We start from the raw sequence: 87,410 nt of genomic DNA, 5'->3' as shown, positions 1-87,410 counted from the left end.
GTAGGAACGGCGTTGTGGCTGCATGAAAGACCCGCTTAAAAGGCTAGAAATGGTGTCCACTTAAATTTAAGTGCACACCATGTCCTGCCTTTTCAGGGCGGGCTAGATGACTTTGCCGGACGCATACCTCGCATTGATGACTTCTACTACAAGATGTCTGCTCTATGGTTCTTCGGTGAAAATGGCAGCCGGTTTCAAGGTAAAGGTTGGGAGCGCAAGGGGCGAAACAGCGATTTTCGCGAGCTTTCAAAAAGTCTTGTCCGCGTGATCGATGCTCCTTTTGCCGCCCGAGATAGGATAGTGATCCAAGAGATAAACCGTCTTACGGTCATGAGGAATCCGACTAGGGGTGCGCTGTTTTCCGAGATGCTTTGCCAGTTGTTCCCAAACTACTATTACGTTCTTAATCGCCCAGTTCTCGACTGGTTCGCCAGCTTGGATATTGCATTTCCGCGAGGGCTCAGTAAGGGCGAGCGATACGTTAATAGAGCTCGCCTGCTGCGCGCTGCTCTCAAGCGTGCAGATGATTACCCGGCAGAAAATCTGGCGGAGCTGGATTGCCTCATCTGGTTCGCTAGTACCTTGAGCGCCTAAAAGCAGTCAGTACAAATATCACCCAAGCGCATGGTCTCCATTCACGCTGGCGGCCATATAGCATTTTCACTGAGTGATCATCTCTCCGTGCGCAATAGTGGCTCCCGATCGGCTATTGGTTTTGTGACGGCACAACGCACGTAACCTCAAGATCCCAGTAACCCACTGCCCGGGTGGCAATTGATGTACTCGAAACACTGGGCATCGGCAGGGATCACTGACACCTCATGGTACAAACGCAGTGCGATCTGGAACTCAAGTGTTCGCACGTAGCGCATAAAGCCGCCGAAGATTGCCAGGTGAGTTGGGTGAGTTTTGGCCCATGCCTCCAGATGAGCCAACTCATCGAAATGAGCAAGCCCGAAACTCTTTTCCAACGGTTCTCCGGTCGTGGTGTCCAGCACACTCATGAAACGGCAGGAGAGACACCCAAGCGACCGTCCCTGATCCCGCAAGTAAGTCATGCCCTCCTCCAACACCGGCTGGATGTCGTGAAGATAGAGGTTACGTTCCTTGTCACGTGTGGCCGCCCAGTCCTGGCCGGAGCGCATCAGACAAAGGTTTTGACGACCGGCAAGACGCACACGGGAAGTGTCGTCATTGCTGGCAGCAGCTTCAGGTTTATGTCCCTGCAGCAGTTAGGCGATTACTGTTCTCAATTTGCCTGATCCTGTTTGCTCTCGTGGCGCGCAGCAGGCCTTCTTGATCATCCTTTTGTACTCGTTCAGAGCAACGTTTACATCGGAGAAACCAGCACGCTTTGTAGTCGTGATTCGCAGACAATCAGCCTGGTGTGGACACTTAATGCTGATGGAAAAAGTAAGGTAACCAAGACTGCGTCGCACCACTTGCGCCACAATGGCTGGCGCAAGCCAAGCGTGCTAATGCATCATCAGTTGATCGATACCCATTTTGGATGGCTCTCCTGTATGAAGACGGATCTCAATCATCAGTTAATCGTCGTTTCTGAAGAAGGGGAGCAAGGCCGGGAAGGCTCGGTAGCACGCAGCCTACGTAAAACCCGAGAAATGTTCTTCAACGAAAAGTATCCATGGAACCGGGGAAGCGCTTTAGTATTCCGGACAGTAGAAAAAGTAGCCAACTCGATTCAATCTGTGCCTGACGAAATCGCAATAATTTCGACAGAGGCATCGGCTTTGTTCTCCTTCCCCCCAGGACATCCAAGACGAAAACTGGTTTACGCCCGGCACCCCTCCTCCTCGACCCTTTACTATCCAGTTGCCAGTTTTCATCGAAAAGCCTTCGAACATAAATTCGCCGAGGCCATTCGCCTGCTTATATCCTTAGGCGCCAAAAAAATAAGAGTCGAGCACGAAAAAGGATGGGGGCGTGGCTTTGGTGTTGATTTTTCAGCGAGCGTACCCGAGGCAAACGCGCAAGGTTCGGCAGACTTTTCATCCTCAAATAAGGCCGATGACCGCCTTCTGTTTGTGGCCACGTTGAAGGGGCACGCCGCGCCAAAAATCCCCGATAATCTTGTGTGGTTTCCTCACGAGTCCGTGTGGCAGCAAATTGCCAGAGATCGAATCGACTGCGGACTTGAGGACTTCGATCTGACAATTAGTTATTCGGATGATTTTGGCGTGAACGCCAAACTCATCGCGAGTCTGACCAAAGGATCATTCGAATTGGGAGGGACATTCGAGGAGCACGAAAGCACGACTTGGCGTATCACCGGAGAGTTTAGTCAACCTCTCGATTAAATCGTCTCTAGCTCTCAGGTTCATCCCTCCAGCATTGGCTGTTCATGTCTGCTGAAAATAACCGCTTGGCCGGTCTCTGCCGGTCACGGCGGCTGAGCTCGGCGAAAGGCGCTCTTCTAATGTCTAACGACTCAGGGATAAATCACGGCTCTAGAAATCACGGACGAATGACCCACTGTCTGGCTAGCCGGAAAACTCCTAGTGTAGTAGCTTTGGGCTACTACGCTTCGCCATTCAAACTGCCGCGCAGGCAGCGTGGAATGCCTCCTTCCGATGGGATGTTTTACCCGTTTGGAGAGAGGTTTGCTCTGGCGAGCTTTCCCCACCTAGTCTGATATGGATATCAAATGCCAAATCTGATTTGCATCGATGTAGTCGACCAATCTCTTATTGAGCAATTTTCTGCCGATGGGGTCGGTTTTCCAGACCACACCATGTTATGTCCCGAAACTGGTGTGCTCGATACTTCCGTGTTGGAACGGATGATCGGCATGTCCAGGGCTCTTCGCCGAATCGAGCAGGCGAAAGTGAAACCCGGATTCCGAGTGATGGACTTTCAAAAGACCTCCATTGGTCGTCTGAAGCTGCTACTGAAGGACTTGTTCAATGTCCAGCAGCGCTTGCTCAAAAAGTCGAAAAGAATTGACGGATACCGCAGCTGGGAACGAGTCGTCATGAACGACATAGACCCGACATGGCACGAACTCAAAGGCACAGTGGCCCAGCGTTTCGGTGAGATGACCCAGGAAGACCAGGACACTTTGAGCACCATGCTCGAAAAACGGCTTGATTGGGTTGATAACGGGAAGAACTGGGAAACCGGACTAAAGGACTTCATTAAGAGTCGCACGTACGTCGATCAGTTTGGTGGGATGGTGGGCATCCTGCTTGATCGATTGGCGAGCTGGAACGAGCTCGACAACGAAGAGCGTCGAACGTTGGCAGATGGCGTCTATGCCATGGCCACGCCTTTCGGCAACGAGCTTCTGGGTATTTTCTTGACGTGCCAACCTGAGCTGATGGGGTACTACTCCACGATGCTGGAGAACGAGAGGAAGGCTAGACGAGTTGGCTTGATCGACTCGGCAGACCAGCCAGGTCAGACAGCGTCACCCGTCGAGCAGCCGACAGTATCTACTACCCCCGCCGCACCCTTGAGCCTCTATGCCCTCTATGCAGAGCTGTACCAGTTAGCCGAGCAGGCAAAAACTGATTCAGGGAACCTTCACTATGCTGAGCAAATTGAGGCGCTGGTCTCATCAAACCTTCCTCGTCTGAAAGAGGAATACTCACTCAGCGATGATACGGTTCGCAAAATACTTGGCGAGTGTATCGACGTTCTGATCAAGATTGGTCGTGAGCTGTCACTGCAGAATTTCGATGACGAAGAGTTTCTAATGGCTTTTAAAACAGCCTGGCTGGAGTTCTTCAACGAACGTTTGCAGGATGAGGTACCGGAAACCTTCTTGGCTGATTTGACCGAAGAGCGTGAAGTAGAATCGGTCGAACTCAAGACCCGTCTTGAGCAAGCTCAAGCGCATTGCGTCCAAATCGAGAACGACCTGGCTGGTTTCAACGAGAAACTCAAGGTTGCCAACTTTCGTGAAAAAGGCGAATTGCGCAGTAGCATTACCGAGGCAGAAGAGTCTCGCGTCAAGAGCAATAGGCTGCACCAAGAGGTGGAACAGCAAGGATGTGACCTGTTGTTACCACCCGGGTACCGGCTTGATTCACTCTCGGCAGACGGCCAAGAAATCGATCTGACACCGGAGGCTTATCACCCGTCAACCAAGGCTGCCTTTACGGCCTGGTCACGAACGTCATCTGCTGATCTGACTACTCCGCCCCTTCCCGATCCTCTTGATACACAAAGTAAAACCCTTGTCGATGATAGATCGCCGGCCTCTGTGGTTGATTTGGATGCGGATGAAGCTGACGCAGGCGATGAAGAGCCTCTGACCGTTGACGAGCCACAACAAATGGCTGCTCCCGAGGCAGCCCCAGAGCCAGCGCCTCTTCCCGAGCCTGAAATCAACGTAGCGCTTGAGCCCGCCGTCAACTTTGTTGATCCGGTTGAGAGGCAAGACGCCGCTTCAGATCCGAATCTCACCAGTATCGAGAATGATGTAGCTGATGAGTCAACTATGCAGGAAGCGTCGGAAGATGAAGTCAAGGTTTCTCGATTCTTCAACAAGCCAAAGGAAGCCCTAGAGCGGCTGGAGCATTGTCAGCAGACGATGGATGTCGTTCCCGCGATTGCAGTAGAAAACATCGCATTGCTTTGGTTGAAACGCGGGCAGCTTCCACTGGCCAGCAAGACGCTGGAAATTGCAGGTCGAATGGGCCTTGCGGGGGATCTGTTGTCGCTGCCACTGGTTCAGGCGGCATACCATGGCATGCACGTTTGGCGTGGTGACTCTGCGACCGTAACCCGGGTTCAGCAGAACCTGCATCAGCTGTCCTCGGAGATCATTGAAAGCTGGATTTATCGACGCCCAGGTGGACGTGTTGTTCCCTACCTGGTGTTCGCCGCCACACTTCAGCCCACATTGTTCTTCGGAATGATGACCAACGCGCCACGCTTGCTCGGCTCTGTCCTCGGCAACTTCGATGGCCCGGTGTCCCGGTTGATCGAAGAAGTGGTCAGTTTCTCCAGCCACAATACTCGTCTGGATGTAGATACCCTGCGTGAGCAACCCACAAGCAACGACAAAGAGGCGCGTGAAAAACTCGCCGCCCGTCTTGTTGAGTGGCAAGACCGTATCCTGAACAAGCAGACCGGCTGGGCTCCTGCCCGCAAAGCGATGAAAGAATGCTTGGCACGCGAAGACTTTGATCTCACCTACGAAAGCATCATCAAAGACGATGCTTCACGGATAGATGAGGTGCGTGCGTTTGCCGATCTGTATCGAGACAAGGATGAGCAGTCTCGGCTGATGACGGCTGAAATTCACAAGATGATGAACGAAAGTACCTCCGCTCCGCAGATCGAAGGCAATGCTAAAAATTGGTTCCTACGGTCAATCGACGAGATCGTAGACGTCGCCGATCGGTGGGTCGAAGGCCACAGCCTGCTGGGTCAACGCACAAGCGAAGTCAGTAAGTTCGCCCCCCGTTTCCTCACGATGCTCACGGCGGCTTCCGTGCACCTGGAGCAGCGCCTCCAGAACACCGAAGACCCAGAACAGCAAGCTGGCTTACTGCTCGCCATCAGTGTGCTCCAACGCATCAATAAAGTGGCAGAGCGGCATGAGGAAACGATTTGGGAGATTTCCCGAATTAATGGCTGGCTTCAGTGGCCTTCGGAATGGCTGGCCACATCATCAGACGATGATCCTCATCATCAACTGGCCATCCTAACGAACCAGCTTGAAAAGGGCGTGAGCGACCTGGAGCTTGCAGACCAAGCGCTGGAACGTAAAAACTTCCGTCACGCGCTGCTTCTGACGCTCAACCATGAAGATGTCTCCAAGGGTTCGATGGCGGAGAACATCGAGGCGATCAAGCGCTTGTTCTTGGAAGAAATTCGCCAATGCAACCTGCGAAGCGACCAGATAAGGGGGTTGCTGGATAACGCGAACATTGCCTCGCTGATCGACGATGAACGACATTACCAACTGCGTGGCGAGCTTGAGCACCTTCAGGATCAACTCAAAAGCCTCAAGGCGCTGGATGACATTGGTGAGATCCACCACAGCTTGGACGCTCTTGAATCAAGTATCGTAACCAAGTTCACGACCAAGAAACAGGAGCTTGAAGCATCCCTGGATGCACTGGTCAACCAAGCTTTGGTTGATCGCGGGGTGGATTGGGTACCCGCTACGTGGCAGGAGCAGATCCGTTCGGCGCTCAATACACATGACACGACTGTCGCAGAGGAGATGCTTGAACATCTCAAGCATTCGTTGGACAAGGGCGAGGCGCTGCAAAGCGATACCGAATCCGGCACTGAATTGCTCAAGCGCTTTCTTCTGCTTGAGCCTCAGCTTCACTCAATATTGAGTCAGAACCGCAATCCTCGTGAAGTGATCCGTCATCTTTCTAGCGCAAGCTTGAACGGTTTGTCTTTGGACACCTTGCCGACCTACTTCAAACTGGCCATCGAGGATTTGATCAGCCTGCGCCGCCGCGTCAAGTCGTTAGACAAAGCGACCTACGAAGAGCTGGTGCGCATTTTGTGTGCCTTAGGGCTTGAGGCCGTGACCCCCTCCTTCAGTAATGCGACTTCGCAGCGCACGTCTTTCTACTCACGAAGCCATATTGCCCACCTCACCCTGAACGTGAAACGGCGTGACACGGGACGAGGGATTGTGTTCTTCAGCCAAAAATCAGAAGAGCAGGCCATCAATGTATTGATTGCCAACGGCGAATGGACGCTCACCGAGCTTCGCATACTGCTGACTGAGCAGACCCAGTTTCTACATGACCGTACGGTTCTGATATCGGCGAAAGAGCTTTCGAACGATGAACGCAACGAGTTGGCCAAGTTCTCAAAACAGCTCAAGCATGCGCTGCTCCATGTCGATCCCGTCCTTATGACCATGCTGGCCGGTCTCGGTGTTTCGGATCATCAACGGCTCAAGACCTTCTTGCAACTGAGCTTGCCATGGACGTTCAGCAATCCGTACACCGGCAACCAGATGCAGCCGGCGCCGCCGGAAATGCGCTATGGACGCCAAAACGACATTAAGTCGCTGACCACCATGCGTAACGGCGCAGCCATGATCTTTGGTGGACGGCAGTTGGGTAAAACGACATTGCTCAAGGAAACACAGCGTTGGTTCCACAACCCTGAGCAACGCCACCATGCCTTCTTGTACCAAATGGATGGAGACCTGGATCGCGCTAACCTCTCTGGTAATGAGCTGGAAAAACACCGAAATCGGGTTTGGCAGATGATTCACCACGCCGCCGTAACGAGCGGCTTGGTCAAAAACTCGTACCCCTCAGACGCTGACGGGATGGTCGATGATCTGCGGGATTACTTCTCCAAAGACAACCCAGACGCGCTCATGGTTTGCTTGGACGAAATCGATCCGATTCTGGGACTCGATGCTGCCAACGGCTTCCGCATTTTCCGTGAGCTCAGTGGCTTGGTGAACAACAGTAATGGTCGGTTCAAGGTCGTAATTGCAGGTCTGGAAAACGTACGCCGGTTCGCTGACGCCGCGAACTACCCGCTGCATCAGCTCGGCAGTGCAATCCAGGTCTCGATCATGAGCCCAGCAGAGGCGCTTCAGCTCATTCGCGAGCCACTGGGGCATCTGGGTTATGAGTTCGATTCCCCCTTGCTTATGAACAGGATTCTTGTCGAGACAAACCGCCATCCCGGCTTGATTCACATTGTCTGCCATGAACTGATCCAGACCCTCAACGCGCGTCACAACCGGCGCGTGGGCTCGGTCACCATCACAGCCGACGACATTGAACAGATTCGAAAGGATCCGAACATTCGTCAGCTCATTTGCGACCGCTTTGACATCACGCTGAACCTCGACCTGCGTTACAAGCTGATTGCCTACAGCCTGATCTCGCAAAGCACCAGTAGCTTTTCTCCAAGCCGCGCGAAACTCATTGTCCAGGAATGGGCTCCGCATATCTTCGAGCCGATGACCGATGCGCAGTTTGAAGCGTTCCTCGATGAGCTGTGCGGCCTCGGCGTACTTCAGTACATGCGACGCACCGAAGGAGGCAAGGAATACGCTCTGCGCAACGCCAACATCATGAACTTGGTTGGTGGCCAGCAAAACATTGAAGACAAACTGTTGGCTGCGGTAGATGCGATCAATGAGAACGACCCGTTGTCCGCACACGCCTACCCGGTTAACGCTCCGCGCCCTTCCCCGCTCACGTTGCGAGACGAGAAATTGCTTATCAGCGAAGAGGTGCGTGAAAAGCCTACGTTCGGCGCCATTGAGGCACGCTCATCGAACTACTCCGTAGGCATCATCACAGGGTCTGAGGCCTTGGGGCTGGATCCTCAATGGATGCTTGAGTCTCTCCTGGCGATTGGGGAAGAAGAGCCTGCCCTGACCACCAACCAGTACTCGGGCCGTTACGTCCCAGCTCACAAAAGAGACACCGATCTTGGCTCCGCCAGTGAGTTCAAGAAACTGCTGGTCGACAGCGTCATTGGAGTCCAGTCGCTTCGCAAGAACATCATGTTCTTCGTTGAGATCACAGGGGAGCAACCGATAAGTACGACGTTGGATCTACTCGACGTTGCGCATGAAGCACGACTCAATACTAACGCCAAACGCAACCGTGTTCGGGTCATTTTCCTCATGTCGCCGCGTGCCCTTTGGCAGTGGGAGTCGAACCCACAGCTCACCCAAGGTCGAGAAACCATGCAGCCCTTCATCGCCTTGGATGTCTGGAAAAAGACCGCACTTGCTCACCTGCTGAACAGGCTCAACCTGGAAAACACCTCAACATCGACCAACACCTTGGAAAGCTATAGCCAGGGGTGGTATTTCTCCTTGGACAGGCTACTGGCCGCCAAGAATAAGAAATCTGAAGTGGTCAAGGTGAGCGGCTTCGGTGCGGCCTACACCTCTGTGCTTCAAGCCAAGCCCAAGAGCATGGAAGAGTTTCTCGGCAAGACCGGCGTGACCGCTGTGAGCTGGGGGCGACAAGTGCTAAGTGCGCTCTGCGAGCAAGAGCGTTTCGATGAAGAAGATATTGAGCTGCAGCTCATGGATGACTATGGGGATGTCGATCCACTACAGGCGCTTCGTTGGTTGACGCGCTTGCGCTTGATCGTTCCTTGCAGAGTAGGGAAGAAAAACTGCTATCGCATTTCTGAAAGTATCAAGGCTGCCCTGCTCAGTAAGGCGCCACAAGAGGCCAAGGCCTGATCATGTCCCAGCAAATAACAAGTCAATCTGGCTGGGTGCAGGTGATGCAAGGTGCGTGGGGGGCAGTTCCCGCTAGTGAACTGCTCCACTCCAACTCAGAAGCGTGGTCATCGATCAATTTGACCGCTCCTGATGTTGCCGAATGCACCAGTTTCGCGGTGGCGGGACGGGCTCTGAAATACGGTCAGTCAGTGGCGATTGCGCTGCCATTGATGGGTGGGGAAGGAATCACCCGACTGATGGTATATCTGCAGCGGATCCGGCTGGATTCACTGCAAGGGGGGATACGTTCGCCTTGGCTGAATCCGGGCAACATGGAGCAGTGTCCGGACATCGTATTCATCTCCCGGCCCCGTAACGGCTTCCACGATCTTTCGCGCGTGAAGGCCTTGCGTGCTCGCGTGCTGCGAGCATCTGACCTCAAGCGCAACAAGGCATCTGCTTCCCAAACGCTGATTGTGGATGGCTCCTCGGACGTGATGGAGCTGGTTGAAGCGATCAGCAAAGCAAGCAAGCCTTTCGTTCTGGTCATAGATGGCACGCTTGGAGGAAATGAAAACTTCGCAGCCGTGGATAGCGCACTGTCAGAGAGCTTCCCTGAGGTGCCTCGAATCACGTTGCTCTCGCTGGGTGACAGCGAATCTCTGGACAGGATGCGCTCGAACGGTACTCGCAGTCATCTATGGGTGATGCGGCTCGGCGATACAGCTGCACTGACTTCACCTGCAGGATCCGACTCTCGGTTCAAGCTGACGGTGATCCAGGATCGAAGGGCCAGTTCTGAGCTTGGACTGATCGCTGACCGATTCTTCGGTTTACGACGCGAGCTGGATCGGAAGGATTTCGTGCTGAAGGAACGCCTGGCCATCATCGGTAAGGTCTTTCGCAGCCTCAACGAATTGTCTCTCCCCCTTCCTTATTTGGAGACGACATTACAGGCAGCGACCCGCCCGGGTCTTTTCCCAATTCGTTGCCTTGAGCGATGGTTGCAAATTGCCGACAAAGGAAGCTGTCTGTTCGGTGAGTCAGATGTGGCTTCGCGTAATTTGATCCAGCAGCTGAGGGACTGGCATCAATTGCTTATGGAATCCATCACTGGCAAAGCGGGATGGCTGCTCAAACACCTCAAGGATTCATGCACGAACAAGACTGATACGTTGGTGCTGTGTGGCAGCCCCCATGAAGTAGCAGCTCTGGAACACTGGTTCGACAATGAACTCAACGAAGGCTGGAACGAGACCATTCAAATCACCGCAATGGATGGCGTGAAAGCCTATCGACAGTTCTCCGGGGTAGTCGAAGAAGTCGTCATTGTGGGAATGCTTTGGCCTAATCGGCAGCACTGGTTAGCAACGCCATGTCGCCGTCTGACCATTCCAGCCTACGAATACGAAAAGCCCTTCGTAGAGCGCATGCTCCATTTATGGTGGTCTAAGCATGGTGTTCAAAGTCGTGTCGATGGCGACAAGCTGACTCACTGGCAGCTCTGCTGGAATGATCGTCGATGCGACGATGTCGATACACTTCTGCCGTCCTTAGCTCTGGAAACGTTCACCCATCCTGATTGCAGTCTGTATCCGGCGAAAGAACGTGCTGTCTCTATCCCGTTGGCAGCGGAGTTCAATAATTGGCTGGATCTGCTGATGGAGCAGCCCGCAGAACCTATGGCCTCCGTGCAAAGCGGCGAGGCCTTAGTTCAGGATCTTGTCTGGATCTGCCTCGAAGAGGCGAAGGCAGAGTTGCCTTGGAGCAAGACCCGTCCGGTGCTCGTGCTGCGAGAGGAAGAAATTCACCCGACGCCTGCCGATGAGCTGACTGCAGGTGATCAGATCATCCTGCTCCGACACACCGATGAGCGTATCGCGACTCAAGAAAAGCTCTTCGAGATGGTGGCTCTTTCAGAGGGCATGCAGCAGTTCCTCAGAGCCGCCAACCGCTGGAGAACGATGGTCGATACCGTCTCCGCACAGCTGACGGTCGCCCAGGTGCAAATCCAGTTGCGCAAGGAAAAGGTGAGTGTGTGCGATGCAACGGTGGGCAGTTGGTATCGTCACAAGGTATATGGCCCCCGTGACCGAGCGGCGGTCACCGTGTTTGCTCGTCTTTCCGGTGCCAAAAATCCCGAGAGAGCGGCACTCTACGTAGCCAATGCCATCGAGCAGATACGAATCGCCCATCAACAGATTGGCAACCAGCTTCGCCGAGCCATTCTGGAAAGAGCTGCAGGTGCTACCACCGTCGAGATAGGCCAGTTGACGATAGACGGATGGGCCTTCGACGACATGATCGAAGTATCGGTGGTGAAGTCGATCCGGACAGCCCCCAAGCAGGTCATTTCTTCGAAAGAGGAAGGCTTGATCGACATCGTCAATGGGGTTGCGGACACACATCCTGGGCGTATCCACATGACCAACCCGGCTCTCAAGTCCCTGCGCGACTCGGTGTACCGTGACCATGGAAAATTCCGGGCTTGCCTGTCACTGATGGCCACAAAGTTATACGACCATTACAGTGAGAAAGCGGGTCGACTCCATGACGTGCTTAAGCTTTTTAAGCTGGAGAGCATCGACTTCGAACCCAAAATGTCCCCAGTGACAATGGGTATGTACGCAGACAACCGCAAATACAAGGGTAAGCCCGCGAACATGAACAGGCACTTCTGCCTTGGGAACGCCCGCGATCCCTCACGCACATTGCGTATTCACTTCGACTGGGATGCAGATGACAAGGTACTCGTCATCCATCACGCCGGCAAACATCTGGAAACCACACAATCTTAAGGACGAACCATGGCTCTCAACTACCGAGAAGAAATGGGCCTGACGGCTGCATTTCTTGAAGAGATGCGCCTGCGGCTGAGTGACAAGGACGTGGATGTACTGCCACAAGACGGCAAACTGTATGACGGCATCGAACCCAATCGCATCAGCCTGGTTGGCTGCCTGGGCGCAGCGCCCGACCCCGCCTATACAGGCCCACAACCTCCAAACTCAATCGGCATCGTGCTCTTGGTCTCTCCCGATAAGGACGGTTGGATCAAATGTGAGCTAAGTGGTCAATTCGATGTCGTGCATCGCTACATTCCTGATTTATGCAGCGTAGAAGAAAACCTGGTGCTTGATGCCGGTTCGCCAAAAAGGGGCCAAATCCTGCCCATAGCGTACAAGCGCTACACGGTGTGTTTCTCATCAATCATGCTTGATCTTGCCCCCCACAAGCCCAACGAGTGGGTCTCAGGGAAAGCTGCGATCGAAGCTGTGCTGAAGGCGGAACAACAACGATGGATTAGCGATCCTCGGGTCATGCGGCGCTGTCACACGAATGCGAATGGCAACGCGAAATTCGGTTACAACTGGAGCGACACTGCTCTGGCCGATCAGACGAGCCTCAACCGCACCGTTCATGAGCAGATCGTCAGCGACCAAAATACGCTCCTCAACTATGCGATAAACCTGCGTGCACGCCTTCGCCCTACCCCGTCAGCATTCGGTACGAACGCCCAAGGTAGCTTCCTGCTAGAAGTTTTTTTGGAAAACCAGACGACCACCGACCATGCCCGAGTCTTTGGCGTCGACTCCCCATACCTATTGGATGCCCGCCTGGTCACCAAACTCGTTGCTGGCGAGAACTATAAGGTGCCACATCGTCTGCAGCCGGAAGAATACCGCTACCGCGATAATGACGGCCTTCCTGGCTACGGCATCAGCTGTGCGGTCGTTGAGGTAGAAAATAAGCTGTTCATGACGGATGGAATGCCTACCTACGCTCAGCCCCGGGTTGACGCTCCATCGCCTGCTGAAGTCGGAATGGACTCAGCCCCGAGCTATGACATGCTTGCCCGCGATCCACTCCTGGTTTGCGACAGCTTCCTGAAAACGCAAGAGCGCTACCTCGGCGAATGGGCAAGTCGTATCAGTGCATTGGAATCAGCAGGGCTGATGGCAGATAAGGATGTTGCTATTGCTGACCGCAATGCCTTTCAGGAGGAAACCAGCCGGATTCGCGACGGTGTTGAGCTTCTGCGCAAACATGACGACCTGCGTCAATGTTTCCAATGGATGAACGAAGCAATGGGCGCCGCCATCAAGATTCAGGGGAAAAGGTTTACCGGATGGCACTTGTTCCAACTCGGTTTCATTCTCTCGCAGATACGATCGATCTACGAACGGCATGCCACCTCGGCTGAACTTCGAGGCAGCATGGAAACAGCAGACGTACTATGGTTCGCCACGGGCGGCGGCAAAACCGAGGCTTACCTCGGTATCATCAGCATGGCGTTGCTTTATGGTCGGCTTAAGGGACGCGATTACGGCACGACTGCCTGGCTCAGATTTCCATTGCGGATGTTGTCCGTTCAGCAATTCCAGCGGCTTTCCTTTGTGCTCGCCCAGACCAACATCTTGCGTCACCGTGAGCGTCTTGGCGGATGGCCATTCACGATTGGCTATTACACAGGTGAAGGCACGCCAAACCGGGTCAGCAGCACTTATGGCGAAGACGTCCAGAAAGGCTTCCTGCCATCTTTCAGCGACGAGCGCCTTAAGTCCTACCAGTTCATCTCCGATTGCCCTTATTGCGGAACCGCCGGCTCCATCAGCGTTGCGACCGATATGGCTCGCGCGCGCATCAAGCATGTATGTAGCAACCCCGAATGCTGGTCGAACTGCGAAGCCGATCCAGGAGAACATGGACAGGGTATCCAGGGGGAGATTGGTATCTACGTCTCAGACGAAGAATGCTACCGGTATCTGCCTTCTGTGCTTGTGGGCACAGTGGATAAGCTCGCCGTCATAGGCCATAACCATCGTTTTGTGAACTTCTTTGGCGAGGCGCGTTACTTCTGCCCTGAGCACGGCTTCTCTCAAAGATCCAAATGTGAACATCGTCGCATCGAGCAACGAAGCGAGAAATGGGAGGCCCTCGACTGCGGTAACAATACCCGCACTAGCGTGGTCAGAGTGGTACCCACCTCCCCTATGAAAGACCCAGGTTTCTCGCTGCTGGTTCAGGATGAGCTGCACTTGCTTCGCGAATCCCTCGGCAACTTTGACGCTCATTACGAGACCTTGCTCAGCACCCTGCAAATCAGTCACGGCGGGCGTGCGCCCAAAGTGCTCTCGGCAACAGCCACCATCAAGGATTTCGAAGATCACATCCATCACCTGTACCTGCGCAACGCCGTTCGCTTCCCTGCCCCCGGCGTCAACCAGGGCGAGTCCTTCTATGCTCGCAAAGCGAAGGATGACGAGACAGGCTCACACCTGATTCGTCGCTGGTTTGCAGGGATTCTCCCCATCGGTCGTGGCCGTGTTGCCATGAAAGCGGTGGCGGAAGCCAGTTCTCGCTTCCTGGATCAGGTAGATGACTGGCGAGGCAAGCTTGCAAACGGTGACGCACAACTGCTCAAGGCAATCGGCATAACCAATGGCCAGAATCAGGAAGCCCTTCGTTACATCGAGAAAAACCTGAACACCGACCTGGTGTATGCCAACAGCAAACGCAGCATCACCGAAATCATGCGATACATGGAGGAGGTCAACAGCAAGACCAATTTGGAGCGTAAAGCTCGGTTGCTGGATGGCGAAACCCGCCTGGACATGATCCTCGACGCAATTCGCCATGTCGAAACCAAGGATGCTGATGACACCTGCCGACACATCATTGCCACCAGCGTTGTGTCGCACGGAGTCGACATCGCGGAATTAAACTTCATGATCGTCGCAGGCTGGCCAAAATCGACGGCGGAATACATCCAGGCCTCCGCTCGAAGTGGCCGCGTTCATCCGGGCATCGTGCTCTGCGTGCTTTCATCACATCAGCTGTTTGAGTCTGGTGTTTTCATGAACTTCGGCGACTACCACACGTTCCTTGATCGCCTGGTTGACTCGGTTCCGATCAACAGATTCGCTCCTAACATCATCGACCGCACGCTACCCGGGGTCATGTCGGCAGTACTGCTCAACTGGGCCCCGCAGCAAAGATGGGGAGGCGACCTGAGCCACAGGGTGACCGACCTTGTCACGCTACTGCGAAGCGACATGGGAAAGGCCGCTGCAGCAGAAATCAAAACTGTCGTGATCAATGCGCTGCGCATCCCGGCAGCGCTGAGCAATACGTTTGACTCGCGAGTGATCGCCGGGTTTGACACCGCATTGATGACCCGTGTCGACAACGCGTTTTTTGAATTAGAGCGGTGGCCGGGAAGCAAGAACGAACAGACGTTGAGCGAAGCACTGGGTGACATCTTCGGGTATGCCCCCTTCCGCTCGTTTCGCGACATCGAGAACCAGATTGTGATCAAGCCAGTCAACAGTGCGGCTGATCAAGTATTCATGGCAATAGCCAGGTGAGGAAGGAAAAATGGACAAGGAATATGTGAGTCGCAGCCGCCTTTTCAGGGAAGCCTTCCTCCCTGGAGCCTACATGCGCCTTCGCAACCAAGCGTACGGTCGAGTTATGGGTATTCTCAACAATAGTGGTTCAGCGCTGGAAGGGGTTGATAAGCAACAGCTGCGCGAAGCTGTCCTGACATTCGTACATGACTGGGAAAGCGCCGGTGGCGAGGTCGACCCAACTTTTTTGACCGCCGCAGAAAAGAAGCGTCTGGAAATCCAATCTCCATCTGAAATTTTTGTCTCCCCTGCACCACTTATTCTCACCTGCAGGCGTTGCAAAGTGCTTGATTTTTACGACGCCCGCGAGCCAGATGACCGGACGCTTTCCAAAATGCAGTCCCGGATCAGAGAGCACAATGGCAGGAGCTTCATCCCTTGCAAACGCAGAGGTTGCTCGGGAGAAATGATCCAGCTTCCTTACGTTTCGGTACATCGGTGCGGTTACGCAAGCCCCGTCCACATTCCGCACCCCGCTCGTCGATCCACCAGCATCGGCTACCGAGATGCCGGTTCGTTCTTCCACTCATCGTTTTTTGATGTGGAAACCGGCGATAAGCTGTCGGGCTCATATCAGGACGAGTGCCCCGCGTGCAGTGCTTTGTTTGGTGCCGAAATTCAAAAGCGTGGAACACCACTCACCAGCGGTGAGTCTTTCTACGCCCAGAGTACCCAGTACATTGCGCTGAGCGAAGACAGGGGCAAGCTCATTGCCAGCCTCTTGCAGTGCTTGCAAGGATCAAGCGAAAGTGCCGAGGGCATGGCTCAAGACGTTGCCGAAGGTATAGCGCTCGCTTTGCTGAAAAAGATATCTGGCCGTGAGCTGGAACAAAAACTTTCCATGTTGCTCTCGGCAAATATTAGCGATGCAAACGAACAGGCCGCCCTGCGTACGCAGTTGGAGAGAAAAAGACTCAGCATCGCGAAATATGAAGTAATGGCCGAGGATGACGAAGATTTGGCCCAGATGCTTGATTCAACGCGAAAAGAGGTAACCACGATCGAGGCAAAGCTCGCGACATCAACCGGCTGTTTCAGTGCCATACGCAATTTGATTCCAGAACTCAGCACCCTGATCGAACTGGTCAGCAATCGGCGCACGCTCGAAGCCGTTTTCTTGCCCCACGATGTCCAGGGCAGAACGATCGAGCAGGAGATCGAAGAAACCACAGATATCGCGCAAAAAGACGTGCTTGCCGGTCAGTGGCAGAGTGTACAGGAACGCTATGGGATCGATTCGATCACGCACATCCCTGACCTTCGAGTGGTCTTGGCCACGCTGGGGTACACACGGGAAAGAAGCGCCCCTTCAATCAACCCTGACGCTCCTCCTGTAGTGCTCAACGCCTTTGCTGATCGCGTCGATGAGGGCATGAAAGGCAAAACGTCCATCTACGCGATGTCGGCGAAAACAGAGGCTCTATGGATTCGACTGGATCCTCGCAAGGTGCTTCGTTGGTGTATCGATTCGGCGTACCTCGAATCGCCTGATGAAGAGGTACTCAATGACAAAGCCCGCAGTCATGCGTACCTGTTGAGCCACTACCACGTCCTGGCTATGCATCCTGGCAGAGCAGCGAGGGAAATCCCGGCGCGCAATCCCGAAGAAGGTGCCCCTTTCAACCTGCTGCATTCGATCAGCCATGCGCTCATGCTCACTGCGCGCCGCCATACTGGGTATGACTCCAAGAGTATTCAGGAATACCTGATACCGATGGATTTGTCGGTCATCCTCTATGTGTCGTCCGTCCAGAATTATACCGCCGGCGGGTTGCTGACGTTATTCCAGCACTATCTCCTGCCCTGGTTTGATGACGCCAGCATGTTCGCCTTCAACTGCGCATTCGACCCCATATGCACGGATGTCGGTAATTCCTGCAGTGGCTGCGTGCAGATTGAAATTGGCTGCGAAACCTTCAACCAAGGACTGTCTAGGGCTTACATTCATGGCGGCCCAGCCAATCGCGAGTGCTCGCTGACCATCAAGAAAGGCTTTTGGGATAGGTCGTAGTAATACCCTGCTGGGCAGGCACGCTTGAATTTTTACTCTTAAGCAATGAGCACCTGGAAACGAGAAATGCCCTGCACGCTTTTGCGTGCAGGGCATTTTATTCGCTTATCAAACCCAACTTGGGCTGAGCCATACAAAGGTGCTCATGCCAAGCGATGTCCAAAAGTGCGATCCGATCCATCAGCGGCGAACATCTGGCCTTGAGGAGTGCGATCCGAACTATCGGAGGCCATGGCAGGTTGCAGTCTGGTGGTCTGGGTAAAGAAAGGATCTTCCTGATGGCGTGGTACCGCAAATACGCTGACGCTGAGGCCGATAGTGGCGACGGCGATCAGTTGGCTAATAGTTTTCATGGTGATGACTCCGGTCGTAATCAAGGATTTAGGGCCGGGTCGTTCAGATAACGTTGACCTGGTTCACCCGATGCAGTTGAATTTCTGCATGGGCTCAGATTAGGGCTGAGGCTTCTGCCTACGTTAGGCGAATACTGTTCTCGAATTGCCTGATTCCGTTTACTTAAACAACGCGGGAGGATTCTCCTGCTTTACTTCAGAATCTTTAATTCTCCATTAATTTTGTTCTGACCAAAACCGTATTAAAGTTACAATCACTTCGTGTAATCATGTATTTGGTTCGGGTTCGAAAGTTACAAAACAAACACTGCGCTCTATAAAATCATAATGTGCAGGATGGATCCTTAATGGTGACAGAGCAGCTTTGAAAGTTCTGGAAACACGAGTATTGACAACAACACATCAAGAATCGTAACGCCTGAGACCCAGTAAAATCCCTTCAACGCCCCCCTATAGTAGTGTGCTGGAATGAAAAACAATAAGACGGCAATCAACACGGACAGGAGAAAACCCGCAGCAAGTGGAAATGATGCAACGCCTAACTGTCCGCAATTTTTGTCCGCCATCGCAAGTAGATTAATCAGTTGCAATGCTGGAAACGACAGCAGCATAGCTTTGCAAGCGCAGGCCCTAGCAAAATCTTGAGCTTCTTCAGCGTACTCCTTAGAAAATGCAAAATGATCAATCATCTTGAGGAATGGCGCGATCACGAAAAGCAATCGCACAATCGCAATGAGGATGAGCCATTCCCAGGACATTTAAGTCACCGTTACATCTTCATTTGGTATAAGGACGCTGAGTAGTCCTTTCGAGGGTGCACTCAGGATTCTGATTTCTGCGTCGATCGTGCAGTATCCAGGGGCATTTGCCGACCACTGGCCAATAGGAGTGCTTGATTTGTGAGGTGCTCCCGATCGACTACACGCGGAAAGGGTAATATCGACCGTTGCCTTCCCGGTGGGCAGAGCCGAAAGAGCGACCTGAAGATCACGCGACTCCAATCTACAAACGGACAATATCAGCGGTACTCTTGACCGATTCTCATGGCTGATAGACATCTGTCCAGCCCCTTTCACTGACAGACTAGGAGGAAGCGCATCGAGGTTAAAATGTGCTCCGTGCTTACCCACTTTCTGACCCATGTTCATTCATCCCTCATAAGATGAAACCTGTGATTTCACACCGCAAATATAGCTCTCGCCCAATACATTGCGTAAAGCCTCATCTAGCTGGCCTCGATAGTAGTTAATTTCCCGATAGGGATGGAACCAAACAAGGAACTCATTCAATGCGTCTACATCGAAATCCATCGCGGCAACCGCAGCTCGGTCGACATAATGTGGCCGATCACTGAAGGTCAATTCAATGCAGATACCGTTGCATGTCAGCCGGAGTAATTCGAGTGCCCTTCCGAGCTTACAAGCGTCAGAATCGTACTTCTCTATAATTCCGTTGGCGTCACCTTGATAGTCCGCTATTTCTGATCGAAAATAAGTATCTCCGACCCAATACTCGCAATCGGCGCCAGCAAATGGAATAGAACGTCCTTGCAAAAAAACGGAGGCGAATTTGTCGAGTACATCACCCACGTTTGAATTTTCTGACAATGGCCAGACCAGCAGGGCATCAGGTGAGGATGATAGGAAGTAAGCGGTGGCGATTGCATCATCGCCCGCGAGTATCGTCTTCTCGATCCCGCCCTCAATGGGGTGTTCCTCGTGTGTAAATGCTAGCACGGCCACCTCCTCTACCGAATCGTCCAAGGTAAGTAACTCTAATCCTTTCCCGATCGAACCCACGGCAATAGAGTCAGCCTTCCTTTTCCAGCTCCACATTTTTCCCAGTATAGAAGGTCGTTGGACGAATCCAGTGTTTTAGTCACCCGAAAACTAAAAATGCCCCGCAGGCTCTCGCTTGCAGGGCATTTCCTTCGCTTACCCAACCAGGGCTGAGCCCTACAAAAGGGCTCAAGCCAAGCGACGTCCAGAAGTGCGATCCGCTCCATCAGCAGCCAGCGCCTGACCTTGTGGAGTGCGATCCAAACCATCGGCAGCCAGCGCCTGGCCTTGTGGGGTGCGATCCGAGCCATCGGCGGCAATGATCGATTGCTGTTCGGTGGTCTGAGTGAAGAAACGATCTTCCTGGTTGCTTGGTACGGCAAATGCACTGGCGCTGAGGGCAAAAGTGGCAACGGCGATCAGTTGGCTAACAGTTTTCATGGTGATGACTCCGGTCATAATCAAGGATTTAGGGCCGGGTCGTTCAGATAACCTTGATCTGGTTAACCCGTTGCAGTTGTGTTTCTGCATGGGTTCAGATTAGGGCTGAGGCTTGTGCTCACGTTAGGCGAATACTGTTCTCGGTTTGCCTGATTCTGTTTGCTTGTACAAAACCGCTACATTGCCTGTGCGCGCAGTCGGGCTATGTCCTTGCTGGGTGGAGCGCCGAACAGACGGCTGTATTCGCGACTGAACTGCGAAAGACTTTCATAGCCCATTTTGTAACCGATTGACGACACGTCGCTGGTTTCCGTCAGCAATAGGCGTCGCGCCTCCTGCAGCCGCAGTTGTTTTTGATACTGCAGCGGGCTCATCGCCGTCACCGATTTGAAGCGATGGTGCAACGCCGACGTGCTGAGGTTGATCAACTGCGCCAGGTTGTCGATGCTCAAGGGTTCTGCGTAATGATTGTTCAGCCATTCGATGGCCCGGTTGACGCGGTGGCTTTGAGAATCGGGCATGGCTATTTCGTGCAAGCGCTGGCCCTGCTCGCCCCGCAACAATCGATAGAAAATTTCCCGTAATGCCAACGGCGCAAGTGTGGCAATGTCCTCCGGTGTTTCCAGCAGCCGCAGCAAACGCAGCACGGCATCAAGCAAGGAAACGTCAGTACGCTCCAGGAACAAGCCACGACCTTCGTTTCGCGAAGCAGGCACCCCGATTGGGCTCACATCGGCGATCAAGCGGCAGATTTGCGCTGGATCAATGTCCAAGCGCAGGCACAGATAAGGTCGCTCGGGAGTGGTTTCGGTGACCTTGCCTACGATAGGCAAGGTCACCGAAACCACGAGATAATTCAGAGGATCGTAATGTAGGTTTCGTTGGCCAGGCGCACCTCTTTGCGCCCATCAATGACTACACACAGTGCAGGCTTGTGCACTTGATGTAGGTCTTCCGTAGGATGATCGCTACGAATCAGGTGCAAGTCCTGAATCGCCGTGGCGTGGACACCAAAGCCTGGGGCAAATCCTTTGATCAGAGTGGCCAGCTCGGCGCGCCGCAGGTCAATACCATCCGGCAGCTGAGCGTTTGCAAAGGTAGAAGACGGCATGCTGGTCACTCTCCCTAACCAAAGGTTGGATCGGAACAGTTAAGCCGATTGTAACGGCATCGGCCAGTGCCGTTCGGTTTCAGGATTTTGCAAGACATCCACGTCCAACTCTGGATGACCTGCTGGTCTGATTGCTATTGCTTCCCCGATAGGCTTGGCAATAACCGCCCCGCAAGCAGTTTAGGAAGTCCGACCCACTGAACCAATGATGGAGGCTGCAGCGAAACCTATAGCAGGCCCCAATTGCCCTAAAAGTATCACTTGCGCTTGAACGCCCCTTGGGCAGTGGCTAGCAACTCACCTTGATCAGAGACTAAAGTGCCTTGCACGAAATAGAGGTTTCGGCCACTGCGACTCACTAGCCCTCTGGCGATTACTGTCCCTTCACGCGCAGCGCTGAGGTAAGAAATATTCAGCGTAACGGTCACTCCGTGAGTCTCCTCCTCATGTTCGCCCGAGTACAGCCCTGCGTACCCACAAGCGGCGTCCAGCAATGTGGCGATCAATCCTCCATGCAGCATTCCCTGACGGTTGAGGTGCTGGGGCTGAATGGGCATATGAAACTCGGCTTCTCCTTCAACCCAGTGAATCAACTCAATACCGAGGCTTTGCAAAAAAGGATTGTTGATCTGCACAGCTGTCTACTCCTATAGATTTGATTCCGGAACACGATTTATTGGAGACCGAACTTTGGTTCCGTTCCATCGCCTGGGATTCGAAAAATACTGTGCAGTACAACAATGCTTGGCAAGTGATAAAAAGCCGCTGCTCACTTGATAAAATCTGAAGCCACTGAGCAACGCACCCAAAATTATGGCCCGGCAATAATTATTCCCAGACCATAATGGTGAGTAATGCAACCAACGCACCGGATGAAAAGCAACGTCGGTGGTCTAGTGGCAATACACTGTCCAGAGCTGATCAATTCGTGTCGTGAAGCTCTGACTCATCATTTCCCTGCGCATCCCCCAATCCGGGTTCGTCGGCACACTCGCCAAACGCATCGTCCCCCTGCCCCACCTGCCATTGATGGCATCCATCACGCCCATCACCTTCTCGCACGCTTGCGGCTGTGAGATTAAAAAAAGATCCTCGGTGTACTCGCCCTTTTGGCATAGGTTAACCAGGAGCACCTCGGCTTTGCTGTACTTGAAGCCTGGGCGAAACACTCGATCCACCGCTTCTACCGCAGCCTTTGTCATCAAACGCACGTCATCCGTGGGGTACGGAAGTTCGACCAACACACCATTGGCGTACTTCGCTTCCTCTGGATTGAACATGCCGGTACGGATACTCACCCTGATCTTCTTGCACAGGGACTGCTGGGCCCGGAGCTTTTCCGTCGCTCGCATCATGTAGGTAGCAACCGCCTCCTTGATGGGTGCGATCTCGGTCAGACGCTTACCGAACATTCGACTGCAGCAAATTTCCTGTTTGGGTGGATCGGGCTCATCAAGCTCCAGGCAGGGTGTGCCCGCCAGCTCACGGGCAGTCTTCTCGATCACTACGCTAAATTTCTTGCGTAGCATCCAGGGATCGGTTTTGGAGAGATCCCAAGCGGTCTTGATGCCCATGCCTTCGAGATGAAGCGTCATCTTGCGCCCAACACCCCAGACATCAGATACCGAGCATTTCTTCAGCACCCAATCGCGCTTAGTTGGATCACGAAGATCGACCACTCCACCGCTCTGTGCTTGCCATTTCTTAGCGGCATGATTGGCCAGTTTGCTGAGCGTTTTCGTGGTGGCTATGCCTACGCCGACCGGGATTCCGGTACTTCGATAAACTTGAGCTCGAATGCGACGCCCTAGCGCTTCAAGATCTCCTGGCACACCTGCGAGATCTGCGAAGGCTTCATCGATGCTGTAGACCTCCACAGCAGGTACCAAGGACTCGATGACGGTCATCACCCGCTCACTCATGTCGCCGTACAAGGCGTAGTTCGAAGAGAAGGCAACGATACCGTGCTGCTTGAGCTTGTGCTTGATCTGGAAGTACGGCTCACCCATCTTCACGAATGGCTTACTGTCCGCGCTGCGGGCAATCACACAACCGTCATTGTTCGACAACACCACAATTGGCGTCTTTGCCAGGTCAGGTCGGAAAACGCGCTCACAACTTGCGTAGAAGCTATTGCAGTCAATGAGTGCGAAGACAGGCTCAGGCTTTCGGGTCATGAGCACGCACACTGAAGGTCACGACTCCCCAAATGATCAGCTCATCGCCTTCAAGGATGTAACGCGGCGGATAACCTGGATTCTCGGACTTCAAGATGATGCTCGCTCCTTGCTTGCACAGACGCTTGCAGACGGGCTCGCAATTCACAGCGGCAATCACGATATGCCCGTGCTCAGCGGTGATCGAGCGATCCACCACCGCCATGTCACCATCGAAAATCCCTGCACCTTCCATGCTGTGACCTTCGATGCGCACCAGGTAGATATGCGGCGCACGGATGTCCAGCAGCTCATCAATAGAGATGTGCTGTTCGAGGTGATCGGCAGCGGGTGATGGAAATCCTGCCGGAACTTTGAACGAGTAAAATGGAAGCTGGGCTCCCCCTTCTGCCAAGGGGCCGAGAATGCTAACGCTCATGAAAGACGCCTTACGAAACTGTATATCTATACAGTTAACGTCGAAGTGCGCTTGCGGTCAATCTCGATGCACACATTTCGACAAGTGGGACAAAACGAGATTATCGATCTCGACTAACAGGGCAAGCGCGCGCAAAAAAAAACGCCCCACGACAGCCCTTCTTTCAACGCAATTCTGTGCACCTATCCGATGCGGAACTGTTAGCGTGGACTCATTTGGCAACGTGGTGCACGGTAGGCATGGACTTAGATCTAAAATCTCTCTGGCAGCGTGAGCGTAAACGCCGGGAGGCACTGTGGAAGTTGGAGCGCTTACGTCCAGGTGCGTTGGAGGCACAAGCGTTGTTGGCTGAGCTCGATGAGGTGGAGCACCAGGATCTAGAAAACCCGATCGGGGATGCCTTCGACATGTCAATTGAAGAGCTACGCGAGCTGGTTCCTGAAACCCCATTTACAGGAAGTGACGGCTACCCGTTTGTCATCGTACTTGACCACCATATTCCGCAGCCCTGGAGACAGCGCTTTGAGGCCGCAAGCGCGCTTTCAACTCGCCTGCGAGAAGGCAGTTACGCGAACGATTGGCGCCGCTTTTTAAGACTGTGGGTGCACGAAATGGAGCTCCTCGCCGAGCATAGAAAAGGTGGTTTCAGTGATCGAATTTGATTTGAACGCAAACGACTGCGAAGCATTGCTGAGACACAACCAAAACTATGCCGACGGGTGATGACCCAAGGGAGAGACGGCGCTTGCAAGAGCCGCTAGAGGTACTGCGTAAGGCGCTGTTGAATCATCTGAACGTCGCACCGGCCAGCGCGTCGATTTGAAGCCAAAACACAACTCAAGTCGCAATCTCTTCGCGCTCGTACCAGTAAATGCATGAACTTGACCAGCATCGGCGTATTGATGACAGGCAGATCAGCCTGAAGCGGACGGTGGTCAGTGCTTCAAGCCCACAGGACTCAAGGTGCCATTGCAGGTCGAAGCCTGCATGGCCCTCGCGCTGTTAGAGCGGTACCAAACAGCAGGCCAATCCCAAGATGCGAAAGAAGTCTTGGCCGCCGCGGCAGAACACTTCCCGCGACTGCCTTGCATGAGGGATGTCCAGCTTGACCCAGATACCCCTATTCTCTGGCTTGACATCATCTATCCGAAACGTGCGTCAGGACAAATCCCGACATTGGAATGCCACGGTCTGTAGATTCAGTTTGGAGGGGCGTGACGGGGTGCCCCCTCACTTCACGGAGAGGTAAGGAAATTGGACGTTGATTTTTTTCTCAAAGAGCGCACCGCATTCATCAAACATTACTACGACGAAGCCATAGCGCCATTCGCTGAAACCATGCAGAAAGTCGAGGACGGTCTACCACCGTTTCTGCCGCCTCCCTTCGACCCGGAAACCATGAGTGAAGAACCAGCTTTTTTGGAGGAGTGGCTGCGAGCTCAAACAGGTTTGCAGGTAGTTGGCCAGACCTGTGTCTCGATGCTCTCGGAGTCTCTGAAAATCTTCTTCGTGACCCATGAAAAAAACGCAGGTTTGGACTTTGAAAAGCTGTGGGGAAAGAACATTTTTAGCAAAGGTTTCATCCATGGCTATCGAACCTGCTTCGCCAAGATGGGCGTTGACTGGAGCAAGTGCCCCGCAAACTTTTCCATTTTAGAGCAGGTAGTTCTGGCTCGAAATGCAAGTCAGCATGCGACCTCAATAACCTCTACACGGGCAGATCACAATGTAGCGGTGCTTAGTAAGCACCCAAGCCCACTGTTCGTCAGCAGCCATGAGATGAACCTTCTCGCGAGTAGAGGAGGCAGTTGGATGATGCCCCCCGCCGTTCATGTCACGCGTGATGCCCTACACCAGGCAGTAGCCGAAGTGGAAAAGCTCGCAGAGTGGATGAGTACTATCAATTTCAGGGCTCTGGTTAAAGCGCTGAAAGCAACCCCATAAATTCATCAATCGTCGGTTGGACAGGTTGCTGGTGTAAGCGCGAGCGCATTGCCATTAGCAAAGGATGTCTGCGATTGGCCGGCTTCTGCCCGTGCTGACAGGCAGCTTTGTTTTCTCTCTGCCTGTCCCAGCCACAAAGTGTGCTGGTCAATCTGCCGCAAAAGACTGGTCAGGTGAAATGCAAGCAGGTGGTCAAGGCAGTGCAATTACCCAAGTGGCGTATGTGGCGTATGCAACCTGACGCCGGTTTATGACTTCCCACTCTCCATTCAAGCAAAAACAGCTGTCAACGAATGATGTCGACACCGCCCATGTACTGTTTGAGCACCATTGGTACACGGATGGAGCCGTCGATCTCTTGGTAGTTTTCCAGTACCGCGACCAACGTGCGCCCCACCGCGAGCCCTGAACCAGTGAGGGTGTGCACCAGTTCTACCTTGCCGGTTTCTGGGTTGCGCCAGCACGCTTGTACGCGTCGGGCTTGAAAGTCACCGCAGCTGGAGCAAGAACTGATCTCGCGATAATTGTCCTGGCTCGGCACCCATACTTCCAGGTCGAAGGTTTTGATTGCGCTAAAACCCATGTCGCCAGTGCACCGAACCGACACGCGGTAAGGCAACTCAAGCGCCTGCAGTACACGCTCAGCACATGCAGTCATGTCCTCCAGGGCCTCCAAGGACTTTGTCGGCTCAACCAGCTGAACCATCGCAACCTTCTCGAACTGATGCTGGCGGTTCACGCTACGAGAATCACGACCTGACGTACCGGCTACATTGCGGAAGCACGGGGTGTTGGCGACAAACTTGATCGGCAATTGTTTGGCGTCGACGGTTTTGCCGGCCATTATATTGATCAGAGAGACTTCGGCATTCGGGATCAAGTACAGATCAGCTTCGCCGTCGCGAGCGATCTTGAACAAGTCTTCCTCCAATCTCGGCAAGTGGCCGCTGCCTTGCAGCGCCGATGCCTTAACCAGATACGGCGAGCAGACTTCTTCGTAACCGTGTTCACTTGTGTGCAAGTTGATCATGAATTGCACCAAGGCACGGTGCAGGCGCGCAACGGGGCCGCGAAACAACGAAAACTGGGCACCGGAAAGCCTGGTCGCAGCCTCAATATCCAGACCTCCGCTGAACTCACCCAATGCAACAAAGTCTTTGATTTCGAAATCAAACACGCGTGGAGTTCCCCAGCGCCGCACTTCTTTGCTGCCGTCCTCATTGCAGCGGAAGGGTACGCTGGTGTCCGGAAGGTTGGGCACAGTCAGAGCAATACTGTCCAGTTCTGCTCGAATGCCGTCGAGTTCGTTTTTGCCAGAGTCAAGTTCACTGGTCATGCGCTCGACGTCAGCCATCAGGGGAGCAATGTCTTCGCCCCTGGCCATTGCTTGGTCAATAGATTCTGAGCGGGCATTACACTCAGCCTGCAATTGTTCAGTGCGTACCTGCAACGACTCTCGGCTCTTTTCAAGCGATTCGATGCACGCGACATCCAGTTTAAAGCCTCGGCAGGCCAAGCGACCCGCTACTTCCTGAAGTTGGCCACTTAACAATTGGGGATTGAGCATATTTGTATCTCGCGTTTTTAATGCACGCCACTGCGCATACGGCTGGGTGCACGATGATTAGAAATTCATATGAATCTCGCTCATCGCTGAGACGCTTTTAAGGCGCTCTTAGGGCTTCACGCCGGCAATGAGGTGGAAGCGACGTCTGCTTGTCGCCCAGGCGACTCTTCGAGTGACATTGATTGAGCACGTACGCCCAAGCACAGCGCCTCATACTTGAATTACTCATCATCCGCCAAAAGCGTCGCGGTGAGGTCAACCTCTAAACAGCCGACCAACGATTCAATTCGATCAAGCAAGCATCGAACGCCTACAGTCGCTCTGAACTGCAATAAATATCAGCAGCCAACAGATCCAGAATCCTCAGCACCATCGGATCATCTTCCGACGACTCAGTGCACGTCTCTATGCTTCGGAATTCGCTGGACGGAGGAAGAGAGGCCATTAAATGGGAATACCATGTTCGAGGCGACCAATCAGGTCAGTGACGGCCATGCTGCCCTCCCCTACGCTGAGCACTTCCAATGGTGTCTTCGAATTCAAAGAAGGTGATGGCGAAGTCAGAAATGCCCTGGTTGCTTGGACATCGCCTTCAAAGAGCTTAATGGCAGCGTTTAGAACACGGATCAACGCCGCCAGGTTCTTGCTTTCGTTGACAGTAAACAGTCCAGCATTTGCCATCCTTGATAGCGTGTGAGGAGGTATCCCAGCGTACTTGCCTAAAATTTTTGCATCCAAAGACAACAGATCGACCAACTGCTCGAACAAGCCTAACGGCAGGCAGTGATCAACGAAATCGCTGGCCTCAGCGCCCAACAAAGGGAGATTCAAGGTTGTCCAGGTATCTGTTTTCATCGGTTCAATGAGTCATCTTCGTCGAAGGAGGCGGAGGCAAAGGCCAGGTCAACTGCTCACTGGCATTCCCAGTTTGATCAAGGCATTTACCCCCAAGCTGTCACGGACGTGCGCGTAATCCTGTGGCGCCCACGTCGCAATTTCAGCCTGGAACACCTCGATAGCTTTGAATGGCATCGTGGACACCGCTTCGAGCATTCCGACGCGTTTGTTGCTCCACCGATCGACGTCGTTCAGGCGAAGAAAGTAGGCATTGATATCTGGCGCATAAACAATTTCGGCATGAGCCTTCAGACATAAAAACTCCCGTAGCAGCTGTAGAGCTGCCCCCTGCCCTCGCACAGCCTCAACCGCTTCTATGAAGTGGTTGGCGCACAAAAGAAGCTCATTTCTTGGGTCAAACATTCACGTTATCCGAGGATGAATAATGGAGAAAATTCTGGATAGCGCTCTGGCGAAACGAAGGCATCAGGAATGCAGCTGTGCAGTAGCACCAGCATTTGCGTACGCATTCAGCGCTTCAAACGCAGGCGAACTCACATGCTTGCGAAAACCTCTACCACCCAAAATAAAGAGGGTGTCTTCGCTTTCAAAAAAACATCCGTGGTAGTCTTTTTGAAATCCAGTGATGAAACTGTCGCGTGCTGCAATTCGCCCTTCGCTGTCGAACACTGCGTCGTGAAAGAACAGCACAGTAGGTTGCAGGCCTCGTTTTTGGACGTCCCGCTCCTCGGATTCAGGGAGCACGATGTCCCACAGCATCCAGTTTCGAACAATGCAAAATGGCTGGCCATCGAACTCCTCGCGTGCCAGTTTGATCAGCTCTTCATCCTCTAATCGTGATCCCCCTAATATCTGGGCCGGGCCATACAGCACATCTTCAATCAATTCGGTTTGCACACTGTTGCCTAGTTTCTAAAAAATTCTAAAGCTGCACGAAAACCATCCAGGCCTCTGCAGATTTTGCATCGTTAGCTGCGCCTGCAGATCGAATAGCCTGGGCTTCGTCAGTGGATCATGTTGATCTCCGGCATGGCGCCATTTTCATGCCACCAATGACAGATGACATAACAACTGCCGTTGTGCGTGTCGCACAGCTGATACCCCCGAAGCTCATACACTCTTTCGACAAGCGACGTACGGATTGTCTTCCCATCCGCAAAACGCCCTCTTGTTTCAGAAAAAACGACACCAGTCATACATGGAAGCTGATATTCAGCGCAGCATAGGTAACCACTAATCGGCACACCGAAATCGATTTTCTGTGCGTCCAGCACACATTGTGGAAGCCCCATTTTTCTGCCTTTTTTTTTGCCTGCAAACGCCATCAAATTTCAATCGTGAAATCTGCAATGAAGCCTGTGTTTTCTTCGGGATAGCCTCGTGGATTTGAGATGAGTCGGCACCCTCCAATCTCCATATCAACAGCGCGATGTGTATGTCCAAAAATCCAAACGTCCACCATCGGCAGGAGCGCATGCCACTGGTTGGAATAGGCCGCGTTCAAGTGCCCGTCGTGCTTATCACCGACAGCTTCCAGCGCTGGGCAGTGATGCGTAATCACGATTGTTGTTCCGTCGAATGGCTTGTTGAGCTCGTCCATCAAAAAATCAAAAGCATCGCGGTTTTTCTCTATCACATCTGCCGGACGTAGCCGGCGAAAACTATCTTCGGCTCGAATCACCTGGAAGTCATTCATCCACATCCCGCATGTCACCATCGCCGCCACGGCATCTCCCGTGCACGAGAAGTCTGTCCACCCAGTCGTAGACAAAAACCGTGTTTGGTTGCAAACCCACACCTGATTTTCTAAAACGTGCACGTGCGGTAAAGCGGTTTCTCGCATTTTGCGAAGCGTGTGATCGATGTGACCTTTGTAGTATTCGTGATTCCCTGCGCAATAAATTACTGGGCAACGGAAGCTTTCGTTTGCCCATTTCACACCGCGAGTTTGGACGTCGATATCCCCTGCCAAAATGACCAGGTCACAATCTCCAGGCTCAGGGGCGAATGGAGAAAATTCGTTATGCAAATCCGAAAGCACGTAGAGCTTCATCTGTAGCCCGATCTCGATTTACAGCTAAATTGAAGGAACGAACACAAGGGTGAGACTGGATCTCTGGCCCTCAAGACCATGGGATATCACTCGCACCGCCATTCATATAAATATATAGATTTGAGTGGCGGATGGCAAACGCGGCATATAACCCTGTTTTAACGGAACGGAAAAATGTCTGTGCGCATTGCATTCGCCGCAGCGTTGAGGCTCCTGAGGACAGGGTGCGGCCTCAAGCAAGATGACCTGAGCGGCAGCCTCACACAATCGCACGTGAGCCAAATTGAAAATGGAAAAACGTCGCCCAGCCTTGAGGCGATCATTGAGCTGAGCGATGCTCTTAAACTGCACCCTGTCGCGCTGATGGCCTTGGTGTGTGCGGCGCAAGAAAAGCGGACTGCCAGCGATGTCCTTGAAATCGCCGAAAAAGACCTTCAGTCGAAGTCTCTACTCAAGGTCGCAATTGCCTTGGAAAAAGAGGAAAGACCTCACCCTCGTGTTACGGCAGCGGCTCTAGCACGGGATAAGGTTCAAACTTTGAAAGAACAAGGGCATTCGCAAGCTCAGATTGCAAGAGAGCTGGGGATGGCGGAGTCGACGGTTCGGCGTCATTGGCATCGTTCCGGCTAAACCTGCCATATTCTCTGTGCCCGATAATGCTCACGAGCTCCCCCACCCGTCCTGGCCCCCTATTTAACCACTGCTATGCTTGGCTCTCCATCCGAACGGAGTCGAGTCATGGCCGAGCAATATTCCCTTCCTGACGTACTGGCTAGGCTGTACGAAAACCAACTGGCGATCGAAGCCGCGCTGATGGAACTCGTCCTTTTAGAGGAGCAGCGCGGGTCATCTGAGGCTTGTGAGAACGCACGTGGTGCGCTTGAAAGGATTGGTGAGAACGCCGGGCACATCAAGCAGGGGATCGCCAGGTTGGGGGGAGATCCGGGAATGTCCAGATACTGACCCTTATGCCTCCAAGCGACATCGCCGCCTCCAAACTGCAATGCCCCGCAACCATTACTTACGAGTGCCTGCCCAATTGATTCTAAGTGAATCTGAATAATCTATGCGTTGACACTCGTGTGCGCCCCGTTCTCGCCCCTGCGAAGTGATTGTTGACTTATCTCTCGCGCAAGCTCGAAGCAGCCTCGCTCTTCGAAAACGGTTCACCAGGGCATCGCTTTCCTGGTACTTGGAGATGTCCAGCAATCGCATATGCCCTCAGCCGCTGGAGGGCATCCCGAAATCCAGCGACGCGTGATTCATCCCGATGCATATCACTCTTGGCGCTGATCATCTGCTCGCTCACTCCGTGATGGATTGTTTTCATGTTGTTGCTTCAGTTCGTGTCGCAGCTGTTTCACCTCGCTCCGAGTGTTTTCCAGCAGCGCCTGCGCATTCTTGGCTCGTGCATCGGCCTGGCTGACGGATTCGCGTAGGGAGGTGGACTCTTCGCGGGATCGGGCAAGCTGATCGATAAGCTGCTCTTTGGCCCCCTCCTCTCTAGCTGACGCGATGGCCAATGCGTTGATGTCTCCAGTGAGCCGCGCGATGGTGTCGTCTTGGGTGGCAATGACCTTGGCCTGTTGGCGGGAGTCGGTCAGCAGGCGCTCGTTGTCTCGATTCAGGCGGCTAAGCTCGTCTTGTTTCAGTGAGAGCGTCTGCTGCAACTGACGATGCTCAACCTGGATCTGCTGGAGCTGGCCTTCATGCCGGCGCTGTTCTTGTTCGCGCTGATCCTTCACGGCTGTGCGGAAGTGCTCAAGTGCGTCACGAGCATGCAGGTGCTTTTCTTCCAGCGAGCGAATTTGCTCATCTTTCTCATGTACCCGTACTTCAAAGTCAGCACAGCTCTGGCTTAGGCGAGCGTTTCGAGTGAGCTCAGACTGCAAGCTGCTTTGGCTCGTACTCAATTCGCTCGCCTGGACGTCTAACGCTGCCTGAAGGCTATCGTGCCGGCGCTGCAGATCGACCAAAGCAGCCTGAGCCTGCGCGAGCTGCTCATTGACCGATGCTCGGTGTTTATCGAGCTCAGCTCGCGCCTCAGCTACTTCTTCGGCGCCTTCTTCCAGAATTCGATCCAGCAACTGGCTGACCAGCCCGGTGAGTTCGCCACTCAAGCGTTCTCGGCGCTCCTTCGGGCGCGACTCCCCTTTTCCGAGCTCACCCAGATACCGGGCAATGGTCGTCATCGAGCCAGTATTTCCAAGCTCGACGCGCACAGCGTTGAGGCTCGGATTTACACCCCGAGCAATCAGCGCATCTCGCGCTATCTGGACGACTGCCTTGTTTATACCGCCGCGTGCCATGCATTCTCCTACGATTTCGTAGTGTGAAACGTATTACGTATTTACATCTTACACTCACCTAAAAATACAGTCACATAATTCACATTTCTATGATCAAATAATGGAGGCTTATCACACCATAGAGCCGATTTTTGCCTTTTCCGTCGCTGGAAAAAGTACGTTTGCGTAGAAGGGTCGAGATGAACAAGGCGGATCGCTACCTGCAGGCCGGCACCCGGGAAAACACCCGGCGCAGCTACCGCGCAGCGATAGAACACTTCGAAGTGACCTGGGGCGGGTTTCTGCCGGCGACTGACGATGGCATCGTGCGTTACCTCGCCGAGTACGCGGACAAGCACACCATCAACACACTGAAGCAGCGCCTGGCTGCCTTGGCTCAGTGGCACATCACGCAGGGCTTCCCTGATCCCACGAAGACACCGACGGTTAAGCAGATGATCAAGGGCATTCGGACATTGCATCCTGCCCAAGAGAAACAGGCGGCCCCTCTCCTTCTACTTCATCTGGAGCAAGCGGTGAGTTGGCTAGAGCGCGAAGCGGATCTTGCGGCTGAGCGTAGTGACTATAGAAACGTGATGAGGCATCGACGCGACATCGCTCTTGTGCTGATTGGTTTCTGGCGTGGCTTTCGGGGTGACGAACTCGCGCGTCTTCAGGTGGAACACACCCAAGCAGAATTAGGGGTAGGCATCACCTTCTATCTACCGCACACGAAGGGCGATCGACAACATCTGGGGGCTTCGTTCCACACCCCTGCGCTCAAGAGGCTTTGTCCCGTGCAGGCGTACATCAACTGGATCACTGTGGCCGGCATTGCGCGCGGGCCGGTGTTCAGGAAGGTGGATCGCTGGGGCAATTTGACTGAGACCGGTATCAACTCTGGCAGCCTGGTACCCCTGCTTCGCCGCATCTTTAAGCAGGCTGGCGTCTCGGCTGACCTATATAGCAGTCACTCGATGCGTAGAGGCTTTGCGACCTGGGCTTCAACGAATGGCTGGGATATCAAGGGACTGATGAGTTATGTGGGCTGGAAGGATGTGAAGTCGGCCTTGCGTTATGTCGATGCGCACATATCGTTTGGCGGTATGGCAGCTCTCGCCTCACCACCAAACACCCCTGCCAGCCAAATAGCTCCAGGAGCACCTGACTCTAGCGATCAGACTCCGACACAGGAGAAAGTGTCAGCAATGGCGGGCGGAGAGCAGAACGAACATCAGTGACTTTCTGATGTTTGCACGGAGCACCCCTCACTCTAGCAACCCTAACAACTGCAGCGTGGCCTCGCCTACCTATGAAACCCAACAATATTGTGGGTGACGATTATCTTCGGCAGAAGGCAAGGACTCTCTACTCGATTGGGAAAATCCGTTTCAACTACGTTTTCGAGATTGAGTGCAAGCAGGTCTGGCAGGGGTATTCAATTATCAGGTTGAAATGAACCTGTACCGATGACAAAGGCAATGCATCTGGAGATTTTGCGAACGTAGGCTTTAAACTGGCGCGCTATTGGAATTGGCCATATCAATTTCTCGCTAGGCCTGATCACAGCGTGCCGCCGTAGCCAGTCCCTGTAAGCGCGTACTTTGAATGTTCGCCAAAGCCGCTGAAGCCTTTGATCTAATGTGATCAAGGTTTGCTTGATAGATATTGGCCCGGGATCCAATCATCCCCACTGGCCACTGATAAAACTCAAACAGAAACAGATCCGCAAAATCACGAGCCAAGCTGAAGTGGCGCCCGGTCGGCCAAGGTGAATAGATGTCAATCTGATTGAAGCGTATTGGGCGCTGATGAGCGCGTGAGCTATGGTTTGTTTTTGACCTGAAATAGCCGGCAGTCGAACAACCAGTTCCCACGCAGCTAATGCTCGGCTGCACCGAGTACTTAATAACATGGGCAACCGGAACCGATACGATGCAATTAATCCAAGCTTCAGTGTTTTCTCCATGCGTCCCAACGCAGATTGCACCTAAGGGAATCGATACGTCTATCACGTAGGAGAATTTACCAGTCATGACTCACCAACCCCTTCAGCACAGAAGCAAATTTGATAATCAGTCATTCCAATTCTTGGCATGAGCCGACTCCATAAAGCCGGATACGAATTGCTGCATCCTGCCATTAATGCATTCGATCTTCCACTGCATGAGCCGTCGGCTGATTAGGGCGCTGTGCTCAGGCGAAAAGCCATTGCTTGCCGCTCCAAGCTCCTTGGCATCCGTAAAACCTACCGTATTACCTGCTGAGCGAATGAACTGCTCAATGCCATGATCTTCATCAGAGGAAAAGACCTCGTGGAGCCAACCAAGGATTATTATTGCAGCTCTCCTATGGGCAACACCGGCAATCAACGGCCCCAAATTGAAAGACTGCTGAAATGCGTAATTATGATTGTGCAGAGCGCGATACGGTATTAAGCGGTTCACTAAGCCAAATTTCGGGTATAAAAATAAAGAAATTAAAAATTTCGATGATCTCCACTCGGGCAGCTCAACTCCACCACTCTCATTGACCAGGCGACCATCCCTAACTCCACGAAATTCAAACTCACGCAATAGCGATTGCATTCGAAGCAAAGAATCGAATAACTGGCTAGCCTCATTATAGCGAGAAGCTGAAATACACCGCAGTCCCTGTTCGTGATACAGCTGGAACACCTTCATTGCTATGTTGAGCTTTGGGGCGGTGAGATCGACGGCATCAAGCAAAGGTGTATTGTGTTGGTCGCATACAACGGTAGCTACCGAACACCATTCCTTCCTGAACACAGGAAACTGAAAATTCGCAATGCTTTCACAAAGGCAACCATAACAAAAGCTTCTACGATAGTACCGTGGTATAATCCATGCACTGGGCGCCTGAAATAGTATAGCTCGCTGATCCATCCTTATATTGAGTGCATCGCATGCCAAACGCGCAAAAGCCGATGACGCCGTGAAATCTGGATCAAGGTCTTCTGACAGCGCACAGGAAGTCCATAGCTGCGCAATATCTTCGCGGTCAAGCGTTGAGCTCTTCGAGAATAGGCTCTGCCTGTAAACCCAGCTGGAGAAAATTTCACTTTCATTCGTTGGCCAATCAAAGCATTTCATTTTCGGTCGCCTCGATGACTTTGCTGATATATGTAAGCAGGGTGAAATAGTCTGAGCATTGTTTTAGCCAGGTTTCCTTCAGTTACCCTGAAAAGGTGATCGAGTGTCTGCCTGCAAAATTCAGCACCTGATCTCTCCGCAATCACAGACTCAAAGAAATCCTTATATTCAACTAGATCTAGAAATCCGGATAACTCAACGCATCTATACGAATATTGGCAAAGCGTCGAAACCTTCAGCAGCTCAAGAGACCCCTCCCCATTACTTGAAATCACAACATTAGTTTTTGGTAGCGCCCCCAAAATCCATTGTAGCTGTATAATAGATCGACGCTTAGAAGATTCTGATAGCGAAAAAATTCCGAAATCGTCAATATAGATAGTTGAAAAGTTTCTTAGAAAAAACAGCTCAACAACAAACCTTGGAATGCCAACTTTTTCCTGGAACTCAATGTCAAGGCCTAAGCAGTCGTAAAACTGCCCAAGCAGATCCAGCCCGGAAAGATCCGGATGCTCTGCGATACACATGACGGGGCGGAGAGATCGATGCTTCATATAATTCAAGCATGTTGTTAGCCCAAACCCTGGCTGAGATAAGACGTGGCACAAAGTGCCTTCGCAAGCCAAGGCGCCGGATATTGCATTCACTGCAATAAGTTGCGAAGGCGAAAGGTTCATACTGTTTTTTTCTTCATTTTTTTTGGATCGTGGATATTAAAGCCATATCTCATGGCGATCATATCAAGTTTAGAAAATTGAGCCGCAGTAATTCGCTCAATGCCTTGTTCAATTGCGTCCATTGTAAGGCACTTTAGTATTTTCACGATATTATCGAGTATCCCATGCGAATGCGCATAAATCAAAGATCTAAGCTTCTGACCTGCAACATTCGACGGCAACTTGAGTGGCAGGTAGGTCTCATAAGTAGCAATGAAGTCAACAAAATCCTGATCAAGCTTCCAAGCTCGTAATGGCCACTGAACAAACCGTCGATCTAAAATTCTATCCAAAGCTATTGCCTCATTAGCAACCGAGTTCCCAAAGGCGATAATACAAAGCTTAATATTTCCTTCGGCGAGACTTCGCATCAGAGATAGAAGAGTTCGTTTGTTGCCATAGGCTTCAAGCATCCCATCAGACAATTCATCAATGACAATAGCTCCAATATTTTCTGCTTGAATCTTTCTTACGATCATATCGACACGGTTCGCAGCGGTAGTCCGCTTTCCAACTTGCACACCAAATCGCTCGCACAACGCATCGTGCAACTTATAACGATTAATATTTTCCGTGAGGGTTACAAATATCATTTTCCTACCAGAGAGCTCACCGAGATGCTGAAGTCTATAAAATAGCGCGGACTTCCCATCCCCTCCCTCTCCATGGATGAATATACTGGAGGCTTGTATCTGATTATCCGTATATAACATATGCTTTAGGCAAGTAAACAGCGGCTCGTAGCGAGGCGTGTCAATCCAGATATCATGACGTGCGATTCTGATACGTTCCTCATTCGGCAAGTCTGCCTGGTGCCTCAAAATTTCTTTGATATGAGCATATGGCATAATATTTTTTCCCTATGGTATTTATGACTAATCTTTGTCTTCAATGATTCTAGGAACAAAAATATCCTCTACGAGATCTGCTTCAATTATTCTGGGCAAAAGCAACTGCTCTTGTTCAGCACTATCAGCACTCATTATCGTATAGATTTTGGAGTCATCGATCACTTCAGCCTCAGAAACGTTCGACTCCACGACCGCAAGATCTATTGCCGGGACAGTAGGTGCTGACTGGACTGGTGGTTTAGGGGAGTTCATAAAGGAAGTTTTCAGGGCGACAGCTTCTTGAATTATTTCTGCCTGATGATCCATAGCGTCATAGGCAAACTCATCATCTATGACACCGCTCGGCATATTGATCAAACCCTCTTTACGTTTCGACATTTGTTTATGGTTTGCATATGACTCCCAGTTCAGAGAAAGACCATCCTTGGTATATGAGCATGGAACCTTCAAGAAGCCATCTGGAGTCTTGGCCCAAATATAACTAAGGTCATAACGAGAATATTTTATATCTAGCCTGCTTCCTACATACTTTTTCAATTCCTCGCAAACAAACCTCCGACCAGCAAAGTTAATCCCATATGAATGTATTTTGTAATCAAAACCCGTCGGCATGAAATCCAAGATAAAACGATATTGATCCTTTGCGTCAATTACGCGAGTTGGATCATATTTTCCTTGATCACGGTAATGATTCCAGGCTTGGCGAGGGGTGCACCCCAGAGATCTATGGATCGTCCCGTGGTAAATTGTGACCTGCTTTAGAAACCACTCCGTGAACTGACGGAAATCCATGGTTGCATTTAGCTCACTTTCAAAGCTCTCTCGCTCTACAGGGTTACTGCCAGTTGATCCAGGAAGAAAGTGCACTGCAGTTGTCATAAATGTCCCTATTACTCGTTCGATGATCCCTCCATACCATTTTTTATTTTTCGGGCGATGATCCCACTCCATTCCCCACTCTCTGCACTGCTGGATAAATCTTTCGCTAGTAAACTCCGCAGCATTGTCAGTAAATATCACAACCGGCACGCCAAAAAATGAATACTCATTTGGGTTCTTTAGGAATGTGAACAAATGAAAATCTTTCGTCAGAACTGCAAATGCCAGTGCAGCTGCTACCGTGTCCAAGTTAGGGGCTTCGAGACTTAAATAAAAACCTAGCACTACTCTCGATTTGTCGCACAGAATCATTGTGACCCATGGCCGACCAATGATTACGTCTCTGTTTTGTTCGTCCACTAGCAGCAAATCAACGCGGGTGTGATCCATTGATACACGCTGGAGCAATAGATCTATTACAAGTTTTTTTGGCCTGAATCCGTATTTTTGATTGAAAGCTTCTTCCGTGAGTTTTTGTCGATCTCTTTCCTTTTCCGGCTTCGCTAGTAGAAACCTTCGAGCAGCATGCCGGGTGACAGGTCGCTCTCCCGACACATCACAATATCTCCGTGCGTATTTCAACAGAACGCTAATAGTTGCCTTCGAGCCCTTGTAATCATTTTTAAAAGATTTTTCTAATGCAGCTATTTGGCCTGCTGTAGAGCGATGACTACCTTTCGGCGTACCCTTGCTTTCTCGAACGAGACTTTTACCATTGCGGTAATCATTCAGCAGTTTATAAAACTGACTATGCTTTAACCCCAAATGGCTCATGCCTCTTTGGGGTGACATTCCTAGAATCACTTGATCGAAAATAGAGGCACGCTCACGCGCGATTGCTTCCTCCCGCTCATCAATAGTTCTTTCATAGTAAGGGATGAGTTCTTTGCTTGGCGGAACTCCGGACTCTTTCCAGTCTCTGGGGATGCCGTGATTAGGATTAATGATTATTTCCGTGGAGGGTAGGTTATTCTCGATAGCTTCCTCTGTGCCTAATGGCTTCTTATCCATAACCAAATTTAGACTCTCACTCAGATTGAATGACGTCCATCATAGTCAAAGACACCCTTCGTGCAAGCTGTCGGAAACTCATAAAAAACGTGGTTAGATGACCAAATCTCGATTATTATAAATATTGAAAACGAAAAATTTATGTAGTCAGATCTTGTAAAATCAGAAAACTTTCTGAATATCAGAAAGTTGTAAAATAAAATACAAATAATTCAATTTCAATATATTCGATAATCAACTATCCATCACTTTCACCTGTTCGCATAGCAATTTCATTTTTAGTTCCAAAATGTTCTATTCTACCAGTCAGCGCACTAGACGAACTCGATTGATTTTGGTTTTTAGGTATTCGACGACTTTAAGAATGTCGTGGAAGCACTACCGAAGGTCTACCCAAAGGCGCAAAGGGATATTCGATTGTCGCGGCCAAGCCCACTTCAAGGTCGAACTCCGAATCGTGCTGAGAATTTCATCACCAAGTCTGAGTTTCTCACGAGTCTGTGTGGCAAGCATCGCGTTAGCGCATTTAAGCCCCTCCATAGATAGGGCTTTATGCACCCGAAGCACGCCCGGAGTTAAGGGGTACTACTGACGGTTCATAACCGGAAAAATGAAAAATGCGTTCTATTAGCGGAAAACAGAAATCTGTTTTCCGCTAATAGAACGTGACCCTACTATAACCATATGATAAACATGAAGATTCTAGCTGTCCGGAATACTTTCAACGTTTACAACACCATCGAGATTGGTCCGATGCACGGCGTGCCAGTCCTCCAGCGCGCATGCTCAGCGTCATGTCGCACGGCGCCATGCTCAAAATCCGGTGATACCCGCATTGTTCACCAGGACGTCCAGCCTGCCGCGCTCTTTCAGGATCTGCGTCGTCACTCGCTGCCAATCATCTTCGCGCCGCACATCAAGGTGTAGATAGGTGACGCGATCATCGAGTGAACCTGCGACGGCTCTGTCGAGATCGTCGTTGATATCCGTGACGTAGACAAAGCAATCCTCCTGCGCGAAGAGTTGCGTAATCGCTGCGCCAATCCCTTGGGCGGCCCCGGTAACGATGGCAGTCTTTGTAGTGAGTTTATTAGCCATAAGAGATGCGGCGACTCCCTGGGTTTGATACTCGGAAAAGCAGTTGCCCCCTCCAACAGGGCTGGTGCCCCCGCGAAACGCCAGCGGGGGAAGTAATCGGCGCGTCTACGCAACGTTCCCCTCCTTCGCCGCGCTGGTGTTTTGCGCTTAGGAACCAGCAGCACTGAGCGCTTTGTGGTGAGGGGATCTATCCCCTCGCCACAAGTAGAGTGTCTGATCCAACACCCGATTCGCAGTGATTTCCGCCAGCATCACGCTGTTGGAAATGCCCAGCAGCGCATTGCGCGACCCGCCGTCCAGATGATCGACCAACTGATGCACCATCACATCGACCGAGGCCAGTGTCTCGACCAGATAAACCATCAGGGTTTCGCGCGTAGCTTCTGGGTCGACGGTAAACAGCGTGCTGGGTGTTCGCGGCGTGGCCTTGATGTCGGCCGTCGAGGGGAAGTGGTAATCGAGGGCGCGTTCGGCGGCTTCGTTGAGTTTGTTTGAATCGGGTTCGTATGGGGAGACCGGGTCGGTTTCCGGGGGATTGGGCGTGACTTTGAACATAAGCTCGCTTCCTGTTTGGGGTGCCTATCCTCTTGCTGCTAAACGAGAGGGAGGCAGCTGTGCGCAGGTTAGCAGACCGGGGAAGCTAGCAAAGCCGGCGCGCCCGAAGGCGCCCTGCGCACAGCCACCATCAAGTGCAGACATGGAAATGCCTGACTGACAGCGCTTGTGCACCTTGCTTACAACCCCGGGCTGCTAAACCCGATCACTGCCATCAGTGACCCGAACAAAGTTACCGAGCGGCCCCAAGGCGCACAAGCCGGCGGATTCTGGCGTACCCGTAGGCAACGACGCAAGGTCTTGTAGCTTTCAGGAAGCAAGTTGTAGGGCGCTTAAACAAGCAATATCGAGCGCGTTTAAATAACGCCCCTCCTGCTTCGCCCTTACTCGATCAACCCATTCTTGCGCGCCCACGACACGGCGTCATAACGACTCGAAACCACCAGCTTGGCGTAGATGCTTTTCAAGTTCCACTTCACCGTTTCCAGCGAGATGTTCAGGGTCAGGCCACGCGTTTGTTGGCCATTTCAGCAAAAACGCTGAATGTTGCGCTGTTCAACCAGCGCACAGTCAATTGTTCAACGGGTGGGTAGTCATGGCTGTCGGATGTTGTTACCGACGTCACTCGGTTGAGGAGGCGACGAGGGAGGGAATCTTGTATAAGGCGGTGGGGGGGCAGACTGAATCCCCGGTAAAGCCATGATTCTATCATTAGCCATTTGTTTAGCTGCATTTTTCCAACTAAAAAACTCTCCATTCCACATAAGTACCTTATCAATCGTTTCCGCATTCAATTGCCCATCAAGACCAAATAGCCTATAACTAACCCGCTTATATTCATCTATTCTTATTGCAGCCCGGAAAATATCATCAATCACACTAGAAAGAGTATCTGACTGTTTAAGGAAGTCATCATGCATATTTAAAAATTTATATGATTCGTCCACATAGGCATTGACGGCTTTATTGATGAGATACTTTTCAGGCGTCGTGCCTGCCGCAACTGCCGCTTTCCTTATCGCTTTATTGCCACCCAGAGTTTTTTTCATGGAAGGTAACGCATCCATGAAATCGGTGTCATCGAATCCCTTCTGCTTAAATAGTCGCATGACTGGTTTTAATAGCGCATGCCCTGTTGGATCCCTCCTGTTGATTGGGTTTCCTGCACAATATGCATAAACATTGAATCCCCCCTTCCCAAATGGACTCCAGCTGTCCGGACTATTAAACCGCATCAGCACGGGGTTGAATTGGCGGTAACCATTACCCAAATGATAATGCCCTGTCACCAGATCCGGCTGTTCGCCGTTGAAACCGAGCAGGCTGAGCAAGCCGTTTCCCATAGGGCGGTGGCCGTAAGGTGTGTAGGCGACGGAACGCGGCGGTGTTGCGTCGAGTGCGTTCAACACCGAGCGTTGTTGATCGGTGATGAGCAAGGTTGTTGCTACGGTGCCACCCTGATGCTGGTGCTGCGCCAACAGTTGATCGTCGTATTGAAAGATTGAATGCTGCACCAAGCCCTGGATTTCGGTGGCCAGGCGGTTTTTCTGATAGTAACGCCCGGTGCTTGCCTGCTCTGCTGGCGTGCAAACGGCCAGGCGATCCAGTGCGTCGTAGCGGTAGCGGCAGAGCGGTGGTTCGCGGTTCTTTCTCATTGGGCGGGCTCGCTGAAAGGTCCGTCGATTCAGGCTACTACTCTCGCGCAATTGGCCAGCGCTGCCTACTAGCAGAACTGCTAGTGCGCTGTTTGTGAAACAAGCCTGTTGGGATCACATGAATTCTCAGGACATCGAGCTCAGTGAAATCGAAAGAAATCGAACTGGGACGACACCTGAAAGCAGCGGGCGCCATCGACCAGCACCAGTCGACCGCTGCTTTCCAGCCTGCGCACGATCTGCCGGACGACCAGAACGTGCGGCGGATACGTTTTATGAGGTCTGCAGGTTAGTCGTCCATCACATGCTCGCCCCCACCCCCAGTGGAGTGGGTAAAGGGCAAATCCGAGCGTCGCGTTCAATCATGACCGTACGCTGTGAACCATTGTTCAAAATCCCGGCAAGACAGTGGCGCTGAAAAAAAGTTACCTTGCCCGATCTTGTAGCCTTGGTCTTTGAGAATCTCACACTGAATAGCGTGCTCAATACCTTCAGCCACTACGTGCAACGAAAGCCCTCTGCCTATTGCAATGACGGACTCGCTTAAAGCGCGGCAGGACATGTCGTGTTCCAGATCGTCGACAAAGCTCTTGTCCAGTTTCAGCTCGCTGATTGGCAGGTGCCGTAAATACCCAAGGCTGGAATAACCTGTACCAAAGTCATCAATGGCCAGTCGTACCCCCAATGCATGCAAATCCCGGATGGCTTGCTCGGCCCCCAGACTGTCGCTCAGCAACACACCCTCGGTCACTTCCACGCATAAATTAACGGGCTGCAAGCCGCAACGTTGCAGTTGTTGAGCAATCAGCGTCGCCAGGTTCAGGTTGTGAAAATTGATGGGCGAGAGGTTGATCGACACGGACGGAATCTGCAAACCGTGCCGCTGCCACTGGGCAAGCTGTTCACAGGCCTCGCGCAACACCCATTGACTCAGGTCATTGATCAGCCCGCATTCCTCGGCAAGCGGAATAAATTGCATTGGCGAGATAGTACCGAGTGTTGGGTGTGCCCAACGCGCCAGTGCCTCAACACCGACCAGACGCCCGCTGCTCAGGTCGATTTGTGGCTGATAATGGAGTGACAGGCCACTGTCAGTGAGCGCTTTGCGCAGTTCTGTTTCCAGCATCAATCGCCCTTGAGCGAGTCTGTTCATCTCTTCAAGAAAGAAACTGAAGGTCCCCCGCTCGGCCCGTTTGGCCTGGTACATGGCAATGTCAGCGCAATGCAACAGACTCTCCATGTCTTGACCATCCCCTGGGAACAGGCTGATGCCGATGCTGGCGGAAACAACGATAGAAGTGCCCGCAATCGTCGTCGGCGCCTTCAGGATCATCATCAGTCGCTCAAGAAAGATCGTGACCTGTGTCGCATTCATCCGCGGCAGTACCAACACGAACTCATCACCGGATAAACGCCCAACGAAATCAGACTCTCGAAGCACGCTGCGTAACCGTTGGGCCATGACTCGCAGCAACTCGTCTCCCGACGCGTGCCCCAAGGCGTCGTTGACTTGCTTGAATCGGTCCAGATCGATAAACAGAACGGCAAGCTCTGCAGCCTCTCGAGTCATTTCGAGAATGCATTTGTGTGCTTGGGAAAGCAGGAAGTTTCGGTTGGGCAAGCCGGTCAACGCATCGTAGAAAGCCATTCTTCGAATGGATTGACGCGCCTCCTCCCGCTCAAGTGCCAACATGCACAAGTGCGTCCCTGCCGACACCAAATGAGCGTGCAAGGGGTCGGGGCCGCGGCTTTCCCTGAAGTAGAGCGCAAAGGTCGCCGCAATCCGTCCCGCGCCGTTGCGCACAGGAATAGACCAACAAGCCCGCAAGCCTGACTGTTTCGCCAGACATTTGTACTCAGCCCACAGCGGGTCATTATTGATGTCGGTTACCAGAACCGGCTCACCCCGATAGGCGGCCGTGCCGCAGGAACCCGCCACAGGACCGATGGATAATCCTTCAATGGCCCTGGAGTAATCGGTGGGCAAGCCTGGACTGGCTAGCGGGTGCAAGATCCCCTCCTCGTCCACGCTCAGGATCGAGACAATGACTTCGGGGGCGATGCGCTCAATTTCGTGGCACATCATGGTTAGCACGCTCTCCAGGGGTTCCTCTTTCAGCAGTGCACCAATGACCCTCTCCTGCAGGACTTCATGCAGTTTTGACTGGGTAATGTCGGTCAATACGATCACGACATTTTCGAGCAAGCCTTGCGCGTCGAACACGGGTGTTGATGAGACGTGCACCCATAGTCGTTGACCGTTGCGCTTGCTGATCAAGGCGCTTACATCATGAGGTTGACCACAGAGAATGCCTTCCAGCCCTGGTTCCGCAGGCGCTTGCGCAGGAACATCGGAGACGAAGAACATCAGCGGTGACTGCCCGATCATTTCCTCACGGGAATAGCCCAGCAGCCGAATCAGCCCATCGTTGACATAGATAAGGTATGAGTTCGCGTCAACAATACAGGTGGCCGAACTGGTGACATTGACCGACATCGACAGCAAGCCGCGTTCGATGTCGTTCAAGCGTAATTGCGTTATATCCTTGAGGAAGGCCGCGTACAGGATTCGGTCATGAAGAGCGATTTTCGAGATAGACATAGAGCCCCAGCGCTCCTCGCCATCCTCACGCTCGATTCGGACATCCCGACTGACGCCCACGATTTTGTTGATCCCCGTCTCGCGGTTGGCACTGACATAGCCATCATGATGGGCGCGTAATGTGTGAGGGACCAGGGTGCTGACATTTCGACCCAGCACGTCAATCCGCGAACAGCCCCAAAACGTCTCGGCGGCGCTATTGAAAAACACCACCCGGTTGTGATCATCAATGATCACAACCGCATCGATCGCCTGCTCCAATGTTTGTATGAAAAAGTCTTCCGCCTCTGCGTCACTCGTCAGTCCGACTTTTGCATTCATTGCTGCTACTTTCCATACGGCCACCGGGCTTTATCCTTAAAGGCCTGTGGAGCACCAAAAGAGCCCTCTTCACTAGAGGGTGAGCGCAACATTCAATACTGGATCCTGATGCCAAAAAACGCGGTTCTGCCTGCCTCGGGACACAAGATCACAACAGTGCTCAGTCTCAAAGACTCAGGATAGCCCTGAAGTCTTTCCCGGTCGCACATGACTGGTCACAATCGACCTGCCGAACGACCCACGGTCGTAACAGTGACAGCACCGGACAAGGCAATTACAATTTGATTAACATCTAGCGATTGAGTGATTGAATACCCCATGGAAAGCAAGACTGCGCGCCTCACTGTGCTCATTGATCCCATCAAGAAAAAAGCGTTCGAGGAGCTCTGTGCAGCACAGGATTTGACGCCTTCGCAGGTGGTCCGCCAGCTGATTCGTGACTACCTGGACGCCCACGGCGCCAGCTATTCGACCAAAAGCAAGCACGCCACCAGCACCAAGCCATAACCCGGCACGGACCGTCAGCCTCTAAACAGTCGATGTCTCCTCAGCGAGACTGACAGCTTCAGCCAGCGCGGTGTTGAAGTCGGTGTGGTAATGCTCCGTGCCGATTTCTTGCAAGATCCCCACCCTTTCGAGCTTGTTACGCACTTTCGTATTCGCCTCGCAAAGTTTCACCACGATATGCCGCTTGTGCAGCTGCTGGATGACCTCCTCCAGCACCTGTAAGCCTGTGATATCCATGAATGGAACGTGCTTCAAACGGATAATCAGCAGGCGTGGGTCGGTATGGGTCTGAGCCAGGACTCGCTCGAAAGTCTCGGCCGCGCCAAAGAACAACGGCCCTTCAATCGTATAAATCAATGTCCCGGGCGGCAGGCGAGCATGCCCGTTGGCCCTTAGCTCTTCTTCCAGCTCGTGCTCGACGACCTGTTGCACCTCCACGGATGAGGCCATGCGGCGCATGAAGTGCAGCATCGCCAGAATGACGCCGATATTCACGGCGATCACCAGGTCGCTGAACACGGTGAGGCTGAAGGTGATGAGCAGGATCGATACGTCTGCGCGCGGGGCTCGCTGGACCATGCGCTTGAAATGCTTCAACTCGCTCATGTTGTACGCGACCACGAAAAGAATAGCGGCCAGGGCGCACAGCGGGATGTTTGAGGCCAGAGGTGCCAGAAACAGAATAATAAGCACCAGGGTGACGGCGTGCGTAATGCCGGCCAGCGGGCTTGTGCCGCCATTGCGGATATTGGTTGCCGTGCGGGCAATGGCCCCGGTAGCGGCAAAGCCGCCAAACAAGGGCGTGACCAGGTTGGCCACACCCTGACCGATCAGCTCCTGGTTGGAATCATGCTTGGTACCTGCCATGCCATCGGCCACCATCGCCGACAGCAGTGATTCGATGGCTCCCAGCATGGCGATCGTGAACGCCGGACCAATCAAATCGATGACACGCGACAGCGTGATTTCAGGCAGGCTCATCGCTGGCAGACCTTGAGGTATGCCGCCAAATGCACTGCCAATGGTGGCGACCCCCTCGAAGTGAAAGGTTGACTGTATCGCGGTAGCGACGGCCATGGCGATCAGCGGGCCAGGTATCCGTTTGAGTCCGGGAATTCTGGATGCGCTTATGACCAGGAAAAGGCTGATCACCGCCAACAGGGTTGTGGCGATATGAAGATCCGGCAGGGCCTGGAGCAGATGCCAGAGCTTTTCATGGAAGTGTTCTCCACTGACCTTCGGTAAACCGAAAAAGTCTCTCCACTGCCCGACCCATATGATCACACCGATGCCCGCAGTGAATCCGACGATCACCGGATCGGGAATAAACTTGATGATTGCACCGAGCCGGGCCATCCCCAGCAATAACAGCATGGCCCCCGCCATCATCGTGGCGATCTGCAGGCCGTCAACACCATGCTCGGCGGTGACGCCCGCCAGAATCACGATGAACGCACCTGTCGGACCGGCAATTTGCAAGCGGCTTCCGCCAAAGAGCGAAACCAGCAGACCACCGATGATTGCGGTGTAGATGCCTTGTTCAGGCTTGACGCCAGAGGCGATGGCAAACGCCATTGCCAGAGGGAGCGCCACGACCCCGACGATCACGCCAGACACTATATTGCGAAGCCAGTGCCCTCGCCCCAACAGCCCCGTCTTCCACGCCTCACCTATCGCAATCACGGCTAGCTCCTCAGTGGATGCATGTGCATAATATTAACATACAGTGATAATTGAAATGCCCTGACTCCACTGCTTCGTGTGGCTGGAGATGTTTATGGTGAACGCTCAGATGGAGCTGGGCGGGCATGCACTGCCAATTGAGAATTTTGAGAACGCGCATAGCGTGGTGACAGACATGAATCGTAAAGCTGTGAAAACCAAACATGCCGAAGGCGTGTCCTTCGACACCCATGTGATCGCAAACCCGACCAACCCCAAGGAGTGGATTGTGTTTTTCAAGAAGGACGCCGGGAGAAGTTATTTCCTGGTTGATGACAACGAAGAGGTCGAGTCTTTCGGGCATCTGGATGACTTGATCGCCGAGCTTCGAGACCTGGGCCTCAAGACTGCTGAAATCCACTTTTAACCTTTGGTTCACCCTTGATCATCGGGCATCCGGCCGCTTTCAACGTACCGGAGGTTCTGAATCAGGCGCTCCGGCATGATGCTGGCGCTCATGCGCGTGACTTCGGTCACGCACAAAGCGGCCGATGGCTTCGGACGGTGCCTTGCTGAAAAGGGCCAGTCAGGACATTCATCCAGGAATGCGGGCGATAACCTTGATCTCGAATTCGAACCCGGCGAGCCAGTTGACTCCGACCGCCGTCCAATTCGGATAGGGCGCATGCGGGAAGACTTCGCCTTTGACGGCCATGATTGTGCCGAACTGATTTTCGGGATCGGTATGAAAGGTCGTTACGTCGACGATATCGTCAAACCCGCACCCACCCGCTTTCAGGGTCGCTTCGAGGTTGGCGAATGCCAGACGGACCTGAGCCTCAAAGTCCGGCTCGGGCGAGCCATCGCTACGACTGCCGACCTGACCGGACACGAACAGAAGATCACCTGATCGGATCGCTGCGGAATAGGTCTGTGCTGTATAGAGGTCATGCCGACCCGTGGGGAATATGGCGTCACGTTTGCTCATACTGATTCTCCAGCTGTTGATTGAAGGCACCTTAGCGACCGGTTTTGCACGGATAAACCCGGGAACGCCAACAACACTGTTTGTGTAGTCGGAACAATGAGCAAGCAAACTGCAGCCGTCGATCAAGCCTTGTCTATCTGGCATCAAAGCAGGCTGTCGAGCGTCATCGTCACACCTGTGAATAGTTGGCAGAGAAATGTGGAACAACACACTCCCCCAACTCCTGAACAACTTCGTGCGCCGGGCGGCGGCCATGTATGTCAACCTGCGGATTGGCCGCTCCTCCATAAAAATCCTGCCTTCGTTCAATCACGATTCAGCGCATTCTCCAGCAACCCGACGCTCCCTCCACTCCTGAGCTTACGTAAAAACATACGACATGTACGCCACTTGACATACGAGGCGAATGTTAAATAGCATGGTTAACATACGGTTCGTATGTTGAGTTTTCCGTACGGACGGACATACCCCGTCAACCGCGGAAAAATCCGCACACCACGCAAGCCAACAGGAGCATTTATGATCGACAGCCTCGCTGGGTACCAGTCACCTTCAATGATCTCCGACACGGCGACTCGGGAATCCCTCAATGACTTTATCGCGAAAGTCCTGCAGGGGTTTTCCACTCCCGGTTCGGACGTCGCCAAGTACTTCGCCGACCCGGACGTCGCGATCGCCGGCTCCGGTCTGGACGAGTTCTTCATGGGAACCGAGGCGGTACAAAATGGAGTGGCGTGGGTGACCACCTTGAACATCCGCTGGGAACCTCGGCTGGTCGTGTCCTGGATGCGCGGTGACATTGCCTGGGCGCAGATCCGCATCGACGGCCACACGATTGAAAACAGTGAGCCGACGGTCGTCCAGTACGTCGCCACCGGGGTGTTCCAGCGCAAGGGCGACGGTTGGACCTGGTTGTACTGGGGCGGCGGCGAACCGCAAAAAGTAGCTCGACTGTAATCAGACATCGCCGCCAGTTCGACCTGACTCGAAGCCGTTAGCTGCAGGCATCCCTTTGATGATCACTGACAACAGTGGCGTGCAAACCGGGTGGATTGCCGCCAACGGCCAAGGTTCATCTGCCCCCACACAGCCTGTATACCGATCTCGATTGCCCGCCCCGTCATCGGGATTGCACCGGAGGCCCAGATGCCTTTTTTCAGAGCCTATGCATTTCATCGTGACGATGCCTTTCTCGAGAAGCATTGCCGACCCGCTGACTTTTTTGCCTGCGATACCTTGATACAGGAGGAGATTGACGGGCCTGGCCTCCCCCGCGCCGATGAACCCTGCGAACGACCAGACGCCGCTGCTCGTTCCCAATAAGGGTCGCCGCGCAGTCGCGTCAGACATGCGCGGCCATGGGGCACGTTATGCCCCTGCCGAATCAGCCTCTATGCACCCCTCCCCATTCGCGAGACGAGACAAGCAAATGGCGCCCGGTCAAAGGCACTCTTTTCCGAGAGCCTTGGCCCAGTCCCGCAGCAAATACTTCTGGATCTTGCCTGTCGAGGTTTTCGGCAACTCGCTGAACACCACGGTTTTCGGCAATTTGAAACCCGCCAGATGTTCACGACAGAACAAGATGATGTCGGCTTCCCGGGTACCCTGATAGTCGTCTTTGAGCTTGATGTAGGCACAAGGTGTTTCACCCCACTTTTCGTCCGGGCGGGCAACCACTGCCGCCTCCAGTACTGCCGGGTGACGATAGAGAACGTCTTCGACCTCGATGGTGGAAATGTTCTCCCCGCCCGAGATGATGATGTCCTTGAGGCGATCCTTGATTTCGACATAGCCGTCCAGGTGACGAACCGCCAGGTCGCCGGTATGGAACCAGCCACCCTCGAAAGCTTCGCGTGTGGCTTCGGGGTTCTTCAAATAACCCTTCATGACCGTGTTCCCGCGCATGAAAATCTCGCCAACACTAGCGCCGTCGAAGGGGACCGGCTCAAGGGTTTGCGGATCGGCAACCATCAGTCCTTCAAGGGTCGGATAGCGCACGCCTTGGCGTGCCTTGATCTTTGCACGCTCATTCAGTGGTTGCTCGTCCCATTGCGCATGCCAGGCACAGACGGTCACTGGGCCGTACACTTCGGTCAGACCATAGACGTGTGTGACCTTGATCCCCATCTCCTCGACCGCGCCGATGACTTTGGCCGGTGGGGCGGCGCCCGCTAGCATGGCGTCGACCGGATGATCGATGGCGACTTTGACCGAGTCAGGCAGGTTGACCAGCCCATTGAGAACAATGGGCGCCCCGCATAGATGGCTGACCCGATGTTCGTGAATCAGCGTGAGAATTTTTTGCGGGTCGACACGGCGCAGGAACACGTGAGTCCCGGCCAGCGCGGTCACCGTCCACGGATAGCACCAGCCGTTGCAATGGAACATCGGTAATGTCCACAGATACACCGGATGGTTTCCCATCGCCCAAGTCATCTGATTGCCCAGGGCGTTGAGGTAGGCACCGCGATGGTGGTAAACCACGCCCTTGGGATTACCCGTGGTGCCGGATGTGTAGCTGAGCGAAATGGCCTGCCATTCATCCTCAGGCCATTGCCAGGCGAACTGAGGGTCGCCTTCGGCGAGGAACGCTTCGTAGTCCAGATCGCTGACTGCGCGGCCTTCGCCGTATTCCGGATCGTCGACATCGATCACCAGTGGTGGATGGGAAAGCAAGCTCAACGCTTCACTGATGACGGCGTGAAACTCACGATCGGTGATCAACACTTTGGCCTCGCCGTGCTCAAGCATGAAGGCAATGGCCTGCGCATCCAGGCGTACATTCAAGGTATTGAGGACCGCGCCGATCATCGGCACGCCGAAGTGAGCCTCGAGCATCGCCGGAATGTTGGGCAGCATGACCGCCACCGTATCACCCTTGCCGATACCGCGTCCGCTGAGCGCACCGGCCAGCCGCCGGCAGCGCTCATAGGTGTGTTGCCAGTTGCGCCTTATGGAGCCGTGGATGACCGCCGGATATTGACCGTAGACAGAGGCAGTACGCTCAATGAAGCTCAGTGGAGAGAGGGCGATATGATTGACTGCCGAGGGCGCCATGCCCGTTTCGAAAATCGACATGAGGTATTCCTGTGGGGAGATCGCCAGCGTGAGCAGCGGTGCTGGAAACCTCCGATGGCTGATTGTTAGCTCTGATCAGGTTTCGATAACGCCCCGCCTGATCGGCGGGACGCTGCAACGGTGGAACATGGGGTCAAGCCGTTTGCTTCTTGTTCTTGCGCAAGAACGACCGCCAGGTCATGGCCCAATGTTGAGGGTCTTCCAGAGGCGCGCTCTTGAGCCTGTGGATTGCCTGGTTATGGGGCGAAGTCTTGACGATCTCCGGGTTGGAATAGGCCTCGTCGGAGATCCGCGCGAGCACCGCGATCCAGGTGTCCAGCGCCTCCTTGCCATACATTTCGCCCGGTTCCGGGGTGAACGGCTCCGGCACCAGCCACGGGTGGTGGCTGCTCCACATTGGATCGATGCCGAAGTCGCTCATACGGTTCTGCACATCGTGGACGTCAACCCCGGTGTCTTCCTTGAGTTGTTCAAGACTGTAGCGCGTCATCTCCATCCGCGGGCTCGTGGCCTCGGGATGTGAACGGGTCACGCCGCGTATCGCCAGCAGACCTTTTTCCATGTAGTTGTTGGCCAGAACCGAGATATCGGACGCTTCCGCCATCCCGGCGGCGCCCATGGCCCGCGACCAGGCATAGGCCTTGAGAATCACCGGGACGTTGCCCCAGAATTCGCGGATCTTGCCGGCGCTCTGCGCACGATCATAGTCGAGGCTGTAACGCTCACCATCGAAAGCGACCACAGGCGTCGGCAGGAATGGCGCAAGTTGCGCCGAACAACCATAGGCCCCCACTGCCGGCCCCCCTACTCCGCTTTTCGGTGCGCCGAATGTCTTGTGCAGCATGAACATGCACGCATCGAAACCGAGCTCTCGCGCACGGATCTTGGTCATCGCGCCGTTGAAGTTGGCGTGATCGTAGAAGCACAAACCACCTGCTTCGTGCACCACCCGAACCCACTCGCGGATTTGCGGGTTGTACACACCCATGTCGTCGGGGTTGTTCACCATCAACGCAGCGGTACGATTGGACACGGCGGCCTTGAGGGACTCGAGCGACGGGTAACCGTTCTCCTCGATCATCAGCGTAATGACCTTGAATCCGGCGGCAGCGGCAGTCGCGGCACTGCTGGGGTGAGTCTGGATCGTGGTAATGATCTCGTCTCGCTGCGCCAGTTCGCCACGGGAAGCATGGTAGGCGCGGGTCACGGCACAACTGGTGTACGCCGCGTCGGCGCCGCCACCTGCCTGGAAAATGAACTGATCCATCCCGGACAGTTCGCACAGAATCTTGTCCATTCCGTGCACCACTTCCAGCGCGCCTTGCAGGGTATCCTCGTCCTGGTAGGGATGAACGTGGGTGATTTCCGGGCGCCAGGCCATCGCCTCGTTGATCTGGGCGTTGTACTTCATGGTGCAGGTGCCGAACAGGCTGATGTTCATCATGCCCAGGGTCTGCTGCGACAGACGCAGGTAGTGATACAACACCTCGGGCTCGGACATTTCCGGCAACGCCGGTTTGCGCGAACGTCGCATGATCGCGGGAATCAGTCCGTCAGCACTGCCAACCGACGCCTGCACGTCGGGCTCGACATCGGAAAAAATCACACCGCGACGGCCGGGATAGCCCATCTCCAGAATGACGGGTTCGCTCCAGACGGGAGCGTGGTATTCCTTGAGTGTTGTGCTCATTGTGCGATTACCTTTTTAAGTGCAGCGGTCAGACGCTGAAGATCGGCCTGTGTGTGAATCTCGGTGACGCAGTAAAGGGCGCTGGCCCCAAGCGCTGGAAAATCCTGTGTCAGGTCTTTGCCGCCGAAGATTCCGAGCGCGAGCAGGCGCTTGTTGAGGTCTTTCACGCTGAGGCCGGTTTCGTCGAAATTCACCACGAACTCCTTGAAGAAGCCGGACGGGAACGTCACACGCACACCCGGAATTTCACCCAGCAGCTTCGCGGCGTAGTGAGCCCGTTGCAGGATGATTTTGCCCACGTCCTCAAAGCCTTTAGGCCCCATCATGGCCATGTAGACAGCATTGGCGATGGCCCACATGTACACCGAATGCCCTGTCCAATCGTTACCCTTGTCACGCAAACCGTAAGACGATTGTTCGAACAGGCTCAGGCCGAAACCGTATTCGCCAGGCTTGGTGGTTTCGGCGATGCTGATAAACAGCGTCGGGTACTGGTGGGCATAGAGTTCTTCGTCGCGGGTCGCAATGAAACCGCTGACACCGCCCCCGCAGTTCATATGCACGCCGAGCGGTTGCGTGGTACCGACCACGATGTCCGCGCCGAAATCGATCGGTGCAGCCAATACACCCAGCGAGATGGGATCGACACCGACGATGACTTCGGCGCCGGCGGCATGGGCAATGGCGGCAATCTCGGCTCCTTGTTGTTCGATCACACCGAAGTAAGACGGGGTTTCGAAATAGACGGCAGCGGTTTGCGCACCGATCGACGCACGAAGGTGATCGAGATCGAGCAACCCCGTAGCCGGGTCATAGTCGACGAGACGCACGACGATGTGGCTCGGCATGTCAATGGGCTCACAATAGTTGCGAATGATCGACAAGCGCTCCGGGTCAATGGCGCGTACCACCGCCACTTCGTTGCGCCCGGTAATGCGTGTAGCCATGCGAATGGCGTGGCCTGCGGCGCAGCCCCAACTGCGCACGGGCAGGCCGACCAGATCCATGTTCAGCAGTTCGCCGAGCTGGCTGCAGAATTCAAACCAGGCTTGATTACGACCATGGTCCGAACTCGGTTCGCCGAAAACCGAGGTCAGCCATTCATTGCGGCGTACCACCTCGTCGCACGCTGCCGGAACGTGATGCTGCCAACAACCGGCCCCCAGAAAGTTGAGGTTCTGCTCGCAAGTCTTGTTCTTCGAAAGCGTACTGACCAGGTGCCGACGAAGTTCGCTTTCATTGAGTGCTGGTGGCAAGTCAATCGGACGTTGCAGTCGATGCTCTTCGGGGATCTGCTGGAACAATTGCTCGATGCTGTCGACACCGATTGAGTCGAGCATTTCCTGTTTGAGGGCAGGAACGGAGTTCGCCATGTAGGGGTGGGCGACATGATTACTCATGGGGTTATCCTCGTTTTTTCGGATGAAACAAATGATCAGGATCGAACCCTGAAAAAGACGGACCGGTCTGGTCCTGTGTGCACACGTATGTGGCCGTTGAGCATGGCGTCGACTTCGGCGTCACCGGTATCGACGCGCAGGCAGCCGGCATCGAGGGAAAGGAGCTTGTCCATCGAGGTGATCACGATGATGTGTTCGCGCCCTGCCCGGCGGATGACCTCGGCGCTGATCTGCTGGTTGCCACGACCGAACAGGCTGCCATGGCCGCCAAGAACGCCGACGATGATGCGGGTCTCGTGCCCCTCCATCAGCCGGATCAACTCATGTTCATTGAGATCGGAGCCAACCAGCGCGCCGTCCATGACCGCGTCTACGCCCAGCAGCGTCGAAGGCAGGCCGAGCTCCGTCATGACGCGCCGTGTCGTGGTACCCGGTCCCAACAGGTACAGGCAGCCAGATTTCATCTGCCTGACAACCTGCCGGGACACGGCGTCGAGTGCCATGTTTTCATTGGCAACGGAACCAGCCTTGGCGTTTTGCGTCAGGTGGCGCTCGTGCGGGCTGCGGGCGTAGCCATAAAGTCGCGCCGACACCTGATCACTGCGTATTGCAGCCTCATCGATGTCCATGACCTCAGCTTCGCGAAAGCGCACCGAGGGTTCTGCGGCAACGAACCGTGCTGCAAGACTTCCAGCATTCTGCGGATTGGTTCCGAACACGGCGGAGTACATTTTCACGCCCGTCGGGATACCCAGGATAGGCACGCGATCGCCGACCATTTCCAGCACATCACGCGCCGTGCCATCGCCCCCTGCGAAAAGGAGCAGGTCGACCGAGGCGTACGCCATGACGAGCGCGGCATTGCGGGTGTCATCGGGACGACTCGTTCCGGGAGTTGTCGTGTAGACGACAATCGGGTCGAGACCTGCAGCGCGCGCCACATCCTCCCCCAAGTCCCCAGAACCGGTCATCAGTCGAAACGGAGTCGCCGAAGCAGCCAGACGCTTGAGCGCGAGCAACGCCCGATCACTGGAGACCGGCCGCGCGCCGCGACGCCTTGCTTCCTGCAGAATCTCGGGTCCATCGGTGCCCTTCAATCCCACTGGCCCGCCCATGCCGGCGACAGGATTGACAATCAATCCGAGGGTTTTCCCCTGGCCTTCGTAAATGAGTGAAATATCGGAATCGCGCTGTTCACGCATTGCTCGGTATCCTGTGCTGAATGGCGAGGCTCCAGAGCCTGAGAGCACACTGCTCAGACTCATTGCATACGCCTCGTATGTCGGACACAATACGACATACGCGATGTATGTCAACTTACATACGTCGCGAATGTCAATTTTTTGATAAGGAACACGATCGATGGCGCAGAAGCGTGCGGAGATGATTGCGGAGACTCGCGGCAAACTGATCAAGGCTGCGCGAGACGCATTTGCTGCGAAGGGTTATGCGGAAAGTTCGATGGACGATTTCACCGCTCAAGCGGGTCTGACCCGTGGTGCGCTGTACCACCACTTTGGCGACAAAAAAGGGTTGCTACAGGCCGTCATCGCCCAGATCGACGGGGAAATGATGGAGCGCCTATCGGTCATCATTGAAGAGGCGAGTACGACCTGGGACGGCTTTATCGATGAATCCATCGCTTACATCAAGATGTCCCTGGAACCGGAAATTCAGCGCATCGTGTTCCTTGACGGGCCGGCGGTGCTGGGCGACCCATCGCAGTGGCCGAGCCAGAATGCTTGCATCCGCAGCACCCAACGCAGCATTCAAAAGCTGATGGATGAAGGGACCATCCGGGTGGTCGACGCCGAGGCAACGGCACGTCTGATCATGGGCGCCCTGCTCGGCGCGTCCTTGTGGATTGCACATGCAGAGGATCCCCAAACGGCCTCCGAGAAAGCAGGCGAGAGTTTCATCGCATTGGCTTGCGGATTGCTACAGCCCGGTAAGTCAGTGAATCAGTAACAAACAGGCGATCGGGCGGCACTCTTTATATTCATGATGGTGCTGCCTCATGCACAGGTAAACGCGGCCCACCGGCGTTGATCGCTAATCGCGGTTTACGGTGCAAAACGCGATCGGCCCACAGCAGAAGCAACGCCGACAAACAGATCAGCGCGCCACCCAACAGCTGGTCCAGTTGCGCGCTCATAGCTGCGGCACCGTGCATGCGCGTCATCGAGTGACCGTGCATGGGATACAGCACAGGGCCGAACAGCAGCACCCCACCCACCAGCACCTGCGGTAACGCCACTGCCAGACTGAAGGACCACTGCTGGCGCAATGGCAAGCCAGCACGCTGGCAATAACGACCCATGACCCGGCACAACCACAGTCCGCTCACGGCCATGGCCCATTTCATCAGCGCATACAACGTGGCATCGTCCATCAGGCTTTGATGCAGTTGCGGCAGCATCCACAGGCCACTCATTGCACCGAAGGCTACCACCACCCCAATGCGAACAGCCCTCCCTTCTGTCCTGAAACCTGCTTCGGCAGGCGACTCTCGGACGGCGGCGAACAATAAGAGAATGGGTGCCAGGTGGTGAATCAACGCGCTTTGCAGGCAGTGCAGCCAGACACTGTGGCGCGCAGCTGCATCCAGCGCAGGCTGCAGGCCAAGCAAAAACACCAGCGCCGCACCGCCCAGCAACAGTGGTTGACGCTTCCAACCTTTGGGTCCCCCGCTCGTCCAGCAAACAAACACGGCAATCACGAGCAACTCCAACCAAACCCAACTCGAGAATCCAGACATGACGACACCCCCAACCCAAACGCCTGAGCGCTTGGGTGTCAGTTGATTAAGGTCTGATCAGGCGTTGTGTTTGCAGCAACTGGCCGGCTGGCCGTCCTGGACACTGGCGTGGTCCCTGCTCGCTGGCAAATCCATGGCCGGGTTGCCGTTGAAGAAGTTATTGGGCTTAAGCTTGAAACCCACGTATTCCACTGGCATCACCGGAAAATCCTCCGGCTTGCAGATGTGGGTGTGGCCGAAGGTATGCCAGACCACCAGATCCCGGTTCTGGATCTCTCGATTGTTTTTCGTGTAGACCGGCAGGCCATCCCCAGAATGCTGGTTGGGGTAATCGCCAGACCCGTAGCGCTCGCCGGGTACGTAAGGGGTCACCCACAGATGCTTGGTGGCAAACCCGGCGCGTCGGCCAAATGAACTGTCCGCCTGGGCGAGCATGACCGGATTGTGCTCGGCCATCAGCTTGTAGCCGGGATGATTGCCGACGGCGTTCTTGACGTTCGGATTGATGATCTTCCAGAAGCGCCCCGTCTGGCCATTGGCTTGCCGTGCCGCATCCAGTTCATGGGTAAACGTGGTCGTCACACTGTCGAAAACGTTCCCCCAGGTATTACCCTCGCCTTGCGGGCGTGACTGGAAATTGGTTTCGGTCACGGAGTTGTGTTCGCCGTCCACCATCATGTGCAAGCGTGCGCTGAAAAAATGCTGGTGGGTCGGTCCATAGAACTCGGGGGTGACCATGCCGCCGCCGCTGGCTGGGCGCAGACCGGGAGCCAAAGCGGCGGTCTGGATGATCCCGGTCAGTTTGGCCTCGAGTTGAATCGTGCCGTCCTGATAGAGGTACCAGAAAAAGCCATAGTCGTAATTGGCCACGGTGCAGAAGAAGCTGATCACCAGGCGCCGGGAGCGACGCATTTCAAACACGCCCGTGCGAAATTCATAGTGCTTCCACAGCGTGCCGTAATCTTCCTCGTGCATGCAGATGGCGTTCTTCATGACAAACGGTTCGCCCTGATCATTGACCGAGGGCACATCGAAATAGCGAATGGCGCCCAGGCAATCACAGCCCAGTTCCAGTTGATTGGCCAGGCGACCGAGCCCGTATTCGCCACCGTCGAAAGCACATTTCCAGTAATGGTTCAGCTCGTTGTCCGAGTAGGGAACGCCCATGTCGGTGACACTGGCGCGATACATGATTGGGCGAACGACACCGCCGTCCTTGTAGCCCAGTTGATGCAGGACCAAGCCTTCACGAGGCGTGAAGCCGACGCGAAATTCCCAGTTCTGCCAACTCACCTTCCAGTCATCCACCGTAAAGCTCACGCCTTCAGGCTGCGTGATGTGCAGCGGCTTGAGCCCCTCGCGCGGCTGGCCCAGGGAAGCTGAGTCGTAGTTGATCGTTGCCTTGGGAATCGGTGTCAGACGGCCGTCATCCAACAGTTCAACCACCTCCCCCTTATTCAGATCGATGATTGCGACCAGCCCTTCGATCGGGTGGGCGTAGCCATTGTCAGTCAACTTGTCGCGGTAAAAAGCGACGCCGCGCATCAGCCGCTTGCCCCGATAACGCTCGTCATCGCCGAAGTGCCCAAATGACCAGGGATCGATCTGTACGTTTTCGATATCGGCATCAGTGAGGCCGCGACGTTTTACGGCCGCACGCCAGGCGGGATCGTTTTGCACGGCATCTACACACAACTCGAACTCCTCAATCATGATCGGTGCATGACCCTGGGTTTCAATGTCCAGTGGCTGCCAATGAATAAGGACCTGGCTGTTTAAATCGACCAGCGCTTCGAAGGTGTTGCCGGTCAGCTTATCCAGCACTAACGCAAATGCCCGCCGAGAAAATGCGCGACCGGGAACATGGGCCAACACTTCTTGCTTATCCGGCTCGGCGAGATGCAAATAGGGGAAGCGGCATTTGTCGTGAAGGTTTTTTTCTCGCTTGAGGATACAACTTGCCAAGGCAAGTTCCTGTAGCGAAAGTGGGTCAAGCGGGTGGGACGCAGTCGTTACTTTAAGAGTTACGTTCATGCTTGGTAAGCTTCCAGTTAAATGGACTTTTTGGGTGTAAGGCAGTCGGAGCAAGAAGAAACGCAGTGCCACAGCGTCTGGCAGGCTGTTCAATCAAATATTTTTTGTTCGACCTTTAATTACACCGTACAAAAACAGCACGACAAAAAGTAATGGCGTTCCATTCACCCAGGCCGATTCACTTCCGGTCAACAGCCCGTAGTTCTCATAGATCAGATAAACAGCCAGACTAAGCCCTGCTAACGCCAGAAGTGGACTGATCAGGACCTTGAGATACCTGCGATCATTGATCTTCTTGAAATGGGCAATGACCGCCAGCGAAATAAACGCCTGCAGTCCAATCAGCCCAAGCGTCGACAACGCCAGGGTGACCGGGAAGAGGAAAACAAAAGCGTCATAACCCAGCGAAGTAGGTACGGCGATGCTTATTGCAACCAACACCGTCACCAAAAGACTCGCATTGGCCGGGGAGTTTCGTCGTGGATGAATATTCGATAGAACACTCGGTAAGTGTTTATCCTTGGCAAGGACATGAACGTATCGAGTTGCAGCATTGTGAAGTGATAACAGGCATGCAAAATTACTGGTGCACAACATGACTGAAACAATGGTCGCGGTCGTTCCTCCGAGGCGTGTCGAGAATAAATTGATGATCAACTCACCTTGAGCCGTTGCTGCTTCGCCCTTGATCGCTTCAACCCCGATGTCGCCGACGATCAACCAGATAATGACAAAGTAGGCGACGGCCACCAGTGCCACGGCCAGGCGAGTGGCACCCGGAATGGATTTTTCCGGCCGCTTGGCTTCCATCGCATAGAGGGCCGCGGACTCGACACCGAGAAACGCTGCCAACGCGACCATCAGTCCAACACCCAACCCCGGCGACGTTATCGCCTCTATCGACACAGCCTCAACAGGAAAAGCGGCGATGCCTTTATCCATGAAAATGGATAGGCCCAGTAAAAACAGCATGAAGAACTCTGCAAGTACCAATGGCACCAGAATCCTGGCGGCGAAATCAATATTCGCTCGGCCCAGATAAGAGGTCAGCGCCATGAACAATACAGTCCAAGACGTCCAGCCAATATCCACGCCAAATGTTTGCAGGGTCAGATTGGTGTAGTAGCCCGACACAATCGCCAAGGCGATAGTAATTGCCACGTAAGAGGCTAATGCGACCCATGCTGCGCCAGTACCGACTCTTGCGCCGAAAACCACCGAAAGATACTTGTAAAACGCTCCTGCACCGGGAATCGCCCGAATCAACTCGCCATAACCTGCCGAGAAACAAACCATCAGAAATCCGGCAATCAGGAACGTCCCGGCAAGCCCGGGGCCGTTGCCAAGCTGAAAACCAATGGGGGCAGCTGTAAGAACGGCACCTAAAGGTGCTGCGGCTGCAATCACCAATAGTGCGATCTGATAAGTACCCAGGTTGCCTTTCAACTTTTCGCCCGTTCGAGGCGTCTCTTCAAGCAGGGACTCGGTTAGCTCTGTCATCATGAATGCTCCACTCTTTTGTTTTTATGGATCACGGAAACGGGTCGATGCAGCAGCGTCCTTGCCGGGAAATGGATGTCTGTTACATCCCAATGCTGACTGTTTCGGGAATAGTGCTGGCGCCATCGATCACGATTTGCGCACCGTTGATGTAACTGGATTCATCGGAAGCGAGGAAAGCCGACAACTCACCGACTTCATCGGGCTTGCCCAGGCGTTTCATTGGAATGGCCGTCGCCAGTTCATCCAGAACCGACTTCGGATCATCCGGGTTGACTTGCCTGGCTACCTGTTCAGCCATCGGTGTCCATATAAAGCCCGGGCAGATGGCATTGACCCGAATGTTATGGGGTGCCATTTCAACCGCCAGGGCCTTGGTGAAGCCGATCAAGGCGGACTTGGACAGCGCATAGGCCACTTCGCCCGGATCAGCGGTCATGTCACCGGTGACGGAAGACATGACCACAACCGCCCCTCCGCCGGATTCGATCATGTGCGGCAGAACCGCACGCGCGGTATGCCACGCACCTTTGACATTGACGTTGATATGCAGATCCAGATCCGCGTCGCTGGAGTCGAGAAACCTGGCGAGACGACAAATGCCGGCATTGCATACCAGTGCATTCAACTTGCCGAACCGTTTCATGCCTTTTTCGGCAATCAGCCGCATGGCCTGCGGATCGGTGACATCACCTACTTGCGCAAGCACTTCCACGCCATATTTGCTTTGAATGTCTGCTGCAACTTCATTGATTGATTCATCGAGATCAACCAGGATCAAGTTGGCGCCGTACTTCGCATAAATAGTGGCGTGAGATTTACCCATACCTTTCGAAGCCCCTGTAATCAAGGCCACTTTTCCGTTTAACTTGCTCATGATTTCCTCCATTTATTGGACAAAACAATCCCGTCACGCCTGGGTAATGACCAGGCATGTCGTTTACACATTACTTATTAGGTGTTCGTCGTCTTGCGGTAGGTTTTCAGTGTTTCAGAAGGCCGCTCACCAAACAGCTCCTTGTAATAGGCGCTGAACATGCCCATGTGCCAGAAGCCCCACTTGGCTGCCACTTCACTGACCAGAGCCGACTGATCGCTTGAGATGAGCTCTGCCCTGACACCGTTCAACCGTATGTAGCGCAGATAAGTCACAGGGCTGATACCCAAAACCTTGTTAAATGCATAATGCAACGAACGGTGGCTGGTTCGCAGTCCTGCGCATAAATCGGTCACCGTTAAAGCTTCACCTTTTCTCGACAGAATATAGTTGCGCGCACTGTCTACAACATGGCGATGGACGAACTGCTCTGCGTGAGACTTCTTCGACACTGGCAGGTCGGCGGTCATGCCAAGAAGGAGCTGCATGATGTCGAAAGTCAGCTGCTTTTTGGCTGACTCTGATTCAAGAATTAGAGGATTGGCCTCGACTGCCCGAAAAAAACTATCGAACCTGTGTCTGAAAGCGGCGCACTTCTCTGGCGAAAGCGAACTGACCTCTTTCGTAAAAGCGATGACATTTCTCTCGTCGAATTCTTCATCCGGCGAATATTTTCTGAAGGCTTCAATATCCACGCAGGCTCCGTAAATATCGGAGTAGCCCGGCGTCTTGAATTTGAGCTCGGAATCCGGGCGCAAAAAGAACACTGAATCAATGCAATCAAGCTCTTTGCCACACCAATAACCATGGCCACGCAGCGAAATGGGAATACCCAAGGCAAATTTGCCAGGGAGCGTCTGCCCATGCTGATCCACCGCCTGGTTCATCACCTCGCGGAAAATCTGCACTCCGCCAACGGAAATTTCAGTGACCGACCCCGCGAATGGCCCTGGGCTTATCTGCAGATACTCTTGCTGCCACTGCGATAAAGAGCTCGCCAATACGTTGGCGTCGGTGACAGCAACGCTCTGTAAACCTGCTGGGTGAGATTTTTGCTGGATCGGTTGTGATCTCATGGCATATCTCCAGGACGCATCAGTGTTCTTTTTATTATTCGAATGGCGGTTTTACCGCCTATCGAGCCTGTGCCTCGCGTCCTATGCTCAATGGCTACAGTTTCAAATTTACACGATGCTTATGGAGCCGGGGACAAGAGGCCTGAGATTGCGCATTTTTTTGATAGCCACGTCATCCTGCAAACACATCACTGAACAACAAGCCAATCAGTTGCTGAAATCACTTGGTCGAGCGGTACGACGCAGCCGTACCGCTACTTTGACTAAACCAGCCTTGACGGATCAGACCAGCGCGCTTCTTCGCTTGAGCTCAGTGTTGAGAATGAAATCATTCTCCGAATAGTCCACGGGGCAATCGATCACGTGCACGCCCGGTTCGCTGATGCAGCGTTGCAACAGGGGCAGGAAGTCTTCGGCACTTTCCACCCGGTGGCCGTTGGCGCCATAGCTTTGCGCATACATGACGAAATCCGGATTGCCATAGTCCAGGCCGAAATCGGTGAAGCCCATGTTCGACTGTTTCCAGCGGATCATGCCGTAGCCATCGTCGCGCAGGATGATGACCGTCAGGTTCATCTTCAGGCGCACGGCGGTTTCCAGTTCCTGGCTGTTCATCATGAAACCACCGTCGCCGCACACGGCCACCACAGGGCGATCCGGGTAAACCAGATGTGAGGCCATGGCCGATGGCAGGCCTGCGCCCATGGTCGCCAGCGCGTTGTCCAGCAGCACGGTGTTGGGCTTGTGGGCCTTGTAGTTACGCGCGAACCAGATCTTGTAGATACCGTTGTCCAGCGCGACGATGCCTTCGGATGGCAAGGCGCGACGCACATCAGCCACGAAGCGCTGAGGGTAGATCGGGAAGCGGTTGTCGTCCGCGCCCTCGATGATCTGGGCTTCGTTGGCTTCGCGAATCGCCAGCAGGCGGCTGAAGTCCCAATGCTTCTGGGTTTTGAGCGCCTCGCCGATCTGCCACACGGCGTTGGCGATGTCGCCCACCACTTCGATCTGCGGGAAATAAACAGGGTCGACTTCGGCAGAACGGAAGTTGACGTGGATCACCTCGGTTCCGCCACGGACCATGAAGAACGGCGGCTTCTCAATCACGTCGTGACCAATGTTGACGATCAGGTCGGCGGCCTCGACCGCGCGGTGGACGAAGTCGCCGGCAGAGAGTGCGGCGTTGCCGAGAAAGCGTGGGTGGCGTTCATCCACCACGCCCTTGCCCATTTGCGTGGTGACAAACGGAATGCCAGTTTGGTCGATCAGTTGCTTGAGGACCTTGGCGGTCATTTTTCGATTGGCGCCGGCGCCGATCACCAGGATCGGGCTGCGGGCGGTCTTGAGTTTTTCGACGGCACCTTCGATGGACTTGTGCTCGGCCAGGGGGCGACGGACCAGGCTCGGCGGGATCGGCATGCTTTCGGTCTGTTCGGCGGCGATGTCTTCAGGCAGTTCAAGGTGCACGGCCCCGGGTTTTTCTTCTTCAGCCAGGCGAAAAGCTTCGCGCACGCGCGAAGGAATGTTGTCGGCAGACGCCAACTGATGGGTGTACTTGGTCAGCGGCTGCATCATGCCGACGACGTCCAGGATCTGGAAACGGCCCTGCTTGGACTTCTTGATCGGTTTCTGCCCCGTGATCATCAGCATCGGCATGCCGCCGAGGTAGGCGTACGCACCGGCCGTGACCAGGTTGGTCGCGCCGGGGCCGAGCGTCGACAGGCTGACGCCGGTCTTGCCCGTGAGCCGGCCGTAGGTGGCGGCCATGAAACCGGCGGACTGCTCATGGCGGGTCAGTACCAGCTTAATGGTTGATTTTCGCAGGGACTCCAGCAAGTCCAGGTTTTCCTCGCCAGGAATGCCGAATACGAACTCCACGCCCTCGTTTTCCAGGCATTGCACAACGACATCTGCGGCCTTGGCCATTTCTCTACCTCGATATCTTTGGGCGCTCACGCGCGTTTACGATGGTCGATCAAGTGGCCAGCCTGACAGCGCCGGCCGCTACCTGCCCCAGAGGCTGACGCACGCCTGCCGTCGCATCCAATTCCTTTTCGGAATAAGGCCCCCTGCCCCTGCTGTCGATTCAGCACCTCAAGCTGCGCATGCTTTGGGCGCAGTTCCCCGAAAACAGCGCCGGTCGGTCAACTACACTGACTCGACACACGGTGGCACAGGGAATTCGGGCATGGCGACCAAAACTGCAATCGTATTCGCTGGCGGTGGCAGCCTGGGGGCTGTCCAGGTTGGCATGTTGCGGGCCCTGGTCGAGGCCAATGTTCGATTCGACTTGGTGGTGGGGGCTTCGGTGGGCGCCATCAACGGTGCCTACTTTGCCGCAAGACCCGATGCCGAAGGCGTCGAGGCGCTCGCCGGTTTCTGGCGCGGCTTGCGTAAAACGGACATCTTTCCCCTGTCCTGGCTCGATACCTGTAGAGGACTGATCAAGCGCCGGGGTTTTCTGTTGCAGCCGCAAGCCTTGAACCGACTGCTGGGGCAAGCGCTGCCGATCCACCGTATCGAGGACGCGACGCTGCCGCTGTACATCGTCACCACCGACCTGCTCAGCGGTGCCGAGACCGTTCTGTCCACGGGTGAACTCAGCCAGGCGTTACTGGCCAGCGCAGCCATCCCCTTGGTGTTCCCCTGCGTACAAATTGCCGATCAGTTCCTGATTGACGGTGGCGTGGCCAGCAATACGCCGATTTCAACGGCCGTCGCCCTGGGGGCCACCAACGTCGTGGTCGTCCCCACTGGAATGAGTTGCGCCCTGTCACAACCCCCCCGAGGTTTGATCGCCCTGGCCTTGCATACCGTCAACCTGATGAGCATGCGTCAGTTGGTGAGCGACATCGAACACTTCCGCACCCTCACCAGCCTGCACATCGTCCCGCCTTTGTGCCCAGTAGATGTCTCGGTGTTCAACTTTGCCCAGACCGAGTCTCTGTTGCAGCGCGCTTATGAGCAGACCCTCAGGTGGCTGGACCGTGGCGGGCTGGAACGCACCAAGGTTCCGCATTCCCTGATCACCCATTCACATGCCCATGAGCATTGAGGGGCCGCAGCGAGGCTCGCCTCAATCGGCAGGCCTGGCCTCAGGAAGAAAAACCTGAAAGTCGCTCAGGCGGACTTCAGGGCAAAACGCGAAGCCGGGCGATTCAGGCCGTAGTGCTCACGCAGCGTGCTCCCCGCGTATTCATGACGGAACAGGCCGCGCTTGCGCAGGATCGGCAACACTTCATCGAGGAACACTTCAAAGCCCTCGGGGAACGCCGGCGGCATCACGTTGAAACCGTCGGCGGCGCCACTGCGGAACCACTGCTCGATCAGGTCGGCAATCTGCACCGGCGTGCCCACCGGCACCCAATGCCCGCGCGCACCGGCCAGGCGATTGATCAGCTGGCGCAACGTCGGTTTCTCGCGGTCGACGATGTCGATGATCAGCTTGAAGCGGCTGGACTGGCTTTCGCTGCTGTCGAAGTTGATCAGCTGGCGCGGGAATGGTGCATCCAGGTCCTGACCGGACAAGTCCACGCCCAGCATGCGGCGTAACTGACCCAGAGAAATGTGCGGCAGCACCAGTTCGTTGAGCTCGTCGAATTTGCGCTGTGCTTCGGCTTCGGTGCTGCCAATGTACGGGCTGATGCCCGGGAGGATTTTCAGCTGGCGAGGGTCGCGCCCCACCGCCTTCGCCCGGGCACGGATATCGTTGGCGAATTCGGTCGCGCTTTGCAGGGTCTGGTGTGCGGTGAAAATCGCTTCAGCATGCCTGGAGGCGAAATCACGGCCATCTTCGGAAGAACCGGCCTGCACCTGCACCGGTCGCCCCTGAGGCGAGCGTGGCGAGTTGAACGGCCCTTTGACTTTGTAGTGAGCGCCCACGTGGTTGATCGTATGCACCTTATCGTTGTCGGCAAACACCCCGGAGGTCTTGTCCAGCACCAGCGCATCGTCCTCCCAGCTGTCCCACAGGTCACCGACCACCTGCACGAACTCTTCGGCCTGGGCATAGCGGTCATGGGCCGACGGGTGTTGGTCCAGGCCGAAATTGGCGGCGGCGGCGGCCATGGACGTCGTGACAATGTTCCAGCCAGCGCGGCCCTTGCTGAGGTGGTCCAGCGCACTGAACGAACGGGCCAGGTTGTAGGGTTCGCTGTAGGTCGTGCTGGCCGTGGCGATCAGGCCGATGCGTTGGGTCACCGCGGCAATCGCCGCCAGCCAGGTGATGGGTTCGAAACGAATGCGCAAGCCTTCGCGCCCGCTTTCGGCCAGTGACGGCGAATCAGCGAAGAAAATCGCATCCAGCTTTTCGTGTTCAGCGCGTAACGCCAGTTGCTGGTAATAGCCGATATCCATGGAAGATTCCGGCACCGATTGCGGGTGACGCCAGGCGGCTTCGTGATGGCCGTTGGGGTAGATGAAGAGGTTCAGGTTGAGTTGGCGTTCAGACATTTCCGCTCCTTGAAAAAGTGTGTTTGAAAAACAGCAAATCGCGCACGGTGCAGAGGCTCAGTGCAGCTCGGCGAAATCGCTCAGCACATCGTCGCGCAGAGCGATGAAACGGCTGTCACTGCGGTTGCGCGAGCGCGGCAGATCGATGTCGACAATGCGCCGGATCCGGCCGGGGTTGGGCTGCATCACCACCACGCGATCGCCCAGGAATACCGCCTCATCAACATCGTGGGTCACCAGGATCATGGTGATTTTTTCCTTGGCCCAGATGTTTTGCAGTTCGCCCTGCAGGCGTGCACGGGTCAAGGCGTCGAGGGCACCCAGCGGTTCATCCAGTAACAGGATGCTCGGGCGATTGACCAGGCCGCGGGCTATGGCCACGCGTTGCGCCATGCCGCCGGATAGCTGATGCGGGTAGGCATCGGTAAAGTCTTGCAGACCGACCAGTTCGATGTGCTCGCGCACGGTCTCGCGTTTCTGCCCGGGGCTCAGGGGTGAATTCTTCAGCCCGACAGCAACGTTCTGCTCGACGTTGAGCCAGGGAAACAAGCGGTGATCCTGAAACACAATGCCGCGCTCCAGGCCAGTGCCTTCGATGGGTTTGCCATCGAGCAGGATGCGCCCGTCGTATTCTTCGTCCAGGCCAAGAATCAGTCGCAGCAGCGTGGATTTACCGCAACCACTGGCGCCGACGATGCTGATGAACTCGCCAGGTGCGATGTCGAGATGGATGTTGTCGAGTACTTGCAATTGAGTCGAACTGCCCGGTCGGGAAGCGAATCGCTTGCTGATGTTTTGCAGGGTCAGGCTGTTATTGAGCATGTTGCAATCCTTATGAAAGTGCCGATCAACGAGCAGCGATGCCATACAGGCGCTGCATCCGCCGCTCGAGTGTCCGGGCCAGGGCATTGAGGCCCCAGCCCACCAGGCCGATAACCACCATCCCGAACAACACCAGATCCATCATGAAATGTTCGCTACCATCAATGAGCGTATTGCCGATCCCCTCCCCCGATACCAGCAGGTATTCGGCGCCGATGGTCGCCAGCCAGGAATAGACCAGTGCCAGGTAAAGCCCTGTGAATATCGACGGCAAGGCGGCGGGCAACATCACCCCGATGATGGTTTGCCAGCGGGTGAAGCCATACACCCGAGCCACTTCCAACAGATTGGGCGGGACGTTGCGCAAACCGTCGCAAGTATTGACCACCACAGGCACCAGTGCTGCCAATGACAGGAACACCACCTTGGCCACGTCGCCCAGGCCGAACCACACCGAGATCAGCGGGATCCAGGCGAACAAAGAGATTTGCTTGAAGGTATTGAAACTCGGACCAACAAGACGTTCGAAGTACCGCGACAGGCCCAACAGGCAACCCAGTATCAGGCCCAGTGTGGTGCCGATAAAAAAGCCGCTGAGGTTGCGCGCCAGGCTGGCGGAAATGGCCCGCCAGAATTTGCCCGACGCAATTTGATCCCAGGCCGTCGCGGCGACTTTTTCCGGCGAAACGAACAGGCCCGACTGGCTCCAACCCTGGTTCGACGCCAGCCACCACAGGGTGATGGCGGCAATTGGCAAGACCCAACCACGATATCTTCGACTGCCACGACCTACTGCAATGATCGCACTCATGACAAGCGCCCCCCGGCCGCTGCACGACCACGATTCAGGCGCCGCTCCACGTAATCGAAACCGCGGTCTATCGCCAGACCGAGCGCCCCCACCACCACAACGGCCGCCATCACCAGGTCCAGTTGAAACAGCTGGCGCCCATAGACAATCAGGTAACCCAGCCCCTCACTCGAAGCCACCAACTCGACCACGACCAGCGATAACCAGGCTTTGGTGAAGCCCAGGCGCAATCCGGTGAACAGCGTCGGGACGGCTGCCGGCAAGATGATGGAGCTGACGCTTTGTCGACGGCTGAATCCGTAGGCCCGGCCGACTTCCAACAGTCCCTTGGGTGCCTGGTGGAAAGCCTGCAAGGTGCACAGGGTGATCGGCACCATGGCGGCCTTGGCAATCAGCACATACTTGAGCGTTTCGCCGATGCCGAACAGCAGCAAGGCAAACGGCAACCAGCCAAGTACCGGGATCTGCACCAGGGCGTTGAAGGTGGGTAACAGATAATCCTCTACCGTCCTGAAAAGTCCCATGGCCAGCCCCAGCGCCATGCCGATGAAAGCGCCCAAGGTAAATCCGACGACAACCCGTTGCAGGCTGGCGGACGCATTCAGCCAAAGATCACCACTGGTGACCAGGTCCGACAAGGTCTGATAAATGTAGGCCGGCGGTGGCAGCACCTGCTCTGAAAGCCAGCCGCGCTCCACCCCCAGGTACCATAAGCCGAGCAACACCAGCGGCAACAGCCAGGGCAAAGCCTTGTCACCCAGACTCAACGTCCACCTGGACGTGCGAGGCACCTCAACCTTGCGAACCGGGCGGGTCGGTGACGGTGGCAAACGCTTGACGTTGTCGCTCGCGATTGCCGGTGCCGTGTACTGCTCTATCCTGACGGTCTGTGCCCTGGCCATTTGCCTAGCTCCCCTGCTTGCTGGTCGCGGACGCTACTGCATTGCCGGCCGGCTGTTTGCCATCCGGGCCATAGGGCGTCCAGTAGTTCTCGAGGCCCTTGGTTTTCAGGGATTGTTGCAAATAGCGGGTCTCGAACCAGCCATCAATACTAACCGGACGACGGATGAGCTTTTCCTCCTTGGCCTGATCCGCCACGGCCTGATAGCGGCCGAGCAGGAAGTTGTCGACCAGAGGCGAGGCCCGGTCCCTGATGCTGACCCCGGTAAAGTCAGCGCGCAGTGACTCTGCGGGTTCATTACTCTTGGCCCATTCAGCGAAGACCGCATCACGATGGCTGTCCTCCGACGTCCATTTCGCTGCGTCCACCAGGGTATCGACGACCTTTTGCACGTTGTCCGGATGTTCTTTTTCGTAGGCACCGCGAACCACCAAGGCGGTCTGCCGGGTGTAGCGCACATCCTGAGTCGGGTTGTCGTAAATGATGTCGATCAAGCCTTTGTCGCGCAGCTTGAACAGTTCGCGACCGCCGAATGCGGCATCTACCCCATTGGATACCAAGGCTGCCTGAGTGCTTCCGGTGTCGAGGTTGATCACCTTGATATCGCGCTCGGTAAGACCATGCTCCGCCAACAGGTTGATCGTCACCAGATGGCCATTGGTTCCACGGAAGATCGCCACCTTTTTGCCCTTGAGATCCTCGATTTTTTTGAGATCGGATCCTTTGGGAACGGCCAGGTAAAGATTGGCGCGCACCCCCAGTGCGGCCAGCAGTTTGGTGTCCAGTCCGTTGGAGCGCCCGACGACGGCGGGTAGATCGCCCTGGTAGGCGAAGTCGAGTTGCTGGTTTGAAAAGGCTTCGTTTACCGCGGGGCCGGCGCCCTTGAAGAAAAACCACTGCACCTCGGTCCCGGTTCCAGCGAAGGCTTTTTCCAGCAATTGTTGATTGCGCACGATGCCCAGGGGCGAACCACTGAACGTTACCGGGTCACCGCCGCCGGCCGTCGCTACACCAATGCGCAATACATCGGCCTGGGCCAACGGGATTGCAAAAACCGTGGCCAGGGCCGCAGCAATACTGCCCTTGAGAAACAGAGGGATACGTTTGGGTTTCATGTACGAGACTTCCTTGTGGCAATGAGGGTCGAGCTGTCAGGCGGCGAGGTGTTTTTTGTCGGCTTCGGTTTTCGGCGAGCGGGTATCCGGGCTTGGCTTGAGCGCCTGGCTCAGGCGACCGTCCACCCCTACCGGTACATCACCGTCGATGGTGGTTCGGCGCACGATGCGCCGGGCATCGCCGTAGTCGTTGATCGCGATATGTTGCGTGGCGCGGTTATCCCAGATCACCACGTCACCCTCATGCCAGCGCCAGCGCACGGTGTTGTCGACATGGGTTATGCGGTCGTGAAACAGACGAATCAGTTGTTTCGAATCGTTATTGCTGACGCCTTGTATGTGTTTGACAAAGTGCCCCAACAACAAACTTCTTTCACCCGACTCCGGATGCACCCGTACCAAAGGATGTTCGGTCTCGTAGACTTCGGCGGTAAATTGTTCGCGGTAGCGTTTCAAACCCGACTCATCGGTATTACGCGGCGCCGCATAGTCATATAAGTTGGTGTGCAACGCGCGGAGGCCATCTGCAAGTTGTTTCAATGGCTCGGGCAAGTCGGCATAGGCCGCTGCGGTATTAGCCCACACCGTGTCGCCGCCATAAGGTGGAATAACCACACCGCGCAAGATGGATATTTTGGGGTAATTGGCAACAAAGGTCACATCGGTATGCCAGGAGTTGGCGCGGGTTTCCTTGGCGTCCAGGTGCAGGATAGCGGCACTTTTTTCGGCGGAACGCACGGTCGGATGCGGCACCTGGTCACCGAAACGCCGGGAAAAAGCTTCGTGCTCGGCGTCGTCCAAGTGTTGGTCGCGAAAGAACAGGACTTTATATTTCAGAAGTGCCTGGTTAATGAATTCGAATGTTTCATCACTGATGTTCCCACCCAGCTTGACTCCCTCCAGTTGCGCACCAATACGACCAGCGACGGGTTTGATTTGAATGGTCATCGAGTTACCTCCTGTCTCACGAGTTGTTGTGGGACAGATCATAAAGACATAAAACACCCCATGACTAATCATCATTTCGTATAAAGATATAAGTGCGCTCCGTATAACTAAGCCGTCGTAAAAAACGGAGAAGCGTTATAAGGCTGCGGTTATTAGCTCATAACTAATTAACCAACATAAACGAAATTATGGAGCTGGCGTTCCAACTAACAGTGGCCTGACGCGCTCCCTTACCGGTTGTCGAGATTCAGGCGTTCTCGGGTGACGTGGAATATTCTGATGATGGCCCGTGAACATGAGCCGGTATCGGTTCGGATCAGCGACTGCCCTGGGTACACCGCCGGCTCTTTTTGTCTGAAGCACTGAAAAGGAGAAGCCAGCATGAACACCATGAAACTTCACCCTGCACTGGACAATGGCATCCAACCCGCCGCCGCCAATTTCACAGGTGGCACCCTGCAATGCCTGTGTGCAACCGACAAGGTCGAAGTCAGGATCGACGCGCAAACCGTGCACAACCACGCGTGCGGCTGCAGCAAATGCTGGAAACCGCAAAATGCGTTATTCGCGGTCATTGCCGCTGTACCTCGCAATAAGGTCAGCATTATTGCCCACGGCGAAAAACTGGCGATTGTCGACGAAGCCGCCACCGTCCAACGCCATGCCTGCAAGCAGTGCCACGCCCATCTCTTCGGGCGTATCGAAAACAAGGACCATGCGTTATATGGCCTGGACTTCATTCACACCGAACTCTCTCCCCAGAAGGGATGGTCTGCACCAGGCTTCGCGGGGTTCGTGTCTTCCTTGATCGAAACCGGTACGCCACCGGCGCAAATGAAGGCTATCCGTGAGCGCCTGCGCTCGATCGGCCTGGAGCCCTATGATTGCCTGTCCCCGGATCTGATGGACGCACTGGCGACTCATGTCGCCAAACAGAAAGGCCTGCTCCCCGCCGCCTGATTGATCGGTCGCCGCGGTTTCCTGGCCCGGACCGCGGCACCGGTTCACCGCCCATGAGGAAAGGAACAGCATGATCAAAGGTCGTCGAGACGAGGTTTTCGATCAACGGATGGGGCGCTCAACCCTGCCACAAGCTATTGATATAAAAGAAAATAGAACATCAACCAGAGAGCTGATAACGCCAAAAACACATTTGCTTACAAAGCACCAGCTCGCTAAACACCGAGTTAGTAACTACAAGTGATAGGTTACGCTGCCTTACCTGACCAAGAGATGCACAGCCTTACATTATGCGCATCCACCTACCCAGCCTCCCTGCATTCGGGGCTTACCTTGCCCTTACTTGCCTGTTCGCGACCGCATGGCTCACCCACCCCGCACCAGTGCACTCATCCTTTGCCCTGATGAGTCCGACCCGGGCCGTGGCTGATCAAGTCGCCAAACCCATTTACACCAGTCGATTTGCCTCATCCGGCCTGGTGGATTTCGTACATTCCTCGGCAGTCACCGCCTTGCCTGACGGCAGCCTGATGGCAGTCTGGTTCGCCGGCACACGCGAAGGCGCGGCCGACGTGCAGGTGCGCTCTGCCCGCTTCGACGCGAAAACCGGCGAATGGGGGGCGGAACAGGTTCTGGCGACTCGGGATTCGACCCAACAGGGCACTCGCAAATACATCCGCAAATTGGGCAACCCGGTCGTTGCGCTCGCACCGGACAACCGCCTCTGGTTGTTCTACGTGTCAGTGTCCATGGGTGGCTGGGCCGGCAGTGCGGTCAATGTGATGGTCTCCGACGACTATGGTCGCCAGTGGTCCGAACCACGCCAGTTGGTCACCTCCCCGTTTCTGAATATCAGCACCCTGGTACGTTCGGCCCCGGTGTTCCATGCCGACGGCTCCATCGGTTTGCCGGTCTACCACGAATTCCTGGGCAAGTTTTCCGAGTACCTGTACCTGAGCGCTGACGGTGATGTGATCGATAAATACCGCATCAGCCGCGGCAATAACTCATTGCAACCCACGGTCGTTCCGCTGGATGGCCAGCGTGGCATCGCCTTGCTGCGCTATGCCGGCGATACCCACCACCGTGTCCTGGCGACCCGTACCGAAGACGCCGGGCAAACCTGGAGCGAACCTTATCCGCTCGACCCCTCGAACCCGAACTCCTCGTTGGCGGCCATCGCGACACCCGAACATGGGTTGTTGGTGGCGCTCAATGATTTACAGGAGGGGCGCTTCAAACTGAGTCTTTATGGTACCGATGCAAAAATGGACGATTGGCGCTCGCTGCGCGACCTCGACAAGTCTCCTGATCCTGAGGGCGATACGTTTTCGCCCGAGGCCTACAAGGAAATCATCGGTAGAGAATTCCGCGGATCCAGCGGCGCACTTCGCCAACCGCTGGAGGCCCAGTTCCTGAACAACCTCGACAACCGGGTCTGCAAGGCGCAAGGCTGCGTTTTCGAATATGAATACCCCTACTTCATTCGAAGTCCCGACGGTTTGTATCACCTGGTTTATTCCTGGAATAACACCTTCATCAAGCACGTCACCTTCAACGATGCGTGGCTGTCGGAGCGTGCCAAATGATCAACCTGTGGCAAGCCCATATCAGCTTCGCAATGATCATCTTCCTGTTGCTGCCGTCCTTTGGCTTGAAGAGGACCGCCCGGATCGGGCTATTGCTCGCCTTGCTGGCAGTCAGCTTCATACCGCTGGATGGCTTGTCGTTGGCCGCGTACTTGCGCAGCCACATTGATGACCTTGCCGTCACGACCCTGGTTTTCATGGCGTGGGGCTGTTTGCGTCGACTGGATTTCCTGCCGGCTGCGAAGCCAGGCACAACCACCGTACTGATTGTCTTCGCCGCCATGGCGCTGGTGCTCTATCCCGCAACGCTGGGGTTGACTTACCTGGACCCCTATCGGTTCGGTTTCAGTCCACGCCCGATGCTGATCTTCGTCGGACTGCTCACGGCAGGCCTGTTTTATCTGCGCAGTTATTTGGCCGTCGTGATGCTGGCTACTGCGACCCTGGCCTTCATCGGCGGGATAAAACCGTCACATAACTATTGGGACTACCTGGTCGATCCGCTGCTGGGCCTGTACTGCTGCTCGGCATTGCTGATGCTGGCGGTGCGCGGTATGCATGGCCGGCGAAACCCATCGCGTGGCTCAGTGGAAGACTCCAGGTCCGCTTGAGATTCAACGACAATTTTTTAACAGGGGTACATGGATGCGTTGGCTGCAATCGAGACGTTTGCATTACTGGCTAGGCGCAACAGCGATTGCGTTCGTGCTGTTTGCGTTACTGCGGGTAGTGTTCTTTTTCGGCTTTTCCGGTTTCGACGCCAGCGCGTTGAGCGCAGAAGATGCCGTTCTGGAAACCCTGGGCATCGGCTTTCGCTTCGATCTGCGCCTGGCCATCCTGGTCATGCTGCCACTGGCGTTGCTGGCCTGGATTCCGCGCTGGAATCTGGTGAGTAGCCGCCTGCTTCGCCGATTGGGACGCGTGTATGTGTCGGCCGCCATCGGCGCCCTGCTCCTGATCTATATCGTCGATTTTGGCCATTACGCCTATCTGGGTGTAAGGATCAACGCCACCGTCCTGCGCTTCATCGAAGACGCGCAAATATCCCGTGACATGGTCTGGCAGACCTACCCGGTCATCTGGATTTCTCTGGGCTGGCTGGCGACGGTCGCACTGGTGACGCTGGTCCTGGTGCGCCTGGAACGCCTGACGCTGGACCGCGCCCGCAAAGCCATCCACCCGCTCTCCGTCACCTGGGGCAGCACGCTGATGGTCGTGTTGGTGCTGCTGGGTATCCTGGGGCGCGTCGAGAACATGAACCTTGAAAACCCGGTGCCATTGCGCTGGAGCGATGCGTTCTTCTCCGGCAATAACCAGGTCGCGGCACTGGGCCTGAACCCGGTGATTTTCTTCTACGACACGGTCAAGGTCGGCCAGTCGCGCTATGACGAAGCGCAGGTGCGTGAGCACTATGCCGTGATCTCCAAATACCTGGGGGTCGACCAGCCCGACCCGCAAACCCTGAATTTCGTCCGTCACCAGGCGCCACAGCCCTACAAGGTATCGGGCACACGGGCGCCGAACGTGATGTTTGTGATGCTTGAATCGCTGGGCACCAGTGCCGTCGGGGCCTATGGCAACCCGCTCAATCCGACGCCCAATATCGACCGCCTGGCCACGCAGAGCTGGTTCTTCGAGCACTTCTATGTGCCGGTCACCGGCACCGCGAAAACCGTTTGGGCCAGCATCAGCGGGGTTCCGGACGTCACCCGCCAGGAAACCGCGACGCGTAATCCGTTGATCACCAAGCAACACACACTGATCAATGCGTTCACCGATTACGAGAAGATCTACACCATCGGCGGCAACTCCGGTTGGGCCAACATGAACGCCTTGATCCGTCAAAGCATCGACGGGGTCCGCTTGTACGAAGAGCGGGACTGGCAAGCCCCGGTGGTGGATGTCTGGGGAATTTCGGATCTGGATCTGTTCAAGGAAACCGACAAGATCCTGCAAGCCCTGCCCAAGGACAAACCGTTCTTTGCCTATGTGCAGACGGCCGGCAACCATCGTCCCTTCACAATTCCCAAGACCAATGACGGATTCGAGGTCAAGCACCCTACCCTGGCTGAAGTCCAGGCCGCGGGATCGCGCAGTGTCGAGCAGTACAACGCTGTGCGCCTGCTGGACTTCAACATCGGACGCCTGATGGAAATTGCCAAGGAAGGTGGTTGGTACGACAACACCATTTTCGTGCTGTTTGGCGACCATAACACCCGTATCGCCCAGATCCCTTTCCTGGCACCGGCTTATGAACAACTGGGCCTGGAAAGTAACGCGGTGCCGATGATCATCCACGCACCGGGCCTGCTCGGCACGCGGACCGTCAAGGAAGCCGTCGGCCTGGTGGACTTGCTGCCGACCGTGGCCGGCATGGCCGGCGTTGAGTTTCGCAACAGCGGCCTGGGGCGTGATATCCAGCAACCTGCGCCCGAGGGTGAGCGCGTAGTGCCATTGGTGCTGCGTGAAGGCACCTTCCCGTTGATTGCGGGCGTCACCCAGCACTACATGGTGCAGATGGAGCACGACGGCAGCTCGCCGACACTGCACGACCTGGCCTCGCCGACACCGCTGGACAACGTGGCCCAGCAAAACCCTGAAGAGTTCAAGCGCCTGGTTGAACTGACCCGGGGCATGCATGAAACGTCGAGATTGATGCTGTACCAGAACGTACGCAAGTAACCCTGTCGGGGCCGGACGACCGTACCGGCCCCGATTGCTCGCCCCCTCCGCTTTTGCAATTCCTTACTCTGTCTGACTAATCCCTGTGGCGAGCGAGCTGGCTCCGGGCGGCGTTCCGACGTTGGGCTACGTAGCGGCCCCAAAATCCAACCATCATCGCGATTTTTGTGAGTGCTGCGCACTCAAACGGGAGCGAGCTCCCTCGCCACAGATTTCTCACATATTCAAGACCCGCATACTGAACAACATTGCCCGGAAGGTACGCTTCCCTTCGCGACAGCCCGCGCCCGTCGGTCGAGTGTTCCAGTGCAAGCTACAATTGCTCACCTGCACACTAGAGCGTCACGGAGCGACCATGTTCGCCAGCCTGTTGGTCATCTTCACCTCATCCCTGGTCGTCATTGCCCTGTTCCATCGCTTGCGCTTGCCGCCGGTGCTGGGCTATCTGTGCGTGGGGCTGATGGTCGGACCGATGGCCTTCGACTGGGTAAAAGACAGCGATGCGTTGCCCCTGATTGCCGAAATGGGCGTGGTGTTTCTGCTGTTTTCCCTGGGGCTGGAATTTTCACTGTCGAAGATGATTGCGCTGCGCCGGGTGGTGTTCGGCTTGGGCACCTTGCAAGTGGTGGTATCCGGGGCAGTGTTGGGCGCCTTGTTGATGCTGGCAGGCGTGCCTACGGCGGCGGCGTTTTTACTCGGTGGTGGCCTGGCCCTTTCCTCTACCGCCATTGTCAGCAAGGAACTGGGGAGTCTCGGCGAAATTTTCAGCAGCCATGGCCAGAACGCTATCGGTGTGCTGTTGTTCCAGGACGTCGTGGCCGTGTTACTGCTGACGCTGGTCCCGGTCTTCGCCGGCACCAGCGATCAAGCCTGGTACTGGGCGCTTCCCCTGACGCTGGGTAAAACGTTGGTGCTGTTCGCAGGGCTGTCCCTGCTCAGTCGCTGGGTGTTGCCCCATTTGTTTCATGAGGTGGCGGCCTCGCGTTCCGCCGAACTGTTCGTATTGCTGGCACTGGTAATCGTGCTGCTGACTGCGGGGCTGACACACCTGATCGGTCTCTCCCCTGCCCTTGGCGCCTTTCTCGCCGGCATGTTGCTGGGGGAAAGCCATTACCGGCATCAGATCGAGGCCGATATTCGCCCGTTTCGCGACATCCTGCTGGGCGTGTTCTTCGTCAGTATCGGCATGTTGATCGACTTGCGCCTGTTTGCCAGCCACGGCGTGCTGATCCTCGGACTGACCCTGGGGCTGTTGCTGATCAAGGCCGGCGTGGTCGCACTGTTGGTCAAGTGGCGTGGCAGTGACAATGAAACCGCCTGGCGCAGCGGCCTGGCCCTGGCGCAGGGCGGCGAGTTCTGTTTTGCATTGATGACGCAGATGCAGCAGAACAATCTGATGCCGGCGGATCTTGGCGGATTGTTGCTCGCCGCGACCTTCTGCTCGATGCTGGTCACACCGTCGCTGCTGCGCATGGCCCCTCGCATCGCCGCACACTTGCACCGCAAGCCCAACGAAGAAGCCAGACTTGAGGAAATCAGTGCGCTCAACGCGCAGGCAAAAAAGCATGTGGTGATTTGTGGTTATGGTCGCGTCGGGCAATCCATCGGGCGATTCCTGCGCAACGCCCAGCAGACTTACGTCGCGCTGGACAGCGACCCGGTGAGGGTCCAGGAAGCGGCAGTCGCGGAAAGTACCGTGCACTACGGTGATTCACAGCGTGCAGACCTGCTGTCCGCCGTCGGGCTGGAGCGTGCCAGCCTGCTGGTCATCGCCGTCGACAATACCGGCACCGCCCTGCAAATCCTGCTGGCGGCACGCCGAATCAACCCGAGCGTACCTATCCTGGTACGCACACGGGACGATGATCAGGGGCCGGAGTTGAAAGCAGCCGGCGCCAGCGAGGTAGTGCCCGAACTCATGGAATCCAGCTTGATGCTTGCCTCGCATGCGCTGATTCTACTCGGCTTTCCTCAACAGGAGGTGCAGGAGCGGGTCGACAGGATCCGCAGTGACCGCTATCAACTGCTGCACGGTTTTTATCCCGGCGCCGAGGATGAGGAGTCCTGATTCCGGTCACGCCTCAATAACTGTGGGAGCGAGCCTGCTCGCGAAAGCGGTGTGTCTGACGATATCTCTGCTGAATGTGCCGCCCTCTTCGCGGGCAAGCCACGCTCCCACCGAGGATCAAAAACTGTGGGAGCGAGCCTGCTCGCGAAAGCGGTGTGCCTGACGACATCTCTGCTGAATGTGCCGCCCTCTTCGCGGGCAAGCCACGCTCCCACCGAGGATCAAAAACTGTGGGAGCGAGCCTGCTCGCGAAAGCGGTGTGCCTGACGACATCTCTGCTGAATGTGCCGCCCTCTTCGCGGGCAAGCCACGCTCCCACCGAGGATCAAAAACTGTGGGAGCGAGCCTGCTCGCGAAAGCGGTGTGTCTGACGATATCTCTGCTGAATGTGCCAGTATCTTCGCGAACTGGCTCTCTCCCACAAGGGGTTTACAACGGCCGCAAGTTTGGTGCCATCGAAGATCAGAAACCTGTTACCCCGCTCAACCCTTGTGCCCTACCCCCAGTGCCTCTGCCATTCGAACCAGGTCAGCAAAGGTCTTGGCGTGCATTTTTTTCATGGCATGGGCGCGGTGAATTTTCACGGTGATTTCGCTGATGCTCATCTGTCCGGCAATCTGCTTGTTCATCAGGCCTTTGACGGCAAGCGCCATCACCTCTCGTTCACGAACGGTCAGTGATTGGTAATGGTCGTGCAAGTCTGCAAGCTGTCGCTCGACTTCCCGGCGCTTGATATCCGTGGCAAGCGCGGCGGACACCGCGTCCAGAAGGTCCTGTTCACGGAACGGCTTGGCCAGGAAGTCCACGGCACCGGCTTTCATCGCCTTGACGGACATCTCGATGTCCCCGTGGCCGGTAATGATGATGATTGGAATATGGGTGTTCGACTCAACCAACTGCCGTTGGAAGTCCAGGCCGCTGTTACCCTGAAGCCGTACGTCCAGCACCAGGCAACTGGCGCCCTCGGTCTTCGGTTGCCGGACAAATTCCGCGGTGGAGGCGAACGTCTCGACGTTGATGCCCGCAGAGCGCAACAGGTTGCTCAACGCTTCGCGAATGGAGACATCGTCATCCACCACGAACACCATGGAACCCTTGCTTTGCAGCTCATTGACCGGAGCGTTCATGCACAAGCCTCTGCGGTAATTATCGGAAAAAAAAGAGTAGCACAGCGCCCGGTCCCTAAATGGAGACCGGCGACGCAAAGGGTAGCGTGAATTGCACGGTGGCCCCGCAGGGTCGGTTGGCGCTTGCCCACAACCGCCCTCCATGGGCCTCGATGATCGAGCGACAGATCGACAACCCCATTCCCAGGCCAGTGGGCTTGGTGGTGTAGAAAGACCTGAACACCTGATCGACGTTTTCCGCAGGGAACCCCGGCCCCGTATCGCTGACGCTGACGAGTAGCCCGCCCGCATCGTCCAGCACCGCGCCGATATGCAACTGTCGCTCGGCCTGGCGGATACTGCCCATCGCCTCCAGTGCGTTCATGATCAGGTTGAGCAGCACCTGTTGCAGCTCTACACGATCGCCTTCGACCAGCGGCAAAGCTTCGGTGAGTTGTGTCTGCAACGAGGTACCGCTCTTTATGATCTGGCCACGGGTGAACTCGATCATTTCGCCGATCGCGGCATTGATGTTCACCGGTTCCTTCTGCGGCGGCGCCTTGCGGATATGCCCACGGATCCGTCCCAGCACGTCCGCCGCCCGATTGGCATCCACGATAAGTCGGCCAAGTACATGGCGGACCTCGTCGAGCTCCGGCGGCTGGATGTTCAGCCAGCGTTGCGCGGCATTGGCGTTGAGGATGGTCGCGGCAATCGGCTGGTTGACTTCGTGAGCGATCGACGCCACCAGCTGCCCCATGGTCGCGACACGGTTGGCGTGGGCCAGTTCTGTCTGCACCTCGCGATAGCGGCGCTCGCTTTCGCGAATTTTTTCTTCCGCCTGCTTGCGGTCGGTCAGGTCCAGCACGAAGGCGACCCCCTCCTTGCTGCTGGCTTCGAACATTGCCAAACCGAGAATGACCGGCAAGCGGCTGCCATCTTTTTTGAAGTATGCCTTCTCGAAGGGTTGGGCATGGCCGGTTCGCACCGCTTCCAACATCGAGCGCTCGCTGAGCTCGCGGAACTCCGGCACCGTCAAATCCCTCCAGCGCAGGCGGCCCGAGACGACATCCTCCTGCGTGTAACCCAGCATGCGCAGAAAGGCATCATTGGCCTCGATAATGTCACCCTCGGCATTCCAGACAACGATCCCGATGATGTTGGCATCCACCAGGCGCCGGATCTTCGCCTCGCGCTCAGCGACCTCGCGGTACAAACGGGCATTCTCCAGTGAAATAGCCGCCTGTGACGCCACCAGCTTGAGCACGGCGATACGGGCCGGGCTGAACACACAGGCAGTCAGATTGTTTTCCAGGTAGAGCGCGCCGACGAGCTTGGCCTGGTTCATCAACGGCAGGCAGAGAATGGAACGGGCGCGATGCTGACGGATGTAAGGATCCGCGGCAAACGAAGCCTCGGTCATGGCATCGTCAAGCACAAGACTCTCTTGGGTACGCAGGACCTGATAGAGAACGGACTCCGGCAACAGCGCCATGCTGACCGGCGCATCGCGCAACTGCGTAGCGTTGTCGCCGGTGGTCACTTGCGCCGCAATCCGCTGCTCGCCACCGTCCGACAGAATCAGCAGGCCGCGTTCGGCACCGGCCTGTTCAATGGCCGTGCACATGACCATATCGATCAGCTTTTCCAGGACGATTTCACCCGAGACGGCCTGGGATACCTTGAGTACGGTGGCAAGATCCAGGTGTTCGACCGTGGTGGCCATGGTGGTCGTCGGGCCGAGCCCGAGCGCTTCGGTCCTCAGCGATGGGTACTTGGCATCAAGCTGGCGCACCTTGCCATCGGCGCCCCAACACAGGTAGCCGTAACGGGCGTCCTGCAAATAGACCCGGGCAATCTTCCCCAGGCCGCGCGCCGCGTAGAAGCGAGATGCACATTCGTTGGCGAGCGCTTCGATATGGACAAAGCCACTCTCCTGCGCCAGGTGGATGGCTTGCTCATAAAGCAACTCGGCATCGACCACACGTCCTTCAACGCGGGCGATTTCGGCGCCGACCAGCGCGGCCCGGCTGGCAAAATTCTCCGGGCACTGTTGCGCCCAGGTCTGGAGCTGGCGGTAACCGCGCTCCATGGCGACCCGTTGCTGCGCACGTTCCTCGACCGGGACTTCGTCGCACCAGGCCGCCCGGGCCAGCGCGTCATAGAAGTAAAATTCGGCTTCCTCGAAGAACGACTGGCAAACCCAGAGTAACCCCTGCGCCTTGGCAGCGGCGGACATGGCCGCGGCTGGATCATCGGCCATGTAGCGGGCCTGCAGTTTGCGGACCCAGTACAAACATTCAGCCAGTACCAGGTCCGGACTGCTGGACAGGTGGGCTTCGGTCTCGGGCTCGTTTTGCTCGCCGTCGTCGAGGCGTCCGAAGGTGGGCGTCAAGCCACGGAGCATCCGGATCAGCGTCAATTGCGTGAGGATAAAATCAACCACCAGGCCGAATCGCACTTTGCGGGCGTAAGCCAGGCCCTGTTCGGCTTCGCCTTGTACATCCGGCAACGGCTCGCCGGCGAACAGCAGATCGGCGGTGAGGTTGTTGCCGGCATAGGCGCCGTAAGGCAGATCGCCGATCCGGTTCGCCGCTGCAAAAGAACGCCGCAGCAAGTCCCGGCATTGCCCCACCGGCTTCATCCAGCGCACGGCAAAACAGGAGAAGCAAAGATAGGTGCTGGCCTCGAAACGTGTCAGACCGCGTCGATCAACGAGGTCGCAACCCAGCTGGCCGAAGCGGAAACCGGCCTGGTAGTCACCGAACCGCCGGCCGGCGACCCGGAACACATTCGCGTACAGCACGCAGGAGGCATCGCAGTTGCCCCACTCCAGGCTCAGGCTGACCGCCTTGCAAATCGACAGGCACGAAAGGTTCGTGTCCGTCTGCAAGGCCGGCGCGAAGAGTTTGCCCAGCGCATTGACGGTCATGAGGGCCGTGGCGTCCTCCATCAAGGGCAGATCAATCAGATCCTCGATGGCCCGGTCCCCCAACAACCGCCCGATCTGCTCATACTCGCGACGCACTTCATCGTCGCCGGGATGTGCCGACCACTCGATCCCCACATGCCGCAGGTAATCGAGACAGACAGCGACCGCGCCATCGCTGCGATCCAGGAGCAGATAGACGTCCATTTGCAGACAAGCAACGCTGGCGCGTTCGACCACCGTCATTACGCGAAGCGCCAGGGCAGTCAAGCGCTTGTCCGCGAGAGACAGCTGTCCGGTCAGGAGTTCGCACTCGGCCCGGTTCAACTCAAGTGCGAAGTACAACCCATGCTGGCGCACTCGACAGTCGTCGCTCAACAGCCCGGCGCCCGTGGTCAGATAGTTGAGCGCCGATGCATAGGCTGTTGACGCCTTGGCACGCTGGCCGGCCATCAGGTTGAACCCGGCCAGTTGCTCGCGCTCGCTTTGCTCGACAAGCAGCGCGGCACCGCGATTGAGCTGGCCGACGATGTCAAAGATCGCCTCTTCCAGACCTTGCGTCGGCGTCTGCACTGCAAGAAGCCGCCCGATGCGCAGGTGGGCTTGGGCGCGTGATTCCTTGGGGATCAGTGAATACGCGGCCTCATGGATACGATCATGGACAAAACCGTAGGCGCCTTCCAGTTGTTCGACCAATTCCTGGCGAATCGCCTCCCACAACACCGTGCGCAACTGTGCCATGGGCATGCCTGTCACGGTCGAGAGCGCGGTAGTGGTGGAGACGTTTCCCAGGCACGCCAGTTGTTGCAACACCTGCTGCGTTTCGGCCGGCAACCGGGCCAGTTTGTCGACCATCAGGTCCACCACATTGTCGGTGTAGCCCTTGGCATGAATGCGATCCGGGTACCAGCACCACCGACCGGCGTCATGATCGAACGTCAGCAGCTGCTCCTCGGCGAGCGCTTGCAGAAACTGGATGACGAAGAACGGATTGCCGGCGGTTTTGTCCAGCACCAGTTGCGCCAGGGGTTCGACGCGCGTTAGCTGATCATGCAGCGCCTCGGCGATCAGCTGTTCAATGTGCACCTTGGCGAGTGGCGCCAGGGTGATCTCATCCACCCTGCCCCCCGCATTGCGGATGGCCTGAAGCTTGCCCGTCAGCGGGTGCGTCGCATCCACCTCGTTACTGCGGTAAGCCCCCACCAGCATCAGGTAGCGAATATCCGGGCTGGTCAACAGGTCCTCAAGCAGGTCCAGCGTTGCCGCGTCGAGCCATTGCAGATCGTCGAGAAACAGTGCGAGCGGATGTTCAGCCCGGGCAAATACGCCGATAAAGCGCCGGAACACCAGAAGGAAACGGTGTTGCGCCTGTTGCGGATCAAGCGCCGGAACCGGTGGTGGCTCGCCGATGATGAGCTTCAGTTCGGGAATGAGGTCGGTCATGAGCCGCGCATTGGCGTCCAGTGCCGTTTGCAAGGCCTCGCGCCAGTTCGCCAGCTCCGTATCGTTCTTGCCCAGCAGCGCTCGCACCAGGCTTTGAAAGGCCTGTACCAGCGTCGAATAGGGAATGTCGCGCCGGTACTGATCAAATTTGCCGGCGGCGAAAATGCCCCGCGGCGGTACCAGTACCTTGTGCAGCTCATTGACTACCGACGACTTGCCAATACCTGAATAGCCCGTGACCAACACCAGCTCCGGCACTCCGTTCTTGACGATTCGGCCGAACGCGGAAACCAGGGTCTCGACCTCCTGCTCGCGCCCGTAGAGTTTCTCGGGAATCATCAGCCGGTCGAACGTGCCGTGGTCACTCAAGGTGAAGGGCTGGATCTGGCGCATCTGCTGCCAGTCAGCCAGGCACCTGCGCAGATCATGTTCAACCGCCGCAGCCGTCTGATAGCGCTCCTCGGCGGTTTTGGCAAGCAACTTCATGACAATGCCGGACAGCCCTTCGGGAACGCTTTCGACCCGCAAGCTCGGCGACAGCGGTTTTTTTGCGATATGGCAATGCACCCACTCCATGGGATCGGTGGCGGTAAAGGGCAGTGAGCCGGTCAGCATCTGGTAAAGCGTGACACCGAAGGAATAGAGGTCGCTGCGCGAATCGATCGAACGATTCATCCTGCCGGTCTGCTCGGGTGCCATATAGGCGAGCGTGCCAGCGATGGTCTCGGGCATCTGCCGCTCGCGGGGCAGCCGCGAGGCGAGGCCGAATCCGGTGAGTCGGGCATGTCCGTCGTTGCAATTGACCAGGATATGGCTGGGCTTGATGTCTTTATGGACAAGGCCACGCTGGTGAAGCTTGCCCAGTGCCACGGCAATACTGATGCCGTGGTGCAAAAAGGTCGTCGTTTCCATGGAGGCGTGCAACAACTGCACGAGCGGTTCGCCACCGGGGTCTTCGAGCACCAATTGCAGCTGCCCGTTGTCACGCACCAGCTCAAGTGGCCGTACCGCCCAACTGCGATCCAGCTCGTCCTTGAGCGCAAACTCATGAGAAAGGCGGGCAAGACAAGCCGGTAGTGGTTGTTCGGCGACGGGTCGAGTCACCAGAACGGGAGGGTTGCCACCTGCACCCGAGCGTAATTCCCGCCAGAAGATGCGCTCACCGTCGTCCCATGAAATCTGCATGCTGTTATCCCGATGATCGTTGTTTTCGACGGAATCCGGAGCGGGATAGATTAGCTATCTTATGGCAACCTTTCACGGTCAGCTCATCAAGGCTCGAGTGGCGGGTAGTCGGAACCCGCAAATGACCTGAAAAAACACAAGCGCCCTGCTCATGCGCAAGATGTCATGGAACGGCTGTGGCGACATCATCACTTGGTCTTAGCAAGCTATACGTAGATATACTTTTCCACCTGTTGAGAGTGCGTATCTTGTAAAGACGAAGGGAGCTGTCACGAGCAAATCATATGACGCAAAACACTCAGCTGCGCAGTGCGACAATCATTGCGATTGTCGATGATGACGATTCCGTTCGCAGTGCCCTGGAAAGCCTGATTCGGTCCAGTGGCTATAAAACCAGAACCTATTGCAGCGCACTGAAGTTTCTCGACGCGAACGCCCTGGCTGAAACCCATTGCCTGATTTCCGATATCCAGATGCCGGGCATGAGCGGCGTAGAGATGCATGAACAGCTCGTTGCAAGGGGCATCCACATTCCCACCCTATTCATCACGGCCTACCCTGACGCGGCACCTCCCATCGGTGCCGACGACCCCGGGCTGATTGCCTGCCTGCCTAAACCCTGCGACGCCGACAGGCTTCTGCACTGCATCGAAACGGCCCTCCTCCAGCAACACTGAGAGTTTTTCAATCCAGAACCGCCCATGACCACTGGTTTCTGAAGCAATGCTAGCTACGCTTCCTTGATCGACCTTCATGGAGAACGGGCATGGGCGGCGTCGCATATTCCAGCGGTAACGGCTTACCCATTGCCTGTCTGCTGGGAGTTTTCGTCCTGTTGGCCGGCTGTGGCAAAGAACCGGTGTCCCCGGCGCGCAAGCCTCCCGATGTCACCGTGATGACGGTCACCGCCCGCGATACCCCGGTGACTTTCGAGTTCGTCGCCCAGACCCAGAGTTCCCGCGAAGTGGAAATCCGTGCCCGCGTCGCCGGCTTCCTGGATCGACGGCTGTACACTGAAGGCGATTTGGTGAAAGCCGGGCAAACGCTGTTCCAGATGGACCGCAAACCCTTCGAGGCCGCGCTGCTGTCGGCCCAGGGACAACTGGCGCAGCAGCAGGCGCGCTGGGAAGTCGCCAAGGCGGCGCTGGCCCGGGTCCGTCCACTGGCGGCACAGAACGCGGTCAGCAAGATGGACCTGGACAATTCCGTCGGTGAAGAGAGGGAAACCCGCGCCGCCGTACTGGCCGCAGAGGGCGTGGTACGCACCGCACAGCTGAATCTCAGCTACACCACCATCACCTCCCCGCTCACCGGCCTTTCCAGCTATGCGAAAAAACAGGATGGCAGTTACGTAACACCGGGTGAGTCGGGCCTGCTGACCTCGGTGTCACAGATGGACCCGATGTACGTCAACTTCAGCCTCTCGGAAAACGAAACACTGAAATACCGCGACGAGATCAGC

General features: G+C 55.3%; 68 protein-coding genes and 1 pseudogene (1 of these 69 running past the window's edge). 23 read left to right on the top strand and 46 right to left on the bottom strand.

Features of this window, described 5'->3' with window-relative positions:
• Positions 1-153 precede the first annotated feature (153 nt).
• Positions 154-594 (top strand): hypothetical protein, encoded by a 441-nt coding sequence (locus CKW21_RS12915; protein ID WP_095194349.1) that lies wholly within the window; start codon positions 154-156, stop codon positions 592-594.
• Between the two features lie 146 nt (positions 595-740).
• Here the strand turns inward: CKW21_RS12915 and CKW21_RS12910 are convergent, their stop codons facing one another.
• Positions 741-1,229, bottom strand: coding sequence for a phenylacetaldoxime dehydratase family protein (locus CKW21_RS12910; RefSeq protein WP_256590216.1), 489 nt, complete (start codon positions 1,227-1,229; stop codon positions 741-743).
• Between the two features lie 39 nt (positions 1,230-1,268).
• Between CKW21_RS12910 and CKW21_RS12905 the strand changes: the two genes are divergently transcribed.
• The 5 genes from CKW21_RS12905 (at position 1,269) to CKW21_RS12885 (ending at position 17,578) form a co-directional block, all read left to right on the top strand.
• A complete protein-coding gene (locus CKW21_RS12905; protein ID WP_141232957.1) occupies positions 1,269-2,318 on the top strand; it encodes a hypothetical protein in 1,050 nt (349 codons plus the stop codon).
• 578 nt (positions 2,319-2,896) lie between these two features.
• Positions 2,897-9,175, top strand: coding sequence for a hypothetical protein (locus CKW21_RS12900; RefSeq protein ID WP_095194363.1), 6,279 nt, complete (start codon positions 2,897-2,899; stop codon positions 9,173-9,175).
• Positions 9,176-9,177: 2 nt separating this feature from the next.
• Entirely contained in the window at positions 9,178-11,955 is a 2,778-nt protein-coding gene (locus CKW21_RS12895; RefSeq protein ID WP_095194346.1) for a hypothetical protein, read from the top strand.
• Positions 11,956-11,964: 9 nt separating this feature from the next.
• On the top strand, positions 11,965-15,525 hold the full coding sequence (locus tag CKW21_RS12890) for a helicase-related protein (protein ID WP_256590210.1): 3,561 nt from the start codon (positions 11,965-11,967) through the stop codon (positions 15,523-15,525).
• Positions 15,526-15,535: 10 nt separating this feature from the next.
• A complete protein-coding gene (locus CKW21_RS12885) occupies positions 15,536-17,578 on the top strand; it encodes a hypothetical protein (protein WP_095194345.1) in 2,043 nt (680 codons plus the stop codon).
• Between the two features lie 143 nt (positions 17,579-17,721).
• On the opposite strand, the gene CKW21_RS12880 is transcribed toward CKW21_RS12885, so the two are convergent.
• The 9 genes and pseudogenes from CKW21_RS12880 to CKW21_RS12845 form a co-directional block, all read right to left on the bottom strand.
• Positions 17,722-17,931, bottom strand: a complete 210-nt coding sequence (locus CKW21_RS12880) for a hypothetical protein (RefSeq protein ID WP_095194344.1) — start codon at positions 17,929-17,931, stop codon at positions 17,722-17,724.
• Positions 17,932-18,275: 344 nt separating this feature from the next.
• Positions 18,276-18,689, bottom strand: a complete 414-nt coding sequence (locus tag CKW21_RS12875; protein ID WP_095194343.1) for a hypothetical protein — start codon at positions 18,687-18,689, stop codon at positions 18,276-18,278.
• Between the two features lie 390 nt (positions 18,690-19,079).
• Positions 19,080-19,667, bottom strand: coding sequence for a hypothetical protein (locus CKW21_RS12870; protein WP_141232956.1), 588 nt, complete (start codon positions 19,665-19,667; stop codon positions 19,080-19,082).
• A gap of 231 nt (positions 19,668-19,898) precedes the next feature.
• Positions 19,899-20,150 (bottom strand): hypothetical protein, encoded by a 252-nt coding sequence (locus tag CKW21_RS12865; protein ID WP_095194341.1) that lies wholly within the window; start codon positions 20,148-20,150, stop codon positions 19,899-19,901.
• Positions 20,151-20,326: 176 nt separating this feature from the next.
• Positions 20,327-20,671, bottom strand: coding sequence for a helix-turn-helix domain-containing protein (locus CKW21_RS31785; protein ID WP_256590215.1), 345 nt, complete (start codon positions 20,669-20,671; stop codon positions 20,327-20,329).
• Positions 20,672-20,746: 75 nt separating this feature from the next.
• Positions 20,747-21,261 (bottom strand): annotated as a pseudogene (locus tag CKW21_RS31780) (AraC family transcriptional regulator); the annotation flags it as partial.
• A gap of 257 nt (positions 21,262-21,518) precedes the next feature.
• Positions 21,519-21,896: a PaaI family thioesterase gene (locus tag CKW21_RS12855; protein WP_095194340.1), complete on the bottom strand. Its 378-nt coding sequence runs from the start codon at positions 21,894-21,896 to the stop codon at positions 21,519-21,521.
• 258 nt (positions 21,897-22,154) lie between these two features.
• A complete protein-coding gene (umuC, locus tag CKW21_RS12850; RefSeq protein WP_095194339.1) occupies positions 22,155-23,438 on the bottom strand; it encodes a translesion error-prone DNA polymerase V subunit UmuC in 1,284 nt (427 codons plus the stop codon).
• On the bottom strand, positions 23,422-23,856 hold the full coding sequence (locus CKW21_RS12845; RefSeq protein ID WP_095194338.1) for a LexA family transcriptional regulator: 435 nt from the start codon (positions 23,854-23,856) through the stop codon (positions 23,422-23,424). Before CKW21_RS12845 ends, umuC begins: the two co-directional genes overlap by 17 nt.
• A gap of 239 nt (positions 23,857-24,095) precedes the next feature.
• On the opposite strand from CKW21_RS12845, the gene CKW21_RS12840 reads away from it, so the two are divergent.
• Positions 24,096-24,518: a hypothetical protein gene (locus tag CKW21_RS12840; RefSeq protein ID WP_095194337.1), complete on the top strand. Its 423-nt coding sequence runs from the start codon at positions 24,096-24,098 to the stop codon at positions 24,516-24,518.
• A gap of 592 nt (positions 24,519-25,110) precedes the next feature.
• A complete protein-coding gene (locus CKW21_RS12835) occupies positions 25,111-25,800 on the top strand; it encodes a hypothetical protein (RefSeq protein WP_095194336.1) in 690 nt (229 codons plus the stop codon).
• A gap of 286 nt (positions 25,801-26,086) precedes the next feature.
• On the opposite strand, the gene serS is transcribed toward CKW21_RS12835, so the two are convergent.
• The 6 genes from serS to CKW21_RS12805 all read right to left on the bottom strand — a co-directional run bounded on the left by serS (position 26,087) and on the right by CKW21_RS12805 (position 30,278).
• Positions 26,087-27,367: a serine--tRNA ligase gene (gene serS / locus CKW21_RS12830; RefSeq protein ID WP_095194335.1), complete on the bottom strand. Its 1,281-nt coding sequence runs from the start codon at positions 27,365-27,367 to the stop codon at positions 26,087-26,089.
• A 444-nt stretch (positions 27,368-27,811) separates the two neighbouring features.
• On the bottom strand, positions 27,812-28,222 hold the full coding sequence (locus CKW21_RS12825; protein ID WP_095194334.1) for an antitoxin Xre/MbcA/ParS toxin-binding domain-containing protein: 411 nt from the start codon (positions 28,220-28,222) through the stop codon (positions 27,812-27,814).
• Between the two features lie 48 nt (positions 28,223-28,270).
• The gene (locus CKW21_RS31775) at positions 28,271-28,627 is read right to left on the bottom strand and encodes a hypothetical protein (protein ID WP_256590209.1); all 357 of its coding nucleotides are present in this window, start codon (positions 28,625-28,627) and stop codon (positions 28,271-28,273) included.
• Between the two features lie 63 nt (positions 28,628-28,690).
• A complete protein-coding gene (locus tag CKW21_RS12815) occupies positions 28,691-29,122 on the bottom strand; it encodes a hypothetical protein (RefSeq protein ID WP_095194333.1) in 432 nt (143 codons plus the stop codon).
• 107 nt (positions 29,123-29,229) lie between these two features.
• Positions 29,230-29,550 (bottom strand): hypothetical protein, encoded by a 321-nt coding sequence (locus CKW21_RS12810; protein ID WP_256590208.1) that lies wholly within the window; start codon positions 29,548-29,550, stop codon positions 29,230-29,232.
• Positions 29,550-30,278, bottom strand: a complete 729-nt coding sequence (locus CKW21_RS12805) for a metallophosphoesterase family protein (protein ID WP_095194332.1) — start codon at positions 30,276-30,278, stop codon at positions 29,550-29,552. The genes CKW21_RS12810 and CKW21_RS12805 overlap by 1 nt, the downstream gene beginning before the upstream one ends.
• A 174-nt stretch (positions 30,279-30,452) precedes the next feature.
• Here CKW21_RS12805 and CKW21_RS12800 point away from each other — a divergent pair, with 174 nt between their 5' ends.
• Positions 30,453-30,908, top strand: coding sequence for a helix-turn-helix domain-containing protein (locus CKW21_RS12800; RefSeq protein WP_095194331.1), 456 nt, complete (start codon positions 30,453-30,455; stop codon positions 30,906-30,908).
• 108 nt (positions 30,909-31,016) lie between these two features.
• Positions 31,017-31,241: a hypothetical protein gene (locus tag CKW21_RS12795; RefSeq protein WP_095194330.1), complete on the top strand. Its 225-nt coding sequence runs from the start codon at positions 31,017-31,019 to the stop codon at positions 31,239-31,241.
• Between the two features lie 314 nt (positions 31,242-31,555).
• Here CKW21_RS12795 and CKW21_RS12790 read toward each other — a convergent pair whose 3' ends face one another.
• On the bottom strand, positions 31,556-32,587 hold the full coding sequence (locus CKW21_RS12790; protein WP_095194329.1) for a DNA-binding protein: 1,032 nt from the start codon (positions 32,585-32,587) through the stop codon (positions 31,556-31,558).
• A 131-nt stretch (positions 32,588-32,718) separates the two neighbouring features.
• On the opposite strand from CKW21_RS12790, the gene CKW21_RS12785 reads away from it, so the two are divergent.
• Positions 32,719-33,807, top strand: coding sequence for a site-specific integrase (locus CKW21_RS12785; RefSeq protein ID WP_218274043.1), 1,089 nt, complete (start codon positions 32,719-32,721; stop codon positions 33,805-33,807).
• A gap of 834 nt (positions 33,808-34,641) precedes the next feature.
• Here the strand turns inward: CKW21_RS12785 and CKW21_RS30785 are convergent.
• From CKW21_RS30785 to CKW21_RS12745, 9 genes are all read right to left on the bottom strand, one after another.
• Positions 34,642-35,679 (bottom strand): hypothetical protein, encoded by a 1,038-nt coding sequence (locus CKW21_RS30785; protein WP_141232955.1) that lies wholly within the window; start codon positions 35,677-35,679, stop codon positions 34,642-34,644.
• Complete coding sequence (locus tag CKW21_RS12775; protein WP_141232954.1) at positions 35,676-36,356, bottom strand: hypothetical protein; 681 nt, start codon at positions 36,354-36,356, stop codon at positions 35,676-35,678. Before CKW21_RS12775 ends, CKW21_RS30785 begins: the two co-directional genes overlap by 4 nt.
• The gene (locus tag CKW21_RS12770) at positions 36,353-37,243 is read right to left on the bottom strand and encodes an ATP-binding protein (protein WP_095194325.1); all 891 of its coding nucleotides are present in this window, start codon (positions 37,241-37,243) and stop codon (positions 36,353-36,355) included. The genes CKW21_RS12775 and CKW21_RS12770 overlap by 4 nt, the downstream gene beginning before the upstream one ends.
• Before the next feature lie 27 nt (positions 37,244-37,270).
• Positions 37,271-39,136 carry a Mu transposase C-terminal domain-containing protein gene (locus CKW21_RS12765; RefSeq protein WP_095194324.1) on the bottom strand — a complete coding sequence of 622 codons (1,866 nt, stop codon included), beginning with the start codon at positions 39,134-39,136 and terminating at the stop codon, positions 37,271-37,273.
• Positions 39,137-39,949: 813 nt separating this feature from the next.
• On the bottom strand, positions 39,950-40,234 hold the full coding sequence (locus CKW21_RS12760; protein WP_256590207.1) for an SDR family NAD(P)-dependent oxidoreductase: 285 nt from the start codon (positions 40,232-40,234) through the stop codon (positions 39,950-39,952).
• Between the two features lie 147 nt (positions 40,235-40,381).
• A complete protein-coding gene (locus CKW21_RS12755; RefSeq protein ID WP_095194323.1) occupies positions 40,382-40,789 on the bottom strand; it encodes a DUF6124 family protein in 408 nt (135 codons plus the stop codon).
• A gap of 383 nt (positions 40,790-41,172) precedes the next feature.
• Positions 41,173-41,268, bottom strand: coding sequence for a response regulator transcription factor (locus CKW21_RS32315; RefSeq protein WP_170948661.1), 96 nt, complete (start codon positions 41,266-41,268; stop codon positions 41,173-41,175).
• A gap of 114 nt (positions 41,269-41,382) precedes the next feature.
• On the bottom strand, positions 41,383-42,444 hold the full coding sequence (locus tag CKW21_RS12750; RefSeq protein ID WP_095194322.1) for an RHS repeat-associated core domain-containing protein: 1,062 nt from the start codon (positions 42,442-42,444) through the stop codon (positions 41,383-41,385).
• 358 nt (positions 42,445-42,802) lie between these two features.
• Positions 42,803-45,367 carry an EAL domain-containing protein gene (locus tag CKW21_RS12745; protein ID WP_095194321.1) on the bottom strand — a complete coding sequence of 855 codons (2,565 nt, stop codon included), beginning with the start codon at positions 45,365-45,367 and terminating at the stop codon, positions 42,803-42,805.
• Positions 45,368-45,685: 318 nt separating this feature from the next.
• Between CKW21_RS12745 and CKW21_RS12740 the strand changes: the two genes are divergently transcribed.
• Positions 45,686-45,874: a ribbon-helix-helix protein, CopG family gene (locus CKW21_RS12740; RefSeq protein ID WP_095194320.1), complete on the top strand. Its 189-nt coding sequence runs from the start codon at positions 45,686-45,688 to the stop codon at positions 45,872-45,874.
• 21 nt (positions 45,875-45,895) lie between these two features.
• Here the strand turns inward: CKW21_RS12740 and CKW21_RS12735 are convergent, their stop codons facing one another.
• Positions 45,896-47,557 (bottom strand): SulP family inorganic anion transporter, encoded by a 1,662-nt coding sequence (locus tag CKW21_RS12735; RefSeq protein ID WP_095194319.1) that lies wholly within the window; start codon positions 47,555-47,557, stop codon positions 45,896-45,898.
• A gap of 175 nt (positions 47,558-47,732) precedes the next feature.
• Here CKW21_RS12735 and CKW21_RS12730 point away from each other — a divergent pair, with 175 nt between their 5' ends.
• Entirely contained in the window at positions 47,733-47,963 is a 231-nt protein-coding gene (locus tag CKW21_RS12730; protein ID WP_095194359.1) for a hypothetical protein, read from the top strand.
• 168 nt (positions 47,964-48,131) lie between these two features.
• Here CKW21_RS12730 and CKW21_RS12725 read toward each other — a convergent pair whose 3' ends face one another.
• Positions 48,132-48,524, bottom strand: coding sequence for a RidA family protein (locus tag CKW21_RS12725; protein WP_095194318.1), 393 nt, complete (start codon positions 48,522-48,524; stop codon positions 48,132-48,134).
• A gap of 519 nt (positions 48,525-49,043) precedes the next feature.
• Between CKW21_RS12725 and CKW21_RS12720 the strand changes: the two genes are divergently transcribed.
• Entirely contained in the window at positions 49,044-49,481 is a 438-nt protein-coding gene (locus tag CKW21_RS12720) for a nuclear transport factor 2 family protein (RefSeq protein ID WP_170948660.1), read from the top strand.
• Between the two features lie 483 nt (positions 49,482-49,964).
• Here CKW21_RS12720 and CKW21_RS12710 read toward each other — a convergent pair whose 3' ends face one another.
• From CKW21_RS12710 to CKW21_RS12695, 4 genes are all read right to left on the bottom strand, one after another.
• Complete coding sequence (locus CKW21_RS12710) at positions 49,965-51,602, bottom strand: acyl-CoA synthetase (RefSeq protein ID WP_095194315.1); 1,638 nt, start codon at positions 51,600-51,602, stop codon at positions 49,965-49,967.
• 133 nt (positions 51,603-51,735) lie between these two features.
• The gene (gene gcvPB / locus CKW21_RS12705; RefSeq protein ID WP_095194314.1) at positions 51,736-53,292 is read right to left on the bottom strand and encodes an aminomethyl-transferring glycine dehydrogenase subunit GcvPB; all 1,557 of its coding nucleotides are present in this window, start codon (positions 53,290-53,292) and stop codon (positions 51,736-51,738) included.
• Positions 53,289-54,692: an aminomethyl-transferring glycine dehydrogenase subunit GcvPA gene (gene gcvPA, locus CKW21_RS12700; protein ID WP_095194313.1), complete on the bottom strand. Its 1,404-nt coding sequence runs from the start codon at positions 54,690-54,692 to the stop codon at positions 53,289-53,291. The genes gcvPB and gcvPA overlap by 4 nt, the downstream gene beginning before the upstream one ends.
• A 35-nt stretch (positions 54,693-54,727) precedes the next feature.
• Positions 54,728-55,894 carry an ATP-NAD kinase family protein gene (locus CKW21_RS12695; RefSeq protein WP_095194312.1) on the bottom strand — a complete coding sequence of 389 codons (1,167 nt, stop codon included), beginning with the start codon at positions 55,892-55,894 and terminating at the stop codon, positions 54,728-54,730.
• 160 nt (positions 55,895-56,054) lie between these two features.
• Between CKW21_RS12695 and CKW21_RS12690 the strand changes: the two genes are divergently transcribed.
• Complete coding sequence (locus CKW21_RS12690) at positions 56,055-56,660, top strand: TetR/AcrR family transcriptional regulator (protein WP_095194311.1); 606 nt, start codon at positions 56,055-56,057, stop codon at positions 56,658-56,660.
• A 31-nt stretch (positions 56,661-56,691) separates the two neighbouring features.
• Here the strand turns inward: CKW21_RS12690 and CKW21_RS12685 are convergent, their stop codons facing one another.
• From CKW21_RS12685 to CKW21_RS12660, 6 genes are all read right to left on the bottom strand, one after another.
• Positions 56,692-57,450: a cytochrome c oxidase assembly protein gene (locus CKW21_RS12685; RefSeq protein ID WP_095194310.1), complete on the bottom strand. Its 759-nt coding sequence runs from the start codon at positions 57,448-57,450 to the stop codon at positions 56,692-56,694.
• 57 nt (positions 57,451-57,507) lie between these two features.
• On the bottom strand, positions 57,508-59,577 hold the full coding sequence (locus tag CKW21_RS12680) for a primary-amine oxidase (RefSeq protein WP_218274042.1): 2,070 nt from the start codon (positions 59,575-59,577) through the stop codon (positions 57,508-57,510).
• Positions 59,578-60,987 (bottom strand): APC family permease, encoded by a 1,410-nt coding sequence (locus CKW21_RS12675; protein ID WP_256590205.1) that lies wholly within the window; start codon positions 60,985-60,987, stop codon positions 59,578-59,580.
• Between the two features lie 79 nt (positions 60,988-61,066).
• A complete protein-coding gene (gene ucpA, locus CKW21_RS12670; RefSeq protein WP_095194308.1) occupies positions 61,067-61,861 on the bottom strand; it encodes an SDR family oxidoreductase UcpA in 795 nt (264 codons plus the stop codon).
• 77 nt (positions 61,862-61,938) lie between these two features.
• Positions 61,939-62,937 (bottom strand): helix-turn-helix domain-containing protein, encoded by a 999-nt coding sequence (locus CKW21_RS12665; RefSeq protein ID WP_095194307.1) that lies wholly within the window; start codon positions 62,935-62,937, stop codon positions 61,939-61,941.
• A gap of 282 nt (positions 62,938-63,219) precedes the next feature.
• Positions 63,220-64,863, bottom strand: a complete 1,644-nt coding sequence (locus CKW21_RS12660; RefSeq protein WP_095194306.1) for an acetolactate synthase large subunit — start codon at positions 64,861-64,863, stop codon at positions 63,220-63,222.
• A gap of 262 nt (positions 64,864-65,125) precedes the next feature.
• Here CKW21_RS12660 and CKW21_RS12655 point away from each other — a divergent pair, with 262 nt between their 5' ends.
• A complete protein-coding gene (locus tag CKW21_RS12655; protein ID WP_095194305.1) occupies positions 65,126-65,992 on the top strand; it encodes a patatin-like phospholipase family protein in 867 nt (288 codons plus the stop codon).
• Positions 65,993-66,057: 65 nt separating this feature from the next.
• On the opposite strand, the gene CKW21_RS12650 is transcribed toward CKW21_RS12655, so the two are convergent.
• The 6 genes from CKW21_RS12650 to CKW21_RS12625 are packed head-to-tail and all read right to left on the bottom strand — an operon-like array spanning position 66,058 to position 71,986.
• On the bottom strand, positions 66,058-67,389 hold the full coding sequence (locus CKW21_RS12650; RefSeq protein WP_095194304.1) for an LLM class flavin-dependent oxidoreductase: 1,332 nt from the start codon (positions 67,387-67,389) through the stop codon (positions 66,058-66,060).
• Between the two features lie 57 nt (positions 67,390-67,446).
• Complete coding sequence (locus tag CKW21_RS12645) at positions 67,447-68,211, bottom strand: ABC transporter ATP-binding protein (protein WP_095194303.1); 765 nt, start codon at positions 68,209-68,211, stop codon at positions 67,447-67,449.
• A gap of 25 nt (positions 68,212-68,236) precedes the next feature.
• Entirely contained in the window at positions 68,237-69,022 is a 786-nt protein-coding gene (locus CKW21_RS12640; protein ID WP_095194302.1) for an ABC transporter permease, read from the bottom strand.
• Entirely contained in the window at positions 69,019-69,924 is a 906-nt protein-coding gene (locus tag CKW21_RS12635; protein WP_095194301.1) for an ABC transporter permease, read from the bottom strand. Before CKW21_RS12635 ends, CKW21_RS12640 begins: the two co-directional genes overlap by 4 nt.
• 4 nt (positions 69,925-69,928) lie before the next feature.
• The gene (locus CKW21_RS12630; RefSeq protein ID WP_095194300.1) at positions 69,929-71,038 is read right to left on the bottom strand and encodes an ABC transporter substrate-binding protein; all 1,110 of its coding nucleotides are present in this window, start codon (positions 71,036-71,038) and stop codon (positions 69,929-69,931) included.
• A gap of 36 nt (positions 71,039-71,074) precedes the next feature.
• Positions 71,075-71,986, bottom strand: a complete 912-nt coding sequence (locus tag CKW21_RS12625; RefSeq protein ID WP_095194299.1) for a TauD/TfdA family dioxygenase — start codon at positions 71,984-71,986, stop codon at positions 71,075-71,077.
• 381 nt (positions 71,987-72,367) lie between these two features.
• On the opposite strand from CKW21_RS12625, the gene gfa reads away from it, so the two are divergent.
• From gfa to CKW21_RS12600, 5 genes are all read left to right on the top strand, one after another.
• A complete protein-coding gene (gene gfa, locus CKW21_RS12620) occupies positions 72,368-72,946 on the top strand; it encodes an S-(hydroxymethyl)glutathione synthase (protein WP_095194298.1) in 579 nt (192 codons plus the stop codon).
• 290 nt (positions 72,947-73,236) lie between these two features.
• Complete coding sequence (locus CKW21_RS12615; protein ID WP_095194297.1) at positions 73,237-74,535, top strand: exo-alpha-sialidase; 1,299 nt, start codon at positions 73,237-73,239, stop codon at positions 74,533-74,535.
• Complete coding sequence (locus CKW21_RS12610; RefSeq protein ID WP_095194296.1) at positions 74,532-75,146, top strand: hypothetical protein; 615 nt, start codon at positions 74,532-74,534, stop codon at positions 75,144-75,146. The genes CKW21_RS12615 and CKW21_RS12610 overlap by 4 nt, the downstream gene beginning before the upstream one ends.
• 34 nt (positions 75,147-75,180) lie before the next feature.
• Entirely contained in the window at positions 75,181-77,217 is a 2,037-nt protein-coding gene (locus tag CKW21_RS12605) for an LTA synthase family protein (protein ID WP_095194295.1), read from the top strand.
• Between the two features lie 355 nt (positions 77,218-77,572).
• Complete coding sequence (locus CKW21_RS12600) at positions 77,573-79,285, top strand: monovalent cation:proton antiporter-2 (CPA2) family protein (protein WP_095194294.1); 1,713 nt, start codon at positions 77,573-77,575, stop codon at positions 79,283-79,285.
• Positions 79,286-79,767: 482 nt separating this feature from the next.
• Here CKW21_RS12600 and CKW21_RS12595 read toward each other — a convergent pair whose 3' ends face one another.
• Entirely contained in the window at positions 79,768-80,412 is a 645-nt protein-coding gene (locus CKW21_RS12595) for a response regulator transcription factor (protein ID WP_170948658.1), read from the bottom strand.
• A 55-nt stretch (positions 80,413-80,467) separates the two neighbouring features.
• Entirely contained in the window at positions 80,468-85,948 is a 5,481-nt protein-coding gene (locus tag CKW21_RS12590; RefSeq protein ID WP_095194292.1) for an ATP-binding sensor histidine kinase, read from the bottom strand.
• Between the two features lie 284 nt (positions 85,949-86,232).
• Here CKW21_RS12590 and CKW21_RS12585 point away from each other — a divergent pair, with 284 nt between their 5' ends.
• Both CKW21_RS12585 and CKW21_RS12580 read left to right on the top strand, forming a co-directional pair.
• Complete coding sequence (locus CKW21_RS12585; protein WP_095194291.1) at positions 86,233-86,625, top strand: response regulator transcription factor; 393 nt, start codon at positions 86,233-86,235, stop codon at positions 86,623-86,625.
• A gap of 89 nt (positions 86,626-86,714) precedes the next feature.
• A protein-coding gene (locus CKW21_RS12580) for an efflux RND transporter periplasmic adaptor subunit (RefSeq protein WP_095194290.1) crosses the window boundary here: on the top strand, positions 86,715-87,410 show its 5' portion. The gene runs 525 nt beyond the window's last position; the window shows 696 of its 1,221 coding nt (coding positions 1-696); the start codon lies at positions 86,715-86,717; the stop codon falls past the right edge of the window.

Origin of the sequence: Pseudomonas sp. Irchel 3A7 (genome assembly GCF_900187565.1) — a bacterium.
In the GTDB taxonomy this organism is placed as follows: domain Bacteria; phylum Pseudomonadota; class Gammaproteobacteria; order Pseudomonadales; family Pseudomonadaceae; genus Aquipseudomonas.
This window is presented reverse-complemented; position numbering and strand designations above follow the sequence as displayed.

Excerpts from the sequence above, each read along its gene's own strand:
- CKW21_RS12725 (WP_095194318.1), bottom strand. The coding sequence starts at position 48,524 with ATGAGCAAACGTGACGCCATATTCCCCACGGGTCGGCATGACCTCTAT.
- CKW21_RS12840 (WP_095194337.1), top strand. The coding sequence starts at position 24,096 with ATGGACTTAGATCTAAAATCTCTCTGGCAGCGTGAGCGTAAACGCCGG.
- CKW21_RS12770 (WP_095194325.1), bottom strand. The coding sequence starts at position 37,243 with ATGCCATATGCTCATATCAAAGAAATTTTGAGGCACCAGGCAGACTTG.
- CKW21_RS12745 (WP_095194321.1), bottom strand. The coding sequence starts at position 45,367 with ATGAATGCAAAAGTCGGACTGACGAGTGACGCAGAGGCGGAAGACTTT.
- CKW21_RS12865 (WP_095194341.1), bottom strand. The coding sequence starts at position 20,150 with ATGAAAACTGTTAGCCAACTGATCGCCGTTGCCACTTTTGCCCTCAGC.
- CKW21_RS12630 (WP_095194300.1), bottom strand. The coding sequence starts at position 71,038 with ATGAAACCCAAACGTATCCCTCTGTTTCTCAAGGGCAGTATTGCTGCG.
- CKW21_RS12880 (WP_095194344.1), bottom strand. The coding sequence starts at position 17,931 with ATGAAAACTATTAGCCAACTGATCGCCGTCGCCACTATCGGCCTCAGC.
- CKW21_RS12810 (WP_256590208.1), bottom strand. The coding sequence starts at position 29,550 with ATGGCGTTTGCAGGCAAAAAAAAAGGCAGAAAAATGGGGCTTCCACAA.
- CKW21_RS12600 (WP_095194294.1), top strand. The coding sequence starts at position 77,573 with ATGTTCGCCAGCCTGTTGGTCATCTTCACCTCATCCCTGGTCGTCATT.
- CKW21_RS12605 (WP_095194295.1), top strand. The coding sequence starts at position 75,181 with ATGCGTTGGCTGCAATCGAGACGTTTGCATTACTGGCTAGGCGCAACA.
- CKW21_RS12655 (WP_095194305.1), top strand. The coding sequence starts at position 65,126 with ATGGCGACCAAAACTGCAATCGTATTCGCTGGCGGTGGCAGCCTGGGG.
- CKW21_RS12760 (WP_256590207.1), bottom strand. The coding sequence starts at position 40,234 with ATGGCTAATAAACTCACTACAAAGACTGCCATCGTTACCGGGGCCGCC.
- CKW21_RS12660 (WP_095194306.1), bottom strand. The coding sequence starts at position 64,863 with ATGGCCAAGGCCGCAGATGTCGTTGTGCAATGCCTGGAAAACGAGGGC.
- CKW21_RS12775 (WP_141232954.1), bottom strand. The coding sequence starts at position 36,356 with ATGAACCTTTCGCCTTCGCAACTTATTGCAGTGAATGCAATATCCGGC.
- CKW21_RS12615 (WP_095194297.1), top strand. The coding sequence starts at position 73,237 with ATGCGCATCCACCTACCCAGCCTCCCTGCATTCGGGGCTTACCTTGCC.
- CKW21_RS12590 (WP_095194292.1), bottom strand. The coding sequence starts at position 85,948 with ATGCAGATTTCATGGGACGACGGTGAGCGCATCTTCTGGCGGGAATTA.
- gfa (WP_095194298.1), top strand. The coding sequence starts at position 72,368 with ATGAACACCATGAAACTTCACCCTGCACTGGACAATGGCATCCAACCC.
- CKW21_RS12890 (WP_256590210.1), top strand. The coding sequence starts at position 11,965 with ATGGCTCTCAACTACCGAGAAGAAATGGGCCTGACGGCTGCATTTCTT.
- CKW21_RS12795 (WP_095194330.1), top strand. The coding sequence starts at position 31,017 with ATGGCCGAGCAATATTCCCTTCCTGACGTACTGGCTAGGCTGTACGAA.
- CKW21_RS12625 (WP_095194299.1), bottom strand. The coding sequence starts at position 71,986 with ATGACCATTCAAATCAAACCCGTCGCTGGTCGTATTGGTGCGCAACTG.
- CKW21_RS12640 (WP_095194302.1), bottom strand. The coding sequence starts at position 69,022 with ATGAGTGCGATCATTGCAGTAGGTCGTGGCAGTCGAAGATATCGTGGT.
- CKW21_RS12635 (WP_095194301.1), bottom strand. The coding sequence starts at position 69,924 with ATGGCCAGGGCACAGACCGTCAGGATAGAGCAGTACACGGCACCGGCA.
- CKW21_RS12875 (WP_095194343.1), bottom strand. The coding sequence starts at position 18,689 with ATGTCCTGGGAATGGCTCATCCTCATTGCGATTGTGCGATTGCTTTTC.
- gcvPB (WP_095194314.1), bottom strand. The coding sequence starts at position 53,292 with ATGAGCACAACACTCAAGGAATACCACGCTCCCGTCTGGAGCGAACCC.
- CKW21_RS12645 (WP_095194303.1), bottom strand. The coding sequence starts at position 68,211 with ATGCTCAATAACAGCCTGACCCTGCAAAACATCAGCAAGCGATTCGCT.
- CKW21_RS12595 (WP_170948658.1), bottom strand. The coding sequence starts at position 80,412 with ATGAACGCTCCGGTCAATGAGCTGCAAAGCAAGGGTTCCATGGTGTTC.
- CKW21_RS31775 (WP_256590209.1), bottom strand. The coding sequence starts at position 28,627 with ATGTTTGACCCAAGAAATGAGCTTCTTTTGTGCGCCAACCACTTCATA.
- CKW21_RS12720 (WP_170948660.1), top strand. The coding sequence starts at position 49,044 with ATGATCGACAGCCTCGCTGGGTACCAGTCACCTTCAATGATCTCCGAC.
- CKW21_RS12885 (WP_095194345.1), top strand. The coding sequence starts at position 15,536 with ATGGACAAGGAATATGTGAGTCGCAGCCGCCTTTTCAGGGAAGCCTTC.
- CKW21_RS12800 (WP_095194331.1), top strand. The coding sequence starts at position 30,453 with ATGTCTGTGCGCATTGCATTCGCCGCAGCGTTGAGGCTCCTGAGGACA.
- CKW21_RS12895 (WP_095194346.1), top strand. The coding sequence starts at position 9,178 with ATGTCCCAGCAAATAACAAGTCAATCTGGCTGGGTGCAGGTGATGCAA.
- CKW21_RS12610 (WP_095194296.1), top strand. The coding sequence starts at position 74,532 with ATGATCAACCTGTGGCAAGCCCATATCAGCTTCGCAATGATCATCTTC.
- ucpA (WP_095194308.1), bottom strand. The coding sequence starts at position 61,861 with ATGAGCAAGTTAAACGGAAAAGTGGCCTTGATTACAGGGGCTTCGAAA.
- CKW21_RS12825 (WP_095194334.1), bottom strand. The coding sequence starts at position 28,222 with ATGAAAACAGATACCTGGACAACCTTGAATCTCCCTTTGTTGGGCGCT.
- serS (WP_095194335.1), bottom strand. The coding sequence starts at position 27,367 with ATGCTCAATCCCCAATTGTTAAGTGGCCAACTTCAGGAAGTAGCGGGT.
- CKW21_RS12740 (WP_095194320.1), top strand. The coding sequence starts at position 45,686 with ATGGAAAGCAAGACTGCGCGCCTCACTGTGCTCATTGATCCCATCAAG.
- CKW21_RS12650 (WP_095194304.1), bottom strand. The coding sequence starts at position 67,389 with ATGTCTGAACGCCAACTCAACCTGAACCTCTTCATCTACCCCAACGGC.
- CKW21_RS12685 (WP_095194310.1), bottom strand. The coding sequence starts at position 57,450 with ATGTCTGGATTCTCGAGTTGGGTTTGGTTGGAGTTGCTCGTGATTGCC.
- CKW21_RS31785 (WP_256590215.1), bottom strand. The coding sequence starts at position 20,671 with ATGCCCGATTCTCAAAGCCACCGCGTCAACCGGGCCATCGAATGGCTG.
- CKW21_RS12755 (WP_095194323.1), bottom strand. The coding sequence starts at position 40,789 with ATGTTCAAAGTCACGCCCAATCCCCCGGAAACCGACCCGGTCTCCCCA.
- CKW21_RS12710 (WP_095194315.1), bottom strand. The coding sequence starts at position 51,602 with ATGTCGATTTTCGAAACGGGCATGGCGCCCTCGGCAGTCAATCATATC.
- CKW21_RS12695 (WP_095194312.1), bottom strand. The coding sequence starts at position 55,894 with ATGCGTGAACAGCGCGATTCCGATATTTCACTCATTTACGAAGGCCAG.
- CKW21_RS12915 (WP_095194349.1), top strand. The coding sequence starts at position 154 with ATGTCTGCTCTATGGTTCTTCGGTGAAAATGGCAGCCGGTTTCAAGGT.
- CKW21_RS12585 (WP_095194291.1), top strand. The coding sequence starts at position 86,233 with ATGACGCAAAACACTCAGCTGCGCAGTGCGACAATCATTGCGATTGTC.
- CKW21_RS12690 (WP_095194311.1), top strand. The coding sequence starts at position 56,055 with ATGGCGCAGAAGCGTGCGGAGATGATTGCGGAGACTCGCGGCAAACTG.
- CKW21_RS12805 (WP_095194332.1), bottom strand. The coding sequence starts at position 30,278 with ATGAAGCTCTACGTGCTTTCGGATTTGCATAACGAATTTTCTCCATTC.
- CKW21_RS12665 (WP_095194307.1), bottom strand. The coding sequence starts at position 62,937 with ATGAGATCACAACCGATCCAGCAAAAATCTCACCCAGCAGGTTTACAG.
- CKW21_RS12675 (WP_256590205.1), bottom strand. The coding sequence starts at position 60,987 with ATGATGACAGAGCTAACCGAGTCCCTGCTTGAAGAGACGCCTCGAACG.
- CKW21_RS30785 (WP_141232955.1), bottom strand. The coding sequence starts at position 35,679 with ATGAAATGCTTTGATTGGCCAACGAATGAAAGTGAAATTTTCTCCAGC.
- CKW21_RS12765 (WP_095194324.1), bottom strand. The coding sequence starts at position 39,136 with ATGGATAAGAAGCCATTAGGCACAGAGGAAGCTATCGAGAATAACCTA.
- umuC (WP_095194339.1), bottom strand. The coding sequence starts at position 23,438 with ATGACCCGAAAGCCTGAGCCTGTCTTCGCACTCATTGACTGCAATAGC.
- CKW21_RS12730 (WP_095194359.1), top strand. The coding sequence starts at position 47,733 with ATGAATCGTAAAGCTGTGAAAACCAAACATGCCGAAGGCGTGTCCTTC.
- CKW21_RS12790 (WP_095194329.1), bottom strand. The coding sequence starts at position 32,587 with ATGGCACGCGGCGGTATAAACAAGGCAGTCGTCCAGATAGCGCGAGAT.
- CKW21_RS12845 (WP_095194338.1), bottom strand. The coding sequence starts at position 23,856 with ATGAGCGTTAGCATTCTCGGCCCCTTGGCAGAAGGGGGAGCCCAGCTT.
- CKW21_RS12750 (WP_095194322.1), bottom strand. The coding sequence starts at position 42,444 with ATGAGAAAGAACCGCGAACCACCGCTCTGCCGCTACCGCTACGACGCA.
- gcvPA (WP_095194313.1), bottom strand. The coding sequence starts at position 54,692 with ATGAGTAATCATGTCGCCCACCCCTACATGGCGAACTCCGTTCCTGCC.